This window comes from Nonomuraea sp. NPDC051941, assembly GCF_044593615.1.
This window is the reverse complement of sequence record NZ_JBIUCF010000016.1, coordinates 162460-251658: the sequence shown is the minus strand read 5'-3', so window position 1 is coordinate 251658 and position 89199 is coordinate 162460. Positions and strand designations below refer to the sequence as shown.

The following is an 89199-nucleotide window of genomic DNA, read 5'->3' as shown; positions in this document are numbered from 1 at the left end:
TGACGGCCTGCTTGCGCTTGCGGTCGATGCGCACACCGACGCTGTCGCGCTTGTCGATCTCGAACTCCAGCCAGGCACCCCGCGACGGGATGACCTTGCAGCCGAACAGGTCCTTGTCGGACGTCTTGTCGACATTGCGTTCGAAGTAGACACCGGGCGAACGGACCAGCTGCGAGACCACGACACGCTCGGTGCCGTTGATGATGAACGTGCCCTTCGGCGTCATGAGCGGGAAATCGCCCATGAACACCGTCTGGCTCTTGATCTCACCGGTGGTGTTATTGATGAACTCCGCCGTCACGAACATCGGGGCGGAGAAGGTCATGTCCTTGTCTTTGCACTCATCTACTGAGTACTTCGGCGGCTCGAATCGGTGGTCGCGGAACGACAAGGACATGGTCCCCGAGAAGTCCTCGATCGGACTGATCTCTTCGAAGATCTCTTCGAGGCCCGACTGAGTCGGGACGTCCTTGCGCCCGGCCTGGCGAGCCGCCTCTACCCGGGCCTTCCACTTCTCGTTTCCGAGCAGCCAGTCGAACGACTCGGTCTGCAGAGCGAGAAGGTCAGGAACTTCGAGGGGCTCCTGGATGCGCGCGAATGACACGCGACGGGGACCAGCGGGTACGGCGGAGGCGTTGCGCGAGGCTGCCAACAGATGTCCTTCCGAGGGCTCGCGGCGGACTGACTACACGCACGCCAGACAACCTCGCAACGTGAGCAAGCGGAGCGGGTCGTCAAAGGGCAGCGCAAAGGGGCAGTGTAGCCGAACGGCACACGCCTGTCCACTTCGCTCTCGCTTCATGCTCCACGTTGGTCGCAGCATCGCCCGTTCAGGCGGAAACGTCAAGCCCACAAGCCCGACTTTTAGCCGACTAGGGGCCCGGACGCTGGGTTTTCTCCCCTGTGTGACCGGGCGCCTACCGCCAGGCCCAAGACGATACCCGCGAACGGGGGCGGTTAACGCTCCGTCACACCGGGGGCCGAACCCATGCCGACAACCGGTGTAGCTGTGACGGAGATACCCGCTCCAATGGCTTCGCTAAACCTGATTTTTGGTAACAATTGAACGAAGCGGCGCGCCGTAGGCGTCAGGCGGTCCCCAGCAGGGTCGACAGGTCGGCCACCAGCCAGCGTGATCCTTGCCGGACCATGACGAACCTGGCGCGGTTCTGGGTGAACTGTTGCTGTGGCGCAGCCTCGCCCGGAACGTTCTTGACCATACCCGTGTTCACGAACAGCAGAACCTCTACGCGATCGGGCGCCGCCCGCTCGACCGCCGCCCCCGCCACGGCCACGGTCTGCACGATCTTCTGCGCCTTGGCCCTGGACACCAGGGACGTGGTCAGCTCCTTGTAGTGCTTGGTCAACTCCCCGGTCGTGTGCGTCCCCGCCCGGGCCAGATCCTCCTCCACCGTCCGGTAGTCGTAGGAGAGCAGATCGGGCGCCACCTCCTTGGCCGCCGCCATCGCCTGCGTCCCGGCCGCGTCGGCCGCCCGCAGGTCGCGCAGGTTGAACCACATCGTGGGCACCAGCACCCCGGCCACCACCACGAGGATCCCCAGCAGCACGATCGTGAGCGTCCTCACCTGGCCCTCCACCACCTCATGCCACCTGCACCGCCTTGGACACCAGCCAGGCGCCGCCGACCTTGGCCAGCTCCATCGACCAGCGGTAGTACCGCTCTTGCGGCGGGCTCTTGGAGCCGTCCCAGCGGATCTCCACGTCGGCCACGACCAGCACCTTGGCCGTGGTGCCAGCCATGGAAGCCAGCCCCGTGGCACGCAGCACGCCGTGCTGGATGACCTTGTTCTGGACCGTGGTGGACTTGAGCTTGGCGGCGCTGGCCTCGTACTCCGCCCTGGCCGGCCCGGTCGAGGTGTCGAGGATGCGCCTGATGTCGGCGTCGACGGTCTTGTAGTCGAGCGAGATCAGGTTCTTCGCGTGGGTCCCCGCCGCCAGGAGCGCCGCCTGCTTGTCGCCTGCCCTGCCCTGCTCCTCGCGCGCCTGCGCGGCGATCCACACGCCCAGGCCGACCAGCACCGCGAGCACTCCGCTGAGCGCGGCGATCAGGATGCGGGCGGGCCGGGCGGCAAGTCCTGCCACGTCACTCACCCCTTCCCCAGCCGGTCGCCGGATCATAACCCCCGGCTCCGCGCTGGAGCCCCCGAACCAACCGAGACGGTAGAGGACGTGGCACGAATCGGGCAACGAGCCCGGATCTCCCCGATATGCCCTCAGGCGGCCCTCAGCTGCCCGCTGAGGGCCTGGCGCCGCCCTCCCTGACAGGAAGTCAGGGGGTCACTGGACGCCGTGGAGGTAGGCGTTCACGAGGCGGGGATACTCCTCCAGCCAGTTACGCCCGCGTTCGTCGACGAACGACCCCTGCGGCGGGATCACGCCGTTGGCCGCCAGCCACGTCCCCGGCGGCTGCTGCGAGCGACGGATCCGGTTGCCGGTCGGCATGAGCTGCGGCGGGATCGGCGGCAGCAGGCCGGGGTCGAGCCCCATCTGGGCCTCGGCCTCCAGCTCGGAGAGGTCCTTCTCCTCCGACATGCCGATGGGGCCGTGCCTCCTGGCGTTGAGGAACTGCCGCACCACCGGCTCGTCGCTCGACAGCAGCATCTCGCGCGGGCCGAACATGACCAGCTCGCGCCTGAACAGCATCCCGATGCTGTCGGGGACCGTACGGGCGGTGTTGATGTCGTGCGTCACGATCAGGAACGTCGCCTCGATCTCGGCGTTGAGGTCGACGATGGTCTGGTTGAGCAGCGCGGTGCGGACCGGGTCGAGGCCGGAGTCGGGCTCGTCGAACAGGATGATCTCCGGGTCCAGCACCAGCGCCCTGGCCAGCCCGGCGCGCTTGCGCATGCCGCCGGAGATCTCCCCGGGCAGCTTGGACTCCGCGCCGACCAGGCCGACCAGCTCCACCTTCTCCATCACGATCTGGCGGATCTGCGACTCGGTCTTCTTGGTGTGCTCGCGCAGCGGGAAGGCGATGTTGTCGTAGAGGTTGAGCGAGCCGAACAGCGCCCCGTCCTGGAAGAGCACCCCGAACAGCCGGCGCAGCTCGTAGAGCTTGTTCTCGTTGCAGTTGGCCAGGTCGTAGCCGTCGATCCAGATGTGGCCGCGATCGGGCCGCAGCAGGCCCACCAGCGTCTTGAGGAAGACCGACTTCCCGGTGCCCGAGGGGCCGAGCAGGACGGAGATCTCGCCCGCGGGGAGCGTGAGCGAGACGTCCTCCCAGATCACCTGCCGGCCGAACGACTTGGTCAGCCCGTCGACCACGACCTCGACTCCCACTGGACACCTTCCGATCGCAGGCAGTATTCAGGGGCCTCTCAACCGTAACGGCGGCCGACCGAATTGGAACCCGTTCCAATAACTTGTTACGGCGCGGTTATGAGCCCTCCGGGCCGGCGAGCGCCTGCAGGCCGGGCCGCAGCAGCCGGGCGATCTCCTCCTGCGGCACCCCGCGCAGCTCGTCGAGGTCGAGCAGCTGATGCCCGACGGTCACGCCGAGCATGATCATCATCATCAGCGCCGCCCGCAGCCTCGCGTCCTCGCCCGGTACGACCTGGGCCAGCCGGTCGATCTGCTCGCCCAGCACCTTGCGCGCCGAGACGGCCGCCTCGGGGTGCGTGAGCATGGACCGCATCATGGCCAGCGAGCTCTGCGGCAGCTCCCCCAGCTTCAGGCCGAGCGTGCCGAGCACCTGCTCGACCACCTCGTCGGCGCCCAGCGCGCCGTGCGCGACCGGCGCCACCCGCACGGCCCGCTGGAAGAGCTCCTGCTTGCTGCCGAAGTACTGCATCACGAGGGCGGGATCGACTTCGGCCCGCTTGGCGATGGCCCTGATGGTGGCCCGCTCGAACCCGACCTCGGCGAACAGCGCCCTGGCGGACTCCAGGATCCGCTCCTCGCTCCTGCGCCGCCGCTCGGCCCGCGGAAGCCCCTTCTCGACCACGCCCCGACTCTACATGCGTTGACCGACCTCGCCCATTCGCTCTACGCTCGTTGAGTCAACGCCCGTTGAGCGAATTGGGAGGGATTCCCCATGTCCATCGAAGAGATCGTCACCGCCTACCACGCGGCCATGCTCCACAAGTCCGCCGACGAACTGGCCGACCTCTACGCGGAGGACGCGCTGCACGAGTTCCCGTTCGGGGGGCCGGCGCCGTTCAAGGGGAGGGAGGAGATCCGCGCCGGGTACCGGGCGATGTGGGGCGCGATGCCGTTCAAGCCCGACGAGGTACGGCGGGTCTCGCTCCACCAGGCGACCGACCCGGAGGTCGTGCTGGTGGAGCAGGACACGTTCGTCACGGTCGCCGGCCAGTCGATCACCGTCCCGGGCCTGCTCGTGCTCAGGATCAGGAACGGCCTGATCATCCACACCAGGGACTACATGGACACCGGCGCCGTCACCCAGGTCCGCGCCGCCGCCGCCTCGCTCAAGCCTGCGTGAGGTCGAAGACCGTCGTCCCTCCCACGGTGGTGGCGGTGAAGGTCTCCTGCACCCAGGCCGCGATCCGGGCCGCGTCGTCGCTGCCGCCCGTGCTGCGGCCGCCCATCCCCATCCCCATCCCCGTGCCGATGAAGTAATGGATCTTCTTCTCGGCGACGTACTGCTTGAACTGCTCCAGCGTCGGCGCGGGGTCGGTGCCGTTGAAGCCGCCCACCGCCATCACCGGCGCGCCGGCGGCGAGCTGGTAGCCGGCCGCGTTGTTGGAGCCCACCGTCGCCGCCGCCCACGTGTACGCGGAGGCGTCCGTCTTCAGCAGCGCGGTCAGCTCGGCGGCCGGGGTGCCCGCGTTGAGCAGCCCGCCCATGCCGCCCCGCCCCATCCCCCGGCCACCGGGCGGCGCCTGGAACGCCTGCCGGCCGGCTGACGGGCCGTTCCCGGGCATCCGCCGGAACTGCTGGCCGCCGCCACCGAACCCGCCGGGCCCGCCGAAGCCCCGGCCACCGGTGGAGGGCCCCGCCGTCGGAATGGCTCCGGTGTGCGCCGACGAGGCCGTGTCCACCGCGTACGCGGCCGGACCCGCCAGGGACGCCAGGCACGCCACCACGGCGACGGCCACCACGACCAGGGCCCGGCGCGCGAACAACATCGCCAGGGCCGCCCCCAGCCCCGCCACCAGCACGACCACGCCCAGCCAGGAGTTCCACTCCGCGCTGCGCGACAGCAGCACGTACGACCACACGGCAGTGCCGGCCGTGATCACCGCGAGCGGCCGGTACGCCCGCCCCTCCCACAGGACGGCCGCCCCCATACCCACCAGCACCGCGATCGCCGGAGCCAGGGCCACGGTGTAGTACGCGTGGAAGATGCCCTGCATCAGGCTGAAGACCAGCCCGGTCACGATCAGCCAGCTCCCCCAGACCCAGGTGGCGGCCCGGACCGGATCGACCCGCGGCGCCCGCCGGGTGACCCAGGTGACGGCGGCCAGGAGCACCAGCGCCGCCGGAAGCAGCCAGGCGATCTGCCCGCCCGCCTCGGTGTCGAACAGCCGCAGCCACCCGGCCTGCTGGTTCAGGTTGCCCAGCCCGCCGTAGTCACCGCCGTTGAGCCGCCCGATCCCGTTGTAGCCGAGCGCCAGCTCCAGCACGCTGTTGGTCTGGGACCCCCCGATGTACGGCCGCTCGGAGGCCGGCACCAGCGCCACCGCCAGCACCCACCACCCGGCCGAGACCACCATGGCCACACCGGCCAGCGACAACTGCCACATCCGCCGCCAGAACGGCACCGGCGCCGTGACGAGATAAACCAGGGCGAACCCCGGCAACACCAGGAACGCCTGCAACATCTTCGCCAGGAAGGCGAACCCGATCGCCGCCCCCGCCAGCACCAGCCACCGCGTGGCCCCGCGTTCCTGCGCCCGCACCACGCAGTACCCGGCGGCCGTCAGCAGCAGCACCAGCAGCGCGTCGGGGTTGTTGAACCTGAACATCAACACGGCCACCGGCGTCAACGCCATCACGGCCCCGGCCAGCAGCCCGGCCCGGACGTTGGTCAACCTGCGCACGGACGCGTACACCAGCGCCACCGTGCCGACGCCCATGAGCGCCTGAGGAATGAGAACGGCCCAGGAATTGAGCCCGAACAGCCGCACGCTGAGCGCCATCGGCCACAAGGAGGCGGGCGTCTTGTCGACGGTTATCGCGTTCGCGGCGTCGGAGGACCCGAAGAAGAACGCCGTCCAGCTCTGGCTGCCCGCCTGAACGGCCGCCGAATAGAACGAGTTAGCCCATCCGGAGGCGCCGAGACCCCAGATGTAGAGCACTCCGGTGCCTATGAGCAGGGCGGTCAGCGCCCAACGGGACTTCGCTTCGGTAACCACAGCTCGCACGCTAGGCAAGCCGCTTCGCGGCGCGATGAGACGGACATGAGAATCTCCTGAACGAGGCCGCTCAGGGCACGAAAAAGGGGCGGCGGACATCCGGCACCAGGATGTCCCCGCCCCTTTTCAGCGAACAGAAACCGTCTTACTTGACGGTCACGGTGGCGCCGGCGCCCTCGAGGGCAGCCTTGGCCTTCTCCGCCTGCTCCTTGTTGACCTTGCCGTCGAAGACAGCCTTGGGAGCGCCGTCCACCAGGTCCTTGGCCTCCTTGAGGCCCAGGGACGTGAGGGCGCGGATCTCCTTGATGACCTGGATCTTCTTGTCGCCGGCAGCCTCGAGGATGACGTCGAACTCGTCCTGCTCCTCAACGGCCGGGGCCTCGGCGCCACCCGCGGGGGCGGCGGCGGCAACGGCGACGGGGGCGGCGGCCTTGACGTCGAAGACCTCTTCGAACTGCTTCACGAACTCGGACAGCTCGAGGAGGGTCATCTCCTTGAACGCGTCGAGCAGCTCGTCGGTGCTGAGCTTCGCCATGATGCTTTTTCCTTACGTTCGGGACTTGCTGAAACTAGAAACGGGACCGCGGGTGTTGCGGCAACCCCCGTGTTACTCGCCCGCCTCGTCGCGCTTCGCGCGCAGGGCGTCGGCCAGCTGAGCCATCTGCGTGGGGAGCGCGGCGAACACAGCAGCGGCAGCGCTCTGCTTCGCCTTGAGCGCGCCAGCAAGCTTCGCGAGGAGGACCTCGCGGGACTCGAGGTCGGCGAGCTTGGTGATCTCGGTGGCGTCGAGCGTCTTGCCCTCGAGGACACCGCCCTTGATCACCAGAAGGGGATTGGCCTTGGCGAAGTCACGCAGACCCTTGGCGGCCTCGACAACGTCGCCGTTGACGAAGGCGATCGCGGTCGGACCGGCGAGCAGGTCATCGAGACCCGAGAATCCGGCCTGGTTGGCCGCAATCTTGGTCAGGGTGTTCTTCGCCACGGCGAACTTCGCATTCTCACCGAGAGACTTACGCAGCTCCTTGAGCTGCGCGACGGTGAGACCGCGGTACTCGGTCAGAACGGCGGCAGCGCTGCCTTCGAACTCACTCTTGAGCTCGGCAACCGCTGTCGCCTTATCCGCCCTCGCCATGGGCCTCCTTCCAGATGTGCCGCCGGCGAAGGCCCTGAAAATGAGAACAGCCCCGGGCGCAGGGCGCACACGGGGCTCACGCACATGGGTCACACCATGTGGGAAACTCGCATCACACCTGCGCGGGCCGTCCACAAGATGTGGATCCTTCGGTCGCCAGGCATTGAGGCACCTGACGACGACCGGCGGTCTTCGGCAACGACCAGAGTACGTCCTGGCCGCCGAGTTTCCAAATCGTTCTCAGTTGGTCGTGCCCTTGGGCATCTCCCCGACCTGGTCAGCGGGCGGGGCCTCGATGGTCACCGGCTCGTTGAAGCCCTTGAAGAGCAGGGTGGCATCGAGCGTGGCGCCTTCCTTGGAGCCGTTCAGCGCGAGCTTGCGCGGCAGGCCGTCGGAGGCCACCCAGATGTCGAACTTGACGTCCTTGAGCTCCGCCAGGTTCGTACGCGCCTGCTCCTGCTGGTCGGCGGGCAGCAACTGCACGGCCGCGTCCACCGGGAACGTGCCGCTGTAGTGCGTGGTGTCCGTGCCGTTGACGCTCTCGTTGCCGGCCGACTTCACGTCCTGCGAAGCCGTGACGAGCTTGGTCACGTTGCCCAGGTCGAACTGCTGGATCTTGCTCAGGTAGTCGTTCACCTGCGAGGAGTCGCCCATCTCGCTGAGCGATACCTTGATCCACGGCTTGGTCGCGCCCACGAGGTCCTTGAGCGCCTCCACCTTGACGTAGACGGTGTCGCCCTGCAGCACGGCGCGCACGCCGCCCGGCAGGCTCTTCCCGCCCATGTCGACGGTGTCCAGGGTGAGGTCCACGGCGAGCTGGGGCTTGCTCTGGTAGAGCATGCGCCCCTGCACCTTGCCCGAGCCCTCCTGCGGGTGCGTGACGTTCACCACGGCGTCGACCGTGTAGCTGCTGACCTCGGCGGTCTTCTGCGCGGCCTGCGTGAGCACCTCAGAGGCGGCCAGGTTGACCTGGATGGGCTGGGCGTTCGATCCACAACCGGCGACCGCCGCCACGACGAGCGCGGCACCGGCCGCAGTGAGTCCTATCGTGCGCTTCAGCATGTCTTGACCCTACTTTTAAGTGGCATCGCCGTTGCGACTTCCCCTCATAAATAAGGGAAAACCCAGGGTTATCCCCCACACCCCTCACACATTCCCTGCACAACTCGACTCAGCCCAGGTCCGCCTGCCTGAAGACCTCGTGCGAGCCACCCCAGCCCGGCGCCGCGAGGTGGAAAGCCACCACACCGCGATCACGACCCCACCCACCGCCCGAGCGCACCCGACGCCGCCGTACGCGCCCTCCCCAAGGCGCCCAGCCTCGCTCGGGGCCGCCTGCGCGAGGCGAAAGGCCGCCATCGCCATCACGGCCCCCACCGCCTGAGCACGACCGGCAGCGCCACACACGCCCGCCCAAAGCCACCGGCAAGCCACATCGAGGCGCCCGGCCCCGCGCGGCTCCCCAGGCGCGGAGGGCTGTGGTGCGGAGGGCTGTGGCGCGGGCGGCCGTGGCGCGGGCGGCCGTCTGGCACAGGGCGCGTGGATCCGGGCGCCCGTCCCGCGCCGCTCGGAGGCGGTCCCCGTACGGCGGGGCGGTGGCCACGGCCCGCCGCGGGAAAACGACCCTCCGCGAGAAACCACGGCCCGCCGGAGGAAAAAGAAAGAGCCCCGCCCGAAACCGGGCGAGGCTCGATCAGAAAGACGCTTACGCGTCGAGCTCAGCGGTGAGGCCGCGCGTGACGTTCGGGTCGACCGGGACGCCGGGGCCCATGGTCGTGGAGAACGTGACCTTCTTCAGGTAGCGCCCCTTGGCCGCGGACGGCTTGAGACGCAGCACCTCGTCAAGGGCGGCGGCGTAGTTCTCGATGAGCTGGCGCTCGCCGAACGACGTCTTGCCGATGATGAAGTGGAGGTTGGCCTGGCGGTCGGTGCGGAACTCGATCTTGCCGCCCTTGATCTCCGTGACGGCCTTGGCGACGTCGGGCGTCACCGTGCCGGTCTTGGGGTTGGGCATGAGACCGCGCGGACCGAGCACGCGGCCCAGGCGACCCACCTTGCCCATCATGTCGGGCGTGGCCACCACGGCGTCGAACTCGTTGAGCCGGTTGCCCTTGGAGATCTCGTCGATCAGCTCGTCGGCGCCGACGATGTCGGCACCCACCTCGCGGGCCGCCTCGGCACGGTCACCGGTCGCGAAGACCAGGACCCGGGCGGTCTTGCCGGTGCCGTGCGGGAGGTTGACCGTGCCGCGCACGATCTGGTCGGCCTTACGAGGGTCGACGCCCAGCCGCAGCGCGACCTCGACGGTGGCGTCGAACTTGGTGGTCGACGTCTCCTTGGCCAGCTTCGCTGCCTCGATGGGCGTGTAGAGCTTGTCGCGGTCGACCTTGCCGGCCGCGTCCTTGTGCGCCTTGCTGCGCTTCATTGCTAACTCCTAGTGGTACGCGGGCCCGAGGGCCCTCCCACAACGTCTGGAAAGGGTGTTACTCGGCGACGGTGATGCCCATCGACCGGGCGGTGCCGGCGATGATCTTCTCGGCCGCCTCGATGTCGTTGGCGTTGAGGTCGGGCATCTTCGTCTCGGCGATGCTGCGCAGCTGCTCGCGGCTGAGCTTGCCCACCTTGTCGCGGTGCGGGACCGCGCTGCCCTTGTCGAGACCCAGGGCCTTCTTGATCAGCTCAGGCGCCGGCGGCGTCTTCGTGATGAAGGTGAAGCTGCGGTCTTCGAAAATGGTGATCTCAACGGGGATGATGTTGCCCCGCTGGGACTCCGTCGCAGCGTTGTACTGCTTGACGAAGTCCATGATGTTCACACCGTGGGGACCGAGCGCGGTACCCACCGGCGGCGCCGGGGTGGCCTGTCCAGCGGGGAGCTGGACCTTCACCAGAGCGGCGATTTTCTTCTTCGGAGGCATTTGTCCTTCTCCGGGTCCTGATTGCGATGCCTGTCAGGGCCAGCGGATTGCAGCCCTGACACGTCGGAGGCCGCCCTCATGATCAGGCGGCCGACCGAACGTCTCAGTGTATGTGATTGTCCTAGATCTTCGAGACCTGGTTGAACGAGAGCTCGACCGGGGTCTCGCGGCCGAAGATCGAGACGAGCACCTTGAGCTTCTGCGACTCGGGGCTGATCTCGCTCACCGAGGCCGGCAGCGTGGCGAACGGGCCGTCCATGACCGTGACGGACTCGCCGATCTCGAACTCGACCGCGGGGCCGGCGCTCGCCTTGGAGGCGGCCTTCTTGGTCTCCTCGGTCGGCTCGGGCGCCAGCAGCTTGGCGACCTCGTCGAGGTTGAGCGGGCTCGGCTTGTTGGACAGGCCGACGAAGCCGGTCACACCGGGTGTGTTACGCACGGCGGCCCAGGACTCGTCGGTCAGCTCCATGCGCACCAGCACATAGCCGGGCAGCACGCGCTCCTTGACCGGCACCTTCTTGCCGCTCTTGAACTCCTGGACGGTGTGCGTCGGCACCTCGACCTGGTAGATGTAGTCCTCCATGTTGAGCGACACGTTGCGGCTCTCGATGTTGGACTTCACGCGATTCTCGTAACCGGCGTAAGAGTGGATGACGTACCACTCACCGGGAAGGCCGCGCAGCGAGCTCTTGAACTCCTCGACGGGATCGACGTCGGGAAGAACCGTCTCGTCCTCGACGTCGGAAGCCTCGGCTGCCTCGTCGCTCTCCGCGACCTCGGCCTCCTCCTGGAGCTCCGCCTCCTCGGCGGACTCCTCAGTGGCCTCTTCCAGCTCGTCGTCCCACTCCTCGCGGGACTCGCCGGCCGGAACTGAAGACTCGGACACGGTGACTCTTCCTCTTTCGTCGTATCGAACTGGCGACTCCGTCAGCTGTCACCGGCGGCGTCTGGATCAGCCGCCGCCGAAGACCTTGAGGACTGCCCATCCCAGGGCGCTGTCGAGCCCGTACACGATCGCCACCATGATCAGAACGAATACCAGAACGACCGTGGTGTAGGTGATGAGATCCTTGCGTGTCGGCCAGATGACCTTGCGGAGCTCGTTGACGACCTGCCGATAGAAAAGGGCAGGCGAAGTGCGCGTCTTCTTTTCGCCACTCGGCTTGTCTGCGGTCTCGCCGCGCGTGTCGATCGCCACAGTCCTCACCTGAATCTGTCGTATCCAACGCAGTTTTGCGGCGCGCTTACACGCCCATTATTGCGCGGACCGCACTCGCAGGGCACGAGGGACTCGAACCCCCAACCGCCGGTTTTGGAGACCGGTGCGCTACCAATTGCGCCAGTGCCCTATGTCGCTAGACCAGACTACCCTGATCGACCCACTGCCTGGACCGAACCGCTCGCCGACATGCGGTGCGGAAGGACCGATCGAAAGCATACGGGTGATTGCCGGGTACGTCGAACCCAATCCCGATCGCCCAGGTCACCGAGCACATGGGACCATGGAGCCATGTCCACCCGACCCCGCGTCTCCGCGAGAATCTCCGCTATTTCCGAGTCCGCCACGCTCGCCGTGGACGCCAAGGCCAAGGCGATGAAGGCGGCAGGGCGGCCCGTCATCGGCTTCGGCGCGGGCGAGCCCGACTTCCCGACGCCCGGCTACATCGTCGAGGCGGCGATCCAGGCCGCCCGCGAGCCGCGCTTCCACAAGTACACGCCGGCGGGCGGCCTGCCCGAGCTCAAGCAGGCCATCGCCGACAAGACCCGGCGCGACTCCGGCTACGCGGTCGAGGCCTCGCAGGTGCTGGTCACCAACGGCGGCAAGCAGGCGGTCTACGAGGCGTTCGCGACGCTGCTCGACCCGGGCGACGAGGTCCTGGTCGTGGCGCCCTACTGGACCACCTATCCCGAGGCGATCAAGCTGGCCGGCGGCGTGCAGGTCGACGTCGTGACCGACGAGTCCACCGGCTACCTGGCGAGCGTCGAGCAGCTGGAGGCCGCGCGCACCGAGCGGACCAAGGTCCTGCTGTTCGTCTCCCCGTGCAACCCGACGGGCGCCGTCTACTCCCGCGAGCAGACGGAGGCGATCGGCCGCTGGGCGGCCGAGCACGGCCTGTGGGTCGTCACGGACGAGATCTACGAGCACCTCGTGTACGGCGGCGCCGAGTTCACCAGCATCGCCACGGCCGTCCCCGAGCTCGGCGACCGGGTCGTGATCCTCAACGGCGTGGCCAAGACCTACGCGATGACCGGCTGGCGCGTGGGCTGGCTGATCGGCCCCTCCGACGTCGTCAAGGCGGCCACCAACCTGCAGTCCCACGCCACCTCCAACGTCGCCAACGTGTCCCAGGTGGCCGCGCTGGCCGCCGTGTCCGGCGACCTGTCGGCGGTGGCGGAGATGCGCACGGCGTTCGACCGGCGCCGCCAGACGATGGTCCGGATGCTCAACGAGATCCCGGGCGTGTTCTGCCCGGAACCGAAGGGGGCGTTCTACGCGTACCCGTCGGTCAAGGAGCTGATCGGCAAGGAGCTGCGCGGCCGGCGGCCGCAGTCGTCCGGCGAGCTGGCCGAGCTGATCCTGGAGGAGGCCGAGGTGGCGGTGGTGCCGGGTGAGGCGTTCGGCACGCCGGGCTACTTCCGTCTGTCGTACGCGCTCGGCGACGACGACCTGGTCGAGGGCGTCAGCCGGGTGGCCAAGCTGCTGTCAGAGGCGCACTAGTCGTTCAGGGTGCCTGGTCCAGGGCGACGCCGGCGGCGACGTGCCTGATCTGGGCGGCCAGGCCGGGCGTCGCGGCGATGTAGACCGCGGTGCCCGGCCGCTGCAGCCACATGAAGTTGCGCACGCCGGTGCGCGTGTTCCAGCGCAGCGCCGGCATGCCCCGGTACGCCGTCAGCGACGACCCGGCGACCAGCGTGACGAACTCCTCGGCGGTCCGCGCCCCGCACACGACGCCGACGTACATCTGCTCGTCCTCGCGCCGCCAGATCACGCCCTTGGCCTCCAGCGGGCGGGTGAGCGAGCCCAGCCGGCCGAACGAGCCCGCCCTGGTCATCCCCTCGGGCATGGCGGGCAGCCCCACCTTGGTCTGGCCGCAGGCCAGCCAGACGCCCTGGTGCGGGGCGTGCGCGGAGGACGGCGGCGAGGCGATCGCCTCGGGCGCGGGCACGTCGTCCGCGCCGCACCCGCTCAGCGCGAACATGAGGAGCACCGCTGCCAGACGCCGCATCGACCCCCCAGGAACGCATGGAAAAGGCTCTTAGTCTCCTACAGGACTCTTGACTGAGGCAGCAATTGCCACCAGTTCGCCACCGAGGGAATCGCTGACCCGGATCCACGCCCCCGTGCCCGCGCGCTCCATCCAGATGATCATCCGACCGCCGTTCGGATGCCTGCCGACCACGGCGGGCCTGCCGCGCACGGTGACGGGGCGGGCGTCGAGCAGGGCGGCCTTCCTGGTGTAGCTCACCCAGTCGGCGGCGGGCTCGACCTGGGCCTCCACGAACCGCTGGGCCGAGCCGAACCTGGCCCACGACCCCTTCGGCTTGACGGATCCCCCGCCGCTGCGCTCCAGCCCCGCGGGGAGGTAGGTGAGCCAGAGATCGTCGGAGACCACCGCGAGGGTGGCCTCGGCGACGGAGGCCCCGACCATGACAGGGCCCTCCACAGGGGCCGGGCGCGGACGCCCGAACCCCGAGGAGAAGAGCGCGTAGATGATCAGAGATGTCGCCGCGAAGGCCAGCGCCGTGAGCGCCGCGCGGCCTCCCTGCCCGATGCCGGCAGGCCCCTCAGGGATCATGCAAGGTTGATCCCCCGTTCGGCCTCATCCGTACCACGGGTTCAGCCGGTCGCGCGGATGCCTTCCGCGATCTTCTTCGCCTCGACCGGGCCGTCCACGTCCTTGACGTAGTCGGGGCTGAGGCACACCTCGACCACGAGCCCGTCGCGCAGCTTCCAGGCGATCGTGAGCGTGCCCTCCGACACGACCTCGCCACCCTCACCGAGCGTCGCCAGGCGCGCCTTCGCGCCGCCGATGTCCACGGTCTCGGCGCCGGCCTTGGGGAAGCGGGCCATGGCGCTCTTGGCGGCCTCTCCCTCGAACACGATCACCTGTACGGAGTAGTGCCCAGGCTCGTTGCCCGGCTTGTCATAGGTGGTGGTGAAACTGTGCTTGCCGAACCCGTCCTTGCCCGACCACTTGCCCCATTCGAGCCCTTCCGGCAGGTAATCCAGGCGGATGCCGCCGAACTCCCGCCCGTCGCCCAGATCGCCCAGGTCCTGCGGCATCGTGACAGGCGGCGGCTCCAGGGTGAGCTCGACATGGCTGCCGGGCGCGACCTGCTCCCCGGCCGCGGGCTTCTGCCCGATCACCCGGTTGTTCCGCACCTCCTCCGCCGCCAGGTCGGCCAGCAGCCCGGCCGCGCGCAGGAGGGGCACCGCCTCGGTGACGGGCTTGCCCGTCACGTCCGGCACGGTCACGTCGTTCCGCACCACGGCCCGGTCCTGGCCGGTTGCGGCCTCCCCTCCGGCGGGTTCCCCGGAGTTCAGGGCCATGGGCACGGCCACCGCTACCGCCGCCGTGACGAGCGCCGCGCCCGCCACGCGAAAGCGGAGCACGCGCGAGCGGTTGCCGCGCCGTACGGACCTGCCCAGGTCCGGCGGGGCCTGCACGCCGGCGACGTGCGCCCTCATGGCGTCCGCGAGGTCGTCCTCGATCCTCATCTGGTCACTTCCTTTGCGACAGTCATGTTTTCGCGGACCCTGGCGAGCCCCCGCGCCGCCTGGCTCTTCACGGTCCCGACCGAGCAGCCCAGCAGGGCCGCGGTGTCCCCTTCCGACTGGTCCTCCCAGTAGCGCAGGACGAGCACGGCCCGCATCTTGGGCGGCAGCCTGCGCAGCTCCCTGATGAGCGCGTGGCGCAGGTCGAGGTCGGGAGCGTCGGCGGCGGTCTCGGGCGGCCGGGCGAAGGTGATCTCCTGCACGATCTTGCGCCGCCGCGCCTTGCTGATCGCCGCGTTCACGACGACCTTGCGCGCGTAGGCCTCCGGGTTGTCCCGCCTGATCCGCGGCCAGTGCCGGTAGACCTTCTCCAGCGCGTGCTGCACCAGGTCCTCGGCGTCGTGCTCGGTCGCTCCGCAGACCAGGATCGCGGTGCGCAGCAGCGAGGTGCTCCGGGCGGCCAGGAACTCGTCGAAGGCCGCTTCATCGTCATCTGTCATGAGCGAAGGTCCCCTTTCGCCCTCCTCAACGCGCGAAGCGGTCCCGGGGTTGAGTGGCAAGATATGCAAATGGCAAGGCCCTTGAACACGCTGCCCAAGGCGCATCTACACCTGCATTTCACCGGATCGATGCGGCATTCCACGCTTATCGAGCTGGCCAGGGAGCAGGGGCTGCACCTGCCGGACGCGTTGGAGGAGGACTGGCCGCCCAAGCTGCGGGCCACCGACGAGCGCGGGTGGTTCAGGTTCCAGCGGCTGTACGACATCGCCAGGTCCGTGCTGACCCGTTCCGAGCACGTCTACCGGCTGCTGCGCGAGACGGCCGAGGACGAGGCGGCGGCCGGGTCCCGGTGGCTGGAGATCCAGGTGGACCCGTCGGGGTACGCGCAGCGGTTCGGCGGGCTGACGGCGACGCTGGAGCTGACGCTGGACGCGGCGCGCCTGGCGGCCGAGCACGCGGGGATCGGGATCGCGGTGGTCGTGGCGGCCAACAGGACCCGCCACCCGCTCGACGCGAACACGCTGGCCCGGCTCGCCACCCAGTACGCCGGCAAGGGCGTGGTGGGGTTCGGACTGTCCAACGACGAGCGGCGGGGCGAGGCGAGGGACTTCGAGCGGGCGTTCAGGATCGCCAAGCGGGGCGGGCTGCTGTCCGTGCCGCACGGGGGCGAGTTGCTGGGCCCGCGCAGCGTGGCGCAGTGCGTGGACGACCTGGTCGCGGACCGGGTCGGGCACGGGGTGCGGGCGGCGGAGGACGAGCGGCTCATGCACCGGCTGGCCGACCGGCAGATCTGCTGCGAGGTCTGCCCCACCTCCAACGTGGGGCTGGGGGTGGCCGAGCGGGCCGCCGACGTGCCGCTGCGGCGGCTGTTCGACGCGGGCGTGCCGATCGCCCTGGGGTCCGACGACCCGCTGCTGTTCGGCGCGCGGCTGCTGAGCCAGTACGAGCTGGCCAGGGACGTCTACGGCTTCAGCGACGCGGAGCTGGCCGAGCTGGCCCGCCAGTCCGTACGCTCCTCCGCGGCCCCCGAGCCGGTGCGCAAGGAGCTGCTGGCGGGCGTGGACGAGTGGCTGACGGGCTCACCCGAGTGACGTGGCGACGCGGACGGCCTCTTCCTCGGTCTTGACGCCTTCCAGGCGGTAGTTCAGGGCGTCCTGCTGCCAGATGAGGGTGGGGCCCGCCTGGCGCAGGGGGATCTCGGTGCCGTCCTGACGGCTGAGGTAGCCGAGGGGGTGCGCCCCCGGGACCCACCAGGCCTGGTACGGCCCGACCTTGGTGTAGTCGGGCCAGGGCGGGCCGAGCTTCTTGAAGAGCACCGGGTCCAGGCCGCCGTCGAACTGGTCGAGCCGGACCCCGCCCGGCCAGAACATCGACACGACCCGGCCCCTGTCGGACACCGTGGTGCGCTCGGGCTCCCCCAGCGCCTTCGGCGTCCTGACCTGGAACTTCACCTCGGCCTTCAGGCCGTCCCGGTCCACGGGGTGCTCGTACGGCAGGGGCGTGACGCCGGTGACGGCCTTGGGCGGCGTGTCGCCGATCCGGAGCTCGATCCCGGCGAACCGCAGGATCCGTACCACCGCCGCCCGCCCCTGGGGGGTCGCGGCCGTGATCGCGATGACGACGAGGACGACGGCCGTGACGACCTTCCACCTCGCGCGCCGGCGGCGGCGCACCGGGGAGTGCGGCCGGACGGGGCCGCTGACGGGGCCGTGGGCCGGATCGGGCACCTCACCGCGCGAAGCCTCGTCCGGAGCCTCCAGGCGGGCGCGTACGGCCGCGGCGACGTCGGCGGGCGGCGGGCCGGGGACGTCGAGGAGGTCGCCGAGCGCCAGGAGTTCGGCTTCCAGGTCGTCGAAAGGCTCACGCGAGTTCATTGCCCACCTCCTCCCTCAGCCGGGCCAGCCCCCGATGCGTGCTGGACTTGACGGTGCCCACGGGCCAGTCGAGCACCTGCGCCGTCTCCGCCTCGCTCAGCTGTAAGAAGTACCGGCAGACGACGGCCTGGCGTTCCCGCTCGGGCAGCCGGCGTACCGCCGCCAGCAGGCGCGAGCGCCGGTCGCCGGCCACCGCGGTGCCCTCGGGATCGTCGGGCGCGGCCACGGACGCCGTGGCGCTCAACCGTAAGGCCAGCTCGGAGCGGCGCCCCCGCGACCTGGTCAGGTTGTGGGTCTCGTTGGCCACGATCCGCAGCAGCCAGGGGCGGAACGGCGAGTTCCTGCGGAAGCCCGGCAGATGCCGGAACGCCTTGACGAACGCCTCCTGCACCACGTCCTCGGCCTCGTCCCCCGCCCCCAGCATGAAAGCGGTACGGTGGGCGAGCGCGCTGTAGCGGGCGACCAGCACCTCATAGGCGGCTTGGTCACCGGCGAGCGAGCGCTCGATCGCCTCGTCGTCGTCCATGGCGAGTCAGATTCCACCCCATTCGAGGTGCCCCGGGGAAGGGTCTTTCGCGTATCGGGTGAACGTCACCAGTGATCGGGGCATTAGACTCGGGCAATCCATGAGCTCCCCGAGAAGGAACGGGACTATGTCTGGGTATGACCGTGTAGTGCAACCGGCGGCCGGTGACGAGGCCCTGGAGAACCACCTAGGTGGGGACGAGGCCAAGAACTATCGGCAGTACGAGCTGGACATGGTCGCCCCGCATGTCGGCCGTTCGATGCTGGAGATCGGCTCCGGCCTCGGCCACTTCGCCGAGGCGTTCCTGCCGCGGCTCGACAGGCTGGTCGTGAGCGACTTCGACCCCTACTGCGTCGAGCAGCTGGAAAAGCGGTTCGCGGGCCGCGACGACATCGACGTCCTGCAGTTCGGGCTGCCGACGAACATCCCGCTCGAGGACAAGGTCGACACCGTCGTCATGATGAACGTCCTGGAGCACATCGAGGACGACGCCGAGGCGCTGCGCTCGCTGGCCCGGGTCACGCTGCCGGGCGGGCGGATCATCATCTGGGTCCCCGGCTACATGCAGCTCTACGGAGACTTCGACCGCAAGGTGGGCCACGTCCAGCGCTACACGCCCAAGACGCTCGGCGCGACGGTCGCCAAGGCGGGCCTGGACATCGAGGTGCTCAAGCCGATCAACTTCCTGGGCGGCATCGCCTGGTGGGCCGCCGTGCGCCGGGGCGGCGTCGGCTACCCCGACCCGCGCCTGGTCAAGATCTACGACCGTACGGTGGTCCCGACGACCCGCTTCATCGAGCGGTTCATCAGGCCACCGTTCGGCCAGACGGTCTTCTGCGTGGCACGGGTGCCCCAGCCCAAGGCGTAGGCGCTACTTGATCGACCCGGCCGTGAGGCCGCCCACCACCTTCCGCTCGATCAGCGCGAAGAGGATGATCACCGGGATGGTGGCGATCACCGACCCGGCGAACAGGTTCTGCCAGTCCACCTGGTACTGACCGATGAACGAGTTGAGCGCCACCGTGAGCGGCTGGTTCTCCGGCGTCGTGGTCAGGGTCAGGGCGACCACGAACTCGTTCCAGGCGGCGATGAAGGTGAAGATCAGCGCCGTGATGACGCCGGGCAGGGCCAGCGGCAGCGTGATCCTGAACAGCGCCCCGAAGCGCCCGTTCCCGTCGATGAACGCCGCCTCCTCCAGCTCGCGCGGGATCGAGGCGAAGTACGCGTTCAGGATCCACACCGCGAACGCCAGGTTGAACCCGCCGTTCACGAGGATCAGCGACCAGATCGAGTCCACCAGCCCGAACTGGAAGAACTCGCGGTAGATGCCGACCAGCATGGCCGTGGGCTGGAACATCTGGGTGATCAGGACGAGGATCAGGAAGGCCGTGCGCCCCCTGAAGTCGTGCCGGGCCGAGTAGTACGCGGCCGGCAACGCCACCAGGAGCACCAGCACGGTCGAGCCGCCCGCGACCTTGAGCGTCACCCACAGGTTTCCGGCCAGGCCGCTGGCCCAGAAGTTGGCGAGGTTCGACCACACCCACTCCTTCGGCCAGAACGACACCTCGCGCAGCGACTCCTGCGAGCGCAGCGAGGTGAGCAGCATCACCACGTACGGGAACAGGAAGACGAACGCGACGACGTACGCGGCGGCCGCGACGAGCACGGTCTTGAGCTTCGGCATGCTGCGCCGCGACGACGGCCTGACGTGCTGCCGCGGCCGGGTGGCCTGCGACGGCAGGGTCTTGATCGCCATCACGCCACCTCCTTGTTCCAGCGGGAGACCTTGAGGAAGATCGCGGTCAGGATGATCACCATGCCGAAGTTGACGACGGACATGGCCGCCGACTCGCCGATGTTCGAGCCCTTGAGGATGAACATGAGGATCGTCGAGGTGGCCGTGGAGTAGCCGGGCTGGCCGTGTGTCATGGCCCAGATGATCGGGAAGCTGTTGAAGACGTTCATGACGTTGATGAGCGCCGCCACGGTGAGCGCGGGCCGCAGCAGCGGCAGCGTGATCGACCAGTACGTCCGGAACCGGGTGGCTCCGTCCATCTTGGCCGCCTCATAGACGTCGGCGGGGATCGTCGCCAGCCCGGCCAGCAGCGCGTACGTGGTGAACGGCACCGACACGAAGACGGCCACGAACACCAGCCACGGCATCGCGGTGGAGGCGTCGCCGAGCTGGTCGGCCGAGGCCCCGCCCATCGCGTCGATCAGCCCCAGCTTCAGCCGGATCTGGTTGATCACGCCGACCTCGGGGTCGAGCATCCACTTGAAGATGATCGCCGTCATCAGCACCGACGCGGCCCACGGCGCGATCAGCGCCCACCGGGCCACCTTGCGCAGCGGGAAGTTCTGGTTGAACAGCTGGGCGAGGGCCAGCGAGATCAGCACGGTGAGCGCGACGACCGCGACCACCCAGATCACGCTGCGGAGCATGATGTCGGCGAAGTCCTTCTCGGCGAACAGCTTCTCGTAGTTCGCGAAGCCGTTGCTCCCCTGGACCACCCCGAACCGGCTGATCTTGAGGAACGACGACCTGATCATCTCGATCACGGGCCAGAGCACGACCAGCGCGATCAGCACCACGGCGGGCCCGACCCACGCGAGGGGCTCCAGGGCGCGCAACCTTCTCATGAGCAACCTTCCAAGACGGTGCGGCCGGCACCGCTGAGAGCGCCGGCCGCACGGGCCCCCGACGTATCAGCCGGCCGCTTCGGCGGTCTTCTGCAGCTCACCGAGGACCTTGGCCGGGTCGTCCTTGACGGCCCCGCCGATGGTCTGCTTGATCGCCGGGTTCACCTCGGCCCACTTGGGGTCCTGGAAGGGGTAGAAGCTGGCGTTGGGCAGCGCGTCGAGGAACGGCTTGAGCTTCTCGTCGCCCGACAACTTCTGGATGCCGCCGTTGGTGACGGGCAGCAGCTTGTACGTGTCCGAGATCTTCTGGGCGGCGCTGCCGGTGTAGAAGAAGTCGAAGAACTTCTTGATCTCGGCGCCGTGGCCGTTCTTGTTGAACGCCATGATCCAGTCCATGACGCCGAGCGTGGTGTCGAGCGGGCCGCTCTTGCCGGGGATCGGCGCGACGCCGTAGTTCTTCAGGCCGGCCGCGTCGAAGATCGGGATGGACATGGGGCCGCCGTTGACCATGCCGACCTTGCCCGCGCCGAAGTCCTCCCAGACCGTCTTACGGTCCTTGGTGCCCGGGTTGGGGGTGGTCAGGCCCGCGTCGACCAGGCTCTTCATGTACGTGAACGTCTCGACGTTCTGCGGCGAGTTGATCGCCCACTTGCCGGAGGCGTCCTTGTAGCCGCCGCCGTTGCCCAGCATCCACAGGAACGACTCGCCCTGGGCCTCCTCCTGGCCGAGCGGCAGGCCGAACGGCTGCGTGACGCCGGCCTTCTTCAGCTTCTCGGCGTCGGCCTTCAGCTCGTCCCAGGTCTTCGGCGGCTCGGCGATGCCGGCCTTCTGGAACAGGTCCTTGTTGTAGAACAGCGCCCGCGCGGAGGAGACGAACGGGATGCCGTACGCGGTGCCGTCGACCTTGCCGAACTCGGCGAACTTCTGCAGCATGTCGCCCGAGACGTTCGGCGACAGCACCTCGTCCACCTTGTAGAGCAGCCCGTCCTTGACGAAGCCGGAGTAGTCGCCGGTCTGCAGGATGTCGGGCACCTGGCCGTTCTGGACCATGGTGGCGACCTGCTTGTCGATGTCGTTCCAGTTGATGACCTGGACGTCGACCTTGATGTTCGGGTTGGCCGCCTGGAACTCGTCCACGACGCCCTTCCAGAACGTCTCGCCCGAGTTCGGCTTGCCGGGGCCGTCGCCGTAGTCGGCGGCGACCATCTTCAGGGTGACCGGCCCGCCGCCCGACGCCTGCGTGTTGCCTCCGCCACCGCCGGAACCGCCGGAGCCGCAGCTGGACAGGACCAGCATCGTGGCAAGGCCGAGAGCGGCGCCGCCCACAAGCTTCATGTTCACTGGAGATACCGCCTTCTCGTCGGACGGGTGCTGGTCCGTACCAGCCAACGGACCCCGTCCTGGGGGATGGGGCACGCGAGCGTACAGCTCGACGCGTTTGCGCCAGCGTAAGCCTGGATCGACAAGCCGGTCTATACCGGCTCGTATCAGTTTGAAAACGCTAAGAGCCGAAAAACCTCACAACCGGTCTAGACCGGGCGTCAGAGGATCTTTCTCCGGACGCTCTCCCCACCCTGCGGCGTGCCGATCCACGGGCCCTCGATGGAGGGGTCGAGGATGCCTTCCTCGACGAACCCGTAGCGGCCGTCGAGCACGTAGCCGGCCAGCCGCACGTCGCCCGCGTCGCTGTTGTCCCAGAGCCGGTCGAACAGCGCGTCCACGCGGCGTCGTGCCTGGTGGCAGAAGGTGTCGGCGAGCTCGTACGGCCGTCGCCCGAGGTCCCTGGAGTCCTCCTCCGCCTTGACGCACACGGCGGTCATGGCGAACAGCTCGGCCCCGATGTCCACGAGCCTGCCGAGGAACGACTGCTTGTGCTCCAGCCGGCCCTGCCAGCGGGACATGCCGTAGAAGGTGGACCGGGCCAGCTTGCGGCTGGTCCGCTCCACGAAGCGCAGGTGCGCGGCCAGCGGGCCGAAGTCGCCGTACGACGCGGGCAGGTTGCCGGTGCCGGCCACCAGCGTGGGCAGCCACCTGGCGTAGAAGCCGCCGGCCCGGCGCAGGGCCTGGGCGCGTTCCTGGCGCGAGGCCTCCGGGTTGATCAGCTCTCCGGCGGCCGACAGGTGCGCGTCCACCGCCTCGCGGGTGATCATCAGGCGCATGATCTCCGAGGAGCCCTCGAAGATGCGGTTGATGCGGGAGTCTCGCAGCATCTGCTCGGCGGGCACGCCGCGCTCGCCGCGCGCCACGAGCGACTCGGCGGTCTCGTAGCCTCGCCCGCCCCTGATCTGGACCAGTTCGTCGAGCGCCTGGTACGACAGCTCCGACGCGTACAGCTTGGCCAGCGCCGCCTCGATCCTGATGTCGTTGCGCTGGTCGTCGGCCAGGCGGCTGGTGAGCTCGCAGAGGGCTTCGAGCGCGTACGCGGTCGCCGCGATGAACGCGATCTTCGTGGCCACGGCCTCGTGCTCGCCGACCTTGCGCCCCCACTGCACGCGCTCGTTGCCCCACTCGCGGGCGATCTTGACCGCCCACTTGGCGTTGCCCGCGCACGTGGCCGGCAACGACAGGCGGCCGGTGTTCAGCGTGGTCAGGGCGATCTTCAGGCCCTGCCCCTCGCGCCCGATCAGGTTCTTGGCCGGCACCCTGACCTGGGAGAACTCGGTGACCCCGTTCTCGATGCCGCGCAACCCCATGAAGCCGTTGCGCCGCTTGACCGTGATGCCGGGAGAGTCGGCCTCGACCACGAACGCGCTGATCTTCTTGCCGGTCCTGGCCATGACCACCAGGAGATCGGCGACGACGCCGTTCGTCGTCCACAGCTTGACGCCGTCGAGCACGTAGTCGTCGCCGTCGCGGACGGCGGTGGTGGACAGGCGCGCCGGGTCGGAGCCCACGTCGGGCTCGGTCAGCAGGAACGCGGAGATCTCGCCCGCCGCGCACCTCGGCAGGAACTCCCGCTTCTGCTCCTCGGTCCCGAACAGCTTGAGCGGCTGCGGCACCCCGATCGACTGGTGCGCCGACAGCAGCGTGGCCAGCGCCGGGCAGTAGGAGCCGACGAGCATGAGGGTGCGGCAGTAGTACAGGTAGGGCAGCCCGAGCCCGCCGTACTCCTCGCCGATCGTGATCCCGAAGGCCCCGAGCGCCGCGAGCCCCTTGACCACCTCGTCGGGCACCTGTGCGGTCCGCTCGATGAGCGCGGGATCGACATGGGCGTCGAGGTAGCGCCGCACCGCCCTGACGAACTCCTCACCCCGCTTGGTCGCCTCTTCGGACAGCGTCGGCACGGGGTACACGAGATCCAGCCGGTAGTCACCGAGGAAGAGCTGCTTGGCGAAGCTCGGCCGCGTCCACTCCTTCTCGCGCGCCTGCTCGCCGACCTCCCTGGACTCCGCGTACTTGGCGTGCTCGGTCATAGCACCTCCCGACGATCCGCCGTCCTGTGCTAGGAGTACTGCCCGCCTGACGGCGCCTCATCGCCTGATTCTGTACGAACGGCGAACATTCGCCTTCAGAGCCCCGATCGCCACCAAGGCGAGCACAGCGGGCACCACGAGATAGGCGCCGCAGAACACCAGCGCCACGAGCGACAGCCCGGCGCCCACCACGGCCGTGTTCCGGTGCCGCCCAGCGGGCAGCATCCGCACGGCCGCCACCACACCCGCCGCCGTGACCGCGGCCAGGCAGGCCGAGGTGGCCCGCATGAGCAGGTCCAGATCCACCGCCCACACCAGCACGGGCACGCTGAGCACGGCGAGCAGCCCCAGGCTCCGGTACGGCGTCTCGCCCGGCGCCCCGCCCTTGGCGAACCAGCCCGGCAGCGCCCCGTCCCTGGCCATGGCCGCGCCCAGCCGGGAGGCCCCGGCCAGATAGGTGTTGACCGCGCCGAAGGTCAGCAGCACCGCCACCACCCCGGTGACCGGCCGCGCGGCCGGGCCGATGCCGGTCTCCAGCATGGCGGTGAGCGGCACGCCGGTCATGCCGGGGCCGAGCACGCCGACGGAGGTGACCGACACGCCCACGTACAGGATCCCGATCACGACGAGCGTCACCGTGGTGGCCCGGACCAGGCCGTTCCCCTTCCCGGCGAACTCGGCCGACAGGTGGCTGGCCGCCTCCCAGCCGACGAAGGCGAACAGGAGCACGCCGGCCGCGTCCGCCACGCCCGCGGCGCCGTACGGGGCGAAGGGGGTGAAGTTGCCCGGGTCGGCATGTGGCGCGGCGGTGATCACGGCGGTTGCCAGGAGCGCGACGAGCAGGACGACGAAGCCGATCTGCAGCCGTCCCGAGGTGCGCAGCCCGGCGGCGTTGGAGGCGAAGGCGGCTCCCAGGATCAGGCAGGCGGCCAGGGTGGCGTCCATGCCCAGCGTGGCCTCGACGTACTGGCCGCCGACCAGCGCGCCGGCGACGGTGCCGATGGGGACCGCGCCGTAGAACCACCAGCCGACCACGGCGGAGGCGTGCCGGCCGAACGCGAGCCCGGCGACGCTCGCCACTCCCCCGCCGTCGGGGTATCTGGCGCCGAGCGCGGCGAAGGTCAGCGCGACGGGGACGCTCAGCGCGAGCAGCCCGGCCCAGGCCAGCACGGACGCGGGCCCCGCGGCAGCGGCGGCGAGGTGCGGCAGCACCAGCATCCCCGGCCCCAGGACCGCCCCGACCAGCAGTGCCGTGCCGTGTCCTGCGCCTATGCGATGTTCCGACATGCAGCCGAAACTAATGCACTCATTCGGCTCTAACCCCTGTCAGTCGAACGAATGGCCGGAACCACATGACACCATCCACTCATGGACGAACTTGATTCGGAAATCGTGCGGCTGCTCCAAACGGATGCGCGGCAGTCCAACCGGGAGCTGGCCCGGCAGCTCGGCGTCGCGCCCTCCACCTGTCTGGAGCGGGTCAGGTCGCTCACCCGGCGCGGCGTCATCCGCGGCTACCACGCCGAGATCGACCCGGCCGCGCTCAACCGGAGCGTGCAGGCCATGGTCTCGGTCCAGGTACGGCCGCTGAGCCGGGCGGTGATCAACGCGTTCAAGTCGTCGGCGGCGGCGATGCCGGAGGTGCTCAGCGTGTTCGTGCTGGCGGGCGGGGACGACTTCCTCCTGCACGTGGCGGTGCAGGACCTGGACCACCTGCACTCGTTCCTGCTCGACCGCCTGAGCAAGCGCAAGGAGATCGTCGGCTTCCGCACGTCGGTGATCTTCCAGCAGGTGCACAACACCGTCCCGGAGCGCCTGACCTGACTTTCGTCAGGGGTGGAACTGGACGGTCGGCCGATCCGGAGGACGGGGGCGACTTCCTAGGTTTCTCTCCGTGATAGCAGTGAAGTCCCTCCTGATCGGCCTCTCGACGGCGCTGACCCTCGCCCCCGCCCCGCAGCCGACCTCCCAGACCATCGACGCCTACCTGCGCCAGGCCATGGAGTCCACCGGACTGCCCGGCATGTCCGTGGTCGTGACGCACAACGGCGAGGTCGTGCACGCGGCCGGCTACGGCCACGACTCCGAGGGGCGTCCCGTCACCGCGAACACCCCGATGCGCGTGGCCTCGGTCAGCAAGTCGTTCACCGCGATGGCCGTGATGACGCTCGTGGAGCGCGGCAGGATCAAGCTGGACGAGCCGGTGGCCGGGCAGCTGCCGGGGTTCAGGATGGCGGACCCGCGCGCGGCGGCGATCACCGTACGGCAGCTGCTCAACCAGACCTCCGGCCTGTCGGACACGACGGTCGACATCGCCGCGGTGGAGGGCGCCACCTCGCTGGCCGACTACACCTCCCGGCTGTCCGGCTCCGAGCTCCGCGCCGACCCCGGCACCCGCTGGGAGTACTGCAACGTCAACTACGACCTGGCCGCGCGGCTGGTCGAGGTGGCCTCCGGGCAGCGGTTCGGCGACTACCTGCGGGAGCGGGTGTTCGGCCCGCTGGGCATGAAGTCCAGCGCCGTCAGCGACCAGGTCGTCCGGCCGGCCGACGGCTACAACTCGATCTTCGGCGCCTGGCTCCCGCGTGCCGAGCTGTCCGGCTTCCTCAACGACAGCGGCTCGGGCGGGGTCATCACCACGGCCGCCGACATGGGCAAGTGGCTGATCGCGCAGTCGGGCGACGGGCGCCCGCTGGTCAAGCGGGAGAGCCTGGACGCCATGCACACGCCGAGCAAGATCCGCGACTACGGCATGGGCTGGGGCGTCGAGCGGGAGACCGGGCAGCTCGTGCACTCGGGGAACCTGTTCACGTACAACGCCGTCGAGGCCGTCTCCCCCAAGACCGGCTACGGCTTCGCCGTCATGGCGAACGGGGCGGCGCTGACCGACGACACCTACACCGTCATGGAGGGGCTGACCGCCCTGAGCGAGGGCCGCGCCCCTGAGGTGCCCGGAGGCGACCGGCAGCTGTACGAGCTGGTGCTGGGCGTGCTCGCGATGGCCGCGGCCGGCCTCGGCGTCCTGGGCGTGCTGCGCGCCCGGCGCTGGGCCGCCCGGCGCGCTCGCGGGCGGGGCTGGTGGCGGCTGGTGCCCGTACTGCTGCCCGTGGCGGTGCTGGCGGCCTATCCGGACCTGATCTCGTTCCTGATGAACGGGCGGGCGGTGACGTGGGCCCAGCTCACCTACTTCGCCGCGCCTCTGTCGATCATGCTGCTGGTGGCGGCGCTGTCGGGGGCGGCGGTGGCGGTGGCCCGGCTGATGGCCGCCCGGCGTTAATTCGGTTGCACGGGATTACGGCCGGCCCGTACTGTCATGGACATGCGCCTTTACCTGTGATTCACCGCTGCTCAGCAGCGAGATCGCCCGTCATCCGTTCCAGACGCGGCAGCTGAGCTTGCCGACCGGCCTCCATGAGCCGCGTCGTGAGTCTGTGTAAAGGAGCTTCCTTATGCGAGTCCGTTCATCCAGGAAAAAGAACCTTCCCGGATTGCCCGTGACGCGGCCGATGCCCAAGATGCCGCAACGGCCGATCATGCCGCCCCGGCGCATCCCGCCGAAGGGCCGCTGAGACAACTACCAGGATGGTAGTTAGGCGAGCGCCGCCTCCACCGTACGCCAGGAGGCGGCGCTCGCGCCTTTCATGCCCTCAGAGGCGCTCGATGATGGTGACGTTGGCCTGGCCGCCGCCCTCGCACATCGTCTGCAGCCCGTACCGGCCGCCCGTGCGCTCGAGCTCGTGCAGCAGCTTGGTCATCAGGATCGCGCCCGTGCCGCCGAGCGGGTGGCCGAGCGCGATGGCGCCGCCGTTCGGGTTGACCTTGGCCGGGTCGGCGCCGAGCTCGTGCGTCCAGGCCAGCGGCACCGGCGCGAACGCCTCGTTGATCTCCACCACGTCGATGTCGTCGATCGACATGCCGGCCTTCTCCAGCGCCCGCCGCGTGGCGGGGATGGGCGCGGTCAGCATGTAGACCGGGTCGTCGCCCATGAGGGCGAGCTGGTGGATGCGGGCCCGCGGCGTCAGGCCGTGGTCCCTGACCGCCTGCTCGGAGGCGATCAGCAGCGCGCCGGAGCCGTCGGAGATCTGCGAGGAGGTGGCGGCGGTGATCTGGCCGCCCTCCTTCAGCGTCTTGAGCGTGGCCATCTTCTCCAGCGTCGAGTCAGGCCGCGGCCCCTCGTCGTCCTCGACGCCGTTGACCGGGGCGATCTGGTCCTTGAAGTAGCCGTTGGCGATGGCCTTGGCGGCGCGCTGGTGGGACTCCAGCGCGAACCGCTCCAGCGTCTCCCGCGTGTAGCCCCACTTCTCGCACATCAGCTCCGCGCCGCGGAACTGCGAGATCTCCTGCTTGCCGTACCGTTCGACCCACTTCTCGCCGAACGGGAAGGGCATGCCCTTCTCCAGCGCGGCCGTGATCGACGAGCCCATCGGCACGATGCTCATCGACTCCACGCCGGCGGCCACGACCAGGTCCTGGGTGCCGGACAGCACGCCCTGGGCGGCGAAGTGGATCGACTGCTGCGAGGAGCCGCACTGCCGGTCGATCGTGACGCCGGCGGTGGTCTCCGGCAGGCCCGCCGACAGCCAGGCGTTTCGCGCGATGTCCATGCTCTGGGGGCCGAACTGCATGACGCACCCCATGATGACGTCCTCGACCGCCGCGGGGTCGACGCCCGTGCGGTCGATCAGCGCCTTCAGCGTGTGCGCGGCCAGGTCAGTGGGGTGGACGGTGGAAAGGCCGCCCTTCTTCTTGCCGACCGGGGTGCGAACGGCCCCGACGATGTACGCCTCTGCCACAGTGCCTCCTGGAAACCGAGCATTATTCGGTTACTAGGGGCAGACTACAACAGAACGACGTTCTACTCACGCGTGGGCGGGACCAGGTCCTCCGCCGCGTCGACCCGGAACCGCCAGCGGTCCACGACCAGCCCGTTCAGCGCCTCGGCCAGTTCCAGAGCGAGCGCGCCGAGTTTGGCGGGCTCGTCGCCGCGCAGCTCGATCGCGGTCAGCTCGACGGCGAAGGGCAGGAGCTCCTGAACGGCCGGCGGCTGCCCCTTCTGCGGGACGAGCACGGCCCGGATGTCACCGGCCGTGAACGCGAACTCGTCCTCCTCGTCCGGCTCCAGCAGCGGCGACAACTCCTCGGCGGTCGGCCGCGCCGGAAGGATGACGGCGGGCCCGCTCTCCTCCTCGTCGGCGGGGTCGGTCACCTCGCCCCTGCACACCGCGAGCCCCTTGAGCCGGAAGGCCAGGCCTTCGGCGAGATAGCGGTCGAAGAAGTTCAGCGGCAGCGGCCCCTCGGCGGCCACCCTGACCGCCCACACCTTCTCCAGCTCGCCACCGGTCAGCTCGGGCTCGGCCTCCACGGGCGCGTACACCCGCACGTCGGTGGCCACGATGTCGTCGCCGTCCTTCTTCGCGTCGGGGTCCGCGAGCCGCACGATGCGCAGCAGCTCGGCCGGATCCGGCTTGGCGGGCAGGGCCGCCGTCGGGCCGGTACGCAGTCTCCGCTTGGCCATCCAGCCCATAGCCCGCCTCCGCGCTTGTCAGCTTCGATAAGAGCTCGTCATCGTCGCGTAGACGATGACGTTGTCGTCATAGTGGCCGATCGTGCGATCGTAGTTCCCACCGCAGGTGATCAGGTGAAGCTGAGCGTTCTCCTGGGGCCCGTAGACGCGCTGGGTCGGGAACGTCTTCTTGCTCGCCTGCTCGATGCCGCCGACGGTGAACACCGCGGTCGTCCTGTCCTGGCGCTGGATCTCGATGGTGTCGCCGTTCTTGAGCTCGGGCAGCCGGCTGAACACGGCGGGGCGTGTCCTGGTGTCCTTGTGCCCGAGGATCACGGCCGGCCCCGCCTCACCCGGGGTGGACATGCTCCGGTACCACCCGGCCAGGTTGGGGTTCTCGGACGGAGGCACCTCGATCGTCCCGTCCTTCTTCAGCCCGACGGACGTGATCGGCGCGTTGATCCCGAGCCTCTTGATCACGATCCGCTTGGGCGTGGACGGCATCATCGGGGGCGCGGGGTTGATCTGCGGCAGCGGCGGCGGCACGTCGGGGGCCGCCTGGAAGAGCGCCTGCTCGGGCTGCCCGGTGGCCTTCCCGTCCGGCTGCGCCTGCAGCTTCAGGGTCTCCCGGTTGCTGCTCGCGAGCCCGTACTCCTGGGGGGAATTGAGCACGATCAGCAACCCGGCCACGACGGTGACGACACCGGCGATGGCCGCCCCGATGAGCACGGTCCTGAGCGCCGCGCTCCCCTTGTCCGCGGGCGGCGGCACGTGCCCGCCATCGCCGCCACCGTACGGATAGTGCCCCGACATGCCCGTCAGCCCCTGGTGGCGTTACGGCGCCGCATGACGAGCCCGCCGACGGCCGCGGCGCCCACCAGCGCGGTGCCGGTCAGGATGAACATCCGCCCGTCGGGCCCCGCCTCACCACCACCACCGGTGTCGGCCCCGGCCTTGGGGGTCTTCGACTTCTTGCTGGAGGGGGTGACCGTCACCGTCGCGGTGCTGGTCTTGGTGGGCTTGGGGGTGGAGGTGGTGTTCGTCGGGGTGGAGGAGGTGGTCGGGGTGCCGGTGGAGGAGCCCACCGTGAAGGTGTACGTCTTGAGGCCGGTCGTGGGGGCCAGGCACTTGATCACGGGCGAGGACGCCGAGGTGCCGAAGGCCAGGTCGCCGGCGGTCAGCGTCACGGTGCCCGTGGTGGTGGGCTTGACCTTGACGGTGACGCTGGTGGGGAGCGTGATGGCTTGGCCGATGGTGACGGTGCCGAGCGTCGCTTCCCCGGTGGCGGTGGCGGGGGTTCCAGCGCCGCTCGCCTTGACGGTGACGAACATCTTGGGGCTGGTGGTGGGGAAGCCGGTGGGCGCCTTCAGCGTGTCACTGCCGGTCTGGATGGTACCGGTCCAGGTGATCGAGGCGTCGGCGTTGGCGGTGGCGCTGGTGGGCGGCGTCATGACGACCTTCATGTCGACGTCGGCCGGATAGTCGGCGTCGCCGCCGCCGCTGGCGAGGTCGCAGTCATAGGCGACGACCTCATCGCCACCGCTACCGCCACCGGTCCCGATCGTCACGTCCAGGACCTCGGTCGACGTCGTCGTGCACGTCGTCGTCGTGCCCCCCGCAGGGCTGGTGAGGCCCAACTTCAGCTCGCCGGGCTTCAAGCTGACCTTGCCCGTCGCCCCGGCGGTCACCGCGATCTTGTACGTCACGTTGCCCGCCGGCACCGTCGTCGTGCCGGAGGTGACTGGCGCGCCCGCCTTCGCGCCGGAGTCGGAGACGGTGCCGCCGGTCGGCGTCAGCGCCAGGGTGGCCTGCACGGTGGTGGTCGCCGTAGGGGCCGTCGTGAGCGTCAGCGAGGGGACGTTCACGGTCAAGTCGAAGGTCTGGCCCGCCGTCGCCGAGTCGGGCGCGGTGAGTCCGACGCTGATCGAGGTGTTGCTGTACGGCCCACCAGTAGTGCAGGTGTAGGCGAACTGCTTGGTCGCAGCTAACGCGGCCGTTGGGGTGGAGAGCACGAAGATGGAGCCGACGAAGATCGCGAGCGTACCCGTCAATCCCAGCGCGGACGTCTTATGGGCGAGGCGGCGCCACGCCTGGGACATAAGCACGGGTCCATCTCCGTTCAACGCAAGTTTCAACAGTCGTGCCAGAATTCCAGCCGTTGGTCACGGTTAGGTTGAGATCCTACGAACTGTCCCTGTCAAGTTCCCGTAAACCGCCAAAACCCTAGCCCTTCTTCTTGGACAACGTCGCGTATACGACGATGTTGTCCGTGTAACTGTGCGCGGTCTTGTTGAAGACCCCACCGCACGTGACGAGCCGCAACTGAGCGTTGGTCGTGTTCCCGTACACCCGCGACGTCGGGAACGACGACTTGCTCGCCTGCTCGATCCCGCTCACCGTGAACCGCGTGACCTTGCCGTCCGACCGGTACACGTAGATCTGGTCGCCCTTGGCCAGCTCCCGGAGGCGGTCGAAGACGGCGGGGCCCTTGCGGGTGCTCACGTGGCCGTTGATGACCGAGGGGCCGAGCTCGCCGGGCACCGGGGAGCCCTTGTACCAGCCCGTCTGGTTGGGCTTGGTCAGGGGCGGGGTGCCGAGCTTGCCCTTGCTGTCCACGGTGACGGCCCCGATGGGCGCGTTCACCTTGATCTTGGGGATCTTGATGCGGGTCGGCCTGGACCGGGTGGACTTGGCCTTGGTCGAGGGGATCGGGGACACGACCGGGACCGCCGGGAGCGGGGGCGGCGCGTCCAGGCGGGCCGGGGTCAGGGGGACGCCCTTGCCGCCGGGGCCCACGGTGGGCGGGAGCACGAACGCGCCCGCGTTCGCCACCTCCACCTGCGTCGGCGTGTCCTGCGCCGCCGCCAGCGAGCCCGAGGCGTCGTCGGGGGTGGTGGGCCACAGCGAGAGCATGCTCACCATGACCAGGCCGACGCCGCCCAGCGAGCCGGCGATCAGCAATCCGGGCAGTGCCCGCTGCATCGGTGTCTGCTCGGTCATCAGAGCGCTCCTCCCGCGTGCGCGGCCCTGCGCCGGCGCAGCAGCAATCCGCCGCCCGCGCCGCCGATCACCAGCGCGGCCATCAGCCCGTACGGTCTGTCCTCGCGATCCGGCGCCTCACCGCTGTCCACGCCGCCCTTGGGGGTGTTGGCGACCTGCGCCCGGTAGTACTTGGTCGCGGTCGGCCCGGTGGCCTTGGGCGTGGCCGTGGCCGAACTGGTGCCGGTGGCGCTGGGGATCACGATCACGCGCCCGAGGCCGATGTCGGTGGTCCGGTTGTTCGGGGTGGTGTGGGTCCCGGTGGGCGTCGGGTTGGTCGGGTTGGTCGTCGGGCTGTTCGTGGAGGTGTTCGTGGGGCTGACGGGCGGCGACTGCGTGCCGGTGGGGCCCGACTTGTCCCGTACGGTCACCACGACCGACACCGGCGAGCTGACCAGATTGCACTTCGCGCCGTGGTAGCCGGTGGGGGTCTTGGACGTGTTGGTGGTCACGCGGAAGGCGTCCACCCAGGCCGGCTTGTTCGCGGCGTTCTCAATCTTGATCTTGTGCTGGCCGTACGTCAGCGGCGCGGACGTCCAGAGCGTCTGGCCGCCGTCCATGTCGTCGTTGACCGGCACGTCGTCGTCGGAGCGGGAGGGGTCGACCGTAGCCCGCTTCTCGCCGTCGATGTAGATGTCGACCGGGCCCGCGTCCTTGTCGGTCGGCCCGATGTACTCCACGCCGGTCCCGATGAAGGTCAGCTCGGCGGAGGCACCGATCTGGTCGCTCTGGTGCAGGTCGTTGTGCACGTGGTTCTCGGAGCCGGGACGGTCGTCCAGGGAGATCCAGCCGCTGCTGTAGACGATCCCCATGTCGGAGGGGTTGTCGGCGTCGTCGCCGTCGTTGACCACCACGCTGCCGTCCGGCGGGGTGAAGTCCAGCTCGATGTCCTTGGGTGTGACCGTGATGGTGCCCGGCTTGTCGGTCAGGCCGGGGTCGTTCATGGTCTCTGGGAGGGACAGGAAGCTGTCGGGGCGCAGCGCCTTCTCGGGGTTGGCGCTGCCCCTGGGCTGCAGGATGCCCTGCCAGCTGCTGGTGAGCTGCACGTTTCCGGTGCCGTGCACCTGGCCGCCGGCGGGGAAGTAGCCGGGCGACTGCAGCCGGCTGCTGTTGGCGTAGTGGAGCTTCCAGGTGAAGTTGAGCGGGTCTCCGACGACCAGGTCCGTGGCGAAGGTGAGGTTGGTCTTCAGGCGGACGGGACCGTTCCTGACGATGCTGTTGGCACCGGACGCCACGCAGTCGTACTCGACGACAAGGTCGGCCGGCGCGGCGGCGGCCGGTGTGCCCGGCAACACCACGATTCCTAAAGCCGCCACCGATCCGACCGATGCGGCGATCAACGCCTTGCGCCACCGACTCACGGGAGACTCCGATCAAGCCACAAAACAGACCGAGGGTAGATCTTAGAGTCGAAAACACCCGTAACACATGCCGAATGGGGCAACGTCCAGCACTTGTGATGAAGCCGTGTCCACAGGTATCCGCCGTACCGGGAAAGCGGGTATACCTGCCAGTAACAGAACTCTGTTCGGGAGGACCATAATGCGGCGAGACCTCTTCGACGAGGAGCACCTGCTCTTCCGCGAGACCGTGCGCGAGTTCATGGCCCGTGAGGTCGTGCCGCACCACGCCCAGTGGGAGAAGGACGGCATCGTCCCGCGCGAGGTCTGGAAGAAGGCCGGGGAGCTCGGGATGTTCGGGTTCTCGGTGCCCGAGGAGTACGGCGGGGCCGGGGTCACGGACTTCCGCTACAACGCCGTGATCGTCGAGGAGATCCTCCGGAACGGCGCCTCCGGGCTCGGGTTCTCGTTGCACAACGACGTCATGGCGCCGTACCTCGTGGATCTGACGAACGACGAGCAGAAGCAGCGGTGGCTGCCCGGCTTCGCGAGCGGCGAGCTGATCAGCGCGATCGCGATGAGCGAGCCGGGCGCCGGCAGCGACCTGCAGGGAATCAGGACCACGGCCCTCCGCGAGGGGGACCACTACCTGGTCAACGGGCAGAAGACGTTCATCACGAACGGGATCAACGCCGACCTGGTCGTCGTCGTGGCGAAGACCGATCCCGACGCGGGCGCCAGGGGGACCACGCTGATCGTGGTCGAGCGCGGCATGGAGGGGTTCGAGCGGGGGCGCAATCTCGAGAAGATCGGGATGAAGGCCCAGGACACGGCCGAGCTGTTCTTCGAGAACGTACGCGTGCCCGTCGCCAACCGCCTGGGCCCGCGCGACGGCGAGGGCTTCTTCCAGCTCATGAACAACCTCCCGCAGGAGCGCCTGTCGATCGCCGTGGCGGCGGTGGCCGCGGCGGAGGCCGTGCTGGAGGAGACCATCGAGTACTGCAAGACCCGGCAGGCCTTCGGGCGGAGCATCGGCTCGTTCCAGAACACCCGGTTCGTGCTGGCGGAGCTGGCCACCGAGACCGAGATCGCCCGCCACTACGTGGACAAGTGCATCCTGGCGCTCAATGCCGGGCAGCTCGACGCGGTGGACGCGGCCAAGGCCAAGTGGTGGACCACCGAGTTGCAGAACAAGGTCATCGACCGCTGCCTCCAGCTCCACGGCGGGTACGGCTACATGATGGAGTACCCGGTCGCCAAGGCGTGGATCGACAGCCGGGTGCAGACGATCTACGGCGGCACCACCGAGATCATGAAGGAGATCATCGGCCGGTCCTTCGGGTTCTGACCGCTTGGGAGGGCAGTCCTTCGGGTTCTGGCCGCACGGGAAGGCGGTCCGCACCGCATACTGGACACCATGGACGGCGGCCTGATCCTCCTGGCTTTCCTGGCGTTGCTGTTCGCCTGGGGCCTCAACCGTGTGCGCCGGGCGATCCGCCTGGGGCCGGTGGCCTATGGCGGCGTGATGATCGTGTTCGTCATCGTCATGCTCCTCTTGTGGGGCCAGACCAAGGTCTAACCGGACAGCCCCTCGACGAAGCGGGTGAGCAGCCGGGCGAACTCCGCCCGGTCCTCCTCCGGCCACTCCTCCATGGCCGCCGCGAACGCCGCCTGCCTGGCCCGGTGGGCCTGCTCCAGCGCCGCCTGCCCGGCCTCGGTCAGCACCAGCCACGCCTTGCGCCCGTCGGCCTGATCGGCCTCCCGCCTGACGAGGCCCGCCGCCACGGCCGCCGCCACCAGCCGGCTGGCCCTCGGCTGATCGACGCTGAGCGCCTGCGCGACCGTGGACACGGTGACGGACCCGTCGGCTCCCTCGATCACGTCGAGCACCTCGTACTCCGGCCCCACAACGCCCTGCTGCCGCGCCAGCACCCGCCGGCTCTGCCGCCGCCTGATCGCGACCATCGCCCGCTCGACCGCGGAAATATACTTGTCTTCATACATATTGTTGCTATCCTACATCTATGGACAAACCTATCGGCCACTGGCTGAAGCATCTCGACAACCTGCTGGAAGACGCCATGGAGCAGGCGCTCCAGACCACCACCCGCCGGGAGTGGCAGGTGCTCAACCGGGCGGCCCACGAAAGCACGTACACCATGCCGTTCACCGGCGTGGACGAGGCCGTGGAGCGGCTCACCGCCAGGGGTTGGCTGGCGGACGGCGAGCTCACCGACGCGGGCAGGGCCGCGCACGAGGAGATCTCCGAGAAGGTCGGCCGATTCCGGCAGAAGGTGCTCGAAGGGGTGAGCCCGCAGGAGTACGTGGCCACCGTCGACGTGCTCCGCCGCATGTCCGCCAACCTCGATCACTGACGCGAGGCCCCCGCCGGCTCAGGGGTCGACCACGCGGCGAAGACGGTGGCGCCGTAGGGGGTGAGCCGCAGGACGGGGATCTCCCTCCTGAGCGGATTGCCGTCGCGGTCGATCGTGATGTCGCCGCCGGCGCCCTGAACGTCGATGGTGCCGCTGCGCAGCATGGCCGCCACCTCCTGCGGCCCGAGCTTCGCCAGATCGTCCTTCGCGTACCTGTCGATGGCCTTGATCGCGACGTACACGGCGTCGTGGTTCATGATCGCGTGGCCGTCGTCGAGCGATTCCGTGGGGAACAGCCGCACATATCCCTTCTCGTCGCCGTTCCCGAACCTCGCCTTGATCGCGGGCAGGACGCGGCTGCCGTGGTCGGTGACGTTCGCGGAATGGGCCAGGGCGGTGTAGTACAGCCGGATCTTGCCGCCGTTGTCCTCCCAGATGGGGCTCTGGACGAGATGGGCCTGCTCGCTGGTGTCGTCCCCGGCGAAGACGCTGATGTCGCGCTGCACGCAGGGGCGCGACAGGCTGAGACCGCGTAACAGCGCGGGCAGGCCTCGGGCGCGACCGGCGTAGAAGACGGCGTTGGCGTCGGAACCGCAGATCGTGTCCGCGATGTTCCCGATGACCGTGCTGGAGGCGTTGACCGTCGAGTCGAACGTCAGCGCCCGGCCGCGCCTCTTGGCGTCGACGACGCGGGCGAGGGTCTTGTCGTAGGCCTCGCCCAGCGTCCGGCTGTAGCTGTCGCCGGATTTGGTGTCCATGACGACGACCGGCTTGAGCGCGGGAACGGCCTGCCCGGCGAAGCGCACGAGAGCCGCCGCCTCGTCGCTGTTCAGCGGCGCCATCCGTACCAGTGCCTCGTGACGCTGCAGTTCGTCCGAGGTGATCACGGCCGCCACCATCGCGATCTTGTCCTTGCTGAGCCGGTCGATCACGCGCTTGGTGGCTTCGACGCTGTTCCCGAGCCCGGTGACGGCGAGGATACGTTCGCTCTGGACGCGGCCCTCCAGGTCCGTGACCGTGTCCTCCCAGGCGTCCGAGCTGATGTTGCCGACGAGCAGCCTGATGTACGGCGCCGCGGACTGCTCTCTGTTCCGCCACAGTTGCGCCAGATGTGACCCCTGGAGGGCATGCCGGATGGTGTCGAGGCCCATCCCCGTCTCGGTCACATCGCCCGACATCGGGAGCAGCACCAGGATGGTGACGTACTCACCCGGATGCTTCGAGATCACGTCGTCGTTCTCCGCGTGGATGCGCTCCATGATGCCGGCCAGGCTCGGGTCGAAGGCGTCGCTCGCGTCGGTGAGCCTGGACGGCGCGCGGAAGGCGAAGGCGAGGCCCGTCGCGACGAGCACGGCGACGAGGGCGACGCGCACGGTCCACTGCCGGCGGCGACGTTTGACGTAGGCGGGAGCGGGCCCGATCTGGAGGCTGTCAGGGATGTCGCTCATACCTCTCGGCCTCTCGGTTGAGGATCGACCCGCCGGTCGTGGTGAGGCCCGCCAGCTGCCTGAACTCGTGCGCGATCTCCGTCGCGCGCCGGCCGGGGGGATCGAGGACGGGATCGAGCCAGAACCACCGGGCCACCACCAGCTTCCTGATCATGGACGTCCGGTCCCGGCGTTCCGTGTCGGCCGAGCTCACCGCCAGTGAGTCGTACAACGCCGCCAAGGGCCGGTCCAGGGGCAGGCGGTTGGGGGCGGCGGTCACCTGCTCGTAGAGCTGAACCCACTCCGGCAGGCGGCTGCCGCGGCGGCCGATCACGTCGAGCTGCCCGAACCTCTCGCTCAGGAACGCCACGACGGTCTCCAGCCAGGGATCGTCCCCGTCCGTCACCCGGGCCAGCGTGTGATAGGCGGCCGAGGCGTCGTCGGCCACCTCCTGCCTGCGGTAGAACCTCTCCATCGTCTCGTGGACCTGGTCCCAGCGCTCCGGCTCCGCGGCGAGGTGGTGCAGCAGCAGCCTTCTGAGCCAGGGATGGAGGACGGTGATCTCCTCACCGCCGGAGGAGGAGCGCTCCCAGCCGCCTCCTCGGCTCTCCGCGGCGCTCCGCGTGGTGAGCCACAGCCGCTCGGCCAGCTCGCGGCGGAGGTGCGAGGCGGTGCTCGCCCCGTCGAGCAGCGCGTTCTCGGCGTCGTCCACATTCCTGGCCGCCGACCAGGCCATCAGCAGGTCACGCCGGGGCAGGTGGTCGGGCATCAGACGGCGCAGGGCGTCCTTCTCGTGCAGGATGGCGCGGAACTCGTCGTCGTCCTCGGCCTTCCCGAGCAGATCGCCCAGTTCGCGGGCGGCGTACGGGTAACCCCCGGTCAGCTCGTGGACCGCGCGCTCGTGAACCGCCGCGGTCCCGCCGGCCGGCAGGCCGGGCATGAGCACGGGATACCACCAGCGCTGTTCCCCGTCGCCGCGCCGCTCCACCCAGTCCTCGTACGTGGCCGCGGCGAGCTGCGGCGGCCGGCGGGCTCCCGGCGTTCCCGGGCACGCCCAGCCCGTCATCCCCTTCGGCCACGTCCTCGACGCGGCCACGACCACCAGGGGGTCCGCGCTCGCGCCGGCTTTGGAGCGCCTGTCCCTGGCGGCGACCAGCGCCTGCAGGAAGGCACAGCCCGCCGGGCTGTCGGCGTCGTCCAGCAACAGGAGGCAGTTGCGCGCGTGGCGCGGCTTCGCCCACGCCTGGGCGAGGTCCTCGAGGAACGCCTCGACGAGGATCCCCCGCGCGCCCTCCGCCCGCTCCCCGCCGATCTTCTGCTCCTGTACGAGATTCAGGACGTCGCCGCCGAGCCGTTCCGAGAGCCACGCCTTGGCCACGCGGTGAACCCGATCGGCGGCGTCCAGATGGCGCCCCAGCATCTCCGCGACATAAACCAGAAATTTCAGCCAAATGCCAATGTTCGGCAATAAGGAGGCGATATCTCGCCACTGCGCCGCGTCATCGGGAGCAATGAGCGCCTTGCGCTGAAGACGCCGCTGCAGCTGCTGTTCGAGTTGCTTGCGCGATAATTCCGGATCCAGGCCGAGCACCACCAGCGTGAAGACCGTACGGGGCAGGTGCACCTTGTCGAGCGCCGCCAGATCATAGGTGATCCGCTGGATCACGTCGGCGACCGTGCTGCCGAGCTCCGCGCGGAGCGGCAGGTTGATCACCGGAGAGGGCGGTCTCCGCACACCGCGCGAGATCTGCGCGAGAGTCGCGGTCTTCCCGGTGCCCGCCAATCCGAGCAGAAGAATGACGGGCAGCTCGTGCTTCCCAGGAGGATGGGTTCGCTGGAGGCACTCTCGCAACAGTGGGTACCAGGAGTCGTCCGCCATGAATTCCGCCATATGGCAATACCGGATGAGCGCTCGATTACTGGGAAACCTATCCCATCCCTTTGGCGGGGGCAGAGAAACTTACGAAATGGCGCTGGATTCCAGAATGACGCGGGCGACAAGGTCGGGGTCGTCGCTCATGGGCACGTGACCGCACCCTTTCAACAGCTTGACCCGCTGCCCCGACCAGCGGGCCGCGCGCACGGCCTGGCGGCGCAGCAGGAGCCGGTCGTGCTCACCCCACGCGATCGTGATGGGCGACTTCGGCGGAGCGGGCGGCATCAGGCCGGCGAACGACTCAAGCGTCTCGTCGAAGCCGCTCGCCCAGGCCAGCGCCTGCGTGGCCGCGACCTGCGCGGTGGCGGAGAGCCTGGCGGGGTGGGCGACCAGGATCCCGGTCGAGACGGCCCGCAGCAGCGGGTTCTCGGCCACCTTGGCGGTATGCCTTGCGGGGATCGACCGGGCCGAAGCGCGCAGGGCGCGCAGCACGGACTGGCAGTAGAGCAGCTCGGACCGGGACCAGAAGCCGGCCGGCGACAGCGCGGTGGCCGTGCGTACGACGCCGCGCGAGGCCAGCTCCAGCGCGATGTAGCCGCCGAGCGAGTTGCCCGCCACGTGCGGCTCGCGCACGCCGAGCACCGCGCAGAACGACTCGACCGCGTCGGCCAGCGACTCCGCGGTGTAGGTGACGCCCTCGGGCAGGCCCGGGGATCTGCCGAAGCCGGGCAGGTCGAGCGCGATCACCGTACGCGCGGCCGCCAGGCGGTCCAGCACCGGCAACCACGCCTGCCAGTGATGGCCGATCCCGTGGATGAGGATCAGCGGCGCGCCGGTGCCCCGTCGTTCGAAGGCCAGCTCCATACGGTCAGCTAATCACTCATCTCCCGCGAGTGGGAATCTCGAACCAGACGGCTTTGCCTTCCCTGGTAGGACGTGATCCCCAGCGCCTGGCCAGCTGGTCGACGAGGTAGAGGCCGCGCCCACCCTCGTCGTTCTCCCCCGCGCTGCGGATGCGCGGCAGGCGCAGGTCCTGGTCGAAGACCTCGACCCAGACCGACTCCTCGCCCCTGCGCAGCCTCAGCGTGAACTCCTTGTCGCCGACCACCTCGTCCTCGAAGCCCGGCACGTCCCAGGACTCGTCGAACGGCAGCGGCGGCCCCTCCACGACCAGCTCCCTGCGGGGCACGGTGGCGGTGGCGGCGTGCAGCACGACGTTGGTCACGACCTCGGAGACGAGCAGGCAGGCCAGCTCGGCCCGTTCCTCGGGCACGTTCCAGCTCGAGAACGCCTCCGACGCCATGCGGCGCGCCTCGCCCACCATGATCGGCTGGGCGGGGAACGTGCGCTCCTCGACGTCGAGGTCGACGTCGCTGGAGCGGACGACCAGGATCGCCATGTCGTCGTCGATCTCGCCGGGCACGGCCACCGTGGCGGTGTCGGCGATGCGCTCGACCTCGGCGCCGGACATCTTGGCGAGCTTCTCGCAGAGCACGCCGAGCGTCTCTTGCTCGCTCGGCACCTGCCCGTCGCGGCCCGGGCGGCGGTCGACCAGGCCGTCGGTGTAGAGCAGCAGCGCCGCGCCCGGCGGCAGCGTGCGCGTCTCCTCCTTGTAGACCAGGTCGGCGTGCAGGCCCTTGGCGTGGACGCCGAGCGGCTGGCCGACCTCCTCGATGTCGAGCTCCACGCACTGGCCGTCGACCAGCAGCAGCGGCGGCGCGTGGCCCGCGTTGGCGAAGGACAGCTGGCGCGACCAGGCGTCGTAGACCAGATACTGGCAGGTCACGATGGGCGGGATGCTGACCTCGGCGCCGTTGTCGTCGTGCTCGGGCGTGGCGATGATGCGGGTCCACTCGTCGAGCCTGGCCAGGATGTCGGCCGGCGACTTGTCGTCCTGAGCGAAGGCGCGCAGCGCGGCCCTGAGCTGGCCCATGATGGCCGCCGCCTTGGCGCCCCGGCCCTCGACGTCGCCGATCACGATGCCGACCCGGCCCGCCGACAGCGGGATCACGTCGTACCAGTCGCCGCCGACCTGGGTCTGGATGCCCTGGCCGTGGGAGGCGAGCGGGGCCGCCGGGTAGTAGCGCACCGCGATCTGCAGGCCGTCGAGCTGTGGCAGCGCCCGGGGCAGCAGGTATTTCTGGAACGACTCCGCCGTGTGGCGCTCCTCCTCGAACAGCAGGGCGTTGTCGATGGCGAGCGCGACCCGGGTGGCGATGGCGCCGACGAAGTCGCGGTCGAAGGCGTCGTAGTGGGGGCTGCGCCGGTCGGTGAGGTTGGACAGGCCCAGATACATCAGCCCGAGCGTCTCGCCGCGCACCAGCAGGGGGGCGACGATGGCGGAGGTCATGCCGATCTCGCCGCACAGGCGGGCGCTGCCCTCGCTGGTGGCCGGGTAGCTGCTGGTGGCGAAGCTCTCGACCAGGATCGTCTCCTGGCGGCGCAGCGCCGTGTCGGCGTAGTGGCCTGAGGGGTAGCGGATCTCCGCGCCCAGCGGCTTCCAGGTGCCCGACGGCGGCGTCCATCCCTGGACGTGCTGGGAGACCCGGCGTACGAGCCGGTCGCCCTCCATCAGCTCGATGAAGCAGTGGTCGGCGAACTGGGGCACCAGCATCTCGGCGACCCGCTTGAGCGTCTCCTCGACGTAGAGCGAGCCGGCCAGCCGTTCGCCGATGCGCTCCAGCAGGCCGAAGCGGTCCTTCTCGCGCTCGTTGCTGCGCAGCGCCTCGCGGGCCATGATGACGATGCCCGTCACCGAGCCCGAGGCGTGGCGCAGCGGCACGGCCTGGGCGCGTACGTAGATGATGGTCCCGTCGCCGCGCCTGACGTCGAACGTGCCCTCCCACACGCCGCCCTTGAGCACGTGCTTGGCCAGCTCGACCGCCAGCGGGTGGTCCTTCTCCATGATCCCGAGGGACAGGACGGACGCGTCACGTGAAGGCGACTTGCCCTGACGGCCGAAGAGCTTCTCGGCGAAGGGGTTCCAATAGAGGAGATTGCTGAAACGGTCGGTGACGATCACCGCCATCTCAGCGTGATCGAGCACAGATCCGGCACCCAGGTGATCAGCCGTTTCCTGTGACAGATCCCCCCATCGATTCATCCGGAGACCACTCCTTGGGGTGGCATGCACGCAAAGTGGACCACGGGCGCTCCTGCAACAGTCTTGGCCAGGGGAGAGTGGAGGGCCTCCCAGGAGGGATTCAACCAAGCCGCTACGCGCGCGTCAGCGCTTGGAGACAAAAACGTGCGCGGCGACATCGCGCGGAAGCTCCGCGGGAGTGTCGTTCGCGTCACCGTCACCTGTCACCCGCACACCGTCGTCGCTCGCCGCGAGCGTCACCTCGCGTCCGGGTTGTATCCCAACTTGCTTGAGTTTAAGCATCACAGCAGGATCGCTTTGCACTTGTTCGCTAATTCGACGCACGACGACCGGCGTGTCCCTCGGCCCCGCCAGGTCTGACATCGATGTCAGCACCCCGGCGCCGCCCTCGGGGGGCTCCTTGGCGCCCAGCTCCGCGAGCCCTGGGATGGGGTTTCCGTGCGGGCAGACGGTGGGGTTGTCGAGCAGGGTCACCAGGCGGGCCTCGACCGACTCCGACATGACGTGCTCCCAGCGGCACGCCTCGATGTGCACCTCTTCCCAGGGAAGGCCGATCACCTGGGTGAGCAGGCACTCGGCCAGCCGGTGCTTGCGCATGACCCGCGTGGCCAGCGTGCGGCCCAGATCGGTCATGGACAGGTGGCGGTCGCCCTCGACGCGGACGAGGCCGTCCCGCTCCATGCGGGCGACGGTCTGGCTCACGGTGGGGCCGCTCTGCTGAAGACGCTCCGCGATGCGGGCGCGAAGAGGGACGATGCCCTCCTCCTCGAGCTCGTAAATCGTGCGGAGGTACATCTCGGTCGTGTCGATCAGGCCGTGTGCGGTCAAGGCAGTCCTCCCAATCAAATATTACGCCGGTCGTGGCGGGGACTGGGCCCGTCCGCAGCGGGCACAGAAGTCACACGAACCCTATTGGGAGAACGACCGACGATGGTTAAGGACGGAAACAAAGGAGCGGCCGAGTTCCTTCCCGAGCAGCTCGATCTCGACTCGCTGCGGCGCGCGGCCGCGTGCTGCCAGGGCTGCGGGCTCTACCTGAACGCCACCCAGACCGTTTTCGGCGAGGGTCCGCAGCGGGCCCGGTTCATGCTCGTGGGCGAGGAGCCAGGAGATCAGGAGGACCGGCAGGGACACCCGTTCGTGGGCCCGGCCGGGCGCATTCTGGACAAGGGACTGGAAGAGGCCGGAATCGAGCGGGAGGACGTTTACGTTACGAACGCCGTCAAGCATTTCTCCTTCACCCTTCGCGGAAAGCGGCGGATCCACCAGAGGCCGACGGCCGGCGAGATCGACGCCTGCCATCCGTGGCTCGACGCGGAGCTGGCCCTCGTCCGGCCGGAGGTGATCGTGGTGCTCGGGGCGACGGCGGCCAGGGCGCTGCTCGGGCGGGAGTTCCGCGTGACGCACCACCGGGGCGAGCCGGTGCCGCTCGGCGACGCGCTGGCCGTGGCCACCGTGCACCCGTCTGCCGTGCTGCGCGCGCCCGACAGGGACCAGGCGTACGCGGGCTTCCTGGCCGACCTGAAGGTGGCCGCCCAGGTCGTCTGACCTCTGACCTTTATCGAGCCCGGTAATTGCGGAAGGCGGGCACGGACAGGCCGACGAGCAGCACCGTGACGGCACAGGCGACGCCGCCGCCCACCCAGGCCCCGCTGACCCCCAGCTCCGTCGCCGTCGCACCGGCCCGCAGGTCACCCAAACGCGGCCCGCCCGCCACGACCACCATGAACGCCCCCTGCAGCCGCCCCCGCATCTCGTCGGGCGCGTACAGCTGCAGGATGGACTGCCGCCAGACCGACGAGATCACGTCCGCCACCCCGCCCACGGCCATGAACGCCACCACCAGCCAGAGCTCGCTCGCCAGCCCGGCGGCGGCCACGGCCAGGCCCCAGACGGCGATCACGACGACGAGCGCGACCCCCTGCCGCGAGACCCGCCCCACCCAGCCGGAGAACAGCGCCCCGGCCACCGAGCCGATGGCCATGGCGGAGCTCATCCAGCCGAGCGCGTACATCGAGCCGCCGAACCTGTCGGCGGTCAGCTCGGGGAAGAGCGCGCGCGGCAGGGCGAACACCATCGCGATGATGTCCACCCAGAACGACATCAGCAGCACCGGGCTCCTGACGATGAAGCTGAGCCCCTCCAGCACCGCCCCGGCACCCGGACGTCGCACTTCGCCCAATGGGGGCAGTGAGGGCAGTCTGAGGGCCGCGTAGAGGCTCGCGGTGAAGAGCAGGGCGTCCATCGCGTACGCCGCCGCGAACCCGCCGGAGGCCAGCACGACCGCGCCGATCATCGGACCCGCGACCGCGCCGATGCTGAAGACGAGCGAGTTGAGCGCGTTCGCGGCGGGCACCAGCTCCTTCTCCAGGATCCTGGGGATGATCGCGCCCCTGGTCGGGCTGGTGATCGCGAAACCGGTGGCGTTCAGGGCGACCGCGCCGAAGATCAGGTAGACGTTCCTCATGTCGAGCAGCGCCTGCCCGAGGATGAGGAGCGTCGCCGTCCACGCGATGAGCGAGCCGACGATGAGCAGCTTGCGCCGGTCCACGGCGTCGGCGACCGCCCCTCCCCACAGGCCGAAGACGACCAGCGGGATCAGGTTGGCCATCCCCAGCAGCCCCACGTAGAACGAGGAGTGGGTGAGCTCCCAGACCTGCTGGCCGACGGCCACGACGGTCGCCCCGACGCCGACGTGCGAGACGGCCTGGCCGAGCCAGAGCCGCCGGTACTCGGGCGCGCCGAGTGGCCGGGTGTCTACCAGATGACGCTTGACCAGCTCCGCGATCGCCACTCCATGAACACTAAGGTGCCAGTCTTTCCAGGACCCAACCGGGTCGTGTCCGCCGATAACGGAGCCTGTCGTGCATCCGGTCGAGTTGTCCCTGCCAGAACTCCATCTCTATCGGATAGACCCGGAAACCTCCCCAGAAGTCGGGCACCGGCGGACTCTCCGGCCAGCGTTCGGCCAGCTCCGTGTAGCGCTCGTCCAGCTCCTCCCTGGACCGCACGACGGCCGACTGCCGCGACGCCCAGGCGCCGATGCGCGAGCCGTACGGGCGCGAGTTGTAGTACTCGGCCGACTCCTCGTGGGAGATCCGCGTCACAGTGCCCTCGATGCGTACCTGGCGGCGGATCGGATGCCAGGGGAACAGCAGTGACGCTCGGGGGTTCTCGCCCAGGTCGCGGCCCTTGCGCGACTCGTAGTTGGTGTAGAAGACGAAACCGCGTTCGTCGTAGCCCTTCAGCAGGACCGTCCTGGCGCTCGGGCGGCCGCCGGACGAGGCGGTGGCCAGGACCATGGCGTTGGGTTCAGGCAGGCCGGACTCGAGCGCGTCCTGGAGCCAGAAGGTGAATTGCTCCATGGGGTCGGACGCGAGGTCGGATTCGAGCAGCGGCCGGCCCTCGTACGTTCGGCGAAGCCCCGCCAGCACGGGCGGGCGCGGGGTGGCATCCACGAGACGGTATTCTTGCGCGCTTGCGTGGTAGATCCCATGCAACCCCCCTCACCAGCGGGTTTGGCCTTACGGCGGGTCCCGAGACCGAGCACGACCTGGGAAGGGGTTAAATTGACCCGCCGGTATCTCGACATCAACAGAGCGGAGAAGCTCGGGGGCGAGAACGAGGGCAACGATGCCAACGACCCCCCGAAGCGGCCCCGACTATTGGCACAGCATTGCCCAAACATGGCAAGGGAAAGGGAGGCGGCCGAGTATGTCCGACTTCAAACCCGGGCTCGAAGGCGTCGTAGCTTTCGAGACCGAGATCGCGGAACCGGACAAAGAAGGGGGCGCCCTTCGATACCGGGGCGTCGACATTGAGGAGCTGGTCGGCCGCGTCCCGTTCGGGGCCGTTTGGGGCCTGCTGGTCGACAACAAGTTCCAGCCGGGCCTGCCCCCGGCGGAGCCGTACCCCATCCCTGTCCACTCCGGTGACATCCGCGTAGACGTGCAGAGCGCCCTGGCCATGCTGGCTCCGGCCTACGGCTTCAAGCCCCTGCTCGACATCACCGACGAGGAGGCCCGCGACCAGCTCGCCCGCGCCTCCGTCATGGCTCTCTCCTTCGTCGCGCAGTCCGCGCGCGGCCTCGGCCTGCCGATGGTGCCGCAGAGCCGGGTCGACGAGGCCGAGACCATCGTCGAACGTTTCATGATCCGCTGGCGCGGTGAGCCTGATCCCAAGCATGTCAAGGCCATCGACGCTTACTGGACCTCCGCCGCCGAGCACGGCATGAACGCCTCCACGTTCACCGCCCGCGTCATCGCCTCCACCGGGGCCGACGTGGCGGCAGCGCTCTCCGGCGCCGTCGGCGCCATGTCGGGTCCGCTGCACGGCGGCGCCCCGGCCCGCGTCCTGCACATGATCGAGGGCGTCGAGCAGCTCGGCGACGCCAAGAAGTACGTCCAGAGCGAGCTCGACAAGGGCAACCGGCTCATGGGCTTCGGGCACCGCGTCTACCGCGCCGAGGACCCGCGCGCCCGCGTGCTCCGCCGCACCGCCAAGGAGCTCGACGCCCCCCGCTACGAGGTCGCCGCGGCGCTGGAGCAGGCCGCGCTGGACGAGCTGCACGCCCGCAAGCCCGACCGGGTGCTGGCCACCAATGTCGAGTACTGGGCGGCCGTGGTGCTGGACTTCGCCGAGGTGCCCTCCCACATGTTCACCTCGATGTTCACCTGCGCGCGCACGGCCGGCTGGGCCGCGCACGTTCTGGAGCAGAAGCTCACGGGCCGCCTCGTGCGCCCGAGCGCCAACTACGTCGGCCCCGCCTCGCGTCCCCTGAGCGACGTCCCCGGCGCCGCCGAGGTCACCGGCAAGAACTGACAGGATCGGCCCCGGCGCGTCCGCCTCACCACGAGTTCGGCGGCGACCGGGGCCTTTTCGTCAGTTTTGGGTGTGGGCTTCTTCTCAGATTCCCGCCCCGGTCCCTTGTCAGCCCCGCGGGATCAGTACCCTGGTCAGGTGGCTGACATCGTGATTCCCGCTGACATCAAGCCCGCCGACGGCCGCTTCGGCTGCGGGCCCTCGAAGGTACGCACCGAGCAACTGGCCGCGCTCGCCGCCTCCGGCGCGAGCCTCATGGGCACCTCCCACCGCCAGAAGCCGGTCAAGAACCTGGTCGGCCGCGTACGCTCCGGGCTCGCCGACCTGTTCTCGCTGCCCGAGGGCTACCAGGTCGTGCTGGGCAACGGCGGCACCACGGCGTTCTGGGACATCGCCGCCTTCGGGCTGATCCGCGACAGGTCGCAGCACCTGTCGTTCGGCGAGTTCTCCTCGAAGTTCGCGACGGTGGCCAAGAAGGCCCCGTGGCTGGGCGAGCCGAGCGTCATCAAGTCCGAGGTCGGCACCTACCCGACGGCCGTGGCCGAGGAGGGTGTGGACGTCTACGCGCTCACCCACAACGAGACCTCGACCGGCGTCGCCATGCCCATCAAGCGCGTGGGCTCCGACGACTCGCTGGTGCTCGTGGACGCCACCTCCGGCGCCGGCGGCCTGCCCGTCGACATCGCCGAGACCGACGTCTACTACTTCGCCCCGCAGAAGAGCTTCGCCTCCGACGGCGGCCTGTGGATCGCGATCATGTCGCCGCGGGCGCTGGCCAGGGTCGAGGAGATCGCCGCGACCGGCCGTTACGTGCCGGAGTTCTTCAGCCTGCCGGTCGCGATCGACAACTCCTCGAAGGACCAGACCTACAACACGCCGGCCGTGGCCACGCTGTTCCTGCTGGCCGACCAGCTCGACTGGATGAACTCCAACGGCGGCCTGGCCTGGACCACCGCCCGCACGGGCGAGTCCAGCCAGCGCCTCTACACCTGGGCGGAGAAGTCGGCGTACGCCACGCCGTTCGCCGCTCCGGAGTTCCGATCCCAGGTCGTCGGCACGATCGACTTCGCCGACTCCGTCGACGCCGCCGCCGTGGCCAAGGTGCTGCGCGCCAACGGCATCGTCGACACCGAGCCGTACCGCAAGCTGGGCCGCAACCAGCTGCGCGTCGCGATGTTCCCGGCGATCGACCCGGCCGACATCGAGGCGCTGACGGTCTGCGTCGACTACGTGGTCGAGCGCCTCTGACGGCGTGACAGCTCTTCCATGAGGGCGAGCGCGTCCTCCTCCTCGACTCTCTGCGCGAACCTGGCCGGCACCGGCAACCTGTCGCCGCCGGCCGAGAGCGCTTCGAGCATGAGGTCGGTGACGTGCTCGTCCCTCGACTTGACCGCGGCGGCTCATCGGTTTCCGGGCATCCCACAGCACGTCCATGATCGCGCGTTCCAGGGACCCCAGGCTCGCCAACTGACCAACCCTCCGGTTCGATTAGTAGGAAACATTGTTGCCCGAAAAAGTCAGATCCGGCCAGGGGATCTCACGGCCGAAGAGCCTCGGCTATCTGATGTTCGCCAGCCGATGGCTCCAGGTCCCGCTCTATCTGGGCCTCATCGTGGCCCAGGCGGTGTACGTCTGGCAGTTCGCGCTGGAGCTCTGGCACCTGATCGAGACGGTGTTCCTGCACACCGCGCCGGTCACCGCGACGACGCCGTCGCCCGAGGTCGTGGTCATGCTCACGGTCCTGGCGCTCATCGACGTGGTGATGATCTCCAACCTGCTGATCATGGTGATCATCGGCGGCTACGAGACCTTCGTCTCCCGCATCAACCTCAACGACCATCCCGACGAGCCCGAGTGGCTCTCCCACGTCAACGCGAACGTCCTGAAGGTGAAGCTGGCCACGGCCATCGTCGGCATCTCGTCGGTGCACCTGCTGCAGACGTTCATCAGGGCCCAGTCGACGCCCAACGACAAGATCATGTGGCAGACGATCATGCACCTGGCCTTCGTGGCCTCGGCCATCGGCCTCGCCTACATCGACCGCCTGCTGGCCACCTCCCCGGCGGAGCACACGCGGTCACATCTCTGACCCTCAGTACGCCGGGATCTCGCGGCCCTTGCGGCGCAGCACCCAGCCGGCCACCACGCCGCCGATGAGCCCGAACAGGTGGCCCTGCCAGGAGATGCCCTGCTGGTTGGGCAGCAGGCCCGCCAGGATCCCCCAGTACGCGAAGCCCACGCCGACGGCGATGGCGATGTCGAGCAGCCTGCGGTCGAACAGGCCGCGGGCCAGGATGAACCCGAAGTAGCCGAAGATCAGGCCGCTGGCGCCGACCGTGTAGACGTTGGGGCTGGTCAGCCAGGTGCCGAAGCCGCCGATGAGGATGATCAGCACGCTGGCCCACAGGAACTTGCGCAGGTCACGCAGGCCGGCCAGGAAACCGAGGACCAGCAGCGGGAGCGAGTTGGCCATGAGATGGCCGAAGCCGCCGTGCAGGAACGGGGCGAACAGGATGCCGATCAGGCCGTCGGGCTCCCATCCGATGATGCCGAACTCGCGGTCGAGCCTGCCGTTCAGCACGAAGTCGAAGCCCTCGACGACCCACATCACGGCCAGCATGGCGACCACGACGGCGAGCGCGCTCAGCGCACCGGACAGGAGCGCCCCGGCGCCACGCTTGGCCGACTCGAACCTGTGACCCGAATAGTCGCTCATGCGCTCTCCCGGTACGTTGCCTTCTCTTTCTTTACCGTAGCCAGGAACACTTATGCACGCGCTAAAAGCCCGCCCCTGACGGAATCCGGCAACCCCGAGGCCCCGCATCCGCGAGAAGCGGGCTGAGGTCCCTCGGGGGGAGCGGCGGACGGCACCGAGGAGGCGGGAGAGCGGTTGGGGGGCTCTCCCGCCCGTAAGAGGCCGGGCGCCGGACGGTTACTCGCCCGTCCAGCGGGGGGCGCGCTTCTCGGCGAAGGCGGCCGCGCCCTCCATGGCGTCCTTCGAGCCGAACACCGGCCCGACGATCGCCCCCTGCTTGGCGAACATCTCCTCCAGCGACCAGTCCTGCGACTCGATGATCACCTTCTTGGTCGCGGCGAGCGCCAGCGGCGCGTTGGCGGCGATCTTGCGGGCCAGCTCCAGCGCCCCCTCCAACGCCTCCCCCGGCACGGTGATCCGGTTGACCAGCCCGAGCTCGTACAGCCGCGCCGCCGGATAGTGATCGCCGGTCAGGGCGATCTCCATGGCCACGTGGTACGGGATCCGGCGCGGCAGCCGCATGACGCCGCCCGCGCCCGCCACCAGCCCGCGCTTGGGTTCCGGCAGCCCGAACTTGGCCTCCGACGACGCCACGATGACGTCGCACGACAGCGCCAGCTCGAACCCGCCCGCGAGCGCGTACCCCTCCACGGCGGCCACCAGCGGCTTCTTCGGCGGCGACTCGGCGAGCCCGCCGAAGCCGCGCCCCTCGACCACCGGGAAGTCGCCGGACAGGAACCCCTTGAGGTCCATGCCCGCGGAGAAGGTGCCACCGGCACCGGTCAGGACATAAGCGGAAATGTCGGGGCGGGCGTCGAGCGCGTCCAGCGCCTCGGCGATCCCCCGCGCCACCGCCCCGTTCACGGCATTCCGCGCTTTAGGACGATTTATCGTGATTACGGCGACGTTCTCGGATTCCTCGACGAGCACTTCGTCAGACAACGAGACCTCACTTGGGCTGGAAGCGGATGCCGCCGTCGAAGCGGATGACCTCGGCGTTCATGTAGTCGTTCTGGATCAGCGAGTGCACCAGGTGCGCGAACTCGTCGGCCCGCCCCATGCGCTTGGGGAACACCACCGGCGCCACGAGCTTGGCCTTGAACTCCTCGGAGTTCGCCGTGAAGCCGTAGATGGGCGTGTCGATGATGCCGGGGCAGATCGTGTTCACCCGCACGCCGATCGCGGCCAGGTCGCGCGCCGCGGGCACCGTCATGCCCACGATGCCGCCCTTGGAGGCCGAGTACGCCAGCTGCCCCGTCTGCCCCTCCAGCGCCGCCACGGAGGCCGTGTTGACCACCACGCCCCGCTGCCCGTCGGCGTCGGCCGGCTCCGTCTTGGCGATCGCCGCGGCGCCGATGCGCATGAGGTTGAACGTGCCGATCAGGTTGACCTCGATGACCTTGCGGTACGTGGCCGGGTTGTGCGGGCTGCCGTCACGGTTGACCGTGCGCTCGGCCCAGCCGATGCCGGCGCTGTTGACCACCACGCGCAGCGGCTTGCCGGTGGCCACGGCGGCGTCCACGGCCGCCTGCACCTGCTCGTCGTCCGACACGTCGGTCTTGACGAACACCCCGCCGATCTCGTCGGCGACGGTCTTGCCGCGCTCCTCGTTGAGGTCGGCGACGACGACCGTGGCGCCGGCGCGGGCCAGCTCGCGGGCCGTGGCCTCCCCGAGGCCGCTGGCGCCGCCGGAGATGATTGCTGCAGATCCGTTCACGTCCATATCCCGGACCCTAACCCGCCGACCGAATGAAGTTCTACTCGGGGGGCGTCAAATCTCACCCACAGCGCTGTCGACGTCGGAATAGACCTTGATGCGCCGGTCGAGCCCCGTCGTACGGAGAATGCGCGCCACCGGCGCCTGGGGCGCCGCCAGGGACACGCCGCCACCCTCGCCCGTCGCCAGTCGCCAGGCCTCGATCAGCACCGACAGGCCGCTGGAGTCCATGAACGACAGCTGCTGCAGGTCGAGCACCAGCCTGGCGCTGTCCTGCTTGATCGCGTCACGCACCTCGTCGCGCAGGAACGGTGCGGTGAACAGGTCGAGCTCTCCCTCAACGGCCACCACCACGGCATCGCCAAGGGCGTGTCGCGCAAGCCGCAGCTTCATTTGGCCCCTCCTCGATGAGCCACTGTACTTCGACATCCCCGGGTCCCGGGCATGCACAAACTAGGAAGAGGCGGGCAGTACGCGGATAAATGCCCTCACACCGCAGGGATCGCAAATCCGTATGGAAGCTCCAGGCGGTGCTCGGCCAGCAGTTCCGCGTCCGAGAGCAGCTCACGCGTGGGGCCGTCGGCGGCGATGACTCCGCCGGAAAGGATCAGTGAACGCTCACACAATTCCAGCGCGTACGGAAGGTCGTGCGTGACCATGAGCACCGTCACGTCGAGCGAGCGCAGGATCTCGGCGAGCTCCCTGCGGGCGGCCGGGTCGAGGTTGGACGAGGGCTCGTCGAGCACCAGGATCTCCGGCGCCATGGCCAGCACGGTCGCCACCGCCACCCGGCGCCGCTGCCCGAACGACAGGTGGTGCGGCGGCCGGTCGATGGCCTCCAGCATGCCGACCCGCTCCAGCGCGTCCTTGACCACGCGGTCGAGGTCCTCGCCGCGCATGCCCGCGTTGGCCGGGCCGAAGGCGACGTCGTCCCTGACCGTGGGCATGAAGAGCTGGTCGTCCGGGTCCTGGAAGACCAGGCCGACGCGCTGCCTGACCTCCTTGAGCGTGTCCTTGCGCACCGGCGTGCCGGCCACGGTGACGCTTCCGTGCCCCGGGGTGAGAATCCCGTTGAGATGCATGACGAGGGTGGTCTTGCCGGCGCCGTTCGGGCCGAGCAGGGCCACGCGCTCGCCGCGGCCGATCGACAGGTCCACGCCGAACAACGCCTGCGTGCCGTCGGGATAGGCGTAGGCGAGCTGCCGGACGTCGAGAGAGTTCACCACGAAAGTCCCCATACTGCGAGGGCCATGGCCGGCAGAGCCAGAGCGATGCCCCATTGACGTACAGATGCCGAAATATCTTGGATCACCGGCATCTGGCCGGTGTATCCCCGGCTGAGCATGGCCAGATGCACGCGCTCGCCCCGCTCGTACGAACGGATGAACAGCGCCCCGGCAGACCGGGCGATCACCGGGATATGCCGCAGATCACGCGCCTCGAACCCGCGCGACTCCCTGGCCACCCGCATCCGCCGCATCTCGTCCATGATCACGTCCATGTACCTCAGCATGAACATGGCGATCTGCACCAGCAGGGCCGGCAGCCGCAGCCGCTGGGCCCCGATCAGGATCACCCGCGGCTCGGTGGTGGCCGCGAGCAGGATGGAGGCGATCACGCCGAGCGTGGCCTTGGCCAGGATGTTCCAGGCCGCCCAGAGGCCGGGCACGCTCAGCGAGAGCCCGAGGACCGTGGTCCGCTCCCCCAGCCCGATGACCGGGATGAGGAAGGCGAACAGCACGAACGGCACCTCGATCACCATCCGCCGCAGCACGTACGCCAGCGGCACCCGCGCGGCCACCGCCACGGCCCCCAGCAGGACGGCGTAGACCGCGAACGCCCAGAACCGCTCCCTCGGCGTGGCCACCACGACGATCGCGAAGGCGAAGACGGCCAGCAGCTTGCACTGCGGCGGCAGCCGGTGCACGACCGAGTCGCCCGGCAGGTAGAGCTGGTGATGGTGCCCCGCGCCCACGCGTCACACCTTGGCCGCGTCGCGGCCTCGGGCGGCGTACGCCACGGCCCCGGCGATGAGCAGCACGAGCCCGACGCCGATGATCCCGGCCACGCCGACGGGGATGCCGCCGACCTCGCCGTAGTCGGCCAGCCCCCACGTCACCAGGTGGTCGCTCGCCTGGCCGAGGAAGCCCTTGTTCTCGGCGACCGCCTCCAGCCCGTCGGGCGAGGACGAGGCGAAGAACGACACGATCCCGGCCAGCACCAGCGTCAGGCCGACCCCGCCGAGCAGGAACGGCTTGAGCTTGCCGGGGGCGGCGGCCGGCTCCGGCTCGTCCACAGTGGTGGTCGTGCCCTCGGCCCCGCGCAGGACCAGCGGCTTGGCCAGGCCGCGGGCGCCGTACACGAGGTCCGGCCGTACGGCGAGGACCGCGCTGACGGTCACGGCCGTGATCAGCGCCTCGCCGATCCCGATCAGGACGTGCACGCCCCCCATGGCCGCCGCGACCGCGCCCACCTCGATCGGCGCGGTCCCCCCGATCCAGAACAGCAGCGAGAACACCAGCGCGGAGGCGGGCACCGAGACCAGCGCCGCCAGGAACGCCGCCACCGCCACGCGTCCCCTGGACAGCCCCGTCACCAGCCGGAAGATCCCCCAGCCGGCCACCACGGTGACGATGCCCATGATCGTGATGTTGATGCCGAGCGCGGTCAGCCCGCCGTCGGCGAAGAACACGCCCTGCACGAGGAGGACCACGGCCATACACAGCACACCCGTGTAGGGCCCGACGAGTATCGCGGCCAGCGCACCGCCCAGCAGGTGGCCGCTGGTGCCGGCGGCGACGGGGAAGTTGAGCATCTGGACGGCGAAGATGAAGGCCGCGACGAGCCCGGCCATGGGAGCGGTCCGGTCGTCGAGCTCGCGCCGCGCCCCGCGTAGGCAGACGGTGACTCCGGCCGCCGCCACCACCCCGGCCGAGATGGACGTCGCGGCGTTGAAGAAGCCATCTGGTACGTGCACGGCACACCTCCTGCAAGAGCAAACGGTCCTACTTTAGGACATCGTCTTGCACCTGCATATAGATGGCATTAGCGCATGATTCGCCTGATGATCATCCTTGCCGTGAGCCGCCGCACCACGGTGCTCAGCCGTCCCTTCCCCGAGGTCGCGTACGGCCGCACGCTCCTGAGCACCGCCGCGCCCCACCACCGGCGCGGCGCCGCCACCGTCTCGGCGTCGGTCTCGATCCTGAACCGCGCGGGCGGCCCGCCCAGATCCAGCTCCAGGTACGCGTCCCAGGTGCCGGGCGGCAGCCAGCCCACCCCGAGCCTGGCCACGAAACCGCCCCCGGGCAGCGCCACAACGCGCTCGACCCGCTCACGTCCGCTGCGCCGCTCGCGCCAGACGACCCGCTTGACCGCCGAGGCGGCGGGTGCGGCGCCCGCGACGCAGACCTCGCCGTCGACGATCAGCCGGTGCCCGAGCGCCCACCGCGTCCTGATGAGCCGCACCGAGCCGGGCACCCCGACCACGTGGCCGCCGACGTCGATGCTGAGGTTGCCGTTGTCCCTGGTGAAGTACGGCAGGGCGACGGCGGCGCCGATCAGCCGGGGCGGCGGGCGGTTGACGCCGCTGTCGCGTTCGGCCCCGAGCCTGCCGAGCCGCACCACGCCTTCGGCCTCGACCGCCACCCGCAGGTCCCAGATCCCCGAGCCGAGCGCGGACACGTTCACCCGCGCCGTGAACTCGTTCCCCTTGCGCTCGGCCGGGACGACCACCTCGGCGGCCGGATCGTGCCGCTCGCGCAGCACCACGGCCAGGCCGTCGTCCCCGCCGATGCCGTCGAGCCCGGCCGATCCCGTCACCACGAGGCCGTCGCCGTCCCAGCGCAGCCCGGTCAGCCTGCGCCGCACGGCGGCGCTCTCGATGCGGGCCAGGCGCACGAGGCGGTCGATGTCGTCGAGCGCCGCCGCCCGCTGCCTGTCGACGCTGTTGAGCAGCTCGTGCACGCCGGGGGTGTACCACTCGTCGCACAGGGCGGCCACCTCCCGCGCGATGTCCTTGCGCCGCACGTCGTCGCTCTCCAGGAACACCTGCCCGAGCTGCGCGAACACGTCCAGCCTGAAGTGCCGGCGCAGCAGGTGGTCGCGGAGCGGACCGGGCTCGACGTGCCCGGCCATGAGCCGGATCGGCGCCTTGATCATGGCCAGCCAGGCGAGCGGGTCCCTGCTGCCGCGCTGCTGCATGATGCTGGTGCCGTCGGGCCTGGACACGAGGTGGTAGCAGTCGTAGTCGGCCACCACGGAGACGGCGCCGGCGTGGCAGTAGGCGTGCACGGTGAAGAGGATGTCCTCGCCCACGAGCATGCCCTCGCCGAACCTGATGCGGTGGCGTTCGAGCAGCTCCCTCCTGAACAGCTTGAAGCAGCACAGGCTGTTGTAGACGTTGCTGTCGCCGATGGTCACCCGCTCCGCGCTCTGCTGGAACATCGACGCCGGCGCCCGCCTGCCGTGGCCCACGATCTTGCCGAGGACGATGTCGGAGCCGTTCCTGTCGGCCATGGCGACCATGCGCTCCAGCGCCTCGGGTCCGAGGTAGTCGTCGGCGTCGCAGAAGAACACGTACCGGCCCGAGGCGTGCTCGATGCCGACGTTGCGCGGCCGGCCCGCGCTGCCGCTGCCGTCGATGTGGACGACCTTGACGCTGGCCCGGTGGTAGGCGGCGTAGAGGTCGAGGAGCTCGGCGCTGCCGTCCGTGGAGCCGTCGTCGACGACGATGAGCTCCTTCTTCACGCGCTGCACGAGCACGGAGGTGAGGCATCTGTCGAGGTAGGCCCGGCAGTTGTGTGCCGGGATGACGACGCTCACGTCGACCGCGTCGTCACCGTTCCCCGTTTCAGACATCCGCCACCACCGCCACCACTTCAGAGAGTCACGTTGCGCTGCCGTCCGGCTTCAGTATGTGACGAGCCCGGGCCTCCGCGAGGGCCGATCGTATGTCTTCACCCCCGCTTTTGCAGCCAACGGAGATATACGGCATTCCACTAATAGGCCCTGGCAGTACCACATTTATCCTGGACCGAATGAGTTTCAGGGATGAGGTTTTCCTACCGAGGAATAGAAACCTCTCCGCCAGGATCATTCAGCCACCCCCGGGCGCTCCCCGGTGATCCTCTCGATGGACTTGCGCGTCTACAGTTAGGCAACCTTGACCGGGAGGTGGCGGGAAATGGCATCGGATCTCCGCAGGCGGGCGTCGGACGACTCGCCCGTGCACTCTGCTGAGTTCATCGTCTCCGCGGCTCGCTTGGAAGAGCTGCATCAGTGCTCCGCCGTGCTCCGCCGTACGAGGTTGCGCGCCGAGGAGATCGTGGACGAGGCACGGACCTTGCTGGCGGAGGCCGAGCAACGCGGCGACGCCGACCGCGTCCCGGAGCTGCGCGCCCAGTTGGAACAGGCGCGCGCGCTGTACGGCAAGGTGCTGAACGCGTACGTGACGATCTGTCGCAGGATCGCCGAGGAGCGTCAGGCCATCCTGCAGGAGCAGATGGGGTTGTCAGGTGCGGCCTGACGAGCTAGCGTCAGGGCATGCCTGACGACTGGAAGGACAAGATCCGCTGCTCTTTCTGCCACAAGAAGAGCACGGAGGTGAAGAAGATGATTGCCGGTCCCGGTGTGCACATTTGTGACCAATGCATCGAACTGTGCAATGAAATCCTCACGCAGGAGCGCCTCGCCACCTCTACCGAGCCCCGCCTCCCGATGTGGGAGTCCATGACAGAGGAGCAAATACTCGAGCATCTTCCGAAAATCGCCGCCGTGCAGGCACAGGTGGACGACAACCTGCGCGACTGGGTGGCGCATCTTCGCGGCAGGGACGTCAGCTGGGAACGCATCGGCGCCTCGCTCGGCATGACGCGGCAATCCGCGTGGGAACGGTTCAGGAGCGAGACCTGACAGGTGAACCGTTGTGACCCGTGGGGCGTCCTATGGTCAGGGAGGCCCGACATGCGCGTCCTACACGGGCTCACGGCGCCCGATCTGGAGGAGCTCCAGCTCGAGCTGATCCTGATCCTGGCGCTGCACGACGAGGCAGAGCGACTCGCTGCCGAATGAACGGGCTCCAGCTCCCCGGGCGTACCGGGGAGCTGGAGCAGGGGACCGGATCCTCCGTAGGATTGCTGGTCATGCTGCGCTGCGCCGTGCTTGACGACTACCAGGGAGTGGCTCTCGGCCTGGCCGACTGGTCGAGGGTGCGGGTGACCAGCTTCCGCGACCACTTCACCGCCAGGGACGACCTCGTGGCCGCCCTCCACGACTACGAGATCGTGGTCATCATGCGGGAGCGCACGCCGTTCCCGGCCGAAGTGCTCGACCGGCTCCCCAATCTGCGGCTGCTCATCACCTCGGGCATGCGCAACGCGTCCGTCGACGTGGCCGCCGCGCGGGCGCGCGGCGTCACGGTCTGCGGCACGGCCAGCGGCTCGACCGCGCCGGTGGAGCTGACCTGGGCGCTGATCCTCGGCCTCGCCCGCCACCTGCTCCCCGAGGCGACGGCCCTGCGCGGACGGGCCGTGGCAGAGCACCGTCGGCATGGACCTCCATGGCCGCACGCTCGGGCTGCTGGGGCTCGGCAAGATCGGGTCCCGGATGGCGGCGATCGGCCGGGCGTTCGGCATGGACGTCGTGGCGTGGAGCCGACACCTGACCGAGGAGCGCACGGACGCCCTCGGCGTGCGGCTCGCCCCCGGGAAGGACGCGCTGCTGGCCGAGTCCGATGTCGTCTCCGTCCACCTGGTGCTGAGCGACCGCACGCGGGGGCTGATCGGGGAGCGGGAGCTGTCGCTGATGCGGCCGGCCTCCTACCTGGTCAACACCTCGCGGGCGGCGATCGTCGACCAGGAGGCGCTGGTGGCGGCGCTGCGGGCGGGGCGCATCGCGGGGGCCGGGCTGGACGTGTTCGAGCTGGAGCCGCTGCCCGCCGGCCACGCGTTCCGCACGCTGCCCAACGTGCTGGCCACGCCGCATCTGGGATACGTGACGGAGCTGAACTACGGCACGTACTTCCGCGAGGCCGTCGAGGACATCGACGCCTTCCTCGCCGGCGCCCCGATCAGGACCCTCTAACCCCGGTCAGTCGGCCCGGCTCCTGGCGCGGAAGGCGGCCGTCTTGACGCGGTTCTGGCAGGCCGTGGAGCAGAACCTCCGGGTGCCGTTGCGCGAGACGTCCACGTAGACCCGGTCGCAGTGCGGCGCGGTGCAGACCCCCAGACGGTCGCTGAACTCGCTGCCCAGCACGATCGCCAGCCCGGTGGCGCAGCTCGCCGCCCACTCGCCCGCCAGCGTGCCGCCCGGGCCGTGGAAGTGCAGGTGCCAGGGCTCGCCGTCGTGCCGCTCCAGCGTCGGCCTGGCGTGGCTCTCCTCCAGCAGCGCGTTCACCTCGGTGGCGGCGGCGTCGATGTCGTCGGCGGCCACGGCGGCGAAGACCGTCCGCAGGCGGGCAGCCACCTCCGCCAGCTCGGCGCCCTCAGCGTCGGTGACCTCGCGATGATCCGGATAGACCGTACGCAGGCTCTCGGTGGCGGCGGCACCGGCGCTGCCCGGCGCCGGATAAGCGCGTCCCCGCTGCTCGCCGGGGGTCAGCGCGTTGACGACCGCCACCGTGGTCCTGACCACGCCATCCGTGTGACTGTTGTAATCCAATTGACCGGTTACACCTTCGTGTTCTAGCTTGTAACTGTCCAAAGCATAAACGACAGTCACAAGGAGACGTACGTGCTCACTCACGATGCCGCATTGGAGTGGATCGCGCGCTGGGACCGCCAGCAGGAGGGTTACCTCCCCGACCGCGAGGAGCGCTTCACCGCCCTGATCGACGCCGTGGAGGCGCTGGACCGGCCGGACCCGGTGGTGATCGACCTGGGCTGCGGCCCCGGATCCCTGTCGGCCCGACTGCTCGACCGCCTGCCCAAGGCGAAGATGATCTCGGTGGACGCCGACCCGCTGCTGCTCGGGCTCGGGCGGGCCGCGTACCCGCGGTTGACGTTCGTCTCGGCGGACCTGCGTACCGGTGGCTGGACGGAGTTGCTCGGGCTGGACGGGCCCGCCGACGCCGCGATCAGCACGACGGCGCTGCACTGGATCTCCGCCGGCGACCTCAAGGGCGTGTACGGCGAGGTGGCGAGCGTGCTGCGGCCCGGCGGGCTGCTGCTCAACGGCGACCACATGGACACCGACGACGCCTCCCCCGCTCTCTCCCGCCTTGAGCGCGCCGTCCACGACAGGGAGACCGAGCGGGCGTTCGGCGCGAACCCGCCGGAGGACTGGCGGACCTGGTGGGACGCGGTCGAAGCGGACCCGGCCTTCGCCGAGCTCAACGAGGCGCGCCGCACCACGGCCGGGGCCTCGCACCACGGCTCGGAGTCGCACCTGCTGTCGCATCACGTCGGGGCGCTGCGGGAGGCCGGCTTCTCGGAGGTCGGCACGCTCTGGCAGCGGGGGAACAACCGCCTGCTGTGCGCCGTACGCGGCTGACCCCTATACGACTAACCAAGCGCTTGCTACGCTCCGCCCATGATGTCCACGGTTGTCTGGGGCACGGGCAACGTCGGCCGCGCGGCCATCCGCGCGGTCGAGGCCCATCCGGGGCTGAAACTCACAGCCGTACTCGTCCACGATCCGGACAAGGTCGGCAGGGACGCCGGCGAGCTCGGCGGGCTCGGCCACGAGCTCGGGGTCGCCGCCACCGACGACGTCGACGCCGTCCTGGGCGCGAGCCCCCGCGCGGTGGTCTACGCGGCCTCCGGCGACCTCCGCCCCCAGGAGGCACTCGACGACGTGACCAGGGCGATCCGAGCCGGAGCCGTCGTCGTCACCCCCTCCCTCTACGCGCTCTACGACCAGCGCAACGCCCCGCCCGAGCTGCGCGAGCCGGTGCTGGCCGCCATCGGCGAGGGCGGCGGCTCGCTGTTCGTCTCGGGGATCGACCCCGGCTGGGGCAACGACGTGCTGCCGTTGCTGATCAGCGGGCTCGGCTCCACCATCGACGCGATCCGCTGCCAGGAGATCTTCGACTACTCCACGTACGACCAGCCCGACTCCGTCCGGTACCTCGTCGGCATGGGCCAGCCGATGGACTACGAGCCGCCGATGATCGCGCCGACCGTCCCGACCATGGTGTGGGGCGGCCAGGTACGGCTGATGGCCAGGGCGCTCGGCGTCGAGCTCGACGAGATCCGCGAGACCCGGGACCGGCGCGCGCTCGACGCCACAGTGGGCGAGTTCGAGGCGGGGACGCAGGGCGCGGTCCGGTTCGAGGTGCAGGGCATCGTCGAGGGCGAGCCCCGCATCGTCGTCGAGCACGTCACCCGCATCCACTCGTCCTGCGCGCCCGACTGGCCGACGGCCCCGAACGGCGTGGGCGCGCACCGCGTGATCATCGAGGGCCGGCCGCGCATCGAGGTCACGGTGGAGGCCACCGACGAGGGCGGCAACCTGTCCGCCGGAGGGAACGCCACCGCGGTCGCCCGCCTGGTGGGCGCCATCGACTGGCTCGTGGACGCCGGCCCCGGACTGTACGACGCGCTCGACGTCCCGCTGCGACCCGGCACCCTCGGAGGAAAACGACCGTGAACATCGACATTCCCGCAGGCAAGGACCCGATCTCGTACGTGTGGGGCGAGATGGTCCCCGGCATCGGGATCGCCGCCTCGAAGTTCTCGATGTCGGTGTACACCCACACGACCCTCGGACTGCGCGAGTTCGAGGCCGCGCGGCTGCGGATCGCGCAGATCAACGGGTGCGCCTTCTGCCTCGACTGGCGTACGGAGCGGGACGGGCAGAAGGTCGAGGACACGTTCGCCGACGCGGTCACGGAGTGGCGCACGACCGACGCGTTCGACGACCGCACCCGCCTGGCGGCCGAGTACGCCGAGCGGTACGCCCTGGACCACCACGGCCTGGACGAGGAGTTCTGGGCCCGGATGACGGCGCACTACAGCCAGCTCGAAATCGTGGAGCTGAGCATGTGCCTCGGCTCGTGGCTGGCGTTCGGCCGCCTCAACCACGTACTGGGCCTCGACACCGCATGCACGCTGACCGGCGGCTCATCGCCCACCCCCCGATTATGAGAACTCACGAAGTGAGGGACCGCATGCGCAGCACCGGAAAGACCTCGACCCCCGACATCTCCCGCCGCGGCTTCCTCATCGGAACCGGGTCCCTCCTGGGCGCGGCGGCCCTCAGCCACCCGGCCGCCGCCGCTGCCGGCCCGATCGCCGACGGGGCCCACGTGCCCGTCCTGGTCATCGGCACCGGGTACGGCGGCTCGGTGGCCGCCCTGCGCCTGGCCCAGGCGGGTGTCAACGTCCACATGATCGAGATGGGCATGGCCTGGGACACCCCCGGCTCCGACGGCAAGATCTTCTGCAACACGCTCCAGCCGGACAACCGCTCCTACTGGCTCCGCACCCGGACGAAGGCCCCGCTCAACTACTTCCTCGGCTTCCCCATCGACCGGGACATCCCCCGCTACACCGGCGTGCTGGACGCCGAGGAGTTCAGCGGCATCACGGTCTACCAGGGCCGCGGCGTCGGCGGCGGCTCGCTGGTGAACGGCGGCATGGCCGTCACCCCCAAGCGCGAGAACTTCGCCGCCATCCTCCCCTCGGTGAACCCCGCCGAGATGTACGACACCTACTACCCCCGCGCGAACACCGGCCTCGGCGTCGGCACCGTGGACCCCGCCTGGTTCGACTCCACCGACTGCTACCAGTACGCCCGCGTGGGCCGCAAGCACGCCCAGCGCTCCGGCTTCCCGTTCACCTTCGTGCCGGACGTGTACGACTGGGACTACATGGAGCAGGAGGCCGCCGGCACGGTCACCAAGTCGGCCCTGGCCGGCGAGATCCTGTACGGCAACAACTACGGCAAGAAGTCCCTGCAGAAGACGTACCTCGCCCGGGCCGCGGCCACCGGCAGGGTCACCGTCTCCCCCCTGCACCGGGTGACCTCGGTCGTTCCCGCGTCCGGCGGCGCCTACACGGTGACCATCGAGCAACTGAACACGAGCGGCGACACCACGGCCACCAAGACCGTGACCGCCGACCGGGTGTTCTTCGCGGCCGGCAGCGTGGGCACCAGCAAGTTACTGGTCAAGCTGAAGGCCACCGGCGCGCTGCCCAACCTGAACGGCGAGATCGGCAAGGGCTGGGGCGACAACGGCAACGTCATGTGCGGCCGCGCCAACCACCTCTGGGACCCGACCGGATCACTCCAGTCGTCCATCCCGTGCTCCGGCATCGACAACTGGGCCGCGGGCGGCGCCTTCGCGGAGATCGCCCCGCTGCCCACCGGGATCGAGACCTTCGCGTCGTTCTATCTCTCCATCACCAAGAACCCGAACCGGGCCCAGTTCGCCTGGAACGCCGCGACGGGAAAGGTGGACCTGAACTGGCAGACGGCCTGGAAACAACCGGCCATCGACATGGCGAAGACCATTTTCGACAAAATCAATTCGAAAGAGGGGACGATTTACCGGACCGATCTGTTCGGCATCTACAAGATCTGGGGCGACCATCTGACGTACCACCCGCTCGGGGGCGCGGTCCTGAACAAGGCGACCGACAATTACGGGCGCCTGACCGCCTACCCCGGCCTGTACGTCATCGACGGGGCGCTGATCCCGGGCAACACCAGCGTCAACCCGTTCGTCACCATCACGGCCCTGGCCGAGCGGAACATCGAGAAAATCATCGCCACCGACCTGTGAAAGATTTGAGGCCCGCATCTCTGCGGGCCTCACATCTAAGCGTCGTGTCATCGCTTGGATCAAGCAAGACCTCGGTTACCCGTGATCGTCAAGCTAATCCCATGGCATGGCATAGAAACAGCAGCCTTTTACGCCGATATTTTCCCTTATATCGCCGCCCCAGACGCCTATGGTGGAATGAAAGCCGCTGAGGAGGCTGCGATGAGAGAGCACTTCGTCTGGGTGACGACGCGCCGCATCAGGCCGGGGGCGTTGGAGGAGTTCGAGAGGGCCTGGCGCCCGGACCCGTACCCGGAGGGTCTGCGCCACGCGTACGCGTACTGGTCGGAGGACGGGCAGGAGATCACCGGGGTGTCGTTCTGGGACTCGAAGGAGGCCTGCGACTCCTGGCGCAGCTCCGAGGCCGAGAACCGGCGCCGCGAGATCATGAGCCCTTACGTCCTCGAGGAGCGCGAAGGCTTCTACCAGGGCCGCGAACTCGGCGTCCCCGTACGGTGAACCACCGGCCCGCCGCCCGGCGGGCCGTCACCGGACTCGGCCCGTGTCGAGACGACAGGAGCCGTCACCGCCGTGATCAGGCCCGCCGCGACGGCCACGCTGACGTACTTCTTCCCCTTCACGTCGCCCCTCCTCCCGGAGCCCGCCTCTCGGCCTCCGCCACCTCAAGATCAGCCATGGAGGGTGGTACGGCATCGGAGAAGGCACCCGCGGAAACCCTGATATCGGCCGACGGTCTCCGCCCTGGGAAGTAGGCCATTCGGCCACCCGCCTCCCTCAACGGCCGGGCACGTCCGGGGGCGGCTGCTCGGCGGGGAACAGGATCGCGCTGAGCAGGTACGGCGCGCGGTCCGGCGCGGGAGCGTTGGCGACCCGGTCCCGCAGCACCGCGAGCAGGTCGGTGAGCATCTCGGCGAGCTCGTCCGGGCTGAGCCACAGCGTCCCCTGCCGATAGGACACCGAGTCGGCGACCGGGTCGGCGCCGTCGCGGTCCAGGTAGGCGTTGAACTCGGCGATCAGGGCGGCCATCGCCGCGGCGAATCCACGGCGGTGGTCGTCGAGCGACATCGCGGCCGCGGCGCCGGCGTCGATCGCGGGCCGGTCCTGGCGCAGCCGGTAGCTCCGCTCGACGGCACCGCGTACCCGCTGCTCGCCCTCCACCTCGAGAAAGCCGCCCTCGGCCAGCAGGGCGACCTGCCGGTAGACGGTCACCTTCGACACCTCGGGCATGCGGGCGGACAACTGCGCGGTCGTCAGCACCTGTCCTGCCGACAGGGCGTGCACGATGCGCAGCCGTACCGGATGCAGCAGCAGCTCAACGGCGTCCATGGCCCAACGATTTCATATGAGATACCATTATCCAAAATGAAAACGGTCGGGAGGAGCAGGCATGCGGGACGTATCGGGGCGGGCGGTGCCGGTGAACGGCCGGCGCGTCTATGTCGAGGAGTCCGGCCAGGGGCATGACCGGACGGTGGTCTTCGAGGCGGGCGGAGGCTGCGGCCGGACCTTCTGGGATCCGGTGCTGCCGCTGCTGGCCGACACGGCGCACCTGGTGGCCTACGACCGTGCCGGACGCGCGCTCAGCGGCCGCGTCACCCAGCGGCTCAGCATCGATGACATGGCCGCCGATCTGATCGCGATGACCGAGGCCGTCGTCCCGGGCGAGTTCGTGCTCGTCGCGCACAGCATGGGCGGGCTGGTCGCCCGCCGCGCCGCCGAGCGCCTGGGGCCTCGGCTGCGGGGCCTGCTGCTGGCCGACGTCCTGCCGGAGAGCTCACCGGTGTACGACACCTGGGACCAGACCACCAAGAAGATCGACCGCATGCTGGCGGTGACGCAGACGCTCAGCCGGTTCACTCCTCTGGCACGCCTGTTCACCGGTAACGTACGGCGCCTGTTCTCCGCCGACACCTACCGGACCATGCTCGCCGAGGACTTCACCCCCGCCGGGACCTCCCAGACCCGCAAGGAGATCCAGGCGGTGGCCGCCGCCATCCCGCAGTTCCGCGCCCGGCCGCCCCAACTCCCGAAATGCCCGACGATCGTGCTGTCGGTGACCCGTGCGGAAAGAGGGCGGGAACGTCAGCACGCCGCCAACCGCGAGCACCAGCGCCGCTACGCCGAGACCCTGCCCGACGGGCGCCACGAGGACGTCGCCTCGGGGCACTTCATCCAGGCCGAGCAGCCCCGACTGATCGCGGACCGGACACGACAGCTCCTGACGGCCTCCCGAAAAACAGATGGACACGGCTGTTAGCGTCCCAGGCATGAGCATTGTTGACATTGACCGCTTTGTCGCCGACGGGTTCGTGAAGCTGGAAGAGGCTGCCCCGCGCGAGGTCGGCGACGCCGCCCGGGCGTTGCTGTGGCGGCAGACCGGTCTGTCACCGCAGGACCCGGCCACCTGGAAGGAACCGGTGGTGTGGGCCGCGGACCTCACGGGTGAGGGCGCGCTCGGGGAGTTCATCCGGAGTCCCCGGCTCGCCGAGGCACTCGACGAGCTCTGCGGGGCCGGTGGCTGGGTGCCGCGTGGTTCACTCGGCATGGTGCCGATCCGATTCCCGCGCCTCCCGCCCGCCGACGACAGAGGCTGGCACATCGATGCCAATGCCGCCCAGCCGGACGGCGGCTACCTGTGCAGCGGGCAGCCGGAGACGATGCTGCTGCTGATCCTGCTGTCGGAGGTCGGCCCCGACGACGCGCCGACCCGGATCAGGGTCGGTTCGCACCGGGACGCGGCCGCGACGTTGGCGGGGCGCGTGCTGGACCCGTTCGAGGCCGGACCGCTGGTGGACGCGGCCAGTTCACACCGTCCGCTCGCGTACGCGACGGGCCGGCCGGGCGACATCTACCTGGTCCATCCCTTCACCGTCCACGCCGCCGACGAGCACCGGGGCGACGAGCCGAGGTTCATGGCCCAGGCACCCGTCTTCCTGACCGAACCGGTGACTCCGGAGGGGGGCAACGCACTGGCTCAGGCCATTTCGTGAGCTCCCGAGGTCAGCACACGCCGCGTGCCCCTCGATCGCCAGGCGGTCACCACCGACTGCACAAGTGCGTCCGAAACTCCCTGGCTGGTGTCCAGCTCGTAGTCGTACGGACCGAACGTGTGGATGCCGTCGACCTCGACGTGCTCGCGCCCCTCCCCGATGCGGCGGTCCCCGCGCTCGCGTTCTCTCCGATCGATCTCCGCAAGGTCGCAATGCACCCCGACGAGGAACACGTCGAAGTCCGCCAGCAGCTGTGACAACTCTTCGCGCCACGTCGGGAATTCGATGATGTGCTCCACGATCAGGTCGTTGCCCGCGCTCGCCAGGGCGGGCAGGCACCGGTGAAAGCCGTTGAAGAAGCGCGGCCGCATCTCGTACCACCACGAGAAGGGCCCCTCGTGGTCACGCCGCTCCGGGAGCATGCCGCTCGCCACGAATTTGTCGGACGAGACATGGAGGAACGGCTCATCGAGTGCGCGCTGCAGCGCCTTGGCCAGGGTCGATTTCCCGGAGCTGGAGGCCCCGCTGAGAAGGATGACGCGGCCCGGGCCTCGAGTCGGCGGGGTGGGTTCCATGCTCACACAATGGCAGACCGCTCCCGAGCCATGTCCTGTCGTGCGGCTGTGTATGGCCCGATCCGGCGGCGATACTCGCGCGGAGACGCGCCGGTGACCCGCTTGAACGCGTTGCTCAGCGCGCTCTCCGAGCCGTAGCCGACCGTACGGGCGATCATCGCCACCGTGTCGTCCCCACGCCGCAGGCGGTCGGTGGCCAGTTCGATCCGCCAGCCGGTCAGGTAGTCCAGCGGGCTCTGCCCGACGGTTCGCTTGAAGCGGGCAGCGAGCGTCGACCGGGACACCGCCGCGGACTCGGCCAGCTCGGCGACCGTCCAGGCGTGGGCCGGCCGGGCGTGCATGGCCCGCAGCGCCGGGGCCACGACCGGGTCGGTGAGCCCGGCCATCCAGCCGGACACCGTGCCCGGCCCGGCGACGGCCAGGTGCAGGCGCAGCAGGTGGATCAGCATGACCAGGGCGAGATGCTCGGTGACCAGCGTCGAGGCGAGCGACCGGTCACGCAGTTCGGCGTCGATCTGCTCGAGCGCCCAGCGCACGGTCGCGGCCTCGGCGGTGCGGCCGGGTACGTGGATCACCGGCGGCAGCACGTCGAGCAGCAGGTCGCGGGCCCGCTCGCCGAAGTCGAACCGGCCGCCGATGAGGACCACGTCCTCGCCGACCCCCACCCGGGCCACGCCGTCGGTGGCCGCCGCGAAGACCGGGCCGGCCGGGACCGGCCGCACCCCAGGACCGCTGGCCAGGGTGAAGGCGCGCGGCTGGGTGAGCAGGAAGCAGTCGCCCTCGGCCAGATCGATCGGCTCCGGTACGCCGTCGACGGTGAGCAGACAGCGGCCGCGGCGCACCGCCACGAACTTGACCGCCGGCGGCGGGCCGTACGACATCGCCCACTCGCCGCCGGCGACCAGCCTGACGGACAGGCGGCTGTTCGTGCCGACGAGGGCGAGGACGTCTTCGAGGGGATCGGCTTGCTGGACGCTCACTCAACTATGTTGGATCCTGAACCATTCCGAGTCCAAATCCTGGTCCCTACCGTTGCGGGTTATGACACGTATGGGCACCCCGTTCGACGCCAGGACCACGGCCGCCGAGATCCTCGCCGGCGTTGACCTCACCGGCCGGCGGATCATCGTCACCGGCGGCGCCTCCGGGATCGGCCTGGAGACCGTACGGGCGCTGCGGGGCGCGGGGGCCGAGGTCACCGTCGCGACCCGCAACCCCACGGGCGACCAGCGGGCCCTGGACCTGAGCGATCTCGGCTCGGTGCGCGCGTTCGTGGCCGGCTGGATCGGGCCGGTGCACGCGATCGTGGCGAACGCCGGGATCATGGCGTTGCCCACCCGTCAGGTCGCCGCCAACGGCTGGGAACTGCAGCTGGCGACGAACTTCCTCGGGCATTTCGCACTGATCACCGGCCTGCGGGAGAACCTGCGGCAGGCCGGGGACGCGCGGGTGGTCATGGTGAGTTCGGGCGCCCAGCTGCTGTCGCCGTTCGACTTCGACGATCCGCACTTCGAGCGCCGCCCGTACGAACCGTGGGTCGCGTACGCGCAGTCGAAGACGGCCGATGCGCTGCTCGCGGTCGGCGCCGCCCGGCGCTGGGCCGCCGACGGCATCACCGCGAACGCCTTCGAACCCGGCTACATCCACACCAACCTGCAGCGGCACCTCGACGACGACACCATGCGGGCGGCGGGCGCGATGGACGACGAGGGGAACCTGGTGACCCCGGACTACTACAAGACCCCGGAGCAGGGCGCCTCCACCTCGGTGCTGCTCGCCGCGTCCCCGCTGCTGGACGGCGTGACCGGCCGGTACTTCTCCTCGGACAACCAGGAGGCCGAGGAGGTGCCGGACGCGACCGCGGGCGTCGCCGCCTGGTCGGTGGACCCGGCCGCCGCGGACCGCCTCTGGGAGTACGCGCTCACAGCGGCAGCGGCCCACTGACCGCGGCCTCATCACCGACCTGTACCGCACGAAACCATGGAGCACCATTGATGACCACCGTGATGCTTGTCCACGGCGCCTGGCACCAGCCGACCACCTGGGCGAAGCTCGAGACCGAGTTGCACGCGCTCGGCCATGCCACGCACACCCCGGCGCTCCCGAGCGCCGGTGAACATCCCACCGCGGGCATGCACGACGACGCCGCCATGCTGGCCGCGGAACTGGCGTCGCTCGCCGGACCGGTCGTGCTGCTCGGCCACTCCTACGGGGGCATCCCGATCACCGAGGCCGCCGCCGGAGCCGGCAATGTCGACCGGCTGATCTACCTCGCCGCCTACATGCCGGACAAGGGACAGTCGATGTACACCCTCCACGGCATCCCCGATCCCGAAGACGCGGGCGGCCTGTTCCCGCTCGTCGACGAACCGCGTACCTCGCTCTACGGCGACCTGCCCGATGCGGAGGCCGAGCAGGCGGTGAGCAGGTTGGTGAACCAGACCGTCCGATCGTTCGCCGAGAAGGTCGACGCAGCCGCCTGGCGGGACATCCCGTCCACGTACATCATCACAGAGCAGGACAAAGCCATCCCTCCCGCGCTGCAGGAGCGGATGGCGGCCCGAGCGGCCGAGATCCACCGCCTGCCTGGCGGTCACTCTCCGTTCCTGTCCCAGCCACGCCGGCTGGCCGCCCTCATCGACGAAATCGTACGGCCGGCCTGAACGGCATCGATTCTCCGCAAGCCACCATCGCGGGCGCCGGGGCGGACCGGCCAGGTCAGGAAGGGCCAAGGAATACCAGGTGCGAGGCAGGCCGGGCGGTGACGGGCGCGGCGTCTTCTCCCCGTCCGGCAAGCGGTTCGTCACCGCCTGCCTGCCGCTGGAGAAGGCCGCCTGCGTGTGGGACGCGGCGACCGGCAAGGCCGTGACGAGACTTCCCATCGCCGGGGGCGCGCGTCCCACAACCCTCGGCTGGTACGACGAGAAGCCCCTGCTCATCTCCACCGCGGCCGGCATCGGGATCATGGACCTGACGGGCCGCGTGACCGAGACCCTGCTCAAGCTCGGCAAGAACTCCGAGATCTACCCGCACTTCAGCGCCACGTAGCCGTTCATCGCTCCCAGGAGTGGTCGATCGCAGCGTCCACAAGCTGTGGATCGACACCCGGAAACGAACCGTCACCGAACAGGATCCGCGCCGCCACGGCACGACCGGCACGACCACGCAGCACGGCCACCGCCGCCTCCGCCGCGGCGGGGGACCGGATACCGGCGAACACCCGGCGCAACAGCAGCCGGCCCCGGAATCGGGCCCGCAACGCGCCCCCGTCGTACAGGCTCAACCTGCGCTGATCGCCAGTACGCAGGTACCCGGCGGCGACCGCCGCGGCCAGTTCCGCCATGCGTAAACACGGATCCAACCCACCGGCCGTCAACGGCGACACCGCGCCCGCCGCGTCTCCGACGAGCAGCCCGGCGGGGCACGCCAACCGTCGCAGCACACCGCCGACCGGGATCGGGCCACCGCGGCGCTCGACCGGACCGGTCGGCGCCGCCCGGCCGGGCGCGTCCGCGGCGAAAGCGTCCAGCAGGTGACGGACACCGGTTCGCATCGCACCCGGATATCCCGCGACGCCGACATGCGCGTGCCGACCGTCGTCGATGACCCACCCCAGGTACCCCGGAGCGAGCCGAGGATCCAGCACGCAATGGAACGCCGGGGTGGTCGTGCCCGACGCGACCGGATGGACGATCTCGGCACCGACGAGAAAGCGCCGGTTGACATCGAGGCCGAGATCCCGCGCCACCCGGGAGCGGGCGCCGTCCGCGCCGACAATGAACCGAGCCCGCACCGGCTCCGCACCCGCGAACTGCACAAATCCCATCGACGCGCCGACATACCGCACGCCCAGGAAGACCCGCACCCCGGCCGACTCCGCCGCACGGCGCGCATGCTCGTAGACGGCCGCCATGTCAGCCACGCGATACTCGTCCCGCTCACTGGTCAGCCGGATCGGCGCCCGCCGCGACGGCGGATACAGCAGCACGTCCCTTACACCAGGCCCGAGCAGCTGGTCCGGCAGGTCGAAGTCATCAAGGGTACGACGCACGAAGATCCCGGTCGTACGGATGCCCGCCGACAGCGACCTGCGGCGGTCGACCACCATCACATCCAGCTCTCGCAGCGCGAGCAGCCGAGCCGTCCGCAGCCCGGCCAGTCCCGCCCCAACGACCAGTACATCCACTGTCCGCATATCCAGCGACGCTAGGGGCCATACCCCACCCACGGGACCATCTGCACGCGACCCGCCCAGTACCTCTACACCGTCACCACACTCACGCCCGTGGAAAGCCCCAGACAGGCCTCGACGGAGACCCCGGGCCTCCTGTGCAAAGTCCAGTAGGAGACTTCCAGCAGTGCAGGTGGACGAACGCCAGCTGCTACATCAGGCGCGGGACTCGCTGAACCAGCGCCCAGCCGAAGGCAGAAAGAGCAGGACTATGACGGCCCAAGCGAGTATGTGGGAGCCGAACACCGCTTCCCACGTCACTGTGGAGAAGAGAGCCAGGTCGAGGATGGCGGCGCCGATCAACAACAGGTGCACGGCGATGATTGCCCATCGTAAGTACGTTCGGCGGCTCGACCATCGGCTCAACAGCCACCCGAGAAGGGCGGTGCTTCCTGCGACGTAGATCAGGCCAGGCAGGATGCCCCACTGAAAGGTGGAGAAAAAGCCGGCCAGTGTGATCGCCAGGCCCACCAGACCAAAAGCCACTTCCAGCGTAATGATGAACTGAGCCGCTTTGAGAGTGCCCGGCATCCGGTGCGCCTTGACGCTGTTCGTCACAGCCCCATTCTGACGGGCAGGGCTACAGAGTGCCGGGTCCGTCGATGTCCGGCTCACCATTCGGACTCGCCCAACTCCGCTGGGCCGGATCATATGATCCACTTCATGCCGATCCCCCGAGCGGTCGCCGTGGTCGTCGACGGTACCCAAATCCTGGTCATCAAACGGTTCCTCCGACGCAGGCCAGGCGTCACCTGCGTCATGTGCGATGCCGGAGGCCGGCGGGGGTCGCAGTGTCCCGGACACCACTACGCGGTTCTTCCCGGGGGCCATGTGGAGGATGGCGAGTCGTCGGAGAGTGCGGCGGTCCGTGAACTCCACGAAGAGACGACTCTGACCGGAAAGATCGACCGGTTGCTCTTCACCAGCTCACACAATGGCCGGCCCGCCTTCTACTACCTCATGCGCGACGTCGACGGCGTACCGTCGCTCTCCGGCGAGGAGGCTGTGGAGCACGGGCCGGACAACAGCTTCGAGCTCAGATGGGCGACGGTCGCCGAGTTCGAGCAGCTGAACCTGTATCCCGCGGATGTGCGTGGACCGCTCGCGGAGCTGCTGCGCGGCTGACCCTTGCTCCGAGCCAGGCGCGCTTCGAGCGCCAGCTTCTCGGCCGAAGCCACTTGCCGCACTTGGCGCTTGGTCATGCGGAACGTCGACGACCACCAGCTCGCGTTGCCATGCGATGCTTCCCGACCGCTACGCCCGTTATGAGGTCCTGACTTCGACCATCGCGGCCGGCCAGCCGCCCTGGTCGCCGATCTCGCGCGGGGCTTCACTCCTATCCCGCGCTTCTCCGCGTGGCGGAGCGGGCCACCGGCGTCGGCCGAGCGCGCCACATCCCGCAACGTGAGCACATCCTCCATTCGCTATTCGCGGTCCAGTAGGACTCGCTGTGCACCGGCTCGATGTTCTCCACCCGAATCGGCGTGGTCGGCAGCACGGTGGCCGGATCGGCGCCGAACCCGGCCGCCGCATCGTACGGCACCACCCGGCGCAGTCTGCGCGCGGCCGTGGCGAAACCCTCGACCCCCGTGCCCGCGACCCTGAACTTCGGCGTGGCTGAGCCCCCACGATCCTCCATGCCCCAGGTTCTCGCTCGGTTTCCGCTTGAGCTGCGAGAACTTCGATGCCTTCGCGGATGTAGCGCTAGGCGGTGGCCCGGGAGATGCGAGGGTCGCGCCCGAGCTTGGGAACGTCGTGCTCGCCGCGGAACCAGCGCAGCACCATGACCGCCTGCCGGAACGCGTTCAAGGCTCGGCTGCCTTGCGGGATGCCACGCAGTCGGCGTTCTTCGTGCAGGAGTCGTGCGACGTACTGAACGAGTGCGCGGGAGACGTCGAGCGTGGCACGATGAGCAATCACGTGGAACCTTCGGGCTGGCTGAGATGCTTGTGGTGAGAGCTCTTCTACCGGGGGCTCCACGTCTGTTTCCGACTTCGGTGACTCCTCCCGAAAGGCCCGGAACGCCACGGACAGCGGCCAAGAAACTCCACCTCAATGCTCGCGCGGCGCCGGGGTGTTGGTGAACACGGCGATGTCACGGTCAAAACAGACGATGACGTGTCCATCTACGCTGATTGCCACCTCTGTTACGGGTTTGGGGAAGTGCAAGTCCGGTCCGATTTGCCTGCGGGTGGTGAGGTTCCACACGCGTACCGTCTGATAACTGGTGGTCACAGCTATGGGTTGACCGTCCACTGTGGCGGCAGCGACGGCTCCGGTGGCTCTGGTGGGAAGTTCACCGAGGGCGTTGCCCGTGGCCAGGTCCCATATCTTCACGGGGTCTGAGCTGTTGCGGCTAGCGGTGATCGCGGCCGGCCGATCGCCGATGGTGGTGACGGCGAGGTTTTGCACGGATTCGCCGTGCCGATCGGCGGCGGAGGTCGTGGTCGACCGGTTGGTGGTGAGGTCGAGCACCTTGAGGGTGCCGTCTTGGGTGACGGTCAGGGCGACTGGTCGGCCGTTGAGGGTGGTGGCGCCGACTGCGCCCGTCCAGCGCCGCCGGCCGGCGCGGGATGCATCGATCTCTTCGCCTGTGTTCAGGTTCCACATGCGGATCGTTTCGTCGTAGCTGCCGGTCACGGCCACCGGCTGCCCATCGAACTCCACTACGGCAGCCATGCAGACAGCGTCGGTGTGACCGGTGAACGGCCCGCCTGTCTGCGTCCCCGAGCGGAGATCCCATATGCGGACGGCCTTGTCGGAGCTGCCGGTGACCGCCGCCGGTTGGCCGCCGACAAGCGCGGTGGCAACCGCGGTAACCATGTCGGTGTGACCGGTGAGCGGATCACCGACCTGCTCGCCGGTAGGCAAATCCCACACCCGGACGGTCTTGTCGTAGCTGCCGGTCACGGCAACGGAACGTCCGTCAAGCACCGTGGTGGCGACGGCGGAGACATAGCCGGTGTGGCGGTTGGGGGATTCATCGACTCGCCGCCCTGACGACAGGTCCCACATCCGTACCGTGTAATCGTCGCTGGCGGAGACGGCCACCGGCCGCCCATCCACCACCGTCGTCGCAATCGCCCGAACGTGATCGGTGTGCCCGGTGAGCGACTTGCCGATCTGCTGGCGTGACTCCAAATCCCAGATCCGTACAGTTCCGTCGATGCCGCCGGTAACGGCCACCGGCCGCCCGTCCAGAACCGTGGTCGCAATCGCCTTCACAAAGCCGGTGTCGCCACTGAACGGTTTGCCCATCTGCTGGCCTGAGCTCAGATCCCACAAGCGTAGAGTTCCGTCGTCCGCACCGCTGGAAATTGCCACCGGCTGCCCGTTCACCACCGTGGTCACAACCAGCTCAACGTAGTACGTGTGGCCCCTCAGCGGTTTGCCGATCCGCCGGCCCCGCTTTAGATCCCACATACGTAAGGTGCGGTCGTGGCCGCCGGAGATGGCCACCGATCGTCCATCCATCTCCGTGGTCGCAATCGCTGTGACCCAATTGGTGTGACCTCTGAACGGCTCGCCGATCTGCTCGCCTGATCTCAGATCCCACATGCGTACAGTTTTGTCGTGGCCGCCGGAAACTCCCACCGGCCGCCCGTCGATCATCGTGGTCGCAACCGCTTTGACCCAATCGGTGTGACCTCTGAACGGCTCGCCGACTTGCTGACCGGACATCAGATCACACACCCGTACGATTCCGGTGTTGCCACCGGCGAAGACCGCCACCGGCCGCCCATCCATCACCGTGGTCGCAAGCGACTCCACGTAGTCGTAGTCGCCGCGACCGGTGAACGGTTGAGCGATCTGCTGACCTGACGTCAGGTCCCACAGGCGTAGGGTCCGATCGCGACCCCCGGAGACCGCCACCGGCCGCCCGTCCACGACTGCGGTCGCAAGCGCCCACACCCGATCGGTGTGGGCGGTTCGTGGCACCCCGACCGGCTCGCCGAACGCCAGGTCACTCGCCGGCCGACTGGTCCACGCCAACGTCCACCGGGAATTCTTCGTGAACGGAATGCGGGCCGCGCCCGATCGAGAAGAAGACATGGCGGGCATGCTAGCCGCCACCCCTGACAAAGATCAGCGGAGGAAGCGCACGCCTTAGCCACACCGGCTTGTCCCGGTGCCGGCCGCGATGAGGTGATCGGGCGGCAGCACGCCGCCGCCACCTGCTGCCACAGCGGACCCGCTGATCCGACGCTCATGCGGGCGGACGAAGCTCGCGTTCCGGTAATGGCCACGCACATGCGTCGTTGTCTACGCGGTGTTGGTCGGCGACCTCAGACGGGGCGAACGCAGGCGCACTGGCCTGCCGCGAGTGTGCCCTCCGCAGCCTCTGCGGCTTCCCGCGTGGCGACTTCGGTCCTGGCGGAAGCAACCACCGCTCCGGCCTCGGCCTTCCTGATGCGTGGCTGGACCGCCGCTGCCGTACGCCCTCCGGCCTCGACCTTCTCGTCGCGCGGCCAGACCGCCAGCGCCGTGACAGCTCCGATTGCCGCCAGGCCCGCCAGCACGGTCCAGGTGGTCGTGAAGCCCGCGTGTGTGGCGACCCATCCCGCGATGGGATAGGTGACCAGCCAGGCCAGGTGGGACAGCGAGAACTGGGCGGCGAAGACCTCGGGAATTGCGGTGGGATCGACCGCCCGGCGAAGCACCCGCCCGGTCGGCGTGACGATCAGCGCCATCCCGCCGCCGACCGCCGCCCAGATCACCCCGGTCGGCAGTGATGCGGCGATGCTCACCGCGGACATCGTGACCGCCGCGCCCACCGCGAATAGCAGCACGGCGGCACCGATCAGCATCACGAACCGGTCCGCCACCCGGTCCAGGACACGCGGGAGGACGAGGGCCACCAGCAGCGTCCCCGTTCCGGACGCGGCGAGCACCCAGGCCACGTCGGATTGGGCTCCGCCGAGAACGTCGCGGACGTAGTTCACGGTGTTGACGACCACGATGGAGCCGACGGCGGCGACCACGAGGTTCAGTGCCATGACGCCGCGCAGACTCGGGGTGGCCGCGAAAGTGCGGATCCCCGCCACGGCCCGGTCCCAGGCCTTCGTGTGCGAACTGGGGCGCGCGTTGGGGATGCGTGTGGACAGGACCAGCAGCGCGGACACGGCGAACCCGACGGAGGTGCCGAGGAACAGCAGGTTGAACGACATGAAGGTGAGCGCCACAGCCGCGAGCACCGGGCTCAACAGGCTCTCCATGGTGTAGGCGACCTGCGATGCGGACAGGGCGCGGGTGTAGTCCGCCTCCTTGGTCACGATGTCGGGGATGACCGCCTGAAACGTCGGGGTGAATGCCGCTGACGCGGTCTGAAGAACCCCGATCAGGACGTAGATGTGCCACACCTCGGTGACGAACGGCAGCGCGATCACCACCAGAGCGCGCACCACATCGAGGATCGTGAGAAACCAACGTCTGGGCAGCCGATCGACGTACGCGGCCGCGAGCGGTGCGACAACCACGTACGCGACCATCTTGATCGTCAGCGCGGTGGCGAGAACCGCACCGGCACGCGGACCTGCGAGCTCGTACGCGAGCAGCCCCAGCGCGACGGTAGCCAAACCGGTACCGAACAACGCGATGACTTGAGCGCTGAACAGCCGCCGGTAGTCGCGAATCGCGAACAATCCCATGTCCGTCTCCTCCCGGGCAACCGCAGTCACCACCAAGCACCGAATCAGATACCCCTTGGGGGTATCAGCCTCGGGAGTGTTTTATACTAGGTGGGGGTATATGTCAACGGAGGGCCAGGGGCGGGACGCCTGCTACAAGGCGGGAGAGAGCCTCGTCGATTCACCACGGCACGCATGCCACCGTGTCTCGACATCCGTCCGCTCCGGAGCGCAACTCCGAGATCGGGCGATTCATTGCCGGCTACGTCAATGTGGACTACCCCGGCGAACTGGTCTGGCAGGTCACGGTCATAGACGCTGACCCCTCCGCAGCCCTGGCCCCGCTCACCGCTCAGGGGACAGTGACTTCAGCGGAAGTCGGAAATCCGCCTCCTTGAGCGCCGCTCGTGGGCACCCCGGGCGAGGTCGGCCACCGGCGATCGCGACCCCGTGCACCAGTTCGGGCGTCAACTGGAAGTGCGGCACGCCGCGCTTCGGACGTGGCTCGGTCCATCCACGGTGACCCGCGATGATCCCGACGCCCAGGCAGGTCATCTCGATCTCCTGCCGCATGCAGGAAATCCTCCCGTTGAGCACATCCCACGGCAGGGGAGACCGTGCCCATACGAGGGTGTCCGGGTCCACATCAGCGCCTGTACTGCGTCACGCATGGTCGCCGACCACATCCCCAGCAGTTGCCCCCGCTTGGTGTCGGTCAGCCCCGCCAGCACCTTGGCGGTCGTGTAGACCAACGAGATCACCAAGCGCGACTCGCGCTGAAACGGCTACAAGGTGCACCTCACCGAGACCTGCGGCACCGACGCCCCGCATCCGATCACCTACGTGATCACCGCGCCGTCGCCCGGCAGCGACTACGTCGCGGGACGGTGCTGCGGGCGATCGGCGATTCACGTCCATGCGGTCGACGTACCGTGTCAGACCGGTGGTGCCAGGCGTTTTGACGCCCGCTCTTGGCACGTCATACGCCCGCGGCGTCCTCGGCCTCCCAGCGCAGCAGGTCGCCCGGCTGGCACTGGAGCACCTCGCAGAGCGCGGCGAGCGTCGTGAAGCGCACCGCCTTGGCGCGGCCGTTCTTGAGTACCGCCAGGTTGGCGGGCGTGATCCCTACGCGGTCCGCGAGCTCGCCCACGGACATCTTCCGCCTGGCCAGCATCACGTCGATGTCGACGGTGATCGGCATCAGATCACCTCGTCCAACTCGGCCTGCATCTGCGTCGCTTCGACGTCGCGCGCGACGGCCTGGGCGAGCAGCATCCGCAGCACGAACACGATGAGCGCGACCCCCAGGATGGCCACGCCAATCCCGCCCATGATGACGGTGACACCCGGGTCTTCCCGCTGGCCCGGCGCGTTGAGGGCCGTGACCGCGAACCACAGGAGGGCGGCCGCCACGATCGCGCCGATCACGGCGTCCACGTACCGGAAGGCGGCGTGGGAGAACACGGTTCCGCGTCGCACCATGGTCACCAACCGCCACACGCTGACCATGGCGACCTGGCCCGACACCATGCCCAGGATCGTGATGATGCGCAGCGCGGTCAGCGGGAGCGACCCGTCCTCCGGGTCGTTCCCGCTGACCAACACCCACACCATCGATGCCTGTACGAGCACGGTGCCGGCGAGCACCACGACGAGCACGACGCGCAGTGCACGCACTGCCAGCTTTCCCATATCCCATCCTTCCATCGAATTGCGATGAGAATCTATCGAATTTCGATAGGCAAGGCAAGAGCCGGGGCGGAGGGTGGGCGGCGGTTTCGCACCGTGACGGCCACGCGCTGTGGTCCTACTTCCGGCCCTTGTCCCCTGTCCGTGATCATCCCTTCCGATCACGGCAGTCGATCACCGTAGAGCTCGGGGGCGAGCTCCGCGATGCTGAGCCGCTCTGGGGTACGCCGACAAGACGGGACAAGGCGGTCGGACGCAACAACTTTGGGCAAAGAATCTTCATCTAACGCGCCGTGGACGCACTGAGCGCGGGGGATCCGCAGCACATCGGGGATTACTGGTTGGCTGGACGCCTCGGCTCGGGCGGCCAGGGAGTCGTGTACGAGGCCTACGACCCCGAGGGACGCAGGGTCGCCATCAAGGTGCTGCACGCGTCGGACAACAACGGCAGCCGCGACCGCTTCGCCAAGGAGGCGACCGCGGCCGGCAGGGTGGCCTCGTTCTGCACGGCCCGGGTGCTCGCCGCCGACCTCGAGGCGAGCAAGCCGTACATCGTCTCGGAGTACGTCGCGGGACCGAGCCTGCGCAAGGCCGTGATGGAGGGGCGCAGGTTCACCGAGGACGATCTCCACCGGCTGGCGACGGCGATCGCCACCGCGCTGACCGCGATCCACGACGCGGGCGTCATCCACCGCGACCTGAAGCCGGACAACGTGCTGCTCGGCCCGGACGGCCCGCGCGTGATCGACTTCGGCATCGCCCGCACCATGGACATGTCGCTGACGAAAACGGGCGAGGTCTCGGGCACGCCCAGCTACATGGCGCCCGAGGTGTTCGTCGGGGAGCGCGCGGGGGCACCCGCCGACGTGTTCGCGTGGGGTGCCGTCATGGTGTTCGCCGCCACGGGGCAGGACCCGTTCAAGGCGGACACCCTGGGCGGCATGATGCACCAAGTGCTGTCCTCCGCACCGGATCTGCGGGGGTTGCCGCCGCGGCTGGCCCCGCTGGTGGCGGCCGCGATGGCGAAGGATCCCGCCGCCAGGCCCGCGGCACGCGACCTGCTGCTCGCGCTGGTCAGCGGCAACGCCGCCGACACCAGGGGCCTGCTGGCCGCGGGCAGCCGCTCGGCGCAGGGCGTGCACGGGCTCGACCAGGGTGATCCCGAGCTGGGGACGATCGCGGAGGACGCCTACACGGCGCTCACGCCAGAGGAGCGCGAGCTGGCCGCCGCGGTGTTCCTGCGGATGGTGACCGTGGGCGAGGACGGGTACGAGAGCGGGCGGTGGGCCTCGCGCGAGGAGCTGTACGGCGGGCGCCCAGAGCGCGAGGCGGCGGCGGTCGAGCGGATCCTGCGGGCGTTCTCGTACGTGGTGACCACGAAGGACACCTCGGTCTCGCTGTCCAGGCCCGCGCTGCTGAGGGCCTGGCCGCGGTTACGCATGTGGGTCGACGCCGACCGCGACGGCCTGGCCGTACTGGGCCAGATCTCCGCGGCGGCACGGCACTGGTCCGACAACGGCAGACGGGACGGCGACCTGCTCCAGGGCAGCCGTCTGGAGCAGGTGCTCAGCTGGGCGGCGACCGGCCGCCGTCACGTGACGCTCACCCCCGCCGAGCGGGACTTCCTGCGGGCAGGCACCGAACTGACCAGAAAGCGGACCCGTCGCAGGACGCTGACCACGATCGCGCTGGCCGGGCTGCTGGTCGTGGCCATGGTCGCCGGAGGGCTGGCCGTCTATCAGCGGCAGCAGGCCACCGAACAGCGTGACATCCTCACCGCCAAGCAGGTGGCGACGGAGGCCGACCGGATGCGCACGACCGACCCGGTCAAGGCGATGCTGCTGAGTGTGGCCGCCTGGCGGGTCTCACCGCAGTTGGAGACCCGATCCAGTCTCATCGCCTCCCTGCAGCAGCAGGAGGCGGCGGTCTTCCGCGATCCCCTGGTCAAAGGCCTTGCCCATCGCGCCCTCAGTCATGACGGCCGCACACTCGTCAGCGTCAGCGAAGCCGGCGTGAACGTCTACGACGTCCGCACCGGCAAGCGCACCGGTGGCTGGGCCGGGCTGAGGCTGAAGGACGGGACTCCCCAGGACCCGGCGCTCAACAAGAGCGGCCGCCTGCTCGCCCTGACCATCGGTTCAGAGCTCGGCGTCTGGGACCTCACCTCGGGCAAGCAACTGGTGCGGCGCTCCCTGTCGGAACGCGGCGGGTTCAGCGCGATCTGGGGTGAGCACGAGTCGATCCTCACCGTGATGCGCCAAGGCGAAATCGTCTACCTGCTGGACGTGGCGACCGGCAAGCAGTTCGGCAAGACTCCCTACACGGACGGCAGCATGGTCCCGTCGCAGCCTCCGCTCGTCGATCCGACAGGCAAACACCTGCTGATGACGGGTGGGCGCTTCGACGAGCTGACGCTGCCGGGATGGACCCCGGAACGGCGCCTGGCGCCCTGCCGAACTCACTCGGACGTGGCGGCTTTCACCCCGGACGGCAAGACCATCGCCTGCGCGAACGCCACGATCGCGCTCGTCGACGCGGCGACCGGTCGTGAGCACAAACTGGGCGATGAAGACTGGGCCTGCGACATCTGCACGAAGTCCGGGGCCAAGCTGCGCTTCAGCCAGGACGGCGACTACCTGGCCGCCTTCGCCGAACGCGAGCTGCGCGTGTGGAAGGTCGCCGATCGCAAGCAGATCCTCACCTACGGGGCCGAGGACGAGCTGACCGACCTTCGGTTCGACCCCGACGGCAGGACCCTGCGCTACCTCTACGACAACATGGTCATCAGCCTCGACCTGTCGCCGAGAGCCGGCACCACCCATGTCCGGAAGGGAGTGGCGAAACTCAGTCCCGGAGGACGGTGGGTGGCGATGGAGGATCCCGATCAGAACCGCCTCGGGCTCTGGGACCTGCGCAGCCGCAAGGAGGTGGCGACGTTCCCGCTCGGCGAATTCGGGGCATGGGGATTCGACCGGACCGGCACACGCATGCTCATCGCGGACTTCACGAGCGTGCGGCTGATCGACCTCGCGACACGCAAGAAGCTCTGGCAGATCTCCACGCCGCACACGAACACGAACAACCCCGAGCGTGCCGACTTCAGCCAGGACGGCAAGACGATCGCGCTCACGCTCCAGCCATCTACCCAGGAGGGCAGCTTCCGGCTACTCGTGCTGGACACCGCCGGTGGGCGCGTCCTGCGCACGTTCAGCTCGCAGATCGACGGCGGCCCGTACACGCCGGACGGACGCCTCGCCTCGACTTTCGGAAGGTTCATCGACCTCACCACCGGCAGGCCGGTCGACGCGGCCTTCGATGTCGTACGCGGTGCCTCGGCAGTGGCCGTCAGCGGCCAGGGGCGGCTGGCGTTCAGCGCCGGCCCGGCCGGCCGCATCGCGATGTGGAAGGTCCAGGGGCCGGCCCAGATCACGCCGGTCCTACGCGGGACGACGGGTGAGATCGCGGAACTGGCCTTCTCCCAGAAGGGCGATCTGCTCGCCAGCGTGACCGCGGACGGCATCCTCCAGGTCTGGGACGTCAACGCCATGCGGCGGCTCGGCGGCGCGTTCAACCTGCACGGCTTCCAGATCACCTCGCTCGCCTTCAGCCCGGACGACTCCACCCTCTACGCCGCCGACTGGGGTTCCGTCTACAAGATCCCGATCGGTGCCGAGCGGATCGTCCAGGACGTGTGCCGCCGTGCCGGGCACACGCTCTCCCCGGCCGACTGGGCCTCCTTTCTCAAGGACGTGCCCTACCGCGACATCTGCCCGACCAGGCAGCCCTAGTGAGCAGGTGGCACTGGTGCACCTGCCTGGCGATGGAGCACGGTGAGTTCTGCTGCTCCGGCAACTCTCACGTCAAGCCGCTCATGCAGATCATCGACGATAAGGGAGCCTTCCATGGCAGGGTCGGCGCGGAAGCCTCCCTCTCGACCGGCTCCCGGGCGGCGGACATGATGGCGGTGTTCCGCATCACCGACTTCCGCTGACCGGCCGGGCCCTGAGCGGCAAGCTGTCCCGAGTTCTGCGCCGCGCCTTGAGCTGCGAGCCGACGAGGGAAACCGAACCCCTGACCTTCTGTTTCAAGGGACTTCGAGACTGTCCACGGGCGTCCAGCGCTGTCACGAGTGCCTGCTCAAGGTCTCTCACCTTGTCTGCAGGGCTTGCGCGCCTGGGATGGCCACCTCTGCCGGCCCTGACCCGAAAATACGAGAGCGGAGGCAAGGAATACTCCGCCCGCCTTCAGCAAAGACTATTACCACTTGGGATCCGATCTGCACAGGATTGTTATAAGACATCCCTTATCTCGCCAACCCCACTCTCTTACTCTTTTCCCTGCTATATCCCCCCAAGCAAGGACCCTGATGAAACTTTTCTTCGCAGGCCTCATGGCAACGGCCGCGGCCGTGTGCGCGGTGGCCGTACCCGCTCAAGCGACATCCGTCGCATCCGTGCAGGCCGCTCCGGTGAACCCGGTGAAAGCCCTGAAGGCCCAACTGGTCCCGGGCAAAGGCGTAAAGATCACCGAATCAAGCGGCATCACTCTCGATTTCACCGCCGACGACCAGGCTATGCAGGTACAGGTGAACACCAACACGGTCGGCACCCTGGCTTTCGGCAAAGGCAACGTAGCGGCTGCCGACCTCCGTGTCCGCATGTCCTCACGCCAGAAAAAGCCCAACCCTCCCTACCGGGTCATCGCTGAGGGCAGAAACGCCTACGTGACCAACGCCGGCATCGCCAAGGCGCTGCCTTCCGGTCTTTCCTGGATCCAGTCGAAGGCCAGTGGGCGCGACAACGCTCTCCTCAACGTGGGCGTCACTCCGGCAGAACTGCAGTTCATGCTGGACAACGCATCAGAAGTAGCGACCGGCCAATATCAAGGCACCGCCACACTCGCCGAATTCCGGCACGACAAGTCCGCAGGGGAAGGCAACGTCGAGTTCCACCTGTACTTCGATGAACACAACCAGCTCACCCGCACGGTCGTCGACACGACGACCTTCCCGGACGACGACACCACGGCCTATGACCAGATGGCCTTCCACACCGACACCAAGTATTCGGGCTGGGGCGCCAAGGTGAAGATCGCCGCACCGGCGGCCAGCAAGGTCATCAGCGAGAAGAAACTCAACGCTAAGACCCGCAAGGCCGTCATAAAGGCCGGCTATCCGGAGAGCGGCCCCTTCTAACCTGCACGTCGGCGGGCAACGCGTACATCTTTCCCACCTGAGCGGCGTCCCCTTCAGAGGGGCAGGGGACCCAATCAGGAGGCCGTCCGTGGCTGAGATGGCCGGGGCAAGAATTGAAGCAGGGCGTTCACCGGCACGTAGAAGCTGCGGCCGGCACGGCACTCGATCACATCGTTGAGCACATCACTGCGCGCAATCCGACCAAAGGGAGTGCGCCCTACTCGACGTCAAGAGCTCGGCTGCACTGCTGACCGTCTACGCCGTCGCCCGCGACGCCACCGGCGAGCCCTCCACAGACGCGCTTGCGACGTGGCAGGGGAACAAGGTCACCTGAGCCTTCGATCGCCCCCAACCACCTACGGCGACCAACCACCGCATGGCGGTCGTAGGGGGAACATCGGAAAATCTCAGCGACTCACCCGTTCAGGTCTTCCTGCGATGTCGGCGGCAGCCCCAACACCTCCTCAACAGCCTGAATGATGATCTCGGGTTGCTCGAGTGGAATCTGGTGACCGGCATGCTCGGCGACCATCACCTGCCCGTGCGGGGACTGGTCGGCCAGAGCGCGATGATCGGCGTTCAGATGCTCCAGATGCGCTTTGGGCATCCGCGGCCGCCTGCCTGCCGTGATCACACGGATGGGCACAGGTGGCAACCCGCTCTCCTGACGCGCCTGGGCGACCTCACGCATGGCGTTCTGCATCCCGGTCAGGGTGACGGCCAGTTCGCGCAGTGGCCGCGCGTGGGTGCCGCCGAACATCGCACGCAGGCGCAGCAGCCGTGGGGCTAGGAGGAACGACAGGTCGCGTACGAGCGCCGAGCCCGGCGGGGTTCCGCTGGCGGTCGGATCCACGAAGACCAGCCCCGCCACATCACCAGGATGGCGGGCGGCGTAAAGCTGGGTGACGAGCCCACCGTATGACCAGCCCACGAATACCGCTGGCAGTTCAAGGTGCAGGGCGCGAAGAAGCCGACGCAGGTCGTCGGCCATCTCGGTGACGGTACAGGCCTGCGATCCACCGGAACGGCCGACGCCGGCCCGATCGTAAGTCACCACAGTGACACGCTCGGCCAACGCGCGCTCCAATTCTTCCCCCCAGACGCCCACGCCCTGGCCTGAGCCGCCGCTGTCGAGAACCGCTGTGGGGCCTTTCCCGCGGACCTGTGCGCATAGCGCGTGATCACCTACGTCGACCATCACCGGCGTCGGTACATCGTCGTTTCCGGGTTTCTCATCCCATCCCATGGCGTCAACTTAGATTGACCAGCATATTAGCGTCAACTATTGTTGACGATTGAGTTCGGAGTGAGTGTCCTGGAGTCATGCGGTGGCGTAGCGGTGGTCGGCGCGCTTGTTGGGCTGCGGCATGGCGGGCGTGCGGCGATGCCCCGCGCGGCGCCCGCGCCGTGACCGGCCCCCAGGCCGCAGCGCGGCGCGGCGCGGGGACGCCGGCGCACGGGCTGATGTTCCCGACAGCCTTCGCCAACCCGTCCGACCCGGAAACCTTCTCGCACCTGTTCTCCCGCCTGGCCAAGAAGACGGGCCTCGGCCACTGGCACCCGCACGAACTCCGCCACTCCAGCGCCTCGCTCATGCTCGCTCAGGGAACCCCGCTCCACGCCGTCTCCGAAGTCCTCGGCCACGCCAGCATCGCGATCACCAAGAACGTCTACGGACACCTGCTGGAGGGCCACCGCCGCGCCGCCACCTCCAGCGCTCTCCTGGGGAAACAGCCCCCGGTGGCTCCCAGGGTGGCTCCCAAAGACGCCGAAGACACCGGTTGAAGATCAGAAAACGAAAGGCCCCTGATGGCTTAATACCTGTTCAGGGGCCTTTCAGTTGCAGAGCCGACGAGGGGAATCGAACCCCTGACCTTCTGTTTACAAGACAGATGCTCTGCCGATTGAGCTACGTCGGCGCGGCCTACCAGTGTAGACGCTAGAGGCGCCTGTGACGAGCGACTTCGTACAGCGCCACTCCGGCCGCCACTCCCGCGTTGAGCGACTCGGCGGCCGCCTGCATCGGGATCCGGGTCACCACGTCGCACTGCTCCCGGACCAGCCGCGAAAGGCCCTTGCCCTCCGAGCCCACGACCACCACCAGCGGCTCGGCGAGCAGGTCGACGTCGCCGATGTCGGTCTCGCCGGCGCCGTCGAGGCCGATGACGAACAGGCCCGCTTCGCGGTACTCCCGCAGCGCCGCCGTCAAGTTGGCCGCGCGGGCCACGCGCATGGTGGCGAGGGTGCCCGCGGAGGTCTTCCAGGCCCCGCCCGTGACCCCGGCCGAGCGGCGGGAGGGGATGAGGAGGCCGTGGGCGCCGAAGGCGGTGGCCGAGCGGGCGATGGCGCCGAGGTTGCGCGGGTCGGTGACCGAGTCGAGGGCCACGATCAACGGGACCTCGGCGGCGTCCTGCGCGAGCTCCACGAGGTCGGACGGGTGCGCGTAGTCGTACGCCGGGATCTGGAGCGCGATGCCCTGGTGGACGACGCCCTCCGACAGGCGGTCGAGCTTGTCGCGGGAGACTTCGAGCAGGGCGATCCCGCGCTCGGCCGCGATCCTGATGGAGTCGCGTACGCGATCGTCGTTGTCGATGCGCTGAGCGACGTAGAGGGCGTTGGACGGGACGCCCGCCTGCAGGGCCTCGAGTACGGGGTTGCGGCCGCCGATGTACTCGGGCGCGTCCTCGGAGCGCCGCTGCCGCGCCGGAGCGGGACGTCGGGCGCCGCCGCGATCCTCGCGGGCGATGCGCTCTGTACGGGCCTTGTCCTTGTACCAATGCCGCATTTCGGCAGGCGGGGTCGCGCCCTTGCCCTCCAGCGACCGGCGGCCCTGCCCTCCGGCGCCTTTGGACGGGCCCTTCTTCTTCGCGGGCCTGCCCGAAGCCCTACCGCCTGCTGCCATGCCAATAAGGGTACTCGGGCCGCCGGGCGCCTTATCCCACGCCGGGAACGGCGCGTTCCTCCGGGGCCGGGATGCGGAAGATTCCGTACAGAGCACCCAGCGCCGCCGGGTCGCCGGACGCCTCCGCGCGACGCTCCTTGACCGCCTCCGCGAACGTCGTACGCCCGGCCGCCATGTCCACCAGCACCTCGTCGTCGGTCTCGATGACGGCGTCCGGACGCTGCGCCGGACCGTGCTGGGTGTCGATCGTCCCGTCCTGGACCAGGGCATGGAAGACCTCGTCCCCCACCCGGAACTCGTACATCGCCCGTACCCCCCGCGCCGCCTCCGCGTCGAAGCAGGCCCTCAGCCCCAGAACCGCCCATCCGCCGTGGAACGCCTCGCCCTCCCGGCGTTCGCCCATGGCCCATTTCATGCCCCAGCGCGCCATAGCGAGCACGGCGGGGGCGAGTTCGGCGCCGGCCTCCGTGAGCGTGTACGCGGGCGTACGGGCGGGCGCCGGGAGCGTGACCTTCCGCACCAGTCCTTCACGTTCGAGATGCTTCAGGCGCGCGGCCAGCAGGCCCGTACCGAGCCCGCGGAGGCTGTTCTGGAAGTCGGAGAAGCGCTTGGGGCCGGTCAGCAGGTCACGCACGATGAGCAGCGTCCAGCGCTCCCCTACGAGGTCGAGCGTCCGCGCTGTGGCGCAGAACTGGTTGTACGTCCGATCCACTTCATCAGCTTAATCTCGGGCTTCCCCTTTTCGAACCCTCGACTACGTCGACGAGTAGTTGGGTGAGTGGTTCCGGATGTTCGAGCATCACGTCGTGCGGGCCGTCGATCGCGAGCGTCCGGTAGCCGACCGACTTGGCGAACTGCTCGAACGGAAAGGTCTGGGGGCGGCAGAAGATGCCTGTCCCGGGGATTAGGTCGACCGCCCTGCCGAGGCGCGTCGTGTCCGTGAACGTACGCAGCGGGTGCGGGCGCAGCCTCTCTCGGAGCCAGGCCGCGTCGTCGAGGTCGGTGATGCCGAAGAGCTCCGGCGCGGGGGCGGGGATCAGCCCGCCGTCAGCGGAGGCGCGGATGGCCTGTACGAAGGCGTCGGGGGCGAGGGTGAACATGCCGGCGCCGTTCGGGCCTGCCCAGCCGTCCACGAGCACGACATGGTGTACGCGTTCCGGCCGGAGGTCGGCCGCCTGGCGTACCACCAGGCCCGCATAGCTGTGTCCGACGAGCACCGTACGGTCGTCCTCGGGTGCGGTGTCCAGGGCGGTGAGCACCTGTTCGACGTGGTCGTGCAGGCCGGTGTCAGGGGCGTGGGGCAGGTCCGGGGTGATCGTGCGGGCGCCGGATCGTTCCAGGAGAGGTACGACGCGGTCCCAGGCCCATGGCCCGTGCCAGGCGCCCGGTACCAGGACGAACGTGGTCATCTCTCCCCCATCCTGGGCATCACCTGCGCGGCGAACTCCTCCATGGCCGCCCGATGATCGTCCACGGCCAGCCTGATCACCACATGCCGGGCACCTGCCTCGATGTAACCGTTCAGCCAGTTCGCGGCCTCTTCTGGGGTGCCGGCGAACATGGCCTGGATGCTCTCGACGAACTCGAGCGGCGCGTTGTAGTAGCGCTCGATGCTGGTGCGGAGGCGGTGACGGGCGCGTTCGGGGTCCTCGTCCAGGCAGATGGTGGCGTACAGGGCCGGGGTGAAGGGGTGGGCCGCCGAGACTCTGGGGGATCCGGGCTCGCGCCTGCCGTCCGTGGGCGGTGCTTCGGGGGTGCCGGCTGTCGACGAGGCCCCGGAGGCTGCCCACGAGACTTCGGGGGTACTGGCTGTGGATGAGGCTGCCGACGAGGCTTCCGGGGTGCCGGCTGTGGATGAGGCGTGGGGCGTGCCGACCGACGTCAGCGCGTTCAGGTCCTCCGTGTAGGCCTTCTGCGTCGGCGGGTACGGCAGCCAGCCGTCGGCCAGGCGGGCCGCCCGCCGCAGTGCCCGTTCACCGCTGCCCGGCAGCCATATCGGCGGCCCACCGGCCTGTACGGGTTTGGGGTCGAGCGTCACATCGTGGAACGTGAAATGCCCGCCCTGGTGAGAGATCGTTTCGCCGGCCCAAAGGCGTCGCATGATGTCGATCGACTCCTCCATGCGGCTGATCCGGCGCTTGAAGCCGACTCCGATCGCCTCGAACTGGGCCTCGGTGTTCGGATGGGCGAATCCTCCGCCCATGCCGACGATCAGCCGTCCGTCCGCGATGCCGTCGAGTGTCGCCAGTTGGTG

The 89199-nt window shown here is 69.1% G+C and carries 94 protein-coding genes, 2 tRNA genes and 2 pseudogenes (1 of these 98 only partly in view); 32 read left to right on the top strand and 66 right to left on the bottom strand.

What is annotated here, in order from left to right:
* The 5 genes and pseudogenes from ACIHFD_RS27415 to ACIHFD_RS27395 all read right to left on the bottom strand — a co-directional run.
* Positions 1-652, bottom strand: a pseudogene (locus ACIHFD_RS27415) (DNA-directed RNA polymerase subunit beta); the annotation flags it as partial.
* Positions 653-1088: 436 nt separating this feature from the next.
* Entirely contained in the window at positions 1089-1586 is a 498-nt protein-coding gene (locus tag ACIHFD_RS27410) for a hypothetical protein (RefSeq protein ID WP_397369260.1), read from the bottom strand.
* A gap of 16 nt (positions 1587-1602) precedes the next feature.
* Positions 1603-2103 (bottom strand): hypothetical protein, encoded by a 501-nt coding sequence (locus ACIHFD_RS27405; RefSeq protein WP_397369259.1) that lies wholly within the window; start codon positions 2101-2103, stop codon positions 1603-1605.
* Positions 2104-2298: 195 nt separating this feature from the next.
* On the bottom strand, positions 2299-3300 hold the full coding sequence (locus ACIHFD_RS27400) for an ABC transporter ATP-binding protein (protein ID WP_397237310.1): 1002 nt from the start codon (positions 3298-3300) through the stop codon (positions 2299-2301).
* 97 nt (positions 3301-3397) lie between these two features.
* Positions 3398-3964 (bottom strand): TetR family transcriptional regulator, encoded by a 567-nt coding sequence (locus ACIHFD_RS27395; RefSeq protein WP_397369256.1) that lies wholly within the window; start codon positions 3962-3964, stop codon positions 3398-3400.
* Between the two features lie 90 nt (positions 3965-4054).
* Here ACIHFD_RS27395 and ACIHFD_RS27390 point away from each other — a divergent pair, with 90 nt between their 5' ends.
* Positions 4055-4462 carry a nuclear transport factor 2 family protein gene (locus ACIHFD_RS27390; RefSeq protein WP_397369255.1) on the top strand — a complete coding sequence of 136 codons (408 nt, stop codon included), beginning with the start codon at positions 4055-4057 and terminating at the stop codon, positions 4460-4462.
* Here the strand turns inward: ACIHFD_RS27390 and ACIHFD_RS27385 are convergent.
* From ACIHFD_RS27385 to ACIHFD_RS27345, 9 genes are all read right to left on the bottom strand, one after another.
* Positions 4449-6338, bottom strand: a complete 1890-nt coding sequence (locus ACIHFD_RS27385) for an ArnT family glycosyltransferase (RefSeq protein WP_397369254.1) — start codon at positions 6336-6338, stop codon at positions 4449-4451. The two genes, ACIHFD_RS27390 and ACIHFD_RS27385, sit on opposite strands and share 14 nt — an antisense overlap.
* Before the next feature lie 145 nt (positions 6339-6483).
* Positions 6484-6873, bottom strand: a complete 390-nt coding sequence (gene rplL / locus ACIHFD_RS27380; protein ID WP_350733420.1) for a 50S ribosomal protein L7/L12 — start codon at positions 6871-6873, stop codon at positions 6484-6486.
* 72 nt (positions 6874-6945) lie between these two features.
* Positions 6946-7470, bottom strand: a complete 525-nt coding sequence (rplJ, locus tag ACIHFD_RS27375; protein ID WP_350733418.1) for a 50S ribosomal protein L10 — start codon at positions 7468-7470, stop codon at positions 6946-6948.
* 240 nt (positions 7471-7710) lie between these two features.
* Positions 7711-8532 carry an LppX_LprAFG lipoprotein gene (locus ACIHFD_RS27370; protein WP_397369253.1) on the bottom strand — a complete coding sequence of 274 codons (822 nt, stop codon included), beginning with the start codon at positions 8530-8532 and terminating at the stop codon, positions 7711-7713.
* Positions 8533-9175: 643 nt separating this feature from the next.
* Positions 9176-9895: a 50S ribosomal protein L1 gene (rplA, locus tag ACIHFD_RS27365; RefSeq protein ID WP_350733415.1), complete on the bottom strand. Its 720-nt coding sequence runs from the start codon at positions 9893-9895 to the stop codon at positions 9176-9178.
* Positions 9896-9953: 58 nt separating this feature from the next.
* The gene (gene rplK, locus ACIHFD_RS27360) at positions 9954-10385 is read right to left on the bottom strand and encodes a 50S ribosomal protein L11 (RefSeq protein ID WP_138719455.1); all 432 of its coding nucleotides are present in this window, start codon (positions 10383-10385) and stop codon (positions 9954-9956) included.
* 121 nt (positions 10386-10506) lie between these two features.
* Entirely contained in the window at positions 10507-11271 is a 765-nt protein-coding gene (gene nusG / locus ACIHFD_RS27355; RefSeq protein WP_397369252.1) for a transcription termination/antitermination protein NusG, read from the bottom strand.
* Between the two features lie 66 nt (positions 11272-11337).
* Positions 11338-11583, bottom strand: coding sequence for a preprotein translocase subunit SecE (gene secE / locus ACIHFD_RS27350; protein WP_357725570.1), 246 nt, complete (start codon positions 11581-11583; stop codon positions 11338-11340).
* Between the two features lie 78 nt (positions 11584-11661).
* A tRNA-Trp gene (locus ACIHFD_RS27345) sits at positions 11662-11734 on the bottom strand.
* A gap of 161 nt (positions 11735-11895) precedes the next feature.
* On the opposite strand from ACIHFD_RS27345, the gene ACIHFD_RS27340 reads away from it, so the two are divergent.
* Positions 11896-13104: a pyridoxal phosphate-dependent aminotransferase gene (locus ACIHFD_RS27340; RefSeq protein ID WP_350733411.1), complete on the top strand. Its 1209-nt coding sequence runs from the start codon at positions 11896-11898 to the stop codon at positions 13102-13104.
* Positions 13105-13108: 4 nt separating this feature from the next.
* On the opposite strand, the gene ACIHFD_RS27335 is transcribed toward ACIHFD_RS27340, so the two are convergent.
* Genes ACIHFD_RS27335 through ACIHFD_RS27320 form a run of 4 tightly spaced genes read right to left on the bottom strand, consistent with a single transcriptional unit; the run spans position 13109 to position 15602 of the window.
* The gene (locus ACIHFD_RS27335) at positions 13109-13612 is read right to left on the bottom strand and encodes a hypothetical protein (protein ID WP_397369251.1); all 504 of its coding nucleotides are present in this window, start codon (positions 13610-13612) and stop codon (positions 13109-13111) included.
* Between the two features lie 30 nt (positions 13613-13642).
* Positions 13643-14182, bottom strand: a complete 540-nt coding sequence (locus ACIHFD_RS27330; protein ID WP_364264827.1) for a hypothetical protein — start codon at positions 14180-14182, stop codon at positions 13643-13645.
* A gap of 41 nt (positions 14183-14223) precedes the next feature.
* On the bottom strand, positions 14224-15105 hold the full coding sequence (locus tag ACIHFD_RS27325) for a PASTA domain-containing protein (protein ID WP_397369250.1): 882 nt from the start codon (positions 15103-15105) through the stop codon (positions 14224-14226).
* Entirely contained in the window at positions 15102-15602 is a 501-nt protein-coding gene (locus ACIHFD_RS27320) for a SigE family RNA polymerase sigma factor (RefSeq protein WP_363962175.1), read from the bottom strand. Before ACIHFD_RS27320 ends, ACIHFD_RS27325 begins: the two co-directional genes overlap by 4 nt.
* 69 nt (positions 15603-15671) lie before the next feature.
* On the opposite strand from ACIHFD_RS27320, the gene ACIHFD_RS27315 reads away from it, so the two are divergent.
* The gene (locus ACIHFD_RS27315) at positions 15672-16694 is read left to right on the top strand and encodes an adenosine deaminase (RefSeq protein WP_397369248.1); all 1023 of its coding nucleotides are present in this window, start codon (positions 15672-15674) and stop codon (positions 16692-16694) included.
* Here ACIHFD_RS27315 and ACIHFD_RS27310 read toward each other — a convergent pair.
* Positions 16683-17477 carry a hypothetical protein gene (locus ACIHFD_RS27310; protein WP_397369247.1) on the bottom strand — a complete coding sequence of 265 codons (795 nt, stop codon included), beginning with the start codon at positions 17475-17477 and terminating at the stop codon, positions 16683-16685. The two genes, ACIHFD_RS27315 and ACIHFD_RS27310, sit on opposite strands and share 12 nt — an antisense overlap.
* The gene (locus ACIHFD_RS27305; RefSeq protein WP_397369246.1) at positions 17464-18003 is read right to left on the bottom strand and encodes an RNA polymerase sigma factor; all 540 of its coding nucleotides are present in this window, start codon (positions 18001-18003) and stop codon (positions 17464-17466) included. Before ACIHFD_RS27305 ends, ACIHFD_RS27310 begins: the two co-directional genes overlap by 14 nt.
* A gap of 127 nt (positions 18004-18130) precedes the next feature.
* On the opposite strand from ACIHFD_RS27305, the gene ACIHFD_RS27300 reads away from it, so the two are divergent.
* The gene (locus tag ACIHFD_RS27300) at positions 18131-18871 is read left to right on the top strand and encodes a methyltransferase domain-containing protein (RefSeq protein ID WP_350733398.1); all 741 of its coding nucleotides are present in this window, start codon (positions 18131-18133) and stop codon (positions 18869-18871) included.
* Between the two features lie 3 nt (positions 18872-18874).
* Here the strand turns inward: ACIHFD_RS27300 and ACIHFD_RS27295 are convergent, their stop codons facing one another.
* The 5 genes from ACIHFD_RS27295 to ACIHFD_RS27275 form a co-directional block, all read right to left on the bottom strand.
* A complete protein-coding gene (locus ACIHFD_RS27295) occupies positions 18875-19759 on the bottom strand; it encodes a carbohydrate ABC transporter permease (RefSeq protein ID WP_397369244.1) in 885 nt (294 codons plus the stop codon).
* Positions 19759-20643, bottom strand: coding sequence for a carbohydrate ABC transporter permease (locus tag ACIHFD_RS27290; RefSeq protein ID WP_397369243.1), 885 nt, complete (start codon positions 20641-20643; stop codon positions 19759-19761). The genes ACIHFD_RS27295 and ACIHFD_RS27290 overlap by 1 nt, the downstream gene beginning before the upstream one ends.
* Before the next feature lie 66 nt (positions 20644-20709).
* Positions 20710-21978 (bottom strand): extracellular solute-binding protein, encoded by a 1269-nt coding sequence (locus tag ACIHFD_RS27285; protein WP_397369263.1) that lies wholly within the window; start codon positions 21976-21978, stop codon positions 20710-20712.
* A gap of 206 nt (positions 21979-22184) precedes the next feature.
* Positions 22185-24056 carry an acyl-CoA dehydrogenase family protein gene (locus ACIHFD_RS27280; RefSeq protein ID WP_397369242.1) on the bottom strand — a complete coding sequence of 624 codons (1872 nt, stop codon included), beginning with the start codon at positions 24054-24056 and terminating at the stop codon, positions 22185-22187.
* A gap of 57 nt (positions 24057-24113) precedes the next feature.
* The gene (locus ACIHFD_RS27275) at positions 24114-25343 is read right to left on the bottom strand and encodes an APC family permease (RefSeq protein WP_397369241.1); all 1230 of its coding nucleotides are present in this window, start codon (positions 25341-25343) and stop codon (positions 24114-24116) included.
* A gap of 81 nt (positions 25344-25424) precedes the next feature.
* Here ACIHFD_RS27275 and ACIHFD_RS27270 point away from each other — a divergent pair, with 81 nt between their 5' ends.
* Both ACIHFD_RS27270 and ACIHFD_RS27265 read left to right on the top strand, forming a co-directional pair.
* A complete protein-coding gene (locus ACIHFD_RS27270) occupies positions 25425-25880 on the top strand; it encodes an Lrp/AsnC family transcriptional regulator (protein WP_185070549.1) in 456 nt (151 codons plus the stop codon).
* 70 nt (positions 25881-25950) lie between these two features.
* Positions 25951-27333 carry a serine hydrolase domain-containing protein gene (locus tag ACIHFD_RS27265; RefSeq protein ID WP_397369240.1) on the top strand — a complete coding sequence of 461 codons (1383 nt, stop codon included), beginning with the start codon at positions 25951-25953 and terminating at the stop codon, positions 27331-27333.
* 370 nt (positions 27334-27703) lie between these two features.
* Here the strand turns inward: ACIHFD_RS27265 and ACIHFD_RS27260 are convergent, their stop codons facing one another.
* The 6 genes from ACIHFD_RS27260 to ACIHFD_RS27235 all read right to left on the bottom strand — a co-directional run bounded on the left by ACIHFD_RS27260 (position 27704) and on the right by ACIHFD_RS27235 (position 33959).
* On the bottom strand, positions 27704-28849 hold the full coding sequence (locus tag ACIHFD_RS27260; RefSeq protein ID WP_357725541.1) for an acetyl-CoA C-acetyltransferase: 1146 nt from the start codon (positions 28847-28849) through the stop codon (positions 27704-27706).
* 62 nt (positions 28850-28911) lie between these two features.
* Complete coding sequence (locus ACIHFD_RS27255; protein ID WP_397369238.1) at positions 28912-29571, bottom strand: hypothetical protein; 660 nt, start codon at positions 29569-29571, stop codon at positions 28912-28914.
* Between the two features lie 27 nt (positions 29572-29598).
* Complete coding sequence (locus tag ACIHFD_RS27250; protein WP_397369237.1) at positions 29599-30372, bottom strand: class F sortase; 774 nt, start codon at positions 30370-30372, stop codon at positions 29599-29601.
* Positions 30373-30377: 5 nt separating this feature from the next.
* The gene (locus ACIHFD_RS27245; protein ID WP_397369236.1) at positions 30378-31658 is read right to left on the bottom strand and encodes a hypothetical protein; all 1281 of its coding nucleotides are present in this window, start codon (positions 31656-31658) and stop codon (positions 30378-30380) included.
* A gap of 124 nt (positions 31659-31782) precedes the next feature.
* Positions 31783-32559 (bottom strand): class F sortase, encoded by a 777-nt coding sequence (locus ACIHFD_RS27240; protein WP_397369235.1) that lies wholly within the window; start codon positions 32557-32559, stop codon positions 31783-31785.
* Positions 32559-33959 carry a hypothetical protein gene (locus ACIHFD_RS27235; RefSeq protein WP_397369234.1) on the bottom strand — a complete coding sequence of 467 codons (1401 nt, stop codon included), beginning with the start codon at positions 33957-33959 and terminating at the stop codon, positions 32559-32561. The genes ACIHFD_RS27240 and ACIHFD_RS27235 overlap by 1 nt, the downstream gene beginning before the upstream one ends.
* A gap of 181 nt (positions 33960-34140) precedes the next feature.
* On the opposite strand from ACIHFD_RS27235, the gene ACIHFD_RS27230 reads away from it, so the two are divergent.
* Positions 34141-35286: an acyl-CoA dehydrogenase family protein gene (locus ACIHFD_RS27230; protein ID WP_350733374.1), complete on the top strand. Its 1146-nt coding sequence runs from the start codon at positions 34141-34143 to the stop codon at positions 35284-35286.
* Positions 35287-35355: 69 nt separating this feature from the next.
* Positions 35356-35517: a hypothetical protein gene (locus ACIHFD_RS27225; RefSeq protein WP_350733373.1), complete on the top strand. Its 162-nt coding sequence runs from the start codon at positions 35356-35358 to the stop codon at positions 35515-35517.
* Here the strand turns inward: ACIHFD_RS27225 and ACIHFD_RS27220 are convergent.
* Entirely contained in the window at positions 35514-35942 is a 429-nt protein-coding gene (locus ACIHFD_RS27220) for a MarR family winged helix-turn-helix transcriptional regulator (protein ID WP_397369233.1), read from the bottom strand. The genes ACIHFD_RS27225 and ACIHFD_RS27220 overlap by 4 nt on opposite strands.
* Before the next feature lie 20 nt (positions 35943-35962).
* On the opposite strand from ACIHFD_RS27220, the gene ACIHFD_RS27215 reads away from it, so the two are divergent.
* Positions 35963-36313 (top strand): MarR family transcriptional regulator, encoded by a 351-nt coding sequence (locus ACIHFD_RS27215; protein ID WP_397369232.1) that lies wholly within the window; start codon positions 35963-35965, stop codon positions 36311-36313.
* Here ACIHFD_RS27215 and ACIHFD_RS27210 read toward each other — a convergent pair.
* The 5 genes from ACIHFD_RS27210 to ACIHFD_RS27190 form a co-directional block, all read right to left on the bottom strand.
* A complete protein-coding gene (locus ACIHFD_RS27210; RefSeq protein ID WP_397369231.1) occupies positions 36307-37761 on the bottom strand; it encodes a hypothetical protein in 1455 nt (484 codons plus the stop codon). The two genes, ACIHFD_RS27215 and ACIHFD_RS27210, sit on opposite strands and share 7 nt — an antisense overlap.
* Positions 37745-39160, bottom strand: a complete 1416-nt coding sequence (locus tag ACIHFD_RS27205; protein ID WP_397369230.1) for a hypothetical protein — start codon at positions 39158-39160, stop codon at positions 37745-37747. The genes ACIHFD_RS27210 and ACIHFD_RS27205 overlap by 17 nt, the downstream gene beginning before the upstream one ends.
* A gap of 540 nt (positions 39161-39700) precedes the next feature.
* On the bottom strand, positions 39701-40480 hold the full coding sequence (locus ACIHFD_RS27200; protein WP_397369229.1) for an alpha/beta fold hydrolase: 780 nt from the start codon (positions 40478-40480) through the stop codon (positions 39701-39703).
* A 16-nt stretch (positions 40481-40496) separates the two neighbouring features.
* Positions 40497-42719, bottom strand: a complete 2223-nt coding sequence (locus ACIHFD_RS27195) for a SpoIIE family protein phosphatase (RefSeq protein WP_364264877.1) — start codon at positions 42717-42719, stop codon at positions 40497-40499.
* A gap of 123 nt (positions 42720-42842) precedes the next feature.
* Entirely contained in the window at positions 42843-43547 is a 705-nt protein-coding gene (locus ACIHFD_RS27190; protein WP_185070520.1) for a metal-dependent transcriptional regulator, read from the bottom strand.
* Between the two features lie 102 nt (positions 43548-43649).
* On the opposite strand from ACIHFD_RS27190, the gene ACIHFD_RS27185 reads away from it, so the two are divergent.
* The gene (locus ACIHFD_RS27185; protein ID WP_397369228.1) at positions 43650-44267 is read left to right on the top strand and encodes a UdgX family uracil-DNA binding protein; all 618 of its coding nucleotides are present in this window, start codon (positions 43650-43652) and stop codon (positions 44265-44267) included.
* Positions 44268-44277: 10 nt separating this feature from the next.
* On the opposite strand, the gene ACIHFD_RS27180 is transcribed toward ACIHFD_RS27185, so the two are convergent.
* Together ACIHFD_RS27180 and pdxH are read right to left on the bottom strand one after the other, a co-directional pair.
* Entirely contained in the window at positions 44278-45513 is a 1236-nt protein-coding gene (locus ACIHFD_RS27180; RefSeq protein ID WP_397369227.1) for an MFS transporter, read from the bottom strand.
* A gap of 10 nt (positions 45514-45523) precedes the next feature.
* Positions 45524-46177, bottom strand: a complete 654-nt coding sequence (gene pdxH, locus ACIHFD_RS27175; RefSeq protein WP_363962151.1) for a pyridoxamine 5'-phosphate oxidase — start codon at positions 46175-46177, stop codon at positions 45524-45526.
* Positions 46178-46433: 256 nt separating this feature from the next.
* Between pdxH and ACIHFD_RS27170 the strand changes: the two genes are divergently transcribed.
* The 3 genes from ACIHFD_RS27170 to ACIHFD_RS27160 all read left to right on the top strand — a co-directional run bounded on the left by ACIHFD_RS27170 (position 46434) and on the right by ACIHFD_RS27160 (position 49629).
* On the top strand, positions 46434-47540 hold the full coding sequence (locus tag ACIHFD_RS27170; RefSeq protein WP_350733356.1) for a citrate synthase 2: 1107 nt from the start codon (positions 46434-46436) through the stop codon (positions 47538-47540).
* A gap of 138 nt (positions 47541-47678) precedes the next feature.
* On the top strand, positions 47679-48788 hold the full coding sequence (gene serC, locus ACIHFD_RS27165) for a phosphoserine transaminase (RefSeq protein ID WP_350733354.1): 1110 nt from the start codon (positions 47679-47681) through the stop codon (positions 48786-48788).
* A 256-nt stretch (positions 48789-49044) separates the two neighbouring features.
* Complete coding sequence (locus ACIHFD_RS27160; protein WP_397369226.1) at positions 49045-49629, top strand: TIGR00645 family protein; 585 nt, start codon at positions 49045-49047, stop codon at positions 49627-49629.
* Positions 49630-49632: 3 nt separating this feature from the next.
* Here the strand turns inward: ACIHFD_RS27160 and ACIHFD_RS27155 are convergent, their stop codons facing one another.
* The 8 genes from ACIHFD_RS27155 to ACIHFD_RS27120 form a co-directional block, all read right to left on the bottom strand.
* Positions 49633-50256: a rhomboid family intramembrane serine protease gene (locus tag ACIHFD_RS27155; protein ID WP_350733349.1), complete on the bottom strand. Its 624-nt coding sequence runs from the start codon at positions 50254-50256 to the stop codon at positions 49633-49635.
* 216 nt (positions 50257-50472) lie between these two features.
* Complete coding sequence (locus ACIHFD_RS27150) at positions 50473-51237, bottom strand: crotonase/enoyl-CoA hydratase family protein (RefSeq protein ID WP_355204451.1); 765 nt, start codon at positions 51235-51237, stop codon at positions 50473-50475.
* 7 nt (positions 51238-51244) lie between these two features.
* Positions 51245-52018, bottom strand: a complete 774-nt coding sequence (locus tag ACIHFD_RS27145; RefSeq protein WP_357725499.1) for an SDR family NAD(P)-dependent oxidoreductase — start codon at positions 52016-52018, stop codon at positions 51245-51247.
* 48 nt (positions 52019-52066) lie between these two features.
* The gene (locus tag ACIHFD_RS27140; RefSeq protein WP_101785558.1) at positions 52067-52405 is read right to left on the bottom strand and encodes an STAS domain-containing protein; all 339 of its coding nucleotides are present in this window, start codon (positions 52403-52405) and stop codon (positions 52067-52069) included.
* 95 nt (positions 52406-52500) lie between these two features.
* Entirely contained in the window at positions 52501-53238 is a 738-nt protein-coding gene (locus tag ACIHFD_RS27135) for an ABC transporter ATP-binding protein (protein WP_350733342.1), read from the bottom strand.
* Positions 53232-53987, bottom strand: coding sequence for a cobalt ECF transporter T component CbiQ (cbiQ, locus tag ACIHFD_RS27130; RefSeq protein ID WP_397369225.1), 756 nt, complete (start codon positions 53985-53987; stop codon positions 53232-53234). Before cbiQ ends, ACIHFD_RS27135 begins: the two co-directional genes overlap by 7 nt.
* A 3-nt stretch (positions 53988-53990) precedes the next feature.
* Positions 53991-54989, bottom strand: coding sequence for an energy-coupling factor ABC transporter permease (locus tag ACIHFD_RS27125; protein ID WP_397369224.1), 999 nt, complete (start codon positions 54987-54989; stop codon positions 53991-53993).
* A 68-nt stretch (positions 54990-55057) separates the two neighbouring features.
* Positions 55058-56872 carry a glycosyltransferase family 2 protein gene (locus ACIHFD_RS27120; RefSeq protein ID WP_397369223.1) on the bottom strand — a complete coding sequence of 605 codons (1815 nt, stop codon included), beginning with the start codon at positions 56870-56872 and terminating at the stop codon, positions 55058-55060.
* A 325-nt stretch (positions 56873-57197) separates the two neighbouring features.
* Between ACIHFD_RS27120 and ACIHFD_RS27115 the strand changes: the two genes are divergently transcribed.
* From ACIHFD_RS27115 to ACIHFD_RS27100, 4 genes and pseudogenes are all read left to right on the top strand, one after another.
* Positions 57198-57539, top strand: coding sequence for a hypothetical protein (locus ACIHFD_RS27115; protein ID WP_397369222.1), 342 nt, complete (start codon positions 57198-57200; stop codon positions 57537-57539).
* 17 nt (positions 57540-57556) lie between these two features.
* On the top strand, positions 57557-57925 hold the full coding sequence (locus tag ACIHFD_RS27110) for a ClpX C4-type zinc finger protein (RefSeq protein ID WP_350733335.1): 369 nt from the start codon (positions 57557-57559) through the stop codon (positions 57923-57925).
* Positions 57926-58080: 155 nt separating this feature from the next.
* Positions 58081-58416 (top strand): annotated as a pseudogene (locus ACIHFD_RS27105) (hypothetical protein); the annotation flags it as partial.
* A 145-nt stretch (positions 58417-58561) separates the two neighbouring features.
* A complete protein-coding gene (locus ACIHFD_RS27100) occupies positions 58562-59095 on the top strand; it encodes an NAD(P)-dependent oxidoreductase (protein ID WP_397369221.1) in 534 nt (177 codons plus the stop codon).
* A 6-nt stretch (positions 59096-59101) separates the two neighbouring features.
* Here the strand turns inward: ACIHFD_RS27100 and ACIHFD_RS27095 are convergent, their stop codons facing one another.
* Positions 59102-59671, bottom strand: a complete 570-nt coding sequence (locus ACIHFD_RS27095; RefSeq protein ID WP_397369220.1) for a CGNR zinc finger domain-containing protein — start codon at positions 59669-59671, stop codon at positions 59102-59104.
* A gap of 72 nt (positions 59672-59743) precedes the next feature.
* On the opposite strand from ACIHFD_RS27095, the gene ACIHFD_RS27090 reads away from it, so the two are divergent.
* The 5 genes from ACIHFD_RS27090 (at position 59744) to ACIHFD_RS27070 (ending at position 64235) form a co-directional block, all read left to right on the top strand.
* Positions 59744-60502, top strand: a complete 759-nt coding sequence (locus ACIHFD_RS27090) for a class I SAM-dependent methyltransferase (RefSeq protein ID WP_397369219.1) — start codon at positions 59744-59746, stop codon at positions 60500-60502.
* Positions 60503-60541: 39 nt separating this feature from the next.
* Positions 60542-61600, top strand: coding sequence for a dihydrodipicolinate reductase (locus ACIHFD_RS27085; RefSeq protein ID WP_397369218.1), 1059 nt, complete (start codon positions 60542-60544; stop codon positions 61598-61600).
* Positions 61597-62097 (top strand): carboxymuconolactone decarboxylase family protein, encoded by a 501-nt coding sequence (locus tag ACIHFD_RS27080; RefSeq protein ID WP_397369217.1) that lies wholly within the window; start codon positions 61597-61599, stop codon positions 62095-62097. Before ACIHFD_RS27085 ends, ACIHFD_RS27080 begins: the two co-directional genes overlap by 4 nt.
* Positions 62098-62120: 23 nt before the next feature.
* A complete protein-coding gene (locus ACIHFD_RS27075) occupies positions 62121-63737 on the top strand; it encodes a GMC oxidoreductase (protein ID WP_397369216.1) in 1617 nt (538 codons plus the stop codon).
* Between the two features lie 201 nt (positions 63738-63938).
* Positions 63939-64235 carry an antibiotic biosynthesis monooxygenase gene (locus ACIHFD_RS27070; protein WP_192789828.1) on the top strand — a complete coding sequence of 99 codons (297 nt, stop codon included), beginning with the start codon at positions 63939-63941 and terminating at the stop codon, positions 64233-64235.
* 276 nt (positions 64236-64511) lie between these two features.
* Here the strand turns inward: ACIHFD_RS27070 and ACIHFD_RS27065 are convergent, their stop codons facing one another.
* Entirely contained in the window at positions 64512-65063 is a 552-nt protein-coding gene (locus ACIHFD_RS27065; RefSeq protein WP_397369215.1) for a helix-turn-helix domain-containing protein, read from the bottom strand.
* A gap of 61 nt (positions 65064-65124) precedes the next feature.
* On the opposite strand from ACIHFD_RS27065, the gene ACIHFD_RS27060 reads away from it, so the two are divergent.
* Together ACIHFD_RS27060 and ACIHFD_RS27055 are read left to right on the top strand one after the other, a co-directional pair.
* A complete protein-coding gene (locus tag ACIHFD_RS27060; protein ID WP_397369214.1) occupies positions 65125-65994 on the top strand; it encodes an alpha/beta fold hydrolase in 870 nt (289 codons plus the stop codon).
* 10 nt (positions 65995-66004) lie between these two features.
* Positions 66005-66727, top strand: coding sequence for a phytanoyl-CoA dioxygenase family protein (locus tag ACIHFD_RS27055; RefSeq protein ID WP_363962134.1), 723 nt, complete (start codon positions 66005-66007; stop codon positions 66725-66727).
* Here ACIHFD_RS27055 and ACIHFD_RS27050 read toward each other — a convergent pair.
* Both ACIHFD_RS27050 and ACIHFD_RS27045 read right to left on the bottom strand, forming a co-directional pair.
* Positions 66712-67302 carry a chloramphenicol phosphotransferase CPT family protein gene (locus ACIHFD_RS27050; protein WP_397369213.1) on the bottom strand — a complete coding sequence of 197 codons (591 nt, stop codon included), beginning with the start codon at positions 67300-67302 and terminating at the stop codon, positions 66712-66714. The two genes, ACIHFD_RS27055 and ACIHFD_RS27050, sit on opposite strands and share 16 nt — an antisense overlap.
* A gap of 2 nt (positions 67303-67304) precedes the next feature.
* Entirely contained in the window at positions 67305-68282 is a 978-nt protein-coding gene (locus tag ACIHFD_RS27045; protein WP_397369212.1) for a cupin domain-containing protein, read from the bottom strand.
* A gap of 61 nt (positions 68283-68343) precedes the next feature.
* On the opposite strand from ACIHFD_RS27045, the gene ACIHFD_RS27040 reads away from it, so the two are divergent.
* The 3 genes from ACIHFD_RS27040 to ACIHFD_RS27030 all read left to right on the top strand — a co-directional run bounded on the left by ACIHFD_RS27040 (position 68344) and on the right by ACIHFD_RS27030 (position 70350).
* Positions 68344-69246 carry an SDR family NAD(P)-dependent oxidoreductase gene (locus ACIHFD_RS27040; protein WP_397369211.1) on the top strand — a complete coding sequence of 301 codons (903 nt, stop codon included), beginning with the start codon at positions 68344-68346 and terminating at the stop codon, positions 69244-69246.
* 50 nt (positions 69247-69296) lie between these two features.
* A complete protein-coding gene (locus ACIHFD_RS27035; protein WP_397369210.1) occupies positions 69297-69965 on the top strand; it encodes an alpha/beta hydrolase in 669 nt (222 codons plus the stop codon).
* Positions 69966-70044: 79 nt separating this feature from the next.
* Complete coding sequence (locus tag ACIHFD_RS27030; protein ID WP_397369209.1) at positions 70045-70350, top strand: hypothetical protein; 306 nt, start codon at positions 70045-70047, stop codon at positions 70348-70350.
* A 4-nt stretch (positions 70351-70354) separates the two neighbouring features.
* Here the strand turns inward: ACIHFD_RS27030 and ACIHFD_RS27025 are convergent, their stop codons facing one another.
* Together ACIHFD_RS27025 and ACIHFD_RS27020 are read right to left on the bottom strand one after the other, a co-directional pair.
* Positions 70355-71497 carry an FAD-dependent monooxygenase gene (locus ACIHFD_RS27025; RefSeq protein ID WP_397369208.1) on the bottom strand — a complete coding sequence of 381 codons (1143 nt, stop codon included), beginning with the start codon at positions 71495-71497 and terminating at the stop codon, positions 70355-70357.
* 192 nt (positions 71498-71689) lie between these two features.
* Positions 71690-72091: a hypothetical protein gene (locus tag ACIHFD_RS27020; RefSeq protein ID WP_397369207.1), complete on the bottom strand. Its 402-nt coding sequence runs from the start codon at positions 72089-72091 to the stop codon at positions 71690-71692.
* A gap of 105 nt (positions 72092-72196) precedes the next feature.
* Between ACIHFD_RS27020 and ACIHFD_RS27015 the strand changes: the two genes are divergently transcribed.
* Positions 72197-72658: an NUDIX domain-containing protein gene (locus ACIHFD_RS27015; RefSeq protein WP_397369206.1), complete on the top strand. Its 462-nt coding sequence runs from the start codon at positions 72197-72199 to the stop codon at positions 72656-72658.
* A 211-nt stretch (positions 72659-72869) separates the two neighbouring features.
* Here ACIHFD_RS27015 and ACIHFD_RS27010 read toward each other — a convergent pair whose 3' ends face one another.
* The 7 genes from ACIHFD_RS27010 to ACIHFD_RS26980 all read right to left on the bottom strand — a co-directional run bounded on the left by ACIHFD_RS27010 (position 72870) and on the right by ACIHFD_RS26980 (position 78852).
* Positions 72870-73172 carry a hypothetical protein gene (locus tag ACIHFD_RS27010; RefSeq protein ID WP_397369205.1) on the bottom strand — a complete coding sequence of 101 codons (303 nt, stop codon included), beginning with the start codon at positions 73170-73172 and terminating at the stop codon, positions 72870-72872.
* Positions 73173-73237: 65 nt separating this feature from the next.
* Complete coding sequence (locus tag ACIHFD_RS27005; RefSeq protein WP_397369204.1) at positions 73238-73453, bottom strand: hypothetical protein; 216 nt, start codon at positions 73451-73453, stop codon at positions 73238-73240.
* Between the two features lie 132 nt (positions 73454-73585).
* Positions 73586-75586, bottom strand: coding sequence for a WD40 repeat domain-containing protein (locus ACIHFD_RS27000; protein WP_397369203.1), 2001 nt, complete (start codon positions 75584-75586; stop codon positions 73586-73588).
* Between the two features lie 233 nt (positions 75587-75819).
* A complete protein-coding gene (locus ACIHFD_RS26995; protein WP_397369202.1) occupies positions 75820-77181 on the bottom strand; it encodes an MFS transporter in 1362 nt (453 codons plus the stop codon).
* A gap of 324 nt (positions 77182-77505) precedes the next feature.
* Positions 77506-77733, bottom strand: coding sequence for a hypothetical protein (locus tag ACIHFD_RS26990; RefSeq protein ID WP_397369201.1), 228 nt, complete (start codon positions 77731-77733; stop codon positions 77506-77508).
* Positions 77734-78139: 406 nt separating this feature from the next.
* Positions 78140-78361: a helix-turn-helix transcriptional regulator gene (locus ACIHFD_RS26985; protein ID WP_350733295.1), complete on the bottom strand. Its 222-nt coding sequence runs from the start codon at positions 78359-78361 to the stop codon at positions 78140-78142.
* Entirely contained in the window at positions 78361-78852 is a 492-nt protein-coding gene (locus ACIHFD_RS26980; protein ID WP_397369200.1) for a DUF2975 domain-containing protein, read from the bottom strand. Before ACIHFD_RS26980 ends, ACIHFD_RS26985 begins: the two co-directional genes overlap by 1 nt.
* A 290-nt stretch (positions 78853-79142) precedes the next feature.
* Between ACIHFD_RS26980 and ACIHFD_RS26975 the strand changes: the two genes are divergently transcribed.
* The 3 genes from ACIHFD_RS26975 to ACIHFD_RS26965 all read left to right on the top strand — a co-directional run bounded on the left by ACIHFD_RS26975 (position 79143) and on the right by ACIHFD_RS26965 (position 84043).
* Positions 79143-82637 (top strand): protein kinase, encoded by a 3495-nt coding sequence (locus ACIHFD_RS26975; RefSeq protein ID WP_397369199.1) that lies wholly within the window; start codon positions 79143-79145, stop codon positions 82635-82637.
* Positions 82637-82840: a hypothetical protein gene (locus tag ACIHFD_RS26970; protein ID WP_397369198.1), complete on the top strand. Its 204-nt coding sequence runs from the start codon at positions 82637-82639 to the stop codon at positions 82838-82840. Before ACIHFD_RS26975 ends, ACIHFD_RS26970 begins: the two co-directional genes overlap by 1 nt.
* A gap of 375 nt (positions 82841-83215) precedes the next feature.
* Positions 83216-84043, top strand: coding sequence for a hypothetical protein (locus ACIHFD_RS26965; RefSeq protein ID WP_397369197.1), 828 nt, complete (start codon positions 83216-83218; stop codon positions 84041-84043).
* 415 nt (positions 84044-84458) lie between these two features.
* On the opposite strand, the gene ACIHFD_RS26960 is transcribed toward ACIHFD_RS26965, so the two are convergent.
* Positions 84459-85289, bottom strand: a complete 831-nt coding sequence (locus ACIHFD_RS26960) for an alpha/beta fold hydrolase (RefSeq protein WP_397369196.1) — start codon at positions 85287-85289, stop codon at positions 84459-84461.
* Positions 85290-85450: 161 nt separating this feature from the next.
* Here ACIHFD_RS26960 and ACIHFD_RS26955 point away from each other — a divergent pair, with 161 nt between their 5' ends.
* On the top strand, positions 85451-85828 hold the full coding sequence (locus tag ACIHFD_RS26955; RefSeq protein ID WP_397369195.1) for a tyrosine-type recombinase/integrase: 378 nt from the start codon (positions 85451-85453) through the stop codon (positions 85826-85828).
* A gap of 61 nt (positions 85829-85889) precedes the next feature.
* On the opposite strand, the gene ACIHFD_RS26950 is transcribed toward ACIHFD_RS26955, so the two are convergent.
* From ACIHFD_RS26950 to ACIHFD_RS26930, 5 genes are all read right to left on the bottom strand, one after another.
* Positions 85890-85962 (bottom strand) — tRNA-Thr (locus tag ACIHFD_RS26950).
* 20 nt (positions 85963-85982) lie between these two features.
* On the bottom strand, positions 85983-86945 hold the full coding sequence (gene rlmB / locus ACIHFD_RS26945; RefSeq protein WP_397369194.1) for a 23S rRNA (guanosine(2251)-2'-O)-methyltransferase RlmB: 963 nt from the start codon (positions 86943-86945) through the stop codon (positions 85983-85985).
* A 31-nt stretch (positions 86946-86976) separates the two neighbouring features.
* Positions 86977-87657: a winged helix-turn-helix transcriptional regulator gene (locus ACIHFD_RS26940; protein ID WP_397369193.1), complete on the bottom strand. Its 681-nt coding sequence runs from the start codon at positions 87655-87657 to the stop codon at positions 86977-86979.
* A 4-nt stretch (positions 87658-87661) separates the two neighbouring features.
* On the bottom strand, positions 87662-88354 hold the full coding sequence (locus tag ACIHFD_RS26935; RefSeq protein ID WP_397369192.1) for an alpha/beta fold hydrolase: 693 nt from the start codon (positions 88352-88354) through the stop codon (positions 87662-87664).
* Positions 88351-89199, bottom strand: the 3' portion of a protein-coding gene (locus ACIHFD_RS26930; protein ID WP_397369191.1) for an LLM class flavin-dependent oxidoreductase. It continues 258 nt past the right edge of the window; the window shows 849 of its 1107 coding nt (coding positions 259-1107); the start codon falls outside the window, past its right edge; its stop codon occupies positions 88351-88353. The genes ACIHFD_RS26935 and ACIHFD_RS26930 overlap by 4 nt, the downstream gene beginning before the upstream one ends.

Bases quoted from the DNA above. Each gene is read 5' to 3' on its own strand.
- ACIHFD_RS27055 (WP_363962134.1), top strand. From the start codon at position 66,005: ATGAGCATTGTTGACATTGACCGCTTTGTCGCCGACGGGTTCGTGAAG.
- ACIHFD_RS27300 (WP_350733398.1), top strand. From the start codon at position 18,131: ATGTCTGGGTATGACCGTGTAGTGCAACCGGCGGCCGGTGACGAGGCC.
- rplA (WP_350733415.1), bottom strand. From the start codon at position 9,895: ATGAAGCGCAGCAAGGCGCACAAGGACGCGGCCGGCAAGGTCGACCGC.
- ACIHFD_RS27255 (WP_397369238.1), bottom strand. From the start codon at position 29,571: ATGGCCAAGCGGAGACTGCGTACCGGCCCGACGGCGGCCCTGCCCGCC.
- ACIHFD_RS27335 (WP_397369251.1), bottom strand. From the start codon at position 13,612: ATGCGGCGTCTGGCAGCGGTGCTCCTCATGTTCGCGCTGAGCGGGTGC.
- ACIHFD_RS27100 (WP_397369221.1), top strand. From the start codon at position 58,562: ATGGACCTCCATGGCCGCACGCTCGGGCTGCTGGGGCTCGGCAAGATC.
- rplJ (WP_350733418.1), bottom strand. From the start codon at position 7,470: ATGGCGAGGGCGGATAAGGCGACAGCGGTTGCCGAGCTCAAGAGTGAG.
- ACIHFD_RS26935 (WP_397369192.1), bottom strand. From the start codon at position 88,354: ATGACCACGTTCGTCCTGGTACCGGGCGCCTGGCACGGGCCATGGGCC.
- ACIHFD_RS27305 (WP_397369246.1), bottom strand. From the start codon at position 18,003: ATGGACGACGACGAGGCGATCGAGCGCTCGCTCGCCGGTGACCAAGCC.
- ACIHFD_RS26980 (WP_397369200.1), bottom strand. From the start codon at position 78,852: ATGGGAAAGCTGGCAGTGCGTGCACTGCGCGTCGTGCTCGTCGTGGTG.
- ACIHFD_RS27065 (WP_397369215.1), bottom strand. From the start codon at position 65,063: ATGGACGCCGTTGAGCTGCTGCTGCATCCGGTACGGCTGCGCATCGTG.
- ACIHFD_RS27270 (WP_185070549.1), top strand. From the start codon at position 25,425: ATGGACGAACTTGATTCGGAAATCGTGCGGCTGCTCCAAACGGATGCG.
- ACIHFD_RS27070 (WP_192789828.1), top strand. From the start codon at position 63,939: ATGAGAGAGCACTTCGTCTGGGTGACGACGCGCCGCATCAGGCCGGGG.
- ACIHFD_RS27320 (WP_363962175.1), bottom strand. From the start codon at position 15,602: ATGACAGATGACGATGAAGCGGCCTTCGACGAGTTCCTGGCCGCCCGG.
- ACIHFD_RS27225 (WP_350733373.1), top strand. From the start codon at position 35,356: ATGGACGGCGGCCTGATCCTCCTGGCTTTCCTGGCGTTGCTGTTCGCC.
- ACIHFD_RS27075 (WP_397369216.1), top strand. From the start codon at position 62,121: ATGCGCAGCACCGGAAAGACCTCGACCCCCGACATCTCCCGCCGCGGC.
- ACIHFD_RS27170 (WP_350733356.1), top strand. From the start codon at position 46,434: ATGTCCGACTTCAAACCCGGGCTCGAAGGCGTCGTAGCTTTCGAGACC.
- ACIHFD_RS27315 (WP_397369248.1), top strand. From the start codon at position 15,672: ATGGCAAGGCCCTTGAACACGCTGCCCAAGGCGCATCTACACCTGCAT.
- ACIHFD_RS27200 (WP_397369229.1), bottom strand. From the start codon at position 40,480: ATGGAGCTGGCCTTCGAACGACGGGGCACCGGCGCGCCGCTGATCCTC.
- ACIHFD_RS27155 (WP_350733349.1), bottom strand. From the start codon at position 50,256: ATGAGCGACTATTCGGGTCACAGGTTCGAGTCGGCCAAGCGTGGCGCC.
- ACIHFD_RS27110 (WP_350733335.1), top strand. From the start codon at position 57,557: ATGCCTGACGACTGGAAGGACAAGATCCGCTGCTCTTTCTGCCACAAG.
- ACIHFD_RS27145 (WP_357725499.1), bottom strand. From the start codon at position 52,018: ATGGACGTGAACGGATCTGCAGCAATCATCTCCGGCGGCGCCAGCGGC.
- ACIHFD_RS27325 (WP_397369250.1), bottom strand. From the start codon at position 15,105: ATGAGGATCGAGGACGACCTCGCGGACGCCATGAGGGCGCACGTCGCC.
- ACIHFD_RS27275 (WP_397369241.1), bottom strand. From the start codon at position 25,343: ATGTCGGAACATCGCATAGGCGCAGGACACGGCACGGCACTGCTGGTC.
- ACIHFD_RS27285 (WP_397369263.1), bottom strand. From the start codon at position 21,978: ATGAAGCTTGTGGGCGGCGCCGCTCTCGGCCTTGCCACGATGCTGGTC.
- ACIHFD_RS27205 (WP_397369230.1), bottom strand. From the start codon at position 39,160: ATGCTGGGGCGCCATCTGGACGCCGCCGATCGGGTTCACCGCGTGGCC.
- rplK (WP_138719455.1), bottom strand. From the start codon at position 10,385: ATGCCTCCGAAGAAGAAAATCGCCGCTCTGGTGAAGGTCCAGCTCCCC.
- ACIHFD_RS27245 (WP_397369236.1), bottom strand. From the start codon at position 31,658: ATGTCCCAGGCGTGGCGCCGCCTCGCCCATAAGACGTCCGCGCTGGGA.
- ACIHFD_RS27035 (WP_397369210.1), top strand. From the start codon at position 69,297: ATGACCACCGTGATGCTTGTCCACGGCGCCTGGCACCAGCCGACCACC.
- ACIHFD_RS27230 (WP_350733374.1), top strand. From the start codon at position 34,141: ATGCGGCGAGACCTCTTCGACGAGGAGCACCTGCTCTTCCGCGAGACC.
- ACIHFD_RS27115 (WP_397369222.1), top strand. From the start codon at position 57,198: ATGGCATCGGATCTCCGCAGGCGGGCGTCGGACGACTCGCCCGTGCAC.
- ACIHFD_RS27330 (WP_364264827.1), bottom strand. From the start codon at position 14,182: ATGATCCCTGAGGGGCCTGCCGGCATCGGGCAGGGAGGCCGCGCGGCG.
- ACIHFD_RS27140 (WP_101785558.1), bottom strand. From the start codon at position 52,405: ATGAAGCTGCGGCTTGCGCGACACGCCCTTGGCGATGCCGTGGTGGTG.
- ACIHFD_RS27240 (WP_397369235.1), bottom strand. From the start codon at position 32,559: ATGACCGAGCAGACACCGATGCAGCGGGCACTGCCCGGATTGCTGATC.
- ACIHFD_RS27250 (WP_397369237.1), bottom strand. From the start codon at position 30,372: ATGTCGGGGCACTATCCGTACGGTGGCGGCGATGGCGGGCACGTGCCG.
- ACIHFD_RS27390 (WP_397369255.1), top strand. From the start codon at position 4,055: ATGTCCATCGAAGAGATCGTCACCGCCTACCACGCGGCCATGCTCCAC.
- ACIHFD_RS26990 (WP_397369201.1), bottom strand. From the start codon at position 77,733: ATGCGGCAGGAGATCGAGATGACCTGCCTGGGCGTCGGGATCATCGCG.
- ACIHFD_RS27050 (WP_397369213.1), bottom strand. From the start codon at position 67,302: ATGGAACCCACCCCGCCGACTCGAGGCCCGGGCCGCGTCATCCTTCTC.
- ACIHFD_RS27310 (WP_397369247.1), bottom strand. From the start codon at position 17,477: ATGAACTCGCGTGAGCCTTTCGACGACCTGGAAGCCGAACTCCTGGCG.
- rlmB (WP_397369194.1), bottom strand. From the start codon at position 86,945: ATGGCAGCAGGCGGTAGGGCTTCGGGCAGGCCCGCGAAGAAGAAGGGC.
- ACIHFD_RS27010 (WP_397369205.1), bottom strand. From the start codon at position 73,172: ATGGAGGATCGTGGGGGCTCAGCCACGCCGAAGTTCAGGGTCGCGGGC.
- ACIHFD_RS26960 (WP_397369196.1), bottom strand. From the start codon at position 85,289: ATGGGATGGGATGAGAAACCCGGAAACGACGATGTACCGACGCCGGTG.
- ACIHFD_RS27340 (WP_350733411.1), top strand. From the start codon at position 11,896: ATGTCCACCCGACCCCGCGTCTCCGCGAGAATCTCCGCTATTTCCGAG.
- ACIHFD_RS27290 (WP_397369243.1), bottom strand. From the start codon at position 20,643: ATGAGAAGGTTGCGCGCCCTGGAGCCCCTCGCGTGGGTCGGGCCCGCC.
- ACIHFD_RS27085 (WP_397369218.1), top strand. From the start codon at position 60,542: ATGATGTCCACGGTTGTCTGGGGCACGGGCAACGTCGGCCGCGCGGCC.
- ACIHFD_RS27220 (WP_397369233.1), bottom strand. From the start codon at position 35,942: ATGTATGAAGACAAGTATATTTCCGCGGTCGAGCGGGCGATGGTCGCG.
- ACIHFD_RS27215 (WP_397369232.1), top strand. From the start codon at position 35,963: ATGGACAAACCTATCGGCCACTGGCTGAAGCATCTCGACAACCTGCTG.
- ACIHFD_RS26965 (WP_397369197.1), top strand. From the start codon at position 83,216: ATGAAACTTTTCTTCGCAGGCCTCATGGCAACGGCCGCGGCCGTGTGC.
- ACIHFD_RS27210 (WP_397369231.1), bottom strand. From the start codon at position 37,761: ATGAGCGACATCCCTGACAGCCTCCAGATCGGGCCCGCTCCCGCCTAC.
- ACIHFD_RS27000 (WP_397369203.1), bottom strand. From the start codon at position 75,586: ATGTCTTCTTCTCGATCGGGCGCGGCCCGCATTCCGTTCACGAAGAAT.
- ACIHFD_RS27025 (WP_397369208.1), bottom strand. From the start codon at position 71,497: ATGCGGACAGTGGATGTACTGGTCGTTGGGGCGGGACTGGCCGGGCTG.
- ACIHFD_RS27040 (WP_397369211.1), top strand. From the start codon at position 68,344: ATGACACGTATGGGCACCCCGTTCGACGCCAGGACCACGGCCGCCGAG.
- ACIHFD_RS27195 (WP_364264877.1), bottom strand. From the start codon at position 42,719: ATGAATCGATGGGGGGATCTGTCACAGGAAACGGCTGATCACCTGGGT.
- ACIHFD_RS27185 (WP_397369228.1), top strand. From the start codon at position 43,650: ATGGTTAAGGACGGAAACAAAGGAGCGGCCGAGTTCCTTCCCGAGCAG.
- ACIHFD_RS27060 (WP_397369214.1), top strand. From the start codon at position 65,125: ATGCGGGACGTATCGGGGCGGGCGGTGCCGGTGAACGGCCGGCGCGTC.
- ACIHFD_RS27370 (WP_397369253.1), bottom strand. From the start codon at position 8,532: ATGCTGAAGCGCACGATAGGACTCACTGCGGCCGGTGCCGCGCTCGTC.
- ACIHFD_RS26985 (WP_350733295.1), bottom strand. From the start codon at position 78,361: ATGCCGATCACCGTCGACATCGACGTGATGCTGGCCAGGCGGAAGATG.
- ACIHFD_RS27120 (WP_397369223.1), bottom strand. From the start codon at position 56,872: ATGTCTGAAACGGGGAACGGTGACGACGCGGTCGACGTGAGCGTCGTC.
- ACIHFD_RS26995 (WP_397369202.1), bottom strand. From the start codon at position 77,181: ATGGGATTGTTCGCGATTCGCGACTACCGGCGGCTGTTCAGCGCTCAA.
- ACIHFD_RS27295 (WP_397369244.1), bottom strand. From the start codon at position 19,759: ATGGCGATCAAGACCCTGCCGTCGCAGGCCACCCGGCCGCGGCAGCAC.
- ACIHFD_RS27015 (WP_397369206.1), top strand. From the start codon at position 72,197: ATGCCGATCCCCCGAGCGGTCGCCGTGGTCGTCGACGGTACCCAAATC.
- rplL (WP_350733420.1), bottom strand. From the start codon at position 6,873: ATGGCGAAGCTCAGCACCGACGAGCTGCTCGACGCGTTCAAGGAGATG.
- ACIHFD_RS27280 (WP_397369242.1), bottom strand. From the start codon at position 24,056: ATGACCGAGCACGCCAAGTACGCGGAGTCCAGGGAGGTCGGCGAGCAG.